Annotated in this window: 97 protein-coding genes, 3 tRNA genes and 1 other RNA gene (1 of these 101 only partly in view); 62 read left to right on the forward strand and 39 right to left on the reverse strand. The window is 57.5% G+C overall.

Annotated features, from left to right (window positions below; all coding sequences use genetic code 11):
• Nucleotides 1–241 precede the first annotated feature (241 nt).
• Complete coding sequence (locus AC1D2Q_RS15230) at nt 242–574, reverse strand: hypothetical protein (protein ID WP_477813716.1); 333 nt, start codon at nt 572–574, stop codon at nt 242–244.
• Between the two features lie 515 nt (nt 575–1,089).
• On the opposite strand from AC1D2Q_RS15230, the gene AC1D2Q_RS15235 reads away from it, so the two are divergent.
• The 5 genes from AC1D2Q_RS15235 (at nt 1,090) to AC1D2Q_RS15255 (ending at nt 5,677) form a co-directional block, all read left to right on the forward strand.
• Nucleotides 1,090–1,626 carry a LasR-specific antiactivator QslA gene (locus tag AC1D2Q_RS15235; protein ID WP_477813717.1) on the forward strand — a complete coding sequence of 179 codons (537 nt, stop codon included), beginning with the start codon at nt 1,090–1,092 and terminating at the stop codon, nt 1,624–1,626.
• A 1,065-nt stretch (nt 1,627–2,691) separates the two neighbouring features.
• On the forward strand, nt 2,692–4,092 hold the full coding sequence (locus AC1D2Q_RS15240) for a YfjI family protein (RefSeq protein WP_477813718.1): 1,401 nt from the start codon (nt 2,692–2,694) through the stop codon (nt 4,090–4,092).
• Entirely contained in the window at nt 4,085–4,447 is a 363-nt protein-coding gene (locus AC1D2Q_RS15245; RefSeq protein ID WP_477813719.1) for a hypothetical protein, read from the forward strand. The genes AC1D2Q_RS15240 and AC1D2Q_RS15245 overlap by 8 nt, the downstream gene beginning before the upstream one ends.
• Nucleotides 4,431–5,411, forward strand: a complete 981-nt coding sequence (locus tag AC1D2Q_RS15250; protein ID WP_477813831.1) for an integrase domain-containing protein — start codon at nt 4,431–4,433, stop codon at nt 5,409–5,411. Before AC1D2Q_RS15245 ends, AC1D2Q_RS15250 begins: the two co-directional genes overlap by 17 nt.
• The gene (locus AC1D2Q_RS15255) at nt 5,408–5,677 is read left to right on the forward strand and encodes a hypothetical protein (protein WP_477813720.1); all 270 of its coding nucleotides are present in this window, start codon (nt 5,408–5,410) and stop codon (nt 5,675–5,677) included. Before AC1D2Q_RS15250 ends, AC1D2Q_RS15255 begins: the two co-directional genes overlap by 4 nt.
• Before the next feature lie 166 nt (nt 5,678–5,843).
• On the opposite strand, the gene AC1D2Q_RS15260 is transcribed toward AC1D2Q_RS15255, so the two are convergent.
• The 9 genes from AC1D2Q_RS15260 to AC1D2Q_RS15300 all read right to left on the reverse strand — a co-directional run bounded on the left by AC1D2Q_RS15260 (nt 5,844) and on the right by AC1D2Q_RS15300 (nt 16,361).
• Nucleotides 5,844–7,100, reverse strand: a complete 1,257-nt coding sequence (locus AC1D2Q_RS15260) for an integrase domain-containing protein (RefSeq protein WP_014719966.1) — start codon at nt 7,098–7,100, stop codon at nt 5,844–5,846.
• A gap of 185 nt (nt 7,101–7,285) precedes the next feature.
• Nucleotides 7,286–7,683, reverse strand: a transfer-messenger RNA (tmRNA) gene (gene ssrA / locus AC1D2Q_RS15265).
• Between the two features lie 97 nt (nt 7,684–7,780).
• Nucleotides 7,781–8,056, reverse strand: a complete 276-nt coding sequence (locus AC1D2Q_RS15270; RefSeq protein ID WP_019582464.1) for a hypothetical protein — start codon at nt 8,054–8,056, stop codon at nt 7,781–7,783.
• 307 nt (nt 8,057–8,363) lie between these two features.
• On the reverse strand, nt 8,364–8,636 hold the full coding sequence (locus AC1D2Q_RS15275; RefSeq protein ID WP_111454478.1) for a hypothetical protein: 273 nt from the start codon (nt 8,634–8,636) through the stop codon (nt 8,364–8,366).
• A 128-nt stretch (nt 8,637–8,764) separates the two neighbouring features.
• Nucleotides 8,765–11,575, reverse strand: a complete 2,811-nt coding sequence (locus AC1D2Q_RS15280; protein WP_477813721.1) for an FAD-binding and (Fe-S)-binding domain-containing protein — start codon at nt 11,573–11,575, stop codon at nt 8,765–8,767.
• Entirely contained in the window at nt 11,572–12,243 is a 672-nt protein-coding gene (locus AC1D2Q_RS15285) for a LutC/YkgG family protein (RefSeq protein ID WP_477813722.1), read from the reverse strand. The genes AC1D2Q_RS15280 and AC1D2Q_RS15285 overlap by 4 nt, the downstream gene beginning before the upstream one ends.
• Nucleotides 12,243–13,697, reverse strand: a complete 1,455-nt coding sequence (locus AC1D2Q_RS15290) for a LutB/LldF family L-lactate oxidation iron-sulfur protein (protein WP_477813723.1) — start codon at nt 13,695–13,697, stop codon at nt 12,243–12,245. Before AC1D2Q_RS15290 ends, AC1D2Q_RS15285 begins: the two co-directional genes overlap by 1 nt.
• A complete protein-coding gene (locus tag AC1D2Q_RS15295) occupies nt 13,694–14,518 on the reverse strand; it encodes a (Fe-S)-binding protein (protein ID WP_477813724.1) in 825 nt (274 codons plus the stop codon). Before AC1D2Q_RS15295 ends, AC1D2Q_RS15290 begins: the two co-directional genes overlap by 4 nt.
• Before the next feature lie 151 nt (nt 14,519–14,669).
• Nucleotides 14,670–16,361: a lactate permease LctP family transporter gene (locus AC1D2Q_RS15300; RefSeq protein WP_428633456.1), complete on the reverse strand. Its 1,692-nt coding sequence runs from the start codon at nt 16,359–16,361 to the stop codon at nt 14,670–14,672.
• A 262-nt stretch (nt 16,362–16,623) separates the two neighbouring features.
• On the opposite strand from AC1D2Q_RS15300, the gene AC1D2Q_RS15305 reads away from it, so the two are divergent.
• A complete protein-coding gene (locus AC1D2Q_RS15305) occupies nt 16,624–17,391 on the forward strand; it encodes a GntR family transcriptional regulator (protein WP_428633458.1) in 768 nt (255 codons plus the stop codon).
• A gap of 119 nt (nt 17,392–17,510) precedes the next feature.
• Here AC1D2Q_RS15305 and smpB read toward each other — a convergent pair whose 3' ends face one another.
• A complete protein-coding gene (gene smpB, locus AC1D2Q_RS15310; RefSeq protein WP_008029800.1) occupies nt 17,511–17,993 on the reverse strand; it encodes an SsrA-binding protein SmpB in 483 nt (160 codons plus the stop codon).
• Between the two features lie 118 nt (nt 17,994–18,111).
• Between smpB and AC1D2Q_RS15315 the strand changes: the two genes are divergently transcribed.
• Genes AC1D2Q_RS15315 through AC1D2Q_RS15325 form a run of 3 tightly spaced genes read left to right on the forward strand, consistent with a single transcriptional unit; the run spans nt 18,112 to nt 20,264 of the window.
• Entirely contained in the window at nt 18,112–19,515 is a 1,404-nt protein-coding gene (locus tag AC1D2Q_RS15315; protein WP_477813725.1) for a sodium-dependent transporter, read from the forward strand.
• 7 nt (nt 19,516–19,522) lie between these two features.
• Entirely contained in the window at nt 19,523–19,957 is a 435-nt protein-coding gene (locus tag AC1D2Q_RS15320; RefSeq protein ID WP_477813726.1) for a type II toxin-antitoxin system RatA family toxin, read from the forward strand.
• A complete protein-coding gene (locus AC1D2Q_RS15325; RefSeq protein ID WP_477813727.1) occupies nt 19,950–20,264 on the forward strand; it encodes an RnfH family protein in 315 nt (104 codons plus the stop codon). The genes AC1D2Q_RS15320 and AC1D2Q_RS15325 overlap by 8 nt, the downstream gene beginning before the upstream one ends.
• Before the next feature lie 61 nt (nt 20,265–20,325).
• Here the strand turns inward: AC1D2Q_RS15325 and AC1D2Q_RS15330 are convergent, their stop codons facing one another.
• On the reverse strand, nt 20,326–20,853 hold the full coding sequence (locus AC1D2Q_RS15330) for an outer membrane protein assembly factor BamE (RefSeq protein ID WP_018929473.1): 528 nt from the start codon (nt 20,851–20,853) through the stop codon (nt 20,326–20,328).
• A 97-nt stretch (nt 20,854–20,950) separates the two neighbouring features.
• Between AC1D2Q_RS15330 and fur the strand changes: the two genes are divergently transcribed.
• Nucleotides 20,951–21,355, forward strand: coding sequence for a ferric iron uptake transcriptional regulator (fur, locus tag AC1D2Q_RS15335; protein ID WP_003197684.1), 405 nt, complete (start codon nt 20,951–20,953; stop codon nt 21,353–21,355).
• 75 nt (nt 21,356–21,430) lie between these two features.
• Here the strand turns inward: fur and recN are convergent, their stop codons facing one another.
• A complete protein-coding gene (gene recN, locus AC1D2Q_RS15340) occupies nt 21,431–23,104 on the reverse strand; it encodes a DNA repair protein RecN (RefSeq protein ID WP_477813728.1) in 1,674 nt (557 codons plus the stop codon).
• A gap of 241 nt (nt 23,105–23,345) precedes the next feature.
• Here recN and grpE point away from each other — a divergent pair, with 241 nt between their 5' ends.
• The 8 genes from grpE to AC1D2Q_RS15380 all read left to right on the forward strand — a co-directional run bounded on the left by grpE (nt 23,346) and on the right by AC1D2Q_RS15380 (nt 33,812).
• On the forward strand, nt 23,346–23,912 hold the full coding sequence (gene grpE, locus AC1D2Q_RS15345) for a nucleotide exchange factor GrpE (protein WP_477813729.1): 567 nt from the start codon (nt 23,346–23,348) through the stop codon (nt 23,910–23,912).
• 102 nt (nt 23,913–24,014) lie between these two features.
• A complete protein-coding gene (gene dnaK, locus AC1D2Q_RS15350) occupies nt 24,015–25,931 on the forward strand; it encodes a molecular chaperone DnaK (protein ID WP_477813730.1) in 1,917 nt (638 codons plus the stop codon).
• A gap of 298 nt (nt 25,932–26,229) precedes the next feature.
• On the forward strand, nt 26,230–27,354 hold the full coding sequence (dnaJ, locus tag AC1D2Q_RS15355) for a molecular chaperone DnaJ (protein ID WP_095055180.1): 1,125 nt from the start codon (nt 26,230–26,232) through the stop codon (nt 27,352–27,354).
• A gap of 10 nt (nt 27,355–27,364) precedes the next feature.
• The gene (gene dapB / locus AC1D2Q_RS15360; protein ID WP_477813731.1) at nt 27,365–28,171 is read left to right on the forward strand and encodes a 4-hydroxy-tetrahydrodipicolinate reductase; all 807 of its coding nucleotides are present in this window, start codon (nt 27,365–27,367) and stop codon (nt 28,169–28,171) included.
• A 259-nt stretch (nt 28,172–28,430) separates the two neighbouring features.
• Nucleotides 28,431–29,567, forward strand: a complete 1,137-nt coding sequence (gene carA / locus AC1D2Q_RS15365) for a glutamine-hydrolyzing carbamoyl-phosphate synthase small subunit (protein ID WP_476215674.1) — start codon at nt 28,431–28,433, stop codon at nt 29,565–29,567.
• 117 nt (nt 29,568–29,684) lie between these two features.
• Complete coding sequence (gene carB / locus AC1D2Q_RS15370) at nt 29,685–32,906, forward strand: carbamoyl-phosphate synthase large subunit (RefSeq protein ID WP_018929480.1); 3,222 nt, start codon at nt 29,685–29,687, stop codon at nt 32,904–32,906.
• Nucleotides 32,903–33,379, forward strand: a complete 477-nt coding sequence (gene greA / locus AC1D2Q_RS15375) for a transcription elongation factor GreA (protein ID WP_018929481.1) — start codon at nt 32,903–32,905, stop codon at nt 33,377–33,379. The genes carB and greA overlap by 4 nt, the downstream gene beginning before the upstream one ends.
• 28 nt (nt 33,380–33,407) lie before the next feature.
• Complete coding sequence (locus AC1D2Q_RS15380) at nt 33,408–33,812, forward strand: hypothetical protein (protein WP_007933533.1); 405 nt, start codon at nt 33,408–33,410, stop codon at nt 33,810–33,812.
• A gap of 9 nt (nt 33,813–33,821) precedes the next feature.
• Here the strand turns inward: AC1D2Q_RS15380 and AC1D2Q_RS15385 are convergent, their stop codons facing one another.
• On the reverse strand, nt 33,822–34,130 hold the full coding sequence (locus tag AC1D2Q_RS15385) for a YhbY family RNA-binding protein (RefSeq protein WP_007900503.1): 309 nt from the start codon (nt 34,128–34,130) through the stop codon (nt 33,822–33,824).
• A gap of 101 nt (nt 34,131–34,231) precedes the next feature.
• Between AC1D2Q_RS15385 and rlmE the strand changes: the two genes are divergently transcribed.
• From rlmE to AC1D2Q_RS15465, 16 genes are all read left to right on the forward strand, one after another.
• Entirely contained in the window at nt 34,232–34,861 is a 630-nt protein-coding gene (rlmE, locus tag AC1D2Q_RS15390) for a 23S rRNA (uridine(2552)-2'-O)-methyltransferase RlmE (RefSeq protein WP_007933535.1), read from the forward strand.
• Nucleotides 34,862–35,063: 202 nt separating this feature from the next.
• Nucleotides 35,064–36,974 carry an ATP-dependent zinc metalloprotease FtsH gene (ftsH, locus tag AC1D2Q_RS15395; protein WP_477813732.1) on the forward strand — a complete coding sequence of 637 codons (1,911 nt, stop codon included), beginning with the start codon at nt 35,064–35,066 and terminating at the stop codon, nt 36,972–36,974.
• Nucleotides 36,975–36,982: 8 nt separating this feature from the next.
• Nucleotides 36,983–37,834, forward strand: a complete 852-nt coding sequence (gene folP, locus AC1D2Q_RS15400; RefSeq protein WP_019582454.1) for a dihydropteroate synthase — start codon at nt 36,983–36,985, stop codon at nt 37,832–37,834.
• Nucleotides 37,835–37,850: 16 nt separating this feature from the next.
• Nucleotides 37,851–39,188 carry a phosphoglucosamine mutase gene (gene glmM / locus AC1D2Q_RS15405; RefSeq protein ID WP_477813733.1) on the forward strand — a complete coding sequence of 446 codons (1,338 nt, stop codon included), beginning with the start codon at nt 37,851–37,853 and terminating at the stop codon, nt 39,186–39,188.
• 66 nt (nt 39,189–39,254) lie between these two features.
• Nucleotides 39,255–40,010, forward strand: a complete 756-nt coding sequence (tpiA, locus tag AC1D2Q_RS15410) for a triose-phosphate isomerase (RefSeq protein ID WP_477813734.1) — start codon at nt 39,255–39,257, stop codon at nt 40,008–40,010.
• A gap of 4 nt (nt 40,011–40,014) precedes the next feature.
• Nucleotides 40,015–40,398, forward strand: a complete 384-nt coding sequence (gene secG / locus AC1D2Q_RS15415; RefSeq protein ID WP_033063466.1) for a preprotein translocase subunit SecG — start codon at nt 40,015–40,017, stop codon at nt 40,396–40,398.
• A gap of 22 nt (nt 40,399–40,420) precedes the next feature.
• A tRNA-Leu gene (locus AC1D2Q_RS15420) sits at nt 40,421–40,506 on the forward strand.
• 96 nt (nt 40,507–40,602) lie between these two features.
• Nucleotides 40,603–40,679, forward strand: a tRNA-Met gene (locus AC1D2Q_RS15425).
• A gap of 139 nt (nt 40,680–40,818) precedes the next feature.
• On the forward strand, nt 40,819–41,277 hold the full coding sequence (gene rimP / locus AC1D2Q_RS15430) for a ribosome maturation factor RimP (protein WP_007973115.1): 459 nt from the start codon (nt 40,819–40,821) through the stop codon (nt 41,275–41,277).
• 47 nt (nt 41,278–41,324) lie between these two features.
• A complete protein-coding gene (gene nusA, locus AC1D2Q_RS15435; RefSeq protein ID WP_007933547.1) occupies nt 41,325–42,806 on the forward strand; it encodes a transcription termination factor NusA in 1,482 nt (493 codons plus the stop codon).
• A 27-nt stretch (nt 42,807–42,833) separates the two neighbouring features.
• Nucleotides 42,834–45,353 (forward strand): translation initiation factor IF-2, encoded by a 2,520-nt coding sequence (gene infB, locus AC1D2Q_RS15440; protein WP_019582451.1) that lies wholly within the window; start codon nt 42,834–42,836, stop codon nt 45,351–45,353.
• Between the two features lie 159 nt (nt 45,354–45,512).
• Complete coding sequence (gene rbfA / locus AC1D2Q_RS15445; RefSeq protein ID WP_007900467.1) at nt 45,513–45,914, forward strand: 30S ribosome-binding factor RbfA; 402 nt, start codon at nt 45,513–45,515, stop codon at nt 45,912–45,914.
• A 3-nt stretch (nt 45,915–45,917) separates the two neighbouring features.
• Nucleotides 45,918–46,835, forward strand: coding sequence for a tRNA pseudouridine(55) synthase TruB (gene truB, locus AC1D2Q_RS15450; protein WP_007933551.1), 918 nt, complete (start codon nt 45,918–45,920; stop codon nt 46,833–46,835).
• 117 nt (nt 46,836–46,952) lie between these two features.
• Complete coding sequence (gene rpsO / locus AC1D2Q_RS15455; RefSeq protein ID WP_011332409.1) at nt 46,953–47,222, forward strand: 30S ribosomal protein S15; 270 nt, start codon at nt 46,953–46,955, stop codon at nt 47,220–47,222.
• Nucleotides 47,223–47,419: 197 nt separating this feature from the next.
• Complete coding sequence (pnp, locus tag AC1D2Q_RS15460; protein ID WP_018929489.1) at nt 47,420–49,525, forward strand: polyribonucleotide nucleotidyltransferase; 2,106 nt, start codon at nt 47,420–47,422, stop codon at nt 49,523–49,525.
• Between the two features lie 243 nt (nt 49,526–49,768).
• Nucleotides 49,769–49,844, forward strand: a tRNA-Thr gene (locus AC1D2Q_RS15465).
• An 11-nt stretch (nt 49,845–49,855) separates the two neighbouring features.
• Here the strand turns inward: AC1D2Q_RS15465 and AC1D2Q_RS15470 are convergent.
• Nucleotides 49,856–50,401: a hypothetical protein gene (locus tag AC1D2Q_RS15470; RefSeq protein WP_477813735.1), complete on the reverse strand. Its 546-nt coding sequence runs from the start codon at nt 50,399–50,401 to the stop codon at nt 49,856–49,858.
• Between the two features lie 302 nt (nt 50,402–50,703).
• Here AC1D2Q_RS15470 and AC1D2Q_RS15475 point away from each other — a divergent pair, with 302 nt between their 5' ends.
• Complete coding sequence (locus AC1D2Q_RS15475; RefSeq protein ID WP_477813736.1) at nt 50,704–51,009, forward strand: DUF6388 family protein; 306 nt, start codon at nt 50,704–50,706, stop codon at nt 51,007–51,009.
• A 51-nt stretch (nt 51,010–51,060) separates the two neighbouring features.
• Here the strand turns inward: AC1D2Q_RS15475 and nadC are convergent, their stop codons facing one another.
• Entirely contained in the window at nt 51,061–51,909 is an 849-nt protein-coding gene (gene nadC / locus AC1D2Q_RS15480) for a carboxylating nicotinate-nucleotide diphosphorylase (RefSeq protein WP_477813737.1), read from the reverse strand.
• 267 nt (nt 51,910–52,176) lie between these two features.
• On the opposite strand from nadC, the gene AC1D2Q_RS15485 reads away from it, so the two are divergent.
• From AC1D2Q_RS15485 to AC1D2Q_RS15500, 4 genes are all read left to right on the forward strand, one after another.
• Nucleotides 52,177–54,384, forward strand: a complete 2,208-nt coding sequence (locus tag AC1D2Q_RS15485; protein WP_477813738.1) for a DUF1631 domain-containing protein — start codon at nt 52,177–52,179, stop codon at nt 54,382–54,384.
• 64 nt (nt 54,385–54,448) lie between these two features.
• Nucleotides 54,449–55,024 carry a 1,6-anhydro-N-acetylmuramyl-L-alanine amidase AmpD gene (gene ampD / locus AC1D2Q_RS15490; protein ID WP_028939912.1) on the forward strand — a complete coding sequence of 192 codons (576 nt, stop codon included), beginning with the start codon at nt 54,449–54,451 and terminating at the stop codon, nt 55,022–55,024.
• A complete protein-coding gene (ampE, locus tag AC1D2Q_RS15495; RefSeq protein ID WP_477813739.1) occupies nt 55,021–55,857 on the forward strand; it encodes a regulatory signaling modulator protein AmpE in 837 nt (278 codons plus the stop codon). Before ampD ends, ampE begins: the two co-directional genes overlap by 4 nt.
• Nucleotides 55,858–57,402: 1,545 nt before the next feature.
• Nucleotides 57,403–58,107, forward strand: coding sequence for a methyl-accepting chemotaxis protein (locus tag AC1D2Q_RS15500; protein ID WP_477813832.1), 705 nt, complete (start codon nt 57,403–57,405; stop codon nt 58,105–58,107).
• A 35-nt stretch (nt 58,108–58,142) separates the two neighbouring features.
• On the opposite strand, the gene AC1D2Q_RS15505 is transcribed toward AC1D2Q_RS15500, so the two are convergent.
• Together AC1D2Q_RS15505 and cra are read right to left on the reverse strand one after the other, a co-directional pair.
• On the reverse strand, nt 58,143–58,919 hold the full coding sequence (locus AC1D2Q_RS15505; RefSeq protein ID WP_477813740.1) for a TatD family hydrolase: 777 nt from the start codon (nt 58,917–58,919) through the stop codon (nt 58,143–58,145).
• 3 nt (nt 58,920–58,922) lie between these two features.
• Entirely contained in the window at nt 58,923–59,918 is a 996-nt protein-coding gene (cra, locus tag AC1D2Q_RS15510; protein WP_477813741.1) for a catabolite repressor/activator, read from the reverse strand.
• A 302-nt stretch (nt 59,919–60,220) separates the two neighbouring features.
• Between cra and ptsP the strand changes: the two genes are divergently transcribed.
• From ptsP to AC1D2Q_RS15530, 4 genes are all read left to right on the forward strand, one after another.
• On the forward strand, nt 60,221–63,088 hold the full coding sequence (gene ptsP, locus AC1D2Q_RS15515) for a phosphoenolpyruvate--protein phosphotransferase (protein WP_477813742.1): 2,868 nt from the start codon (nt 60,221–60,223) through the stop codon (nt 63,086–63,088).
• Nucleotides 63,088–64,029: a 1-phosphofructokinase gene (pfkB, locus tag AC1D2Q_RS15520; protein WP_477813743.1), complete on the forward strand. Its 942-nt coding sequence runs from the start codon at nt 63,088–63,090 to the stop codon at nt 64,027–64,029. Before ptsP ends, pfkB begins: the two co-directional genes overlap by 1 nt.
• Nucleotides 64,030–64,040: 11 nt before the next feature.
• On the forward strand, nt 64,041–65,780 hold the full coding sequence (locus AC1D2Q_RS15525; RefSeq protein ID WP_477813744.1) for a PTS fructose-like transporter subunit IIB: 1,740 nt from the start codon (nt 64,041–64,043) through the stop codon (nt 65,778–65,780).
• 177 nt (nt 65,781–65,957) lie between these two features.
• Complete coding sequence (locus tag AC1D2Q_RS15530; RefSeq protein WP_477813745.1) at nt 65,958–67,499, forward strand: alkaline phosphatase D family protein; 1,542 nt, start codon at nt 65,958–65,960, stop codon at nt 67,497–67,499.
• 168 nt (nt 67,500–67,667) lie between these two features.
• On the opposite strand, the gene AC1D2Q_RS15535 is transcribed toward AC1D2Q_RS15530, so the two are convergent.
• Nucleotides 67,668–70,196: a PepSY domain-containing protein gene (locus AC1D2Q_RS15535; RefSeq protein ID WP_477813746.1), complete on the reverse strand. Its 2,529-nt coding sequence runs from the start codon at nt 70,194–70,196 to the stop codon at nt 67,668–67,670.
• Between the two features lie 149 nt (nt 70,197–70,345).
• A complete protein-coding gene (locus AC1D2Q_RS15540; RefSeq protein WP_477813747.1) occupies nt 70,346–72,604 on the reverse strand; it encodes a TonB-dependent receptor in 2,259 nt (752 codons plus the stop codon).
• 206 nt (nt 72,605–72,810) lie between these two features.
• Between AC1D2Q_RS15540 and AC1D2Q_RS15545 the strand changes: the two genes are divergently transcribed.
• Both AC1D2Q_RS15545 and AC1D2Q_RS15550 read left to right on the forward strand, forming a co-directional pair.
• Entirely contained in the window at nt 72,811–73,491 is a 681-nt protein-coding gene (locus tag AC1D2Q_RS15545; RefSeq protein ID WP_477813748.1) for a Fe2+-dependent dioxygenase, read from the forward strand.
• The gene (locus AC1D2Q_RS15550) at nt 73,488–74,249 is read left to right on the forward strand and encodes a tetratricopeptide repeat protein (protein WP_477813749.1); all 762 of its coding nucleotides are present in this window, start codon (nt 73,488–73,490) and stop codon (nt 74,247–74,249) included. The genes AC1D2Q_RS15545 and AC1D2Q_RS15550 overlap by 4 nt, the downstream gene beginning before the upstream one ends.
• Here the strand turns inward: AC1D2Q_RS15550 and AC1D2Q_RS15555 are convergent.
• From AC1D2Q_RS15555 to AC1D2Q_RS15585, 7 genes are all read right to left on the reverse strand, one after another.
• The gene (locus AC1D2Q_RS15555) at nt 74,246–75,247 is read right to left on the reverse strand and encodes an alpha-xenorhabdolysin family binary toxin subunit B (RefSeq protein ID WP_477813750.1); all 1,002 of its coding nucleotides are present in this window, start codon (nt 75,245–75,247) and stop codon (nt 74,246–74,248) included. The genes AC1D2Q_RS15550 and AC1D2Q_RS15555 overlap by 4 nt on opposite strands.
• 39 nt (nt 75,248–75,286) lie before the next feature.
• A complete protein-coding gene (locus tag AC1D2Q_RS15560) occupies nt 75,287–76,396 on the reverse strand; it encodes an alpha-xenorhabdolysin family binary toxin subunit A (RefSeq protein WP_477813751.1) in 1,110 nt (369 codons plus the stop codon).
• A 169-nt stretch (nt 76,397–76,565) separates the two neighbouring features.
• Nucleotides 76,566–77,729 (reverse strand): type III PLP-dependent enzyme, encoded by a 1,164-nt coding sequence (locus tag AC1D2Q_RS15565; protein ID WP_477813752.1) that lies wholly within the window; start codon nt 77,727–77,729, stop codon nt 76,566–76,568.
• Between the two features lie 391 nt (nt 77,730–78,120).
• Complete coding sequence (locus AC1D2Q_RS15570; RefSeq protein WP_477813753.1) at nt 78,121–79,278, reverse strand: osmoprotectant ABC transporter ATP-binding protein OsmV; 1,158 nt, start codon at nt 79,276–79,278, stop codon at nt 78,121–78,123.
• On the reverse strand, nt 79,275–79,928 hold the full coding sequence (locus AC1D2Q_RS15575) for an ABC transporter permease (protein WP_018929509.1): 654 nt from the start codon (nt 79,926–79,928) through the stop codon (nt 79,275–79,277). Before AC1D2Q_RS15575 ends, AC1D2Q_RS15570 begins: the two co-directional genes overlap by 4 nt.
• 12 nt (nt 79,929–79,940) lie before the next feature.
• The gene (locus AC1D2Q_RS15580; protein ID WP_477813754.1) at nt 79,941–80,834 is read right to left on the reverse strand and encodes a glycine betaine ABC transporter substrate-binding protein; all 894 of its coding nucleotides are present in this window, start codon (nt 80,832–80,834) and stop codon (nt 79,941–79,943) included.
• Between the two features lie 20 nt (nt 80,835–80,854).
• Nucleotides 80,855–81,571 carry an ABC transporter permease gene (locus AC1D2Q_RS15585; protein ID WP_019651100.1) on the reverse strand — a complete coding sequence of 239 codons (717 nt, stop codon included), beginning with the start codon at nt 81,569–81,571 and terminating at the stop codon, nt 80,855–80,857.
• Nucleotides 81,572–81,943: 372 nt separating this feature from the next.
• Between AC1D2Q_RS15585 and AC1D2Q_RS15590 the strand changes: the two genes are divergently transcribed.
• The 11 genes from AC1D2Q_RS15590 (at nt 81,944) to argH (AC1D2Q_RS15640) (ending at nt 96,534) form a co-directional block, all read left to right on the forward strand.
• Nucleotides 81,944–83,527, forward strand: a complete 1,584-nt coding sequence (locus AC1D2Q_RS15590) for a peptide chain release factor 3 (RefSeq protein WP_477813755.1) — start codon at nt 81,944–81,946, stop codon at nt 83,525–83,527.
• Between the two features lie 1,026 nt (nt 83,528–84,553).
• The gene (locus AC1D2Q_RS15595) at nt 84,554–85,483 is read left to right on the forward strand and encodes a fatty acid desaturase family protein (protein ID WP_477813756.1); all 930 of its coding nucleotides are present in this window, start codon (nt 84,554–84,556) and stop codon (nt 85,481–85,483) included.
• Nucleotides 85,484–85,485: 2 nt separating this feature from the next.
• Nucleotides 85,486–86,712: an argininosuccinate synthase gene (locus AC1D2Q_RS15600; protein WP_477813757.1), complete on the forward strand. Its 1,227-nt coding sequence runs from the start codon at nt 85,486–85,488 to the stop codon at nt 86,710–86,712.
• A gap of 62 nt (nt 86,713–86,774) precedes the next feature.
• Entirely contained in the window at nt 86,775–87,800 is a 1,026-nt protein-coding gene (locus tag AC1D2Q_RS15605) for an ornithine carbamoyltransferase (RefSeq protein ID WP_477813758.1), read from the forward strand.
• Nucleotides 87,797–89,188, forward strand: coding sequence for an argininosuccinate lyase (argH, locus tag AC1D2Q_RS15610; RefSeq protein ID WP_477813759.1), 1,392 nt, complete (start codon nt 87,797–87,799; stop codon nt 89,186–89,188). The genes AC1D2Q_RS15605 and argH (AC1D2Q_RS15610) overlap by 4 nt, the downstream gene beginning before the upstream one ends.
• 62 nt (nt 89,189–89,250) lie before the next feature.
• Nucleotides 89,251–90,054 (forward strand): phytanoyl-CoA dioxygenase family protein, encoded by an 804-nt coding sequence (locus AC1D2Q_RS15615; RefSeq protein ID WP_477813760.1) that lies wholly within the window; start codon nt 89,251–89,253, stop codon nt 90,052–90,054.
• Between the two features lie 50 nt (nt 90,055–90,104).
• Entirely contained in the window at nt 90,105–91,286 is a 1,182-nt protein-coding gene (locus tag AC1D2Q_RS15620; RefSeq protein ID WP_477813761.1) for an ATP-grasp domain-containing protein, read from the forward strand.
• A gap of 13 nt (nt 91,287–91,299) precedes the next feature.
• Complete coding sequence (locus AC1D2Q_RS15625; RefSeq protein WP_477813762.1) at nt 91,300–92,508, forward strand: ATP-grasp domain-containing protein; 1,209 nt, start codon at nt 91,300–91,302, stop codon at nt 92,506–92,508.
• Nucleotides 92,495–93,847, forward strand: coding sequence for an MFS transporter (locus AC1D2Q_RS15630; protein WP_477813763.1), 1,353 nt, complete (start codon nt 92,495–92,497; stop codon nt 93,845–93,847). Before AC1D2Q_RS15625 ends, AC1D2Q_RS15630 begins: the two co-directional genes overlap by 14 nt.
• Nucleotides 93,844–95,028 (forward strand): ATP-grasp domain-containing protein, encoded by a 1,185-nt coding sequence (locus AC1D2Q_RS15635; protein WP_477813764.1) that lies wholly within the window; start codon nt 93,844–93,846, stop codon nt 95,026–95,028. The genes AC1D2Q_RS15630 and AC1D2Q_RS15635 overlap by 4 nt, the downstream gene beginning before the upstream one ends.
• 84 nt (nt 95,029–95,112) lie before the next feature.
• Entirely contained in the window at nt 95,113–96,534 is a 1,422-nt protein-coding gene (gene argH, locus AC1D2Q_RS15640) for an argininosuccinate lyase (RefSeq protein ID WP_477813765.1), read from the forward strand.
• Nucleotides 96,535–96,665: 131 nt separating this feature from the next.
• Here the strand turns inward: argH (AC1D2Q_RS15640) and AC1D2Q_RS15645 are convergent, their stop codons facing one another.
• Nucleotides 96,666–97,244 (reverse strand): acyl-homoserine-lactone synthase, encoded by a 579-nt coding sequence (locus tag AC1D2Q_RS15645; protein WP_477813766.1) that lies wholly within the window; start codon nt 97,242–97,244, stop codon nt 96,666–96,668.
• 132 nt (nt 97,245–97,376) lie between these two features.
• Between AC1D2Q_RS15645 and AC1D2Q_RS15650 the strand changes: the two genes are divergently transcribed.
• Entirely contained in the window at nt 97,377–97,613 is a 237-nt protein-coding gene (locus tag AC1D2Q_RS15650; RefSeq protein WP_477813767.1) for a hypothetical protein, read from the forward strand.
• 34 nt (nt 97,614–97,647) lie between these two features.
• Here AC1D2Q_RS15650 and AC1D2Q_RS15655 read toward each other — a convergent pair whose 3' ends face one another.
• Entirely contained in the window at nt 97,648–98,364 is a 717-nt protein-coding gene (locus AC1D2Q_RS15655; RefSeq protein ID WP_477813768.1) for an autoinducer binding domain-containing protein, read from the reverse strand.
• Between the two features lie 453 nt (nt 98,365–98,817).
• On the opposite strand from AC1D2Q_RS15655, the gene AC1D2Q_RS15660 reads away from it, so the two are divergent.
• Together AC1D2Q_RS15660 and AC1D2Q_RS15665 are read left to right on the forward strand one after the other, a co-directional pair.
• Nucleotides 98,818–99,303, forward strand: a complete 486-nt coding sequence (locus AC1D2Q_RS15660) for a GNAT family N-acetyltransferase (RefSeq protein ID WP_477813769.1) — start codon at nt 98,818–98,820, stop codon at nt 99,301–99,303.
• Nucleotides 99,304–99,560: 257 nt separating this feature from the next.
• On the forward strand, nt 99,561–99,776 hold the full coding sequence (locus tag AC1D2Q_RS15665; RefSeq protein ID WP_019651112.1) for a hypothetical protein: 216 nt from the start codon (nt 99,561–99,563) through the stop codon (nt 99,774–99,776).
• 112 nt (nt 99,777–99,888) lie between these two features.
• Here the strand turns inward: AC1D2Q_RS15665 and AC1D2Q_RS15670 are convergent, their stop codons facing one another.
• From AC1D2Q_RS15670 to AC1D2Q_RS15710, 9 genes are all read right to left on the reverse strand, one after another.
• The gene (locus AC1D2Q_RS15670) at nt 99,889–100,869 is read right to left on the reverse strand and encodes a peptide ABC transporter ATP-binding protein (protein WP_018929514.1); all 981 of its coding nucleotides are present in this window, start codon (nt 100,867–100,869) and stop codon (nt 99,889–99,891) included.
• The gene (locus tag AC1D2Q_RS15675; protein WP_477813770.1) at nt 100,869–101,837 is read right to left on the reverse strand and encodes an ABC transporter ATP-binding protein; all 969 of its coding nucleotides are present in this window, start codon (nt 101,835–101,837) and stop codon (nt 100,869–100,871) included. Before AC1D2Q_RS15675 ends, AC1D2Q_RS15670 begins: the two co-directional genes overlap by 1 nt.
• Nucleotides 101,838–101,847: 10 nt before the next feature.
• Nucleotides 101,848–102,759 (reverse strand): ABC transporter permease subunit, encoded by a 912-nt coding sequence (locus tag AC1D2Q_RS15680; RefSeq protein ID WP_028939886.1) that lies wholly within the window; start codon nt 102,757–102,759, stop codon nt 101,848–101,850.
• A gap of 11 nt (nt 102,760–102,770) precedes the next feature.
• On the reverse strand, nt 102,771–103,781 hold the full coding sequence (locus AC1D2Q_RS15685) for an ABC transporter permease subunit (RefSeq protein ID WP_477813771.1): 1,011 nt from the start codon (nt 103,779–103,781) through the stop codon (nt 102,771–102,773).
• Between the two features lie 73 nt (nt 103,782–103,854).
• Complete coding sequence (locus AC1D2Q_RS15690; RefSeq protein ID WP_477813772.1) at nt 103,855–105,450, reverse strand: ABC transporter substrate-binding protein; 1,596 nt, start codon at nt 105,448–105,450, stop codon at nt 103,855–103,857.
• 77 nt (nt 105,451–105,527) lie between these two features.
• Nucleotides 105,528–106,961 carry an OprD family porin gene (locus tag AC1D2Q_RS15695; protein ID WP_477813773.1) on the reverse strand — a complete coding sequence of 478 codons (1,434 nt, stop codon included), beginning with the start codon at nt 106,959–106,961 and terminating at the stop codon, nt 105,528–105,530.
• Between the two features lie 170 nt (nt 106,962–107,131).
• Nucleotides 107,132–108,733, reverse strand: coding sequence for an ABC transporter substrate-binding protein (locus AC1D2Q_RS15700; protein ID WP_007941112.1), 1,602 nt, complete (start codon nt 108,731–108,733; stop codon nt 107,132–107,134).
• Between the two features lie 302 nt (nt 108,734–109,035).
• Nucleotides 109,036–110,661, reverse strand: a complete 1,626-nt coding sequence (locus tag AC1D2Q_RS15705; protein ID WP_477813774.1) for an ABC transporter substrate-binding protein — start codon at nt 110,659–110,661, stop codon at nt 109,036–109,038.
• Between the two features lie 257 nt (nt 110,662–110,918).
• The gene (locus AC1D2Q_RS15710; protein WP_477813775.1) at nt 110,919–112,529 is read right to left on the reverse strand and encodes an ABC transporter substrate-binding protein; all 1,611 of its coding nucleotides are present in this window, start codon (nt 112,527–112,529) and stop codon (nt 110,919–110,921) included.
• 194 nt (nt 112,530–112,723) lie between these two features.
• Here AC1D2Q_RS15710 and AC1D2Q_RS15715 point away from each other — a divergent pair, with 194 nt between their 5' ends.
• Entirely contained in the window at nt 112,724–113,074 is a 351-nt protein-coding gene (locus AC1D2Q_RS15715; RefSeq protein WP_477813776.1) for an NIPSNAP family protein, read from the forward strand.
• 260 nt (nt 113,075–113,334) lie between these two features.
• Nucleotides 113,335–113,706 (forward strand): DUF6124 family protein, encoded by a 372-nt coding sequence (locus AC1D2Q_RS15720; protein WP_477813777.1) that lies wholly within the window; start codon nt 113,335–113,337, stop codon nt 113,704–113,706.
• 126 nt (nt 113,707–113,832) lie between these two features.
• On the opposite strand, the gene AC1D2Q_RS15725 is transcribed toward AC1D2Q_RS15720, so the two are convergent.
• Entirely contained in the window at nt 113,833–114,549 is a 717-nt protein-coding gene (locus tag AC1D2Q_RS15725; RefSeq protein WP_477813778.1) for an SIMPL domain-containing protein, read from the reverse strand.
• A 255-nt stretch (nt 114,550–114,804) separates the two neighbouring features.
• On the opposite strand from AC1D2Q_RS15725, the gene AC1D2Q_RS15730 reads away from it, so the two are divergent.
• Nucleotides 114,805–115,343: the 5' portion of an ATP-binding protein gene (locus tag AC1D2Q_RS15730; protein ID WP_477813779.1), read on the forward strand. Its footprint extends 724 nt past the window's final position; the window shows 539 of its 1,263 coding nt (coding positions 1–539); it begins with the start codon at nt 114,805–114,807; its stop codon lies beyond the right edge, outside the window.

Consider the following 115,343-nt stretch of genomic DNA (forward strand, 5'->3'; position numbering starts at 1 on the left):
CTTCGACTGAAAATCTTCTTATGGCAAATTTCTACCCGTCGCTACCCTCAGATGCGGAGGGTTGGGGCTGGCGGTACGTTAGACATTGAGCCTTGGGGTGGGGTGTTAGTGTTAAATGCAGCCAGCGATACAGTTGCCGTAACTGAGGTTTAAGATCTCAGCGATACGAGGCGGCCGGGTTGGATGAAGGGCGTTAACCGAGGCGATAATGCCAGGTAGCGAGCCAAGTGAGGGAGCTTACTTACATCGGTTTGACCGAAACCACTTCCACAAACCTATATTTTTTTCTGGCCGTTTTAGTAGCTTCTTGCTCAGCTACTAAGGAACTCAGCGTATCGGCCTCATGCACCATCTCGTGCATCTTGCCTTCAAATTCATTTCCTACCCGTAGTGTGACTCTCAGCCTCGGCGTGAAGCCTTTTGAGATTATCTGTTTCTTCGCTGCCTTTATCTGTTGCACTATCACGACGTCCGGAATGGTGTCTTGTACGTGTGAGTTAATTGCCGGCACAGGAAACTCAGACTCACCGAATAGCGCCCGGCGCATTTCTTCTTCCGTCAACTCTGTATTCATACCATTTCTCGAGAGTGGGCCATTTATAGCGTTACTGATTCTATCAGCGTGTCGGTCTCTGTGGGCACTGGGTCCGACGTGAAGCGGCAGACGACCACCGGCAAGCGTCAGAGTCTAGCCGGTAGTTTCGGATACAGGGCTAATTGATACTGCATGCTTGTGTTGCCGCGGCTTCACATTTAGGCTTTGCTTCGTCGCGGTCAATCCCGCGATCGGGCGTCAGAACCTGAATCAAAACCAAGGCGCGGTTTCTTCCATGCCGCACAGTCAGCACTTCGAGTGCTAGCTGCTGCTTTTCTATGGCGGACCGTGCGGGGCAGGCTTCGGCCTGGCCGGTTCCTTGGTTTCCGGTTTCTGACCCCCGTACGGTTTGCCACCCTAAGCCGAGTCAGAACGGTGGATGGCATTCCTTAATCAAACCAAGGAGATAAGGAAAATGCCCTGTCCCCCTTTTAAGCTCGTGCGCCACCCTGGCCGTTTGTTTCGTACTTCAAACTATCTCGGAGGACTCCGTGATGTTTGATCTCTCGCTTCTAATCGGCTTACCCAAACCCCATACCATCGATACAGCTTCGCTTACTCCTGAAGATGCCGCGATTAAACTACGGCAGGCTGCCACGCTTCGGCTTAATGGAGCACAGAGTATTCTGCTTCATTTTCCGCAGGACGTTGAGCTGGCTGTAGAGCTGCTGGATGATGCCGCCGTATTGTACGACAAGGCGTTCCGGTACTTGACCGGCATCCCTGCTCAACGCGTTCATCAACAGATCGGTGAGTATGTCTCTGTCCCCTCCGCTGAAGGTTCTCCCGCGATCCAAACCCCGTGGGGCGATGAGTTCGCTCCGGCGATTAAGGATGGCGTTCGGTGTGCAGAGACCTGGCTTGACGGTTCATCATTACCGTTATGGTGGGCACTGGCGCAGAACCGAAAACGTCATCGTCCAGGGGATTTTCAGGAAGCGTTCGAGGCCGGTTTTCTGCTGCGTTTGCAGCAGACGCTGATCAACCTTCGAGAAGCTGATGCATCCCGACCAACAAGTTTCGATGCTTGAGGCGCTAATTGACGTTTGAGATTTTGCTTTTCCCGCCAAACCCTCCGATCCAGCGATCTTTGATCGCGCCGATCGGAGGGTTCACTCGCTTTTTCTCGAAGCCAACTCGTTCCACCCTTCCATTTCAAATTTGATTAGCTCCACGTCTTCTTTTACCCGAGTAATTGACCACGATCTCTATCGAGCGCAACGCAGTCTCAGCGTCAGACCGGAGCTTGTCGCGGGACTATGGTTAGAGAGGTGGCGACAGCGGCGACACCGGCGACAACCCATGCAGAACGGGGTCTGGAGCATGGCGACAAATGTGGCGACAGTCGCCACTTTTTGCCCACTTTGCCCGTGGCGCTTGACCGTCTTTTCGAGGAGGTATAACAATTGGCGCACGGAACGCTGTCGTTGACAGCACCTGCCCAGGTAGCCAAAACCTTCAAGGCTACGCCACTTGCGTGGTGGTTCTCCCAAAGTGCGATTAGCATCCGGCGGCTCGCACGGTCACTCCCCAAGAGTGATGGATGCCTACTCGACTGATCTGCCCACTGCGGCAGACGATGGACCTTCCTCGCTGCGCTGCAGCAACCTCACCTTTCGGCACACTTCGCTGCGCCAGACTGCGCCCGTCTCTTTCTCCCGGAAAGAGACGGGCGCTCGTACCATTGCTGCAAGCCACGTCGTACTGGGCATTGCCGCAACTCTCCTCGTGACAATCGGCCTGACAAATCCGATTCGTCGCCATCCGCAACGACACAGACACCGGTGCCGCAGCCTATGGAAGGCTGCACCTGACTGACAGTCAGACATGCACCTGGTGCCTAGGTCTTTGCCTTCTCCCATCCAGGATCTCTAGGTGCCGAGCTCGTCAGTCGGCATCGCCTCCACCCGCCCGTATCTTCGGATACGTAAAGGAGGTCAGGTCATGGGTTCATGCCCTTGCTCCCGGTCGTAAGGAGCCGTTCGTTCCGCGTCAGTGAACACCTCACAGGCCGCAGGGGCCTAGATCCCTGATAACACTCAACAGCCGTGGCGGGACTACGTGAGGACAACCAGCAATGAACGAGGAGAGGGCCCATGCAGCAGTTAGATCCGAAGCTTGAACTACCACAACCACCTCGACCGCTGATTGAGTCGAATCCCGAGGCCCAGCCTTATCCGGTGCAGGCTCTGGGTGGGATTCTTGGGCCTGCGGTTGAGCGCATGGCCGAGGTCATCGGCGTGCCCCAAGCACTGGCCGCGCAATCGGTGTTGGCTGCCTCGGCGCTGGCCACTCAAGGACATTCGGGTTTACAGCTCGACGGGAGAAATTATCCGCTGTCGCTGTACCTGATTACGGTGGCCGCGTCAGGAGATCGTAAAACGGCGGCAGATCGATGTGCATTGCTGCCAGCACGGCAATGGGAGCGTGAACAGTGGCAGCGCTACCGCGAACAACTCGCCCGGTATCGTGTCGAGCAGCGACAGGCGCAGCGTATCAATCCTCCCGACCCTGAGTCCGCGAACGGGGTGTCGCTCGAAGCAGAGCCCTCAGCCCCTAGGCTGATAACCACAGACCCGACTATCGAGGCCCTGATCAAGGGGCTCTGTCATGACTTGCCGAGCATGGGCCTGTTCTGTGACGAGGGCGGACAATTCCTCGGTAGCAGCACCATGAGTCGGGATAACCGTTTGAAGGCGGTCACAACCTTGTCGTCACTCTGGGACGGTAGCCCGATAGATCGCGCGCGCTCCATGGTTGGTGAAAGCTTGCGAGCCTACGACCGGCGCTTGAGCCTGCATCTGATGCTGCAACCATATTTAGCCATGCAGTTACTCAGTGACCCGTTGCTGCAAGGGCAAGGCATTCTCGGCCGCTGCCTGATGACCTGGCCCACCAGTCTAGCCGGGCAACGTAGCTACCAGGCTGTCGACTTGTCCAAAGACGCCGCCCTCAAGCGCTATCATCACCGCCTTTCGGCTCTGTTTTATCAGCCTTGGTCACTTTCCGCTGACGGTGCCTTGCAGCTGTCAAAGCTGAGCCTCAGTCCGCTGGCGCGTCGTCGCTGGATTGATTTGCATGATGCTATCGAAGCTCAGCTGGGTGAGTTTGGCGAGTTGGCCAGCGTACGGCCCAGCGGATCAAAGGCCGCCGATAACCTGCTGCGCGTCGCCGGCATTCTTGCAGTTGTGGAGGAGAGCAGCGTCGTGGAGGTCGACCATATCCAACGGGCCTCGGCCTTAGTTGGCTACTACCTCACCGAGATCCAGCGTCTGACTGAGCAGGAGCCAGTGTGTCGAGTTAAGGAGGAGGCGGACCGGCTGTTGCGCTGGCTGCAGGTCAAAGATTGGAAGCGCTTTAGTATTCGAGACCTGAACCGCAACGGGCCCCGCTTTGCTCGTAAGAGCAGTCGCCATGCCACCAAGCTTTTAGTCGAGTTGCTTGATCATCAGTGGTTGATCACCGACGGCCACACCTTCGAGGTGCGCCATGTTTAATCTTGATGAAGCGCTACGCAACCATCTGGCTCAGCGCCAAAAGGGGCCGAAAGCGCGATTTGTCGCCGCTACTGTCGCCGCTTTGTCGCCACACTCAAAGCCAGGCAGGGCAAGGGTTGTCGCCGCTGTCGCCGATGTCGCCGATGTCGCCACCGTCCGTAAAACTATCACCTCGACGACCGCCATCATTCAGTGGTTGAAAGAGGAGGGCGCACATCTCTACGTCGCCGACAACACGCTGTGTTTTCGCCCGACTGATTGGGCTCAGATCCCCATCGTGAGCGCGCACTGGCGAGCCCTTTTGCATGATCTCGCTGCAGTCGATCAGGAACAGAAAAATGGCTCGGGTTGGTAAGCGATCTGGGCGCAATTTCGGTTTCGGTCGCCAGCTCAGCTATGCCGGACCGCAAGCCTTGAAAAATCTATTTGGCGACGGCCATTTTGCTACCGTCAAAGCCCATAGCGATCGCTGGCAGGCCTTTGTGCGTTGGTGTCGTTCCGAGGAAGGCCCGAGGCTCAATGACGCGCGACAGATCGACCGCGAGATCCTCATGCGGTACGCCACTCACATGCGGGAGCAGGTTGATCAGGGCAACGTCGGCATCGCCACCGCGCAGAACCGCCTGTCCAGCGTCAACCGAACGATGGCCGCGCTGCGCGGTGATCAGTACGTCAAAATCCCCAGTCCGAGCAAGGCGCTGGGCTTGCAGCGCTCAAGCGTGCGTAGTGAGGCTCCGCAAGGCCAAGACCGTGTGCAGGTCGAGTTGATCGCACGGGCACTGTCAGAGCGAGGTCAGCAACGTGTGGCCGCAATTGTGCATCTGGCCCGGGATACTGGTATGCGCTTGCGTGAGGCGATCCTGGCGGATCTGCCCCGACTGCAACGTGAGGCTCGGCAACTGGGCAAGATCAACATCCAGGATGGAACCAAAGGTGGTCGGTCAGGCTCATCAGCGCCGCGTTGGATCGCGGTCACTGATCAAATCCGTGGCGCCTTGGATAGGGCCTGGGAGGCTTCACCCAGTAGCAGTCGGAACCTGTTGGCCCCCAACGAGAGCTACAAAGAGTTTATGCAGTCAGTTGTGCGACCGGCACGGGACATCTTGCATGAGCATGGATTGAGAGGCTTTCATGAGCTGCGGGCGGCTTACGCCTGTGAGCGTTATGAGCAACTGACTGGCTTGAATACACCCGTCAATGGCGGTCGTGTTCATCGAGAAGATCGAGAGCTTGCTCAGCGTGCACGACAGCAGATCAGCCACGAATTGGGACATAACCGCATCGATGTGGTGAGTGCCTACATCGGAGGTCGGCGATGACGTCCGAGTTCGACATAGCGTTGTTTCTGCGCCCCGTGCTCAAAGGTGCACATGCCACGCGGCAACGGCACATTCGGCAAGCAGAAAGGATGCACGAGGTGATTCGTGAGCGTTGGGGTTGCGCGACTCCCTGGTCCTGGAGAGAAAAGCACGTGAGATGGTTTCTGGAGCACCACCTGCGATGCTCAGCTCCAGCTACCGTCTACTACTACGACTTAACAGCAGGGTTGATCCGCCGCAGAAAGGCAAAAGTCGTGGTTGCTTGATAGACCTTTAAGCGTGAGCCCCTGATTATGGGAATGCGGAGCCTTCCCATAATCAGGGGCTTGGCTGAAGAGGCGCAGGCATACCAGAGATCTAGCGACTGTCGTTACTCCTTTCGCTCTGCTACACGACACGGATCGTAGCCGGTGTCGCGTACCTTTTGGATGCTCAGCGAATTGGTACGACATTGCGGTCCCTGGTTTGATTGATGGCCGATGCCGACAGGCTGCCGGTGGCCGCCTTCTGGATATGTTCACTCCACCACGCCATCATCGGACGCCGGCGTTCGATGTAGTCCGTCCTGTTGTAGGCGCTACGAACTTCGTCCTTGTCGACGTGCGCCAGCGCGACCTCGATCAGTTCCGGATCCCAACCATGCTCATTCAGGATTGTGCTCGCCATCGAGCGCAAGCCGTGGCTGACTAGACGGTCCTGAAAGCCCATGCGCTTCAACGCCATGTTGGCGGTCTGGCTATTGGCATGGGTGCGGGGATTTCTATCTGAGGGGAACACGTACTCTCTGTTACCACTGAGTTGCTTGAGCGTCTCCAGTAACGAAAGTGCCTGATCGGTAAGGGGGATTGTGTGCGGGCGACGCTTTTTCATGCGCTCTGGCGGAATGGTCCAAATGCGCTTGTCGAAGTCGATATCTGCCCATCGTGTGGTGGCTGCTTCGGCAGGGCGGGTCATCGTGTGCAACTGCCATTCGATCAGGCAGCGGGTCGTGCGTTTGATGCTGGCATTCGCGATTTCCATCATGAGCTCGGGAAGCTCCTCAGGTGGTAGCGCAGCCATGTTCTCTTTCTTGGGTTTCTTGAACACCGCCCGAATTCCATTGAGCGGGTTCGCAAATATCAGCCCGGAGTTGACCCCATAGGTCATGATCTCGTTGAGTCGTTGACTCAATCGTTTCACGGTTTCGAGGCTCCCTTTGGCCTCGATCGGGCGAAGGATCTTGATAACCATCGGAGCAGTGATTTGAGAGAGCGGCGTGGTTTTCATGCTTGGGAAAACATGGAGTGTCAGCGATCTCCAAATGTCTTCGGCGTAGGCTTTGGTTACGGAGTCTTTTTTCAGCTCGAACCAGGCGGTGGCCACCTTCTCGAAAGTGTGTTCAGTCTCAGCAAGTTTGGCTTGCCTTACCTCATCACGCTGGGTTTTGGGATCAGTGCCTAAAGCGAGCAGCTCACGCGCCTCTGCGGCTTTCTTTCGGGCGTTGGCTAGCGAAAGGTCGGGGTATGGACCAAGCGCCATGTTGATACGGCTTCTGGTCAGGGGCTCGCGGTAATTGAAATTCCACATCATTGAGCCGCTCGCGCGGACTCGAAGCTGTAAGCCATCGCCGTCGCTGAGGACGAAATCTTTACCAGTTGCCTTGACTGCCTTGAGCTGGCGATCGGAGAGGCGGGTTGCGTTAGTAGGCATGGGGCTACCTCCAGCACCGTTTTGGTATCCTGAAAATAGCATTTGGCAGTCCGGGATACCACCTGGGATACCAAAGCGGCTGGAACTCAGAAACTCTCCAAAGCTCCCATAAGCGCTGAAACCCCTGTATTTACTGGATTTCAGGCACAAAAAAAGACGTCCGTGGACGTCTTTAGATGATGAAGTGGTGGAGCCGGGGGGAATTGAACCCCCGTCCGCCAGTACTCCGCTGTCGGTACTACATGCGTAGCCGTGTCTATTAAGTTAACCCTCAGCGACCCGACGGGCAGGGTGCTTTGGGCGAGTTGTGTAAGTTTTAGCCGCTTCGTCCACAACGTACTGCACGGCGATTCTGTTCTATATGACAATCACTTTGGGTTTACAGACATCCCCTGATGATTGCTGGACCCGAAGGTACCAGAAGCTCAGGATCTAAGGCTGCTTACGCAGCGAGAGAGAATTCCTGGCCGTAGGTTTCGTCATTGGCAACTATAAGTAGTTGCAACAGTGGATTTACGACTTCTGTTACCAAGTCGGCATGCACCTAAAGTTTCGCAACCGGCGTCGAATCCAAAGCGGCCCCGAACCTGCTGTGTGTAACCAGCAGGTAAGCGAAGTGTACGCCAATACGCGCGGCGAGTCGACCTTCTGTCCTTACCTGCATGTTATCTGGCCTGGCCCTAATGGCTATTCATGTGGCTTTGAATGTCCTGAAGCGCTTGCTGCGCCAGGGAAACACACTCTCTGTCGTTGTTGGAGGCGTGGGCGGCCTTGGCTTGTTCGGCTTTGGTGACGACGACACCTTTGGTGGCGGCGTCCAGCGTGGCTGCGCTGGACAGCTTGCTGTTGACCTCTTGGAGCTTCATTACGCATTGATCGCTATCGTTTGAGGCGTATGCGGAGGAGGCCAGCATTGTTGCAGCGATGAGCAGTCCAGCCAGGGCGGAACGCTTCATGGGTATCTCCTGGAACGGGGGTGGGGATGGGCCACGCTGATTGGGGCTTAACAAATGGACTGTGAAGGCGTGCAAGGGTTCTGTTTTTGCTGGCGATGGGGTGAAAGATTTTTCCGGGAGGCGGGTGCGAAAAAGGGACAAGAAGCGCCTGATGCCGGTCAGTTAAGACCGCATGCAATCTGTTGCAGCTGCCGAGCTCGCGAGGGCTGCGTCAGGCTGCGAAGCAGTCGTGAGTCTGCCTGATGCTCCGCAAGCTTAGGGTTTACATGGCTCACAAGGCCAACCCGAAGGTTGGCCTTGTGCTGGATTACTTCCCGCCTTTGTTAGCGTTCTTGAGTTGCTGGATAGTTTGTTCAGTCTCGGCTATGCAATCATCAGTCCCTTCCTTGGTGCCTTTTGCCTGATCGGCTTTGGCTTTCGTGACGCTTTCCATTACCTGATCAGTCATCTCTGGAGGAGTCTGTGCCTTGGCATTTTCGATGGTTTTCAAGTTGACCGCACAGAGGTCTTCGACCGCAAACGAGGGGGAGGCCAGCATTGAGGCAGTAACGAACAGACCTAACAGTACAGAGCGTTTCATGAGTATCTCCTTGAACTGAGGGTCCAGGCATCGCTGGCCATCAGGACGGGCTGCCAATTTGAGGGGAAGTCCCGCGCTGCGGGACTTGATCGGTGGACTGTGGCAGTACGTCAGGGTTCTATTTTTCTTCAGGTTGCCCTGGCCTGAGTGACCCGATCCACCAGATAGACCAGCCCGTGGTAGTCGATTCCACCGTGTTGCGTCAGACCGATCTCACAAGTGCGGCTGGTGGAAATCCCTTCGCTGCATTGCTGTACTGCGTCCTTGAGCGTGCGTAACGAATGCGCGTTCAGTTCCGGCGTGGTAAAGCCCTTGTCGCCAGCGAAACCGCAGCAGTGAATGCCTTCCGGAATGACCACGTTTTTACTGCATTTGCGCGCCAGATCGATCAACGCCTGGCTCTCGCCAAGATGCTGGGTACTGCACGTCACGTGCACTGCGATCGGTGCTTCCTGAGGGGTAAAGTCGAGACGATCCATCAAGTGAGTGCGGATGAATCGCACCGGGTCATACAGGTCCAGTCGCACGTCGCTCAGGTCTTGAACCAATCGCAAGGTGCAGGGGCTGGTATCGCAGTAGATTGGGTCGAGCCCGCCGCGGCTGGCGTGCAGCAGTGCGCCGATCAGTTCCTGGCGTTTGTGTTCGGCCTGTTCGGCGTAGCCCTTGGAGGCGAATGGCTGACCGCAGCAGAGGTTGTCCTGATTGTCTGGAAAGATGACCTGATAACCGGCTTTTTCCAGCAGGCCACGGGTTTTGTCGTACAGCGACATTTGCTCTTTATCACCCGCCGCCGGGCCCATGACCCGCGACACGCAGGCCGCGAGATACACCACCCGAGGACGTTCGTCCGACACGTTTGGGCTGAAGCGAATGGCCTTTTCCGGCTGTGGCATGGCGTTGGTCCATTGCGGAACCTGGCCTTTGGATAAACGCGTCAACCTTGCCGATAGCTTCGCCAAACGTGGCGCCCCCAGCAGCATCCGCGCACCGTTGGCCACGTGTAGGGTGAAGCGCGCGCCTTGCAACGCAGTGGCGAAATTGCCTTCAATCCAGTTGGCGGTTTTCGTATGGGTCGCGTTACGGCCACGGAGCTTTTTCACCAGCTCGCCGGTGTTGATGCCTACAGGGCAACGTTGTGCACACAGGCCCGTGGCGGCGCATGTATCGATGCCCTGGTATTCGTAGGCTTGCTCCAGTTCGGCGGTGTCTATGCCGGCGTGTTTCTTCGCCTGGATGTCGCGCCAGATCACGATGCGCTGGCGTGGGCTCAAGGTCAGGCCTTTCGACGGACACACCGGTTCGCAGAAACCGCACTCGATGCACTTATCCACAATCTCGTCGGCGGCCGGCAACGGCTTCAAGTGTTTGAGGTGAATCTGCGGATCGTCGCTGAGCACCACGTCCGGGTTGAGAATGCCGTTGGGGTCGAGCAGGCGTTTGAGCTGCCACATCAACTGGTAGGCGTCGCTGCCCCATTCCAGTTCGACGAAGGGCGCCATGTTGCGACCGGTGCCGTGTTCGGCCTTCAGCGAACCGCCGAATTCCACGGCCACCAACTGCGCCACGTCGTCCATGAATGCCTGGTAGCGTGCGACTTCTTCCGCGCTGTTGAAGCCTTGGGTGAAGACGAAGTGCAGATTGCCTTCCAGAGCGTGTCCGAAAAGGATCGCTTCGTCGTAGTGATGTTTGTCGAACAGCTCGATCAGGCGATTCACGCCGATGGCCAGTTGTTCCACCGGGAAGGTCACGTCTTCGATGATCACCRTGGTGCCGGTTTTGCGCACCGCGCCGACGGCGGGGAAGGTGTCCTTGCGGATCGCCCAGAGCCGGGCGTTTTCCACAGGGTCTTCGGTGAAGTCGACTTGTTTTTCCACTGGGAAGTCGGTCAGCGACGCCATGATCTGCGCCAGTTGTTCCTGCAGCAAAGTGGAAGAGGCAGCGCGGGATTCGATCAGCAGGGCGCAGGCGTTTGCCGACAGTTGTTGTACAAAAGCCGGCATGCCGGGCTTGTCCTGCACCGAGCGCAGGCTGCGACGGTCCAGCAGTTCCACGGCCGACACCGGTTGGCTTTTCAGCACGGTCACCGCGTTACAGCAGGTTTCCACATCCGGGAACACGATCAGCGCCGACGCCTTGTTCGGATGATCAATCACTGTGTCGTAGGTCACCGCGCTGATGAACCCGAGCGTGCCTTCGGAACCCACCAGCAAGTGGCTCAAGATATCCACAGGCTCGTCGAAATCCACCAGGGCATTGAGTGACAGCCCGGTGGTATTCTTCAGACGGTATTTGTGGCGAATTTTCGCAGCCAGTTCGGCATTGGCGCGGGTCTCGCGGCCCAGTGTCGCCAGGCGCTCCAGCAATTCGGCGTGACTCTTTCGGAACGCCGCAACACTGCTGGCGTCTTCGGTATCGAGTCGGCTGCCATCGGCCAGCACCAGACGAATGCCGGCCAGGGTGTGATAGGTATTTTGCGCTGTGCCGCAGCACATGCCGCTGGCATTGTTGGCGACGATGCCGCCGATTTTGCAGGCATTGATCGACGCCGGATCCGGACCGATCTTGCGTCCGAACGGTGCCAGCCAAGCATTGGCCTGGGCGCCGATCACGCCCGGTTGCAGACGGATTTGCGTACCCTGGGCACGGATCTCGCGACCGTTCCAGTTATCCCCCAGCACGATCAGCACCGAGTCACTGATGGCCTGGCCAGACAGGCTGGTGCCGGCGGCGCGGAAGGTCACCGGGACGTTGTCCCGCTGCGCCAGTTTGAGCAGCGCCACCACTTCGTCTTCGGACTCGACGCGGATCACCAGTTTTGGAATCAGCCGGTAGAAACTGGCGTCGGTACCGAAGGCCAGGGTCGACAGCGGGTCGTCGAAACGTCGTGCTTCAGGAATCAGTTGCTGCGCATCTCGCAGAAAAGCCGCCGGTAGACTCATTGGTCCTCCAGGATCAGCACCACCAGGTCTTTCGGACCGTGGGCGCCGTAGGCCAGCACTTGCTCGATGTCGGCAGTCTTCGATGGGCCGGACACCAGCAAGGCGTTGGTCGGCATGCCTTGGGCCCATTCGAATTCCTGTTGCACCTGATAGAAGTTGTCGCGGATTTCACTGGCCTTGAGCAGGGCGAAATGCACCGGCGGCACCAGGCTCATCAAGCGCGGTTCTTCCCGCGTCGGCCAGAGAATCAGGCTACCGGTCGCGGCGATCGCACCGAGGGTGGTGGTCAGGCTGGCCGGGGTGTCGTTGAACAACTCGGCTTTCCATTCCTCGACCGGGCGGTTGTAGGCTTTGAGCGCAGGCAGGCCAGGACTTTTCGCCCAGTGCTCAGTGATGCGTTGCCCGTGAGGCGTGGTCGGCGCAATCAGCAGGCTCGGCAGCTGGCGATCCCGCAGCAGTTGCGCGAGTAATTCGGGCCAGCCTTCTCTGGATGTCAGATGGATTTCGGTGTGCACCGCTTCCATCAGTTTGCGCAGTTGCGAGATGCGTTGTTCCGGCGTGTAGGTGTAGGGCTCGGTCACCAGTTCGACATCGAAGTTGTCAACCACCGGCGTGGTGCCCGTCAGACTGTTGCGCAACTTGGCGAGGATATTTTGTTTGGCGCTCATCAACGGTCCCCTTGTTTGGCCAGATGCTCGCGGGCCATGTCATGCAGTGAGCGGGCCGCGGGTTTCGGTGCGCTGTGGTTCTGGGTCCATGGGCCGACGTTGCTCGGTGTCAGCGCTCGCAGGCGAGTGGCGAAGAAGCTGAACAGGCGATAAAGCGTTGGCGAACTGTTGAGTCTGGCCCAGGCGTTCCAGATAAATCGTTCTTTGCGCGAATACTTGCTGCCCTGACCGCGCATCACTTGATGCGGGCTGTCCGGCGCTTTGACGTTCTCTTCCCGCAGGCGACGCAGCAATGCAGGGATCGGAATTTTTACCGGGCAGACTTCACCGCAAGCGCCGCACAATGACGACGCACTCGGGTGGTCGGGGACTTTCGCCAGGCCGACCATGTGCGGGGTGATGATTTTTCCGATAGGCCCAGGGTAAACCTCGCCGTAGGCATGACCGCCGATTCGGGTGTAGACCGGGCAATGATTCATACAGGCGCCGCAGCGGATGCAGTTCAGGGTCTGGCGTAATTCGCTGTCGGCAAATGCCTGGCTGCGACCGTTGTCCAGCAGTACCAGGTGCACTTCCTGTGGGCCGTCGAGTTCATGTTCCTTGCGCGGGCCGGAGATCATGTTGACGTAGGTGGTGATCGGGATGCCCAGGGCCGAGCGGGTCAGCAGCGACAAGAGCGGGACCACGTCGCGCAGGTTTTCCACGACTTTTTCGATGCCGGTGACGGCGATGTGCACCGGCGGCACCGTGGTGGTCATCCGCCCGTTGCCTTCGTTTTCCACCAGCAGCAAGGTGCCGGTTTCGGCCACGGCGAAGTTGACGCCGGAGACGCCAATGTCGGCTTCGAAGAATTTCTGCCGCAAGACTTTGCGACCGATCTGAATGAGTTGGTCAACGTCCTTGGTGTACTCCACGCCAAGTTTGTCGTGGAACAAGGACGCGACCTGACCGGCATTCTTGTGGATCGCCGGCATAATGATGTGTGAAGGCTTCTCGTGGTCGAGCTGGACGATGTATTCCCCCATGTCCGATTCCAGGCATTCAATGCCTTGAGCTTCGAGGACATGGTTCATCTCCATCTCTTCGCTGACCATCGATTTGCCCTTGATCACTTGCCGCCCCTCGTGAGCGCGGATGATCGATAAGACGATGCCATTGGCTTCGTCCACCGTTTCCGCCCAGTGCACTGTCACACCGTTGCGGGTCAGGTTCTGTTCAAGCTGCTCGAGCAGGTCGGGCAACTTGGATAACGCACGGGCGCGGACGGCATTGCCCAGCGCTCGCAAATGTTCTCTTTCGTGGGCATCGCTGAAAGACGCTGCCCGTTTGCTCATCAGTGAATCCATCGCGCTGCGAAAGTTGTTTCGCAGTTGTGTGTCAGCCAAAGCCTTGTGAGCCCGGCTGCGAAAATCTTCTTCTACGGCAACCGTAGGAATAATCGTGGAGCTGCTCATCGGGCACCTCCGGTTCGCTGCCAAAGGAAGCTGGCCAGATGCTGACCGCGCAACGCTTCCTGCTGTTTCTCCAACGAGCCATTGATGTTCATCAGGCAGCCGCAGTCGGCACTGAGTACCTTGTGCGCGCCAGATTCCTTCAACGCACGGGTCTTGTCAGCCACCATCGCACCGGAAATATCCGGCATACGGACGCTGAAAGTCCCACCAAAGCCACAGCATTCACTTTCGTGGCTGTGGTCGACTCGCTCCACGTTGCTCAGCTGCGCCAACAACTCACGGCCATGCAGGTGGGTGTTCATTTCACGGCGTGCCGAGCACGACGTGTGCAACGCCACTTTCACCGGTTCGCCGCTGTCCTTGAGCTGCACCTTGCAGACAAACAGCAGGAACTCGGCGAGTTCGTAAGTCCGTGCCGCGAGGGCCTGAACCTGTTTCAGCGTTTGCGGCTCGTCCTTGAACAGGTCGGCATAGTGTTCGCGCAACATGCCCGCGCAAGAACCCGACGGCACCACCACCGGATAATCCCCGGTAAACAACGCCAGTTGCGAGCGCGCCACGGTCCGGGCCTGTTCGGTGTAACCCGAGGTGTAGGCCGGTTGCCCGCAGCAGCTCTGCCCTTGAGGGTATTCGACACGAATGCCCTCGCGTTCCAGCAGGTGGATCGCGTCCATCCCGGCTTCGGGGTAGAACAGATCCACCACGCAGGTCCCGAACAGGTACACCCGTGACGGTTTTTCGCTGGGGTATTGCCGAGGTTCGGGCAGTGGCGGGGCGACGCGGGTCGCGTTCGGCACAGCGTTGTAAAAAAGCTCGCTCATCAGGCGTGTCTCCGGGTGGTCCCGGTTATCCGTCCGCTGAGGCTGCTGAATATAGAGAGAGAAGCTTTCAGCAGCCTTGCAGACCCGGTTGTGAATAGCTGACGCCGGGGGCGTAACCCAGCGTCGGTTTTTTCCGTGTGGCGTGTAGTGCTTAGTGCACCAGCATGCCGGTGAACCAGTAAGCCTGGGCCAAGGTGATCAGGCCGACGATCGTTGCAAAGAATAGGCTGTGCTTGAGGGTGAAGCGGAACAGATCCGATTCTTTGCCCACCAGCCCGGTCGCGGCGCAGGCCACGGCGATCGATTGCGGCGAGATCATTTTGCCGGTCACCCCGCCGCTGGTGTTCGCCGCCACCAACAGGGTGTCGTTGACGCCGATCTGGTGCGCGGTGGTGGCTTGCAGTGAACTGAACAGCGCGTTGGACGAGGTATCGGAGCCGGTCAGGAACACGCCGAGCCAACCGAGGAATGGCGAGAAAAACGGGAACGCCGCACCGGTGGCAGCCAACACCAGAGCCATGGTCGACGACATGCCCGAGTAGTTGGTGACGAAGGCGAAGGCCAGCACCATGCCGATGGACAAAATCGGCCAGCGCAGTTCGTAGAACGTCTCTTTCAAAGTGGTAAGACCAGTTTTAATGTCGACCTTCAGCACCAGCATCGAGATCAGCGCGGAGAAGAAAATCGCCGTGCCGGTCGCGGAAACCGGATCGAGTTTGAATACCGCCGGAATCGCTGTCGGGGTGGTAACGATCGGCGCGACCTTGATCACCATTTGATCCAGGTGCGGGATCGCGAAGTTGAACACCCAGCCATACATCGAGCCGCCGGCGGCAAACATCGCCTTGAACGGTTTCAGCGTCCAGATGGTGACCAGTACAGTGAGGATCAGGAACGGCGACCAGGCTTTGAAAATCTCCCCAAGGCTGTAAGGCGAAGCCACGGTGGTGCGCGGTTGGCCGAAACCACCGGTGCTGGCGACCACGGAAGCCGAGACGGCGCCGACGATGTGTGCGCCCGCAGCGCGTTTTGGCTGCCAGATTTTCAGGAACAGCGTCAGGGAAATCAGGCTGACCAGCGCCGAGGTGATGTCCGGCAGTTCCGGGCCAATGAAGTTCGAGGTGAAGTATTGGGTGATGGCAAAACTCAAACCGGCCACCAGCGCAGCTGGCCAGGTTTCCCGAACGCCGCGCAGGCCGTCCATCATGAACACCAGCCAGAACGGCACGAACAGCGACAGCAATGGCAGCTGGCGACCGGTCATGGCGCCAATCTTGAAGGCGTCGATGCCGGTGACTTGCCCTGCGACGATGATCGGAATCCCTAATGCGCCAAAAGCCACCGGCGCGGTATTGGCGATCAGGCACAGACCGGCGGCGTACAGCGGGTTGAAGCCCAGTCCAACCAGTAGTGCGGCGGTAATCGCTACTGGTGCGCCGAAACCGGCGGCACCTTCCAGGAACGCGCCGAAGCAGAAGCCGATCAGCAGCACTTGCAGGCGCTGGTCGTCGGTAATCGACAGCACCGAGCTGCGGATCACTTCGAACTGGCCACTCTTGACCGTCAGTTTGTAGAGGAACACCGCTGCCACGATGATCCACGCAATCGGCCACAGCCCGTAGGCAAAGCCATATCCAGCGGCGGCGAAAGCCATATCGACCGGCATCTGGAAAGCGAAGATTGCCACGGCAATCGACAACGCCAGGGTGATGCTGCCGGCCACATGGCCTTTGAGGCGGAACACGGCCAAAGCCAGGAAGAAAAATACGATGGGAATGACGGCCGCGAGTGCGGACACGCCGAGACTGCCGAGCGGGCTGTAGAGCTGTTGCCAGGTTTGCATATGGGGTGGCCCCTAATTGTTGTTGGTCAGGCACTGGTCAGCGTTCTTGGATAATTGGTAATACCAATTTACAATCGCTGTTGGCTAGGGTAAAAGCCTTGGAGGCGGTGTGTCAATTTGCCGCCCTAAAACTTTTGTCGAATGAGCGGTGCAGAACGCATCTGATCTGTTCGATCAAGCGTCGTCTGGTAGGTGCTGGCGCAGCGCCGATAGGCCAGAATAGAGAGCCCGGCGAGCCGCCGGGATCGTGGAGAAATGAGTGATGGGGTTTGATCAGATTCGGCAACGCCGTTTGTCTGACGATATTGTCGAGCAACTCGAGGGGATGATTCTCGAGGGCACCTTGAAGGCTGGCGAACGCCTGCCGGCAGAGCGTGCGTTGGCCGAGCAGTTCGGCGTGTCACGCCCTTCGTTGCGTGAGGCGATTCAGAAACTGGTGGCCAAAGGGCTGCTGGTCAGTCGTCAGGGGGGCGGCAACTATGTGGTGGAATCTCTGGGCTCGACGTTCAGCGATCCACTGCTGCACCTGCTGGAAAGCAACCCCGAGGCCCAGCGCGATTTGCTGGAGTTTCGCCATACCCTGGAAGCATCCTGCGCTTACTACGCGGCACTGCGCGCCACCGATGTGGATCGTGAGCGGTTGACGGCGGCGTTCGACGAGTTGCAGGACTGCTATTCGCGCCACGATGAAGTGAGTCGGGCGGAAGAGGGCGCGGCGGATGCGAATTTTCACTTGGCGATCGCCGAAGCCAGTCATAACGCAGTGTTGCTGCACACCATTCGTGGGCTGTTCGACCTGCTCAAGCGCAACGTGGTGACCAACATTGGCGGCATGTACAAACAGCGCGTCGAAACCCGTGACATGCTGATTGCGCAGCACCGGGAGTTGTACCTGGCGATTATTGAGGGGCGGGCGGAAGAGGCGCGAGAAGTGTCCAGTCGGCACATTTTGTATGTGCAGGAAGTGCTGGAAGAGGTGCGTCAGGAAGTGCAGCGCATGGCTCGGGCGGAGCGACGCAAGGGGATGTAACTTCCCAAAGCAAAAGATCGCAGCCTGCGGCAGCTCCTACACAGGGATTCGCGTTTCCCTGTAGGAGCTGCCGAAGGCTGCGATCTTTTTACAAGCACCACAAAACTCAAGCAGGAAAATTATTCTTCCTTGCCCTTGTTCCGCACCGCACGCTGCAATTCACGGCCGGCGTCGCGTTCGCGTTCGGTATCACGCTTGTCGTATTCCTTCTTGCCCTTGCCCAGAGCAATCTCGCACTTGACCATGTGCTTGCTCCAGTACCAGGACAGGCATACGCAGGCGTAACCTTTTTGCTGAACGGCAGCGGCCAGCTTCTCCAGCTCGCGCCGATTGAGCAGCAATTTTCGGGTGCGGGTCGGATCAGCGATAACGTGGGTGCTGGCCGTCGTCAGAGGCGTGATGTGGCTGCCGAGCAGCCAGGCTTCGCCATCTTTGAGCAGTACGTAACTGTCAACCAGTTGCAGCTTGCTTGCCCGCAGACTTTTTACTTCCCAGCCGGCCAGGACCAGACCAGCCTCGAACCGATGTTCGATGAAGTAATCGTGTCGCGCCTTTTTATTTTGCGCGATGGTCCCTGTTGGGTGTTTCTTCTGTTTAGCCATAGGGGCGGCATTATAGGGAGTTGCGCGCGAGTCGGCTACGGTGACGCTACGTGCTTGAGCAGGTTGATTGAATCCCGGACAATGCGGCCTCTTTTTTGAACGCTTGGGCGTGATAACGATGTCGACAGACAAGGTTTCTGTCCACGGCAGTTGGGCTAGCCGCTGGGTCTTCATACTCGCCGCGACCGGTTCGGCCGTGGGTTTGGGGAGTATCTGGAAATTCCCTTATATGGTTGGCGTCTATGGCGGCGGGGCCTTCGTGCTGATGTTCCTGGCCTGTATCGCGCTGATCGGTATGCCCGTCATGCTGGCCGAAACCCTGATCGGCCGGCGCGCGCGGCAGAGTCCGGCCAACGCCTTGAAGGTTCTGGCGCTGGAAGCGGGGCATTCGGCGAAGTGGTCCTGGGGCGCATTTGCCGGGATGATCACAGCGTTGCTGATTCTGTCTTTCTATAGTGTGGTTGGCGGTTGGTCGCTGGATTACATCATCGACATGGGCCGTGGCGACTTTCGGGGCGTGACGGCTGATCAGGTCGGCGCATACTTCGGTAATGTGATCGCCGATCCATGGCGCCTGACACTTTGGCACACGATTTTCATGCTGCTGTCGGCAGTGGTGATCGCCAAGGGTGTGGTCGCCGGGCTGGAGCGCAGCCTGCGGATCATGATGCCGTTGCTGTTCGTGATGGTGATTGTCCTGCTGGGTTACAGCATGACCACCGGCCACTTCATGGAGGGCGTGCATTTCATGTTCGACTTCCACCCGGACAAGGTGCTTGATGGCTTGCTGCCGGCCATGGGGCACGCGTTCTTCTCTCTGAGCGTGGGTGTTGGTTCGATCATGATCTACGGCGCCTACATGCCGAAGCACTCGTCGATTTCCGGAACAGTCGTCGGTGTGGCGTTGCTCGACACCTTCGTTTCGCTGTTGGCCGGTCTGGCATTGTTTCCGATTGTGTTCGCTGCCGGCCTGAACCCGAGCGAAGGCCCAGGCCTGATGTTCGTCAGCCTGCCATTCGCCTTCGGTAACGTAGCGTTCGGCCAGTTGATGGGCGTAGTGTTCTTCGTACTCGTGGCGATTGCGGCCTGGAGTTCGGCGATTTCCCTGCTCGAACCGATGGTGGCTTACCTGGTTGAGCGCACGAAAATCAGCCGCGCCTGGGTCACCTTCTGGCTGGCATTCACCTGCTGGTTCGTCGGCCTGGGTACCGTGTTTTCTTTCAATATCTGGAAGGAAGCCAAGTTTTTCGTGAACGAAGGCGGGGTGTTCCATCTCTACCAATGGGGGGCAGCCGGTGGCCTGGACTTCTTTGGTGTGATCGACTTCTTCACCTCGCGGATCATGTTGCCACTCGGTGGTTTGTGCTTCGTGGTGTTTGCGGGCTGGGTGATGGGGCGTGAAGCGGTGCGCGACGAGTTGTCGATCCGTAGCCCGGTATTGTTCGCCCTGTCCCTGTTTTTGATGCGCTATGTGGCGCCCATCGGCATTCTTGTAGTGTTTGCCGCCCAGCTGTGGAAGTAACGCTGACATGACGACACACATTCAACGTTCGGCCCTGCTGCCCTATTCGGCGCAAGCGCTTTACGACCTGGTCAACGACGTGGCCCGCTATCCGGAATTCCTGCCGTGGTGCTCATCGACCGAAATTCTGGAAAGCTCTCCTGAGTTCATGCGCGCCAGCGTCGGCGTGGCCAAGGGTGGGCTTAGTCAGCATTTCGTAACGCGTAATACCTTGGTGCCCGGGCGTTCGATCGAAATGAACCTCGAGGAAGGTCCGTTCAGCCAGTTGCACGGCGTCTGGGTGTTCAAACCGTTGGGCGAGAAGGCCTGCAAGATCAGTCTGGACCTGTCGTTCGACTACTCCGGGCCGCTGGTGCGTGCGACGTTGGGGCCTTTGTTTAATCAGGCGGCGAATACGTTGATGGACGCATTCTGCCAGCGCGCGAAGCAAATGCATGGTTGAGGCCGTGATCAAGGTCGAGGTGGTGTATGCCGCCGTTGATCGTCAGGTGCTGCTGAGCGTAACGGTGCCGGTGGGCGCGACGGTGCGGGATGCGTTGTTCAAATCGGGCCTGAATGGCGAATTCCCGGAACTGGATCTGGCCAGTTGTCCGGTCGGGATTTTTGGCAAAGTGATCGCTGATCCGGCCATTCGCCAGGTTCAGGCAGGCGATCGCATCGAGATTTACCGGCCGTTGCTCGCCGATCCAAAAGAAGTTCGGCGGTTGCGTGCAGCCAAAGCGGCCGAGGCCAAAGCCCGGAATCAGTGATTCGATTAAACGCCAGACAATAAAAACCCCGGACATGCCGGGGTTTTTATTGCGTCGCAAATTATTGCGGCGAGGTTTCCAGCGGTTCTGGAGTCGGGACCGGGACAGTTTCTACGTTGTCCACGTCCTTCTGGATCTGGTCCAGCAACGAGCCTGGCTTGACCGGTTTTTCTGGCTTCGGCTTCTCGGCGTTTCCTGCCGGCGCGGTCACGGTAGTGCCGCTGTCCTTGCCGAGAATGGCCTCGTCGCGGCTCACGCCCGGCATGAAATCGCCAGAGAGGCTGACAAGTTGGTCATTTGGGTTGAAGATAACGCTAATGCGTTCCTGTTGGCGTTCACCGCCACCGGGTTGCAGGCTATACAGGTAATCCCAGCGATCGGCATGGAACGTGTCGGTCAACAGAGGGTTGCCCATGATAAACCGTACTTGCCGACGGGTCATTCCCGGGCGCAACTGGTCTATCATGTCCTGCGTGACGACATTGCCCTGCTGGATGTCGATTTTGTAAACCCCGGGGAATGAACAACCGGCGAGTGCGAGCAGTCCCACAAAGGTGAAACTGGTTAGCAAGAGCTTGGTGTTTTGCATCGGTGGGCGACTTCCACTATCTTGGCTGGGACAACGTAAACGCCGATCATACCCGCATTAAGAGAAGCTGCGAAGCAGCATCGCGAGAAAGCTGACCATGGTTGAAAATAGCGAACTACGCAAAGCCGGCCTCAAAGTGACCCTTCCACGGGTCAAAATTCTGCAAATGCTCGATTCCGCCGAGCAACGCCACATGAGTGCCGAGGACGTCTACAAAGCACTGATGGAGGCTGGTGAGGACGTCGGTCTGGCCACGGTTTACCGTGTTCTGACCCAGTTCGAGGCAGCTGGCCTTGTGGTGCGGCACAACTTCGACGGAGGCCATGCGGTCTTCGAACTGGACGACGGCAAGCATCACGACCATATGGTCAACGTCGAGACCAGTGAAGTGATCGAATTCTTCGACGAAGAAATCGAGCGGCTGCAGAAAGCAATCGTCGACAAGTATGGCTTCGAGATGGTCGATCACAATCTTGTACTGTACGTGCGCAAGAAAAAGTAAGCATGTCGCGCGAACTTCAGGTTCGCGAAACGAACGAAGGCGACCTCAGGGTCGCCTTCGTGCTTTCTGCCCTTCTTAGATTTTCGCGGTAACAACCATTTTCTTCGCGTGAGCCAGGGACTCCTTGGTGAGGTCGATGCCGCCGAGCATCCGTGCCACTTCTTCGACACGATCATTCTTGCTCAGCTTGGACACGGCCGTATGCGTGGCATCTTCACCGCGGACCTTGTGCACAAATAGATGTTGATGCCCCTGCGCCGCCACTTGCGGCAAGTGCGTCACGGTCAGAACCTGCCCGCGCTCCCCGAGGCGTCGCAGCAACTGGCCGACAATCTCGGCGGTCGGGCCGCCAATGCCTACGTCCACTTCGTCGAACACCAGCGTCGGTACACGGGAGGTCTGTGCGGTGATCACCTGAATCGCCAGGCTGATGCGCGATAGTTCGCCACCCGATGCCACTTTTGCCAGGGCTTTCAACGGTTGCCCTGGGTTGGCGCTCACCAGCAGTTCCACTTGTTCGAGCCCGTTGGGCAGCAGTTCGTCGCTGCTGTTGGGGCGCAGCTCGATGGTGAAGCGGCCACCGGGCATGCCCAGGCGCTGGATCTCCTGTTCCACGGCGCTGGCCAGGCTGCTCGACGCTTGATGGCGCAGGTCACTCAATTCCTGAGCCTTCTCCTGATAATGACGGGCGTAGGAGGCCAGCTCATCGCCCAGTCGTTCGATGGATTCATCGTTGGCATTCAGGGTTTCGATTTCGTCGAGTAGCTTCTGTTGCATCTCGGCGACCTCGGTCGGCTGGATGCGGTGTTTGCGCGCCAGGGTGTAGATCGCATCGAGGCGTTCTTCCAGGTATTGAAGGCGTGCCGGGTCAGCGTCGAAATTGTCGAGAAAACGGTTCAATTCGCCCACGGCTTCTTCAACCTGAATCTGCGCGCTGGTCAGCAGGTTGCTGGCTTCACCCAGGGCGCCGATCGAATTGTTCACGCTCGATAGGCGATTGAGGCTGGCGGTCAGTGCGTTCAATACATTGCCGGAATCACTTTCGCTGCATTGTTCGACCACTTGCCGACAAATGCCCAGCAGGGTTTCCGCGTTGGTCAGGTTCTTGTGTTCCTGTTCCAGTTGCTCCAGCTCGCTTTCGCCGAGGCCGAGGTTTTCCAGTTCTTCGAGTTGATAGCTGAGCAACTGATGACGAGCGCGCTGTTCGTCGCCGGAGTTGGAGAGGCGTTCCAGCTCCTGACGGGTCTGGCGCCAGCGTTGGGCGGCCAGTTGCACCTGACGGGCAAGGTCCGTGGCGCCGGCGTACTCGTCGAGCAGGCGGCGATGGGTATCGGTTTTGAGCAGGGATTGGTGTTCGTGCTGGCTGTGGATATCGATCAGCAACTCGCCCAGGGCCTTCAGGTCGCCGAGAGGGCAGGGGGTGCCATTGATATAGCCGCGCGAACGCCCTTCAGCGGTGATCACTCGGCGCAGAATGCACGGGCCGTCGTTCTCGAGGTCGCGTTCGGCCAGCCAGGCGCTGGCTTCAGGGATGTCGATCAGGTCGAAGGTGGCCAGGATGTCGGCCTTGTCGGCCCCCGGGCGGACTACGCYGCTGTCGGCGCGATCACCCAGGGTCAGACCGAGGGCGTCGAGCATGATCGACTTGCCGGCGCCGGTTTCCCCTGTGATCACGCTCATCCCGCGATCGAGTTCGAGATCGAGATGTTCAACGATGGCGTAGTTATGTACGGACAGGTGCACCAGCATAAAGGCCGCTCCCAGGCTTTAGGTCTGGTTATTTATACAGTGTTTTGTTTCTGGCTGACAATGCCCCTGCTTAGGTCGATTTGCTTGATCGAAAGAAATATTTAGTGCGCTTGGGAATGAAAATGCAGCTGTTTTTTGTAGGGATAATCATCGAATAGCCCTTGAAGCTGAATTTTGCGACCCCATATACCGGGGCAGAAGCGTGAGTTGAGCTCGCGGAAGATATTGGAAGGAGAAATCTATGGCTGACGAACAGACAGTGGATACGCAAAATCTAGACGCCAACCAGGGCCCCGAGGCTTCGGGTGACGACCTGGCGGCTCGTGTACAAGTGCTCGAAGAGCAATTGGCTGGTGCGCAGGATCAGGCTTTGCGTGTAGCCGCCGATCTGCAGAACGTCCGCCGTCGTGCCGATCAGGACGTTGAAAAGGCTCACAAGTTCGCCCTGGAAAAATTCGCAGGCGACCTGCTGCCGATCATTGACAGCCTGGAGCGCGGCCTGGAGCTGTCCAGCCCTGACGACGAAAACATTCGTTCGATGCGCGAAGGGATCGAGCTGACCCTGAAAATGTTCCAGGACACCCTGAAACGCTATCACCTGGAAGCCATCGATCCTGAAGGCGAACCTTTCAATGCCTCGCATCATCAGGCGATGGCCATGCAGGAAAGCGCCGACGTCGAGCCAAACAGCGTGCTCAAGGTGTTTCAGAAGGGCTATCAGCTCCACGGTCGCCTGCTGCGCCCGGCCATGGTCGTGGTCAGCAAGGCACCTGCACCGGTTTCGCCTTCGATTGACGAGCAGGCTTGAAATTAGCCGCAAGGCCCCCATTTAGAAGTCAAGCGTTTAAGTGCTACCGCAGTCAGCCACCACTACTGCGGCATCCAAATCCAAAGTTTCGGGAGAGTGAACATGGGCAAAATTATCGGTATCGACCTGGGGACTACCAACTCCTGCGTCTCCGTGCTGGAAAACGGCAAGGCCAAAGTTATTGAAAACGCTGAAGGCGCGCGCACCACGCCGTCGATCATCGCTTATGCCAACGATGGCGAAATCCTGGTCGGCCAGTCGGCCAAGCGTCAGGCAGTGACCAATCCGCATAACACCCTGTACGCGGTGAAGCGTCTGATCGGTCGTCGTTTCGACGAAGAAGTCGTACAGAAAGACATCCAGATGGTCCCTTACAAGATCGTCAAGGCTGACAACAGCGACGCCTGGGTTGAAGTGAACGGCCAGAAAATGGCACCGCCACAAATCTCGGCTGAAATTCTGAAGAAAATGAAGAAGACCGCCGAAGACTACCTCGGCGAGCCTGTGACCGAAGCGGTAATCACCGTTCCGGCCTACTTCAACGACAGCCAGCGTCAAGCCACCAAAGACGCCGGCCGCATCGCGGGCCTGGACGTAAAACGTATCATCAACGAGCCGACCGCAGCCGCACTGGCCTACGGTATGGACAAGGCCAAGGGCGATCACACCGTGATCGTTTACGACCTGGGTGGCGGTACTTTCGACGTTTCCGTTATCGAAATCGCTGAAGTCGATGGCGAGCACCAGTTCGAAGTGTTGGCCACCAACGGTGACACCTTCCTGGGCGGTGAAGATTTTGACATTCGTCTGATCGACTACCTCGTCGACGAATTCAAGAAAGAAAGCGGCATGAACCTCAAGGGTGACCCGCTGGCCATGCAGCGCCTGAAAGAAGCCGCTGAGAAAGCCAAGATCGAACTGTCCTCGAGCCAGTCGACCGACGTGAACCTGCCGTACATCACTGCAGACGCTACCGGTCCTAAGCACTTGAACGTGAAAATCTCCCGCGCCAAGCTCGAAGCGCTGGTGGAAGACCTGGTTCAGCGCACCATCGAACCTTGCCGCATCGCGATGAAAGACGCCGGTATCGATGTCAGCAAGATCGACGACGTGATTCTGGTCGGCGGTCAGACCCGTATGCCAATGGTGCAGAAAGCTGTTTCCGACTTCTTCGGTAAAGAAGCTCGTAAAGACGTTAACCCGGACGAAGCTGTTGCCATGGGTGCTGCGATTCAGGGCGCTGTATTGGCCGGCGACGTGAAAGACGTTCTGCTGCTCGACGTCAGCCCGCTGACCCTGGGTATCGAAACCATGGGTGGCGTGATGACCGCGCTGATCGAGAAAAACACCACGATTCCTACCAAGAAATCGCAAGTGTTCTCGACTGCTGACGACAACCAGAGCGCCGTGACCATTCACGTGCTGCAAGGTGAGCGTAAGCAAGCCGCACAGAACAAGTCCCTGGGCAAGTTCGACCTGGCCGAGATTCCACCGGCTCCACGTGGCGTGCCACAAATCGAAGTGACCTTCGACATCGACGCCAACGGCATTCTGCACGTAGGCGCCAAAGACAAGGCTACCGGCAAGACTCAGTCGATCGTGATCAAGGCCAACTCCGGTCTGTCCGAGGAAGAAATTCAGCAGATGGTTCGCGATGCTGAAGTGAACGCTGAAGAAGACCGCAAGTTCGAAGAGCTGGCGAGCGCTCGTAACCAGGGCGACGCACTGGTTCACTCGACTCGCAAAATGGTCGCTGATGCTGGCGACAAGGTGAGCGCTGAAGAGAAGACTGCAATCGAAGCGGCAGTGGTTGCCCTGGAAGCCGCTGTTAAAGGCGACGACAAGGCTGCGATCGAAGCCAAGGTTGAAGAGCTGTCCAAGGTCTCCGCGCCAGTGGCTCAGAAAATGTATGCCGAGCAGGCTCAGCCGGCTGAAGGCGCTGCACCGCACGACGAAAAGGCTGAAAAAGCTGACGACGTTGTCGATGCTGAGTTCGAAGAAGTCAAAGACCACAAGTAAGTTGTTGGTCGCCCGGTTGACTGCCTTCAGGCGGTGACTGGTAGGATGTCGCCGCGCGGGAGCTTGCTCCCGCGTTGGCGTGTCTGGAGTTAGCGAATTTTTACAGCATGCGACAACCGTTCGGGTGCTGGTGGTATGGCCGGGAATGCTCCTGCTTTTCGAGCCGAAAGTACCGCATCGAATCAAAGACCAGGATCGTTGAATTGACGTGAGTTGGGTCCGGGCCTGTATTGGGGCTCAACGAGTTTGACGAGGCTCAGGAGAGGTTTGTCGAACGTCCTTAAGAGTGCAAAGACTTATGGCAAAGCGTGACTATTACGAAGTATTGGGTGTTGAGCGTGGCTCAAGCGAAGCAGACCTGAAAAAGGCCTACCGCCGCCTGGCAATGAAGCACCACCCGGACCGTAATCCCGATGACAAAGCGTCGGAAGATATGTTCAAGGAGGCCAACGAGGCCTACGAAGTGCTGTCCGATTCCAGCAAGCGCGCGGCCTATGACCAATACGGTCATGCCGGTGTCGACCCGAGCATGGGTGGCGGCGGTGCCGGTTTTGGCGGCCAGAACTTCTCCGATATCTTTGGCGATGTCTTCAGTGACTTCTTCGGTGGCGGTCGCGGCGGTTCCCGTGGCGGCGCTCAGCGCGGCAGCGACCTGCGTTACACGCTGGAGTTGAACCTGGAAGAAGCGGTGCGCGGCACGACCGTGAATATCCGCGTTCCAACACTGGTCAACTGCAAGCCGTGCGACGGCTCGGGTGCCAAGAAAGGCTCCTCGCCGATCACCTGCCCGACGTGCGGCGGTATCGGTCAGGTACGCATGCAGCAAGGTTTCTTCTCGGTACAGCAGACCTGCCCGCGCTGCCATGGCCAGGGCAAGATCATTTCCGATCCGTGCGATTCCTGTCACGGCGAAGGTCGTGTCGAAGAGTACAAGACGCTTTCCGTCAAAGTGCCGGCCGGTGTCGATACCGGTGACCGCATTCGTCTGTCCGGCGAAGGCGAGGCAGGTGCACAGGGTGGCCCGACCGGCGACCTGTACGTGGTGATTAATGTGCGTGAGCACGCGATCTTCCAGCGTGACGGCAAACACCTGTTCTGCGAAGTGCCGATCAGCTTTGTCGACGCAGCGTTGGGTGGTGAGTTGGAGATTCCGACCCTTGATGGTCGGGTGAAGCTGAAGATCCCTGAAGGGACTCAGACCGGCAAGCAGTTCCGTGTTCGCGGCAAAGGCGTTGCGCCGGTTCGTGGCGGCGGCGCTGGCGACCTGATGTGCCGTGTGGCGGTCGAAACCCCGGTCAACCTGGGGCGTCGCCAGCGCGAGTTGCTGGAAGAGTTCCGCAGCTCCCTGGCGGACGACAACAGTCATTCGCCGAAAACCACTGGTTGGTTCGAAGGCGTGAAGCGCTTCTTCGGCGATTTGTAAGGAGACAGGCATGCGACGTATTGCTGTGATGGGTGCCGCCGGCCGCATGGGCAAGATATTGATCGAGGCGGTGCAGCAGCGCGCGCCGCTGACCGGTCTGACGGCTGCCATCGTGCGCCCCGGCAGTACGCTGATTGGCGTGGATGCCGGTGAGCTGGCCTCGTTGGGGCGTATCGGTGTGCCGCTGTCCGGTAGTCTGGGCTCGGTGGCTGATGAGTTCGACGTGCTGATCGACTTCACGCTCCCGGAGGTCATGCTGAAAAACCTGGCCTTCTGCCGTAAGTCGGGCAAGGCCATGGTGATCGGCACGACAGGATTGGACGCCGCGCAGAAGCAGTTGCTGGCCGAGGCGGGCAAGGATATTCCTATCGTGTTCGCGGCCAATTTCAGTGTCGGTGTAAACCTGTCGCTGAAGCTGCTCGACATGGCGGCTCGTGTGTTGGGTGATGATGCGGATATCGAAATCATCGAGGCTCACCATCGGCACAAGATCGATGCCCCTTCAGGTACGGCGCTGCGCATGGGTGAAGTGATCGCCAATGCGCTGGATCGTGATCTGCAGAAGGTTGCGGTCTATGGGCGTGAAGGTCACACCGGTGCGCGTGAGCGTGAAACGATCGGCTTTGCCACTGTTCGCGGTGGTGATGTGGTCGGTGATCATACGGTGCTGTTCGCCTGCGAGGGCGAGCGACTGGAAATCACGCACAAGGCATCAAGTCGCATGACCTTCGCCAAGGGCGCGGTACGTGCGGCTTTGTGGCTGGACGGTCGTGAGCCAGGCCTTTACGACATGCAAGACGTGCTCGACCTGCGTTAAGATGCAGCTGAAACCGGGTTCAAACATAGCCTTTGAGCCCGGTTTTAAACCGCCAAGCGACGTCCTGTCGCATTCTCCGGCCTTTAGGGCTCATTGGCGGTAGACCAAAAATGCCTTTTTCTGTAAGCTACAGCTTTAGTGTGTCCACTAAAAGCGCGCAGAATAATTCGATGAAGAAGCGGGGTGACGTGTCCATACGTCACTCCGCTTTTTTACAACCTGCGATCGCCCTTTCAGGCTTTATTTACGGGAGGTCTTCTTGACTAAGCCAGCCATACTCGCCCTTGCTGATGGCAGCATTTTTCGCGGCGAAGCCATTGGAGCCGACGGTCAAACCGTTGGTGAGGTGGTGTTCAACACCGCAATGACCGGCTATCAGGAAATCCTTACCGATCCTTCCTACGCCCAACAGATCGTTACCCTGACTTACCCGCACATCGGCAACACCGGCACCACGCCGGAAGACGCCGAGTCCGATCGCGTCTGGTCCGCTGGCCTGGTCATCCGTGACCTGCCACTGGTTGCGAGCAACTGGCGCAACACGATGTCTCTGTCCGACTACCTGAAAGCCAACAATGTCGTGGCAATCGCCGGTATCGACACCCGCCGTCTGACACGCATCCTGCGTGAGAAAGGCGCGCAGAACGGCTGCATCATGGCCGGTGACAACATTTCCGAAGCCGCCGCCATCGCCGCCGCCCAGGGTTTCCCTGGCCTCAAAGGCATGGACCTGGCGAAAGTCGTCAGCACCAAAGAGAAGTACGAGTGGCGCTCGACTGTCTGGGACTTGAAAACCGACAGCCACGCGACCATCGACGCTTCCGATCTGCCGTACCACGTGGTTGCCTACGACTACGGCGTCAAGGTCAACATCCTGCGCATGCTGGTCGAGCGCGGTTGCCGCGTGACTGTGGTGCCAGCTCAAACGCCGGCGGCTGACGTTCTGGCTCTGAAGCCGGACGGTGTGTTCCTGTCCAACGGCCCGGGTGACCCTGAGCCATGCGACTACGCGATCCAGGCCATTAAAGACGTGCTGGAAACCGAGATCCCGGTATTCGGTATCTGCCTCGGCCACCAACTGCTGGCACTGGCCTCCGGTGCCAAGACCCTGAAAATGGGCCACGGCCACCACGGTGCCAACCACCCGGTTCAGGATCTGGACAGCGGTGTGGTGATGATCACCAGCCAGAACCACGGTTTTGCGGTAGACGAAGCGACCCTGCCAGGCAACGTTCGGGCGATCCACAAATCGCTGTTCGACGGCACCCTGCAAGGTATCGAGCGTACCGACAAGAGCGCCTTCAGCTTCCAGGGTCACCCTGAAGCCAGCCCTGGCCCGAACGACGTAGCGCCACTGTTTGATCGCTTCATCAACGAAATGGCCAAGCGACGCTAATCGCTCGCCCTGATGTAGCGAAGCCTGAGGGCGGTCCCGCAACCGGCGGCCCCCTCAAGGCTTCATAGATTGAACAAGACGGCTTGCCGACTGACCTGCGGATTTGAGTGACAACCCATGCCAAAACGTACAGACATTAAAAGCATCCTGATTCTCGGCGCTGGCCCGATCGTGATCGGCCAGGCCTGCGAATTCGACTACTCCGGCGCCCAGGCCTGTAAAGCCCTGCGCGAGGAGGGTTACCGCGTCATCCTGGTGAACTCCAACCCGGCGACCATCATGACCGACCCGGCCATGGCCGACGCCACCTACATCGAACCGATCAAGTGGCAGACCGTTGCCAAGATCATCGAGAAAGAGCGTCCGGACGCGCTGCTGCCGACCATGGGTGGCCAGACCGCCCTGAACTGCGCCCTGGACCTGGAGCGCGAAGGCGTTCTGGAGAAGTTCGGCGTAGAGATGATCGGCGCCAACGCTGACACCATCGACAAGGCTGAAGACCGTTCGCGCTTCGACAAGGCGATGAAATCCATCGGTCTGGACTGCCCGCGTTCGGGTATCGCCCATAGCATGGAAGAGGCCAACGCGGTTCTCGATCGTCTGGGCTTCCCGTGCATCATTCGTCCGTCCTTCACCATGGGCGGCACCGGTGGCGGTATCGCTTACAACCGTGAAGAATTCGAAGAAATCTGCGCCCGCGGTCTGGATCTGTCGCCGACCAAAGAGCTGCTGATCGACGAATCGCTGATTGGCTGGAAAGAATACGAGATGGAAGTTGTCCGCGATAAAAAGGACAACTGCATCATCGTCTGCTCCATCGAAAACTTCGACCCGATGGGCGTGCACACCGGTGACTCGATCACGGTTGCACCCGCACAGACCCTGACCGACAAGGAATACCAGATCCTGCGTAACGCCTCTCTGGCGGTACTGCGCGAGATCGGCGTGGAAACCGGCGGCTCCAACGTCCAGTTCGGCATCTGCCCGAACACTGGTCGCATGGTGGTCATCGAGATGAACCCGCGGGTATCCCGTTCCTCGGCCCTGGCATCGAAAGCCACCGGTTTCCCGATCGCCAAGGTCGCGGCGAAACTGGCCGTCGGTTACACCCTCGACGAACTGTCGAACGACATCACCGGCGGCAAGACTCCGGCGTCCTTCGAACCGTCCATCGACTACGTCGTCACCAAACTGCCACGCTTTGCCTTCGAGAAATTCCCGAAAGCCGACGCACGCCTGACCACTCAAATGAAGTCGGTCGGTGAGGTCATGGCCATCGGCCGGACCTTCCAGGAATCCCTGCAGAAAGCTCTGCGCGGTCTGGAAGTGGGTGTTTGCGGCCTGGACGAGAAGCTCGACCTGAGCAACCCGGAAAGCATGAGCATCCTCAAGCGCGAACTGACCGTGCCGGGTGCCGAGCGTATCTGGTACGTGGCTGACGCGTTCCGCGCGGGCCTGTCGGTCGAAGACATCTTCGGCATGAACATGATCGACCCGTGGTTCCTGGTGCAGATCGAAGATCTGATCAAGGAAGAAGAGAAGGTCAAGACCCTGGGTCTGTCCGCTATCGACCGCGACCTGATGTTCCGCCTCAAGCGTAAAGGCTTCTCCGATCAACGTCTGGCCAAGCTGCTGGGCGTCACCGAGAAGAACCTGCGTACCCATCGTCACAAGCTGGAAGTGTTCCCGGTCTACAAGCGCGTCGACACCTGCGCCGCCGAGTTCGCCACCGACACCGCGTACCTGTACTCGACTTACGAGGAAGAGTGCGAAGCCGCGCCGTCGGGTCGCGACAAGATCATGATCCTCGGCGGTGGTCCAAACCGCATCGGCCAGGGCATCGAGTTCGACTATTGCTGCGTACACGCAGCACTGGCCCTGCGCGATGACGGGTACGAGACCATCATGGTCAACTGCAACCCGGAAACCGTTTCCACCGACTACGACACCTCCGATCGTCTGTACTTCGAGCCGGTGACCCTGGAAGACGTGCTGGAAATCGTCCGCGTCGAGAAGCCAAAAGGCGTGATCGTTCAGTACGGCGGTCAAACCCCGCTGAAACTGGCCCGTGCCCTGGAAGCCGCCGGCGTGCCGATCATCGGCACCAGCCCTGACGCCATCGACCGCGCTGAGGACCGTGAGCGCTTCCAGCAGATGGTTGAGCGTCTGAACCTGCGTCAGCCGCCTAACGCCACCGTGCGCAGCGAAGATGAAGCGATTCGTGCCGCCGCCAAAATCGGTTACCCGCTGGTGGTTCGTCCGTCCTACGTACTGGGCGGCCGTGCGATGGAAATCGTTTACGAAGAAGAAGAACTCAAGCGCTACCTGCGTGAAGCGGTCCAAGTGTCCAACGACAGCCCGGTGCTGCTGGACCACTTCCTCAACTGCGCAATCGAAATGGACGTGGATGCGGTCTGCGACGGCACCGACGTGGTGATCGGCGCGATCATGCAGCACATCGAGCAGGCCGGCGTTCACTCCGGTGACTCCGCGTGCTCCCTGCCGCCGTACTCGCTGCCTGCTCACATCCAGGACGAGATGCGCGAACAGGTCAAGAAAATGGCCCTGGAACTGGGCGTGGTCGGCCTGATGAACGTTCAGTTGGCGCTGCAAGGCGAAGACATCTACGTCATCGAAGTCAACCCGCGCGCATCCCGTACCGTTCCGTTCGTCTCCAAGTGCATCGGTGTGTCCCTGGCGATGGTCGCGGCTCGCGTGATGGCCGGTAAAACCCTGAAGGAAATCGGTTTCACCAAAGAAATCATTCCGAACTTCTACAGCGTGAAAGAGGCAGTGTTCCCATTCGCCAAATTCCCTGGCGTGGACCCGATCCTGGGCCCAGAGATGAAGTCCACCGGTGAAGTGATGGGCGTGGGCGACACCTTCGGCGAAGCCTTTGCCAAAGCCCAGATGGGCGCCAGTGAAGTGTTGCCGACCGGCGGCACCGCGTTCATCAGTGTGCGTGACGATGACAAGCCGCTGGTTGCAGGCGTGGCCCGTGATCTGATCAACTTGGGCTTCGAAGTGGTCGCCACTGCCGGTACTGCCAAGCTGATCGAAGCCGCGGGCCTGAAAGTGCGTCGTGTGAACAAGGTGACCGAGGGTCGTCCGCACGTGGTCGACATGATCAAGAATGACGAAGTCACTCTGATCATCAACACCACCGAAGGTCGTCAGTCGATCGCTGATTCCTACTCCATTCGTCGTAATGCCTTGCAGCACAAGATCTACTGCACCACTACTATTGCTGCTGGCGAAGCTATCTGCGAAGCGCTGAAGTTCGGTCCCGAGAAGACCGTGCGCCGCTTGCAGGATCTACACGCAGGATTGAAGGCATGATCAAATACCCAATGACCGTCAAGGGCGCTAAAGCCCTGGAAGAAGAACACGCTCATCTGACCAAGGTCGTTCGTCCGAAACTCAGTCAGGACATTGGTACGGCCCGTGAGTTGGGTGACTTGAAGGAAAACGCCGAATACCACGCTGCTCGCGAGCAGCAGGGGATGGTCGAGGCGCGGATTCGTGACATTGAAGGCCGCATGCAAAACGCTGTGGTCATCGACGTAACGACCATCGAGCACACCGGCAAGGTGATTTTCGGCACCACCGTCGAAATCGCCAACGTCGAGACCGATGAAAGCGTGACTTACCAGATCGTTGGTGAGGATGAAGCAGACATCAAACTCGGCAAGATATCCGTCGGTTCGCCGATCGCCCGTGCCTTGATCGCCAAGGAAGAGGGTGATGTGGTGGCGGTCAAAACGCCGGGTGGCGTTATCGAGTATGAGATTGTCGAAGTTCGCCACATCTGAAAGAAGGCGCCCGCTGCGTGCGGGTGCCATGCTTTGGCAGCTGACCCAGATGCTCTGGGTTGGCGGCTTGTGGTTGTTGCACATCGGTCTGCTGCCGGTGCTGGGGCAAATAGGCCTGGCGCCGCTGCTGATCGACGAAATTGCAGGTGCGCTGAATACGCTGATGGTGGGATTCGCCACAGCGAGTGTGATTTTTCAGGCTTTGGTGCTGGTACAGGCCGAGGGCCTTGCCAGTCTATGGCGGGATATTCGCGGGCAACTGCTGCTGATGGCGCTGTATGGGTGCGCGATGTATTTCGCAGTACGTTTCGGTTGGCCGCAGGCGCTGCATTGGCAGTTGTTCAGCTATCTTGTCCTGGGCTTTTCCGGGCTGGTGCTGGTGATGCAGCCGGTGCCTGGATGGAGTGTCAGGGTGCGCGAAGCACACCCTTGACCCTTGCCATCACTTGAAGCGATGGACGTTCGACAACTGCTTGTTGACGCTGAAGTTCTTGCGGTAAATCAGTGCCATCTTGCCGATGACCTGAACCAGATCGGCTTTGCCGGCCTTGCAGAGTTCTGCAATGGCTGCCAGGCGCGATTCGCGATCGAGKATGTTGAGCTTGATTTTGATCAGCTCGTGATCCGCCAACGCGCGTTCAAGTTCGGCTAACACACCTTCAGTCAAGCCGTTGTCAGCCACAATCAAAACTGGTTTCAGATGGTGGCCAATGGACTTGTACTGTTTCTTCTGCTCTTGAGTGAGCGGCATAATCTGACCCTTTCGTCTGGATTCTGTAAAATGGCGGCCATTTTACCCGAGGGCTCGTGGATCCGCCCAATTAATCACGACCCTTATCATCGAGGTGCCCAATGGCGCGTTCCAAGACAAGCCTTGGTTGGCTGAAAAGACATGTCAACGATCCCTATGTGAAGCAGGCGCAGAAGGATGGCTACCGCTCGCGTGCGAGTTACAAACTTCTGGAGGTCCAGGAGAAATACAAGCTGATCCGTCCCGGCATGAGCGTTGTCGACCTGGGTGCGGCGCCCGGGGGGTGGTCGCAGGTGACTAGTCGTCTGATTGGTGGTCAGGGGCGTCTGATCGCCTCGGACATTCTGGAAATGGACAGCATTCCGGACGTGACTTTCATTCAGGGGGACTTCACCGAGGACGAAGTGCTCACGCGGATCCTTGAAGCTGTGGGTAATTCGCAGGTGGACCTTGTGATTTCCGATATGGCCCCCAATATGAGTGGTACGCCTGAAGTGGACATGCCAAAAGCCATGTTTCTTTGCGAGCTGGCGCTTGATTTGGCGGAACGGATACTCAAGCCGGGTGGTAATTTTGTGATCAAGATTTTTCAGGGCGAAGGGTTTGATGTTTACCTGAAGGATGCTCGTCGGAAATTCGACAAGATCCAGATGATCAAGCCAGACTCTTCCCGTGACAGTTCCCGCGAGCAATACATGTTGGCTTGGGGTTACCGCGGGCGTAGTGAGTAAAACGAGGTTTTTTGGCGGGGTGATAGGTTTTTCATATTTCGCCCCGCGTGCATTAGCGAATATCGTGTAGAAAGTGTTTCACAAAGGGTTACAGACGGCGCCTGCCAGAGCCGTAGGTAATGTAGTAAGTTAGGCCGGTGAATATCATGCGAAGCGCGCGCCATTAGCGGAGCTTGCTTCAGAGGGTAGTTAATTGAACGATATGGCAAAGAATCTGATCCTGTGGTTGATCATCGCGGCTGTCCTGGTGACGGTGATGAACAACTTCTCCAGCCCTAACGAGCCGCAGACCCTCAACTATTCCGACTTCATCCAGCAGGTCAAGGATGGCAAGGTCGAGCGCGTAGCGGTTGATGGCTACGTGATTACCGGCAAGCGCAACGATGGCGACAACTTCAAGACCATTCGTCCGGCAATCCAGGACAACGGTCTGATCGGCGATCTCGTTGATAACCACGTTGTGGTCGAAGGCAAGCAGCCTGAGCAGCAAAGCATCTGGACTCAACTCCTGGTCGCAAGCTTCCCGATCCTGGTGATCATCGCCGTCTTCATGTTCTTCATGCGGCAGATGCAGGGCGGTGCCGGTGGCAAGGGCGGGCCGATGAGTTTCGGCAAGAGCAAGGCGCGCCTGCTCTCCGAAGATCAGGTGAAAACCACCCTGGCTGACGTTGCCGGTTGTGACGAAGCCAAGGAAGAGGTCGGCGAACTGGTCGAGTTCCTGCGTGATCCGGGCAAGTTCCAGCGCCTGGGGGGTCGCATTCCTCGTGGCGTGCTGATGGTTGGTCCTCCGGGTACCGGTAAAACCTTGCTGGCCAAGGCGATTGCCGGCGAAGCCAAAGTGCCGTTCTTTACTATTTCCGGTTCCGATTTCGTCGAAATGTTCGTCGGTGTCGGTGCCAGCCGTGTTCGTGACATGTTTGAACAGGCGAAGAAGCACGCGCCATGCATCATCTTCATCGATGAAATCGACGCCGTCGGTCGCCACCGTGGTGCCGGCATGGGTGGCGGTCACGATGAGCGCGAGCAGACCCTCAACCAGTTGCTGGTAGAGATGGACGGCTTCGAAATGAATGACGGCATCATCGTCATCGCCGCGACCAACCGTCCGGACGTACTGGACCCTGCGTTGCTGCGTCCGGGCCGCTTTGACCGTCAGGTCGTTGTCGGTCTGCCGGACATCCGTGGTCGCGAGCAGATTCTCAAAGTCCACATGCGCAAGGTACCGATGGGTGACGACGTCGCTCCGGCCGTGATCGCTCGTGGTACTCCTGGTTTCTCCGGTGCTGACCTGGCCAACCTGGTGAACGAGGCTTCGTTGTTTGCAGCTCGTGCCGGCAAGCGCATCGTCGAGATGAAAGAGTTCGAACTGGCCAAAGACAAGATCATGATGGGTGCCGAGCGCAAATCCATGGTCATGTCCGAGAAAGAAAAGCAGAACACTGCTTATCACGAAGCCGGCCACGCTATCGTCGGTCGCGTCGTGCCTGAGCATGATCCGGTCTACAAGGTGTCGATCATTCCGCGCGGTCGCGCACTTGGTGTGACCATGTTCCTGCCGGAAGAAGATCGCTACAGCCTGTCCAAGCGTGCACTGATCAGCCAGATCTGTTCGCTGTACGGCGGTCGTATCGCTGAAGAGATGACCCTGGGCTTCGATGGCGTCACCACCGGTGCGTCCAACGACATCATGCGTGCCAGCCAGATAGCACGAAACATGGTGACCAAGTGGGGGTTGTCGGAAAAGCTTGGTCCATTGATGTACGCCGAAGAAGAGGGTGAAGTGTTCCTCGGTCGTGGCGGCAGTGGTCAGCATGCCAGTTTCTCTGGCGAGACGGCCAAGCTGATCGACTCCGAAGTGCGCAGCATCATCGACCAGTGCTACGGCACGGCCAAGCAGATCCTCACGGATAACCGTGACAAGCTTGATGCGATGGCGGATGCCTTGATGAAGTACGAGACGATCGATGCCGATCAGATCGATGACATCATGGCGGGTCGTACGCCTCGCGAACCTCGCGACTGGTCTGGCGGCAACGACACTTCCGGCACGCCTCCGGTGGTGCAGGATGGGCGTCCGGAAACACCTATCGGCGGCCCGGCTGCTGACGTTTAAGGTTTGAAATGACTTCTGTTCAGTCCTCGACCCGGTTGCCTTGCGGCAACCGGGTTCTTGATTTGGCCCAGACGCATGTCATGGGCATTCTCAATGTCACTCCCGATTCCTTTTCCGATGGCGGCCGATACAGCCAGCTGGACGCGGCCCTGCGCCACGCCGAGGCGATGGTGGCGGCCGGTGCGACGCTGATCGACGTCGGTGGTGAATCGACCCGGCCCGGTGCCAGGGCCGTTTCGCCGCTTGAAGAGCTCGAGCGCGTAGCGCCTATCGTTGAGCGCATCAGTCGCGAACTGGATGTGATTATTTCGGTCGATACCTCCACGCCTGCTGTCATGCGTGAAACCGCAAGGCTGGGCGCGGGGTTGATCAATGACGTGCGCTCGTTGCGTCGAGATGGTGCTCTGGATGCAGCGGCGGCCACCGGTTTGCCGGTGTGCCTGATGCATATGCTCGGTGAGCCGGGTGACATGCAGGACAACCCTCAGTACCAGGATGTTACGAAAGAGGTCGGCGAGTTTCTCGCTGAGCGCATGGTCCAGTGTGCGTCGGTGGGTATCCCCGCTGAGCGGATCATCCTCGATCCGGGCTTTGGCTTCGCGAAAACCCTGCAGCACAACCTGAGCTTGTTTAAGCATATGGAAGCTCTGCATGCCTTGGGTCGACCCCTGTTGGTCGGGGTTTCGCGAAAGAGCATGATCGGGCAAGCCTTGAATCGGCCGGTGGGAGAGCGTCTGCATGGCGGCTTGGCACTTGCGGCGCTGGCTTCGGTCAAAGGTGCGCGTATATTGCGCGTCCATGATGTGGCGGAAACGGTCGACGTGGTGCGGATGATTGCCGCCGTAGAATCAGCCGAATAAAAATGATGGAGTACTTATGAGTAAAAAATACTTTGGCACCGACGGCATTCGTGGTCGGGTCGGTCAATACCCTATTACTCCTGATTTCATGCTCAAGCTTGGCTGGGCGGCAGGCATGGCATTTCGCAGCATGGGCGCCTGCAAGGTGCTCGTGGGCAAGGACACCCGGATCTCCGGTTACATGTTCGAGTCGGCGCTTGAGGCCGGGCTGACCTCGGCCGGTGCTGATGTGATGCTGTTGGGGCCAATGCCTACACCGGCCATCGCCTATCTGACGCGGACCTTTCATGCCGAAGCCGGCATCGTGATCAGCGCTTCGCATAACCCTCATGACGACAACGGCATCAAGTTCTTCTCTGGTAAGGGCACAAAGCTCCCGGATGAAGTCGAGCTGATGATCGAAGAGCTGCTGGACACCCCGATGACCGTGGTTGAGTCGAGCAAGATCGGCAAGGTATCGCGAATCAACGATGCCTCGGGCCGCTATATCGAATTCTGCAAGAGCAGCGTTCCGACCGGCACCAGTTTTGCCGGTCTGAAGATCGTGCTCGATTGTGCTCACGGCGCGACCTATAAAGTGGCGCCTAGTGTGTTCCGTGAGTTGGGGGCTGATGTCGTTGTGCTTTCTGCTCATCCGAACGGCCTGAACATCAATGACAATTGCGGTTCTACCCATATGGCGCCGCTGCAAGCGGCCGTACTGGCCGAGCACGCCGATTTGGGTATTGCCTTTGACGGTGATGGTGACCGGGTTCAGATGGTTGATCATACCGGTGCTGTTGTCGATGGCGATGAGTTGCTGTTCATCATCGCTCGCGATCTGCAGGAGCGCGGCAAGTTGCAGGGGGGGGTGGTTGGTACGCTGATGAGTAACCTGGGATTGGAATTGGCCCTGGCGGATCTGGCGATCCCTTTTGTGCGAGCCAATGTCGGTGACCGTTACGTGATCTCCGAGTTGCTGGAGCGCGATTGGATGGTGGGTGGTGAAAACTCGGGGCACATTGTCTGCTTCAGTCACACCACTACCGGTGATGCGATCATTGCTGCGTTGCAGGTATTGATGGCGCTGAAACGGCGCTCAGAGGGTCTGGCGCAGTCGCGTCAGGCATTGCGCAAGTGCCCTCAGGTGTTGATCAATGTGCGGTTTGGCGGTGGTGTGAGCCCGCTCGAGCATCCGACTGTCAAGGAGGCCAGTGATCGTGTCACTCAAGCGATGGCGGGTCGTGGGCGCGTGTTGTTGCGCAAGTCCGGGACAGAGCCGCTGGTGCGTGTCATGGTCGAAGGCGAGGACGAAACGCAGGTTCGCGGTTACGCCGAAGAGCTGGCAAAACTGGTAACTGAAGTTTCTGCCTGATTTCGGCTTGCCAGCCATGATTGTGTTGGGTAACATCTGCGCCCACTTTGACCGACGAGGTACAGCATGCGTCGCCCTATGGTAGCTGGTAACTGGAAGATGCACGGTACCCGCGCCAGCGTCGCTGAGCTGATCGACGGCCTTCGTCATCTGGCCTTGCCGAGCGGTGTTGATGTCGCGGTGTTCCCGCCTTGCTTGTATATCAATCAAGTGATTGATGGTTTGCAAGGGAAGTCGATTTCGGTCGGCGCGCAGAACTCTGCGATTGAGTCCGGGCAGGGTGCATTGACAGGTGAGATATCGCCGAGTCAGTTAGTGGATGCAGGCTGTTCCCTGGTGCTTGTTGGGCACTCCGAGCGCCGCCAGATAATGGGTGAGCTCGACGGGACGCTGAATCGCAAATTTGCGGCAGCACAGGCATGTGGCTTGATTCCGGTGTTGTGTGTAGGGGAAACCCTCGAGCAGCGCGAAGCCGGAAAAACTCTTGAGGTTGTCGGGCGTCAGCTGGGCAGCATCATCGAGGAGCTGGGTGTTGGTGCTTTTGCAAAGGCAGTAATCGCTTACGAGCCGGTCTGGGCCATTGGCACCGGGCTGACTGCTTCGCCGCAACAGGCGCAGGATGTGCACGCAGCCATTCGCGCCCAGTTGGCGGCAGAGAATTCTGAAATCGCACAAGGTGTGCGGCTTCTATATGGCGGCAGCGTGAAGGCGGCCAATGCGGTCGAACTGTTCGGCATGCCGGATATCGATGGGGGGCTCATTGGTGGAGCCTCCCTGAATGCAGATGAGTTCGGTGCGATTTGTCGCGCCGCGGGAAACTGAAAAAATGCTGGAAACAGTCGTAGTCGTTTTTCATCTGCTGGGTGCATTGGGCGTAGTTGCTCTGGTATTGCTGCAGCAGGGTAAGGGTGCGGACGCTGGCGCATCTTTCGGAGCAGGTGCTTCAAATACTGTGTTCGGAAGCCAAGGTTCCTCTACCTTTCTTAGTAAGTTTACTGCTATACTTGCCGCCGGTTTCTTCATGACCAGCTTGGGGTTAGGTTACTTTGCTAAAGAGAAGGCTCACCAGCTGACTCAAGTAGGTTTGCCAAACCCGGCAGTGTTGGAAGTTCCAAAGCAACAACCGGCTTCTGATGATGTCCCGGTGCTTCAAGAGCAAAAGTCGGCTACTCCAGCGACTGACGTGCCTCCAGCTCAAGAGCAGAAGTAAGAAGAGTTTCAAACGTAGTATTGCCGAGGTGGTGGAATTGGTAGACACGCAACCTTGAGGTGGTTGTGCCCATAGGGTGTAGGGGTTCGAGTCCCCTTCTCGGTACCAATTATCAGGAGAGCCCGCTGTTGCGGGCTTTCTTGTAGGTGGAAGGTTACATTGACCCTGTCAGGGATCGGTCGTATACTTCCGCCCCAGCTTTGTCGCGGGGTGGAGCAGTCTGGTAGCTCGTCGGGCTCATAACCCGAAGGTCGTCGGTTCAAATCCGGCCCCCGCAACCAGTTTAAGGAGCCCCTTTTCAAGGGGCTTTTTGTTAGCTGGACACTTTCAACGCCGCTATTCGGCGGCGTTTCAAGGATGGGCGTTTCGCCCATTTTTTTATTTTGCATAGCATGCACATACATGCACGAGGGGGTTCAGGTGTCGAGCAAGCTAGAAGAGTTGCAGGCCTTGCTGGCCCCGGTGGTCGTGGCCCTAGGCTATGAATGCTGGGGTATTGAGTTTTCGGCTCAAGGTCGCCACTCAATGTTGCGCGTTTATATCGATAAAGAAGGCGGTGTGCTGGTGGACGATTGTGCCATCGTCAGTCGCCAGATCAGCGGTGTGCTGGATGTTGAAGATCCAATCTCCGTTGAATACACCCTTGAAGTTTCCTCGCCTGGCATGGAACGCCCACTGTTCACTCTTGAGCAGTTTGCAAAATTTGCCGGTGAACAAGTGAAGATCAAGCTGCGCTCGCCTTTTGAAGGTCGACGCAACTTTCAGGGCCTTCTGCGCGGTGTAGAAGAGCAGGACGTAGTGGTGCAGGTTGAAGACCATGAGTTCCTGTTGCCGATCGATATGATCGACAAGGCCAACATTATTCCCAGTTTTGACTGAGACGCGGATCCCGCGGATCCAATGGCTTGCGAAAGGCGAGGCGTACGATGAGCAAAGAAGTACTGCTGGTTGTTGAGTCGGTATCCAATGAAAAGGGCGTACCGGCAAACGTAATTTTTGAAGCGCTGGAGCTGGCTCTGGCCACTGCTACCAAAAAGCGTTTCGAGGACGAAGTCGATCTGCGTGTGGAAATCAATCGCCACACCGGTGCTTATGAGACATTCCGTCGCTGGACGGTCGTCGAAGAAGCAGACCTGGACGATCCGGCTATCGAAACCTGGCCGAGCAAGGTTGCGCAAACGCATCCTGGCGCCAAGGTCGGTGACGTTGTCGAAGAAAAAATCGAATCCATCGAGTTCGGCCGCATTGCTGCACAGACTGCCAAGCAAGTCATCGTGCAGAAAGTTCGCGAAGCCGAGCGTGCTCAAGTCGTTGATGCCTATCGCGAGCGTCTGGGGGAAATCATCTCCGGCACTGTGAAGAAAGTCACCCGCGACAACGTGATCGTCGACCTAGGCAACAACGCTGAAGCGTTGCTGGCCCGTGAAGACATCATCTCTCGCGAAACCTTCCGGGTTGGCGTGCGTCTGCGTGCGCTGCTCAAGGAAATCCGCACCGAGAACCGCGGCCCGCAGCTGATCCTGTCGCGTACCGCGCCGGAAATGCTGATCGAGTTGTTCCGCATCGAAGTGCCGGAAATCGCTGAAGGCCTGATCGAAGTAATGGCTGCGTCCCGTGACCCGGGTTCGCGTGCCAAGATCGCGGTCCGCTCCAAAGACAAACGCATCGATCCGCAAGGCGCTTGCATCGGTATGCGCGGTTCGCGCGTCCAGGCAGTGTCCGGCGAGTTGGGCGGTGAGCGTGTGGACATCGTCCTGTGGGACGATAACCCGGCTCAGTTCGTGATCAATGCAATGTCGCCGGCTGAAGTGGCGGCAATTATCGTTGACGAAGATGCCCATGCAATGGACATCGCCGTTGGCGCAGACAATCTGGCTCAGGCCATCGGTCGCGGTGGTCAGAACGTGCGTCTGGCTAGCCAGTTGACTGGCTGGACCCTGAACGTGATGACCGAATCGGACATCCAGGCTAAGCAGCAAGCAGAAACCGGCGACATCCTGCGCAACTTCATCGACGAGCTGGAAGTCGACGAAGACCTGGCACAGGTGCTGGTAGATGAAGGTTTCACCAGCCTGGAAGAGATTGCCTACGTACCGTTGGAAGAAATGCTCAACATCGACGGCTTTGACGAAGAAACCGTCAACGAGCTTCGCGCTCGCGCCAAGGATCGTTTGTTGACCAAAGCCATCGCTACTGAGGAAAAGCTGGCAGACGCCCATCCGGCCGAAGACCTGCTCTCGCTTGAGGGCATGGACAAGGATTTGGCGATGGAACTGGCGGTGCGCGGCGTAATTACCCGCGAAGACCTGGCCGAGCAGTCTATTGACGACCTGCTCGACATCGACGGCATTGACGATGATCGTGCCGGCAAGTTGATCATGGCCGCCCGAGCCCACTGGTTCGAGTAATTAGGCGCGGCCTGAGGAGAGAAGTGCATGACGCAAGTCACGGTGAAACAACTGGCCGATGAGGTCAAAACACCGGTAGAGCGCCTGTTGCAGCAGATGCGTGAGGCAGGTCTGCCGCACACCGCCGCCGAAGAACATGTGACTGACAGTGAGAAGCAATCTTTGCTGACTCACTTGAAAAGCAGCCACAAGGCGAAAGTGGAAGAACCACGCAAGATCACGCTGCAGCGTAAAACCACCAGCACCCTGCGTGTTGCTGGCAGCAAAAGCATCAGCGTTGAAGTACGCAAGAAGAAAGTCTTCGTGCAGCGCAGCCCGGAAGAAATCGAAGCCGAGCGCAAACGCGAACTGGAAGAACGTCGCGCAGTAGAAAATGCTGCACGTCAGAAGGCTGAAGAAGAAGCCAAGCGTCGCGCCGAAGAAGAAGCACGTCGCCAGCCTGCTGCTGCGCAAACCGCTCCTGTCGAAGCTGTTGCAGCGCCTGTCGCAGTTGCCGAACCTGTGCGTGAAAGCGCCCCGGTCGTGGCCGCCGCACCTGCAGCCGACACTCGCAAACGCGACGAGCAGCGTCGTCCGGACAAACCACGTGCCGACGATAGCAATCGTCGTGGCAGTGGCGATGGCGAGCGCAAAAACGCTCCGCATCGTGCTTCGGTCAAGGAAAAAGCGCCTGCTCCACGCGTTGCCCCACGTACTACCGACGAAGAAAGCGATGGCTTCCGTCGTGGTGGTCGCGGCAAGGCCAAGCTGAAGAAGCGCAACGCCCACGGTTTCCAGAGCCCAACCGGCCCTGTTGTGCGCGAAGTGAAGATCGGCGAGACCATCACTGTTGGCGATCTCGCCCAGCAGATGTCGGTCAAGGCTGCTGAAATCATCAAGTTCATGTTCAAACTGGGTACCCCAGCGACCATCAACCAGGTACTGGATCAGGAAACTGCCCAACTGGTTGCCGAAGAGCTGGGCCACAAAGTGACCCTGGTCAGCGACACCGCCCTGGAAGATTCCCTGGCCGAGTCCCTGAAGTTTGAAGGTGAGACGTTCTCCCGTGCACCGGTTGTGACCGTAATGGGTCACGTTGACCACGGTAAGACCTCGCTGCTCGACTACATCCGTCGTGCCAAGGTAGCTGCTGGCGAAGCCGGTGGTATTACCCAGCACATCGGTGCGTACCACGTTGAAACCGAACGCGGCATGGTCACCTTCCTCGACACCCCTGGTCACGCCGCGTTTACCGCCATGCGTGCCCGTGGTGCCAAGGCGACCGACATCGTGATCCTGGTGGTTGCAGCGGACGACGGCGTAATGCCGCAGACCGTTGAAGCTGTTCAGCACGCTCAGGCGGCTGGCGTACCTCTGGTTGTCGCAGTGAACAAAATCGACAAGCCGGGCGCCGATCTCGATCGCATCCGTAGCGAATTGTCGGTTCACGGCGTGACTTCGGAAGAGTGGGGCGGCGACACCCCGTTCGTATCGGTTTCGGCGAAAGTCGGTACCGGCGTGGACGAGTTGCTCGAAGCGGTTCTGCTGCAAGCTGAAGTTCTCGAACTGAAAGCGACCCCATCGGCCCCTGGTCGTGGTGTTGTGGTTGAATCGCGTCTCGACAAAGGTCGTGGCCCGGTTGCAACCGTTCTGGTTCAAGACGGTACCCTGCGCCAGGGCGACATGGTGCTGGTCGGTTCGAACTATGGCCGCGTTCGCGCCATGCTCGACGAGAACGGCAAGCCAATCAAGGAAGCCGGTCCTTCCATCCCTGTCGAGATCCTCGGCCTGGACGGTACTCCGGACGCTGGCGACGAGATGAGCGTAGTTGCTGACGAGAAGAAAGCCCGTGAAGTGGCTCTGTTCCGTCAAGGCAAGTTCCGCGAAGTCAAACTGGCCCGTGCTCACGCCGGCAAGCTTGAGAACATCTTCGAGAACATGGGTCAGGAAGAGAAGAAGACGCTCAACATCGTCCTCAAATCCGACGTCCGTGGTTCGCTGGAAGCGTTGAACGGTGCCTTGAATGGCCTGGGTAACGACGAAGTGCAAGTGCGTGTGGTCGGTGGCGGTGTCGGTGGTATCACCGAATCCGACGCCAACCTGGCACTGGCCTCCAACGCTGTACTGTTCGGCTTCAACGTGCGTGCCGATGCCGGCGCTCGCAAGATCGTCGAGCAGGAAGGTCTGGATATGCGTTACTACAACGTGATCTACGACATCATCGAAGACGTCAAGAAAGCCCTTACCGGTATGCTGGGCAGCGATGTTCGCGAGAATATCCTGGGTACCGCTGAAGTGCGTGACGTGTTCCGTTCGCCGAAGTTTGGCGCGATCGCCGGTTGCATGGTTATCGAAGGTGTTGTTCACCGTAACCGTCCAATCCGTGTACTGCGTGAAGACATCGTTATCTTCGAAGGCGAGCTGGAATCCCTGCGCCGCTTCAAGGATGACGCTTCCGAAGTGCGTGCCGGCATGGAATGCGGTATCGGCGTGAAGAGCTACAACGACGTCAAGGTCGGTGACAAGATCGAAGTCTTCGAGAAGGTTCAGGTTGCTCGCAGCCTCTAACTCGCGCACTTCAAGAGCCGTGATGGCCAGCCGCATGCAATTGCGCGGCGCATCAGTCGGACTCTAAACGCAACGCCCGGTCTGGCTTTTGTCAGGCCGGGCGTTTGCCGCTTTCAGACCCTTCGGGTTTCACCGTGGGGCAGTAACAGGTAACAAGACATGGCAAAAGAATATAGCCGTACCCAGCGTATCGGCGATCAGATGCAGCGTGAGCTGGCACAGCTGATCCGTCGTGAAGTCAAAGACCCGCGCGTCGGGCTGGTCACCATTACCGCTGTTGAAGTCAGCCGTGACGTCGGTCACGCCAAGATCTTCATCACCGTGATGGGGCAGGACAGCCGCGACGATATCGCGCAAAGCATCAAGGTGCTCAACTCCGCCGCCGGTTTCCTGCGCATGCAGTTGGCTCGCGAGATGAAGTTGCGCAGCGTTCCACAGTTGCACTTCCATTACGACGAAAGTGTCGTGCGTGGTGCGCACCTGTCGGCCCTGATCGAACGCGCGGTGGCTGAAGACAATCAGCACCCGGTAGCGGCTGAACCCGAAGACGCCAAGGAGTAATCGGTGGCTCAGGTCAAACGTATCCGTCGTAACGTCAGCGGTATCATCCTGCTCGACAAGCCGTTGGGGTTCACTTCCAACGCGGCGTTGCAGAAGGTCCGCTGGTTGCTCAATGCCGAGAAGGCCGGGCACACCGGCAGTCTCGATCCGCTGGCCACTGGCGTGTTGCCGTTGTGCTTCGGCGAGGCCACCAAGTTCTCGCAATACCTGCTCGATTCCGACAAAGGTTATGAAACCCTGGCGCAACTGGGCAAGACCACCACCACGGCGGATGCCGAAGGTGAGGTTTTGCTGGAACGTCCGGTGACCGTTGGTCGTGCCGATATCGAAGCTGTGTTGCCGAAATTTCGTGGGCAAATCAGTCAGATACCGCCGATGTACTCGGCACTCAAGCGCGATGGTCAGCCGCTGTACAAGCTGGCCCGTGCAGGTGAAGTAGTGGAGCGCGAACCGCGTTCTGTTACTATTGCGCGCTTGGAATTACTGGCCTTTGAGGGTGATACTGCGCGGCTTGCGGTGGATTGCAGCAAAGGCACCTATATCCGTACCCTGGTGGAGGATATCGGTGAGCAACTCGGTTGTGGCGCTTACGTGGCTGAATTGCGACGTACCCAGGCCGGGCCTTTCACGCTTGCACAGACCGTCACTCTGGAAGAGCTGGAAGCGGTACATGCCGAAGGCGGCAACGAAGCGGTCGACCGCTTCCTGATGCCATCGGACAGCGGCCTGCTGGATTGGCCACTGTTGCAGTTCTCGGAAGCGAGCGCGTTCTACTGGCTCAACGGCCAGCCGGTACGTGCCCCGGATGCACCGAAATTTGGCATGGTACGGGTACAGGATCACAATGGTCGCTTCATCGGTATCGGTGAAGTGAGCGAAGACGGGCGCATCGCGCCACGTCGACTGATTCGGTCAGAATGACCGAACGAGGGTGGCTGTTAACAGGCACGGTCACTACTCATTTTTAGATACAGGGATTTGTCCCTGGCCTGTTGAAACTGTTTTTCTGAAACAGTTTCCTGATAAAAGGATTGCCTCATGGCTCTCGACGTTCAAGAAAAAGCTCAAATCGTAGCTGACTACCAGCAAGCTGTTGGTGACACTGGTTCGCCAGAAGTGCAAGTTGCACTGCTGACCGCCAACATCAACAAACTGCAAGGTCACTTCAAGGCCAACGGTAAAGATCACCACTCCCGTCGTGGTCTGATCCGCATGGTTAACCAGCGTCGTAAGCTGCTGGACTACCTGAAAGGCAAGGACGTGAGCCGTTACAGCGCTCTGATCGCTCGCCTGGGTCTGCGTCGCTAATAAGCGATTGCGCTAGAGGTTGGTTGTTTGCTGTGTGCCAGCGGGTTTCCCGCAGGTACATGGCAGGCTCCCAGCCTCAAGTTTTATCTGGACAATAGTTTTACCCTGGACAATGACAGTCGGGCCGATTCCCGGCGTTGCCCAAGAATTTCGCAAGAAACCAGTTCCCCCAAGAGCCACAAAGAAGGTAGGACACCGTGAACCCGGTAATCAAAAAATTCCAGTTCGGTCAGTCGACCGTTACCCTCGAGACTGGCCGTATCGCCCGTCAGGCCTCCGGCGCAGTATTGGTCACCGTTGACGACGACGTCAGCGTATTGGTGACCGTAGTCGGTGCCAAACAAGCCGATCCAGGCAAGGGCTTCTTCCCTCTGTCTGTTCACTACCAGGAAAAGACTTACGCCGCCGGCAAGATCCCAGGCGGTTTCTTCAAGCGTGAAGGCCGTCCTTCCGAGAAAGAAACCCTGACTTCCCGACTGATCGACCGTCCGATCCGTCCGCTGTTCCCTGAAGGTTTCATGAACGAAGTGCAGGTTGTCTGCACCGTCGTTTCCACCAGCAAGAAGACCGATCCGGACATCGCTGCGATGATCGGTACCTCGGCTGCGCTGGCTATCTCCGGCATTCCTTTCGATGGCCCGATCGGCGCTGCCCGCGTTGCGTTCCACGAAAGCACCGGTTACCTGCTGAACCCGACTTACGAACAACTGAAAGCTTCGAGCCTGGACATGGTCGTTGCCGGTACTTCGGAAGCCGTGTTGATGGTTGAATCGGAAGCCAAAGAGCTGACCGAAGACCAGATGCTGGGCGCGGTCCTGTTTGCTCACGACGAGTTCCAGGTGGTGATCAACGCCGTTAAAGAACTGGCCGCTGAAGCTGCCAAGCCGACCTGGGCCTGGGCTCCTCAGCCAGAAGCCACTGCTCTGCTGGGTGCTATCCGTGCCGAGTTCGGCGAAGCGATCTCCCAGGCTTACACCATCACCATCAAGGCCGACCGTTACGCTCGCCTGGGCGAACTGAAAGACCAAGTGGTTGCCAAGCTGTCCGGTGAAGAAGGCCAGCCTTCCGCTGCTGACGTCAAAGCTGCTTTCGGCGAAATCGAATACCGCACCGTTCGCGAAAACATCGTTAACGGCAAGCCACGTATCGACGGCCGCGACACCCGCACCGTACGTCCGCTGAACATCGAAGTGGGTGTTCTGCCGAAGACCCACGGTTCGGCCCTGTTCACCCGTGGCGAAACCCAGGCTCTGGTCGTCGCGACACTGGGCACCGCCCGTGACGCACAGCTGCTGGACACCCTGGAAGGCGAGAAAAAAGACCCGTTCATGCTGCACTACAACTTCCCTCCGTTCTCGGTGGGCGAGTGTGGTCGCATGGGTGGCGCTGGTCGTCGCGAAATCGGTCACGGCCGTCTGGCTCGTCGTTCGGTTCAGGCCATGCTGCCTGCTGCCGACGTGTTCCCGTACACCATCCGTGTCGTGTCGGAAATCACCGAGTCCAACGGTTCGAGCTCCATGGCTTCGGTCTGCGGCGCCTCCCTGGCTCTGATGGACGCTGGTGTACCGATGAAGGCACCAGTTGCCGGTATCGCCATGGGTCTGGTTAAAGAAGGCGAGAAATTCGCCGTCCTGACTGACATCCTGGGTGACGAAGACCACCTGGGCGACATGGACTTCAAAGTAGCCGGTACCGCCAAAGGTGTGACCGCGCTGCAGATGGACATCAAGATCAAGGGCATCACCGAAGAAATCATGGAAATCGCTCTGGGCCAAGCCCTGGAAGCGCGCCTGAACATCCTCGGTCAGATGAACCAGATCATTGGCCAGTCGCGTACCGAACTGTCGGAAAACGCTCCGACCATGATCGCGATGAAAATCGACACCGACAAAATCCGTGATGTCATCGGTAAAGGCGGCGCGACCATTCGTGCGATCTGTGAAGAGACCAAGGCTTCGATCGACATCGAAGACGACGGCTCGATCAAGATCTTCGGCGAAACCAAGGAAGCGGCTGAAGCGGCACGTCAGCGCGTTCTGGGTATCACCGCTGAAGCTGAAATCGGCAAGATCTACGTAGGTAAGGTTGAGCGCATCGTCGACTTCGGCGCATTCGTCAACATCCTGCCAGGCAAGGATGGTCTGGTTCACATCTCGATGCTGAGCGATGCTCGCGTAGAGAAAGTGACCGACATCCTGAAAGAAGGCCAGGAAGTGGAAGTACTGGTACTGGACGTGGACAACCGCGGCCGTATCAAGCTGTCCATCAAAGACGTAGCAGCAGCCAAGGCTTCGGGCGTTTAATTACCCCGCGCCTGACCGCTTCAACGTTATAAAAAATGCCCCGCCGTGAAAACGGCGGGGCATTTTTTTGTGTGCAGGAAGATCAAGAGATCGCAGCCTGCGGCAGCTCCTACAGATTCGATGTACGCCGCCATATCGCGGTTGAACACAATCTCGGGTGGGAGCTGCCGCAGGCTGCGATCTTTTGATTTTGCGGTGCGCGAAGTTGCCGGACCTCGAAGCCAGTGCTAGGTTTAGCCCACAGCCCGTGTAGCTCAGCCGGTAGAGCAGCGCACTCGTAACGCGAAGGTCGCAGGTTCGATTCCTGTCTCGGGCACCATTTCCCCCCGCTTACTTCACCTTTCTGCTCAGCTCCTCGACGGTGCGCTTGAGCTGATCCATCGCGCGATCCTGATCACTGATCTCCCGTTTCAGGCTGGAGATCTCGCTGTTGTTCGAACTGGAGCTGGAACCGCTGTTGCGCTTGAGCTCCTCCACTTGTTTGGTGAGAGTGTTCAGGTCGCGTTCCTGTTCATTGACCGTGCGCTTGAGATCATCAATCTCCTTGCTGCTTGAGCTGGTGCTGGAACCACTGTTGCGTTTGAGTTCTTCGATCTGACGGGCCTGTTCGTTGATGGTGCGCTTCTGGCTTTCCAGTTCGCTGGCATTGGCCTTTACGGTTTTTTGCAGGTTTTCCAGATCATCGATGCTGACACTGGTTCTGACGAGCGTGTCCTTGCCGTATGAATTGTGCAGGGCGGAGATTTTGTCGGAGTACAGCGAAGGGTCAGAGGCGACTTCGACAGCCGCTTGAGCTGCGCTGGCCAATGTCAGGCTGCCGAGCAGCAGGGTAGCAGCGGCAAGCCGGGTAGACGAAAGCTTCGAAAAACTGCGCATCACTGGGGTTCCTTGTGAAGTGCCGATATGGCACATCGCTATGACTTGGGAATTGGATTTATGTTCCCGACGTCCCCAGCTCCTCTTGCACGCAGCTTTTTGTGAGATAGATGTAAAGAGCCGTGTAAATCATCGGCAAAACGTCCTATATTCGTTGCCTGCATGAGCATCGCCCAGCAGTTTTCAGATGATCCCGAATGGTTCTGAAGGCCAGACAAACCGGGCTTCAAACGGTTTTTTGCGTCAGAGAGATCCTTGATGATCCAGATCCATCTTCCATTCCCCAGATCAGCGAGAACGCCATGACCGTTAAAGAGTTGACCCAAGAAGCCAGACACGAAGAAGCCCTGAAAAAGTACGTACTGGATGCGCCCCAGTTACTGGAAGAGATCAAGGACTTGCCTGCCGACGATCAGAAGGACCAGATCCAGTGGGCATTCGAGGATGAGGCAGAAGCCCAGGGTTTGCAGCCTTGGGAACTGACGCTCAAGTACACCTCAAGCCCCGATGAGTTCGAGGCCGCGCGCCTGGCACTGCACAAGGAGGCGGCCGAGGTGTTGGGCGTCGAGTGGGAAGAGTACTGCGAGATGAACAATCTGGTGGTCTGATACAAAAACGCCAGCCTCATCGGGGCTGGCGTTTTTCTTTATGCGAAGAACTCAGAGACTCAGTCGCATCGACAGGTCTACGGCCTTCACATCCTTGGTCATCGCACCAATCGAAATGTAATCCACCCCGGTTTGCGCAATCGGCAGCAACGTACTTTCGCTGATGCCGCCACTGGCCTCCAGTTTCGCCTTGCCGGCGTTCAGGCGCACGGCTTCGCGCATGTCATCCAGGCTCAGTTCATCGAGCATGATGATGTCGGCCCCCGCCGCCAGGGCTTCTTTGAGCTCCGTCAGGTTCTCCACTTCGATCTCCACCGGTTTGCCCGGCGCGATCTTGTGCGCGGCAGCAATAGCCTCAGGGATGCCACCACAGGCGGCGATATGGTTTTCCTTGATCAGGAAGGCGTCATACAGGCCGATGCGGTGGTTGTAGCAACCGCCGCAGGTCACGGCGTATTTCTGGGCCAGACGCAGCCCCGGCAGGGTTTTGCGGGTATCGAGCAACTTCACTTGGGTTTGGGCGACGAAATCCGCCAGGTACTGCGCGCGCGTGGCTACACCCGAAAGCAGCTGCAGGAAGTTCAGCGCGCTGCGTTCGCCGGTGAGCAGCGAGCGTGCCGGGCCTTCGAGGTGGAACAGCGCCTGATTGGGTTTCACCCGCTCGCCATCGCTCACCTGCCAGTGCACGGCGACCCGCGGATCCAGCTGGCGAAACACGGCATCGACCCATGCAGTGCCGCTGATAACGGCAGCGTCGCGGGTGATGATGGTGGCTTTGGCCAGACGTTCGGCCGGGATCAGTTGCGCAGTGATGTCGCCGCTGCCGATGTCCTCGAGCAACGCACGGCGCACGTTGGCTTCGATTTCGGTGGTCAAATCGGCGAGACGTAGATTCGGCATAACGGGCTCCACAAACAAAGTGGCCCGATTATAGGGCCATGGCGCGAGGCAACCCAAGGCATCAACAACCATCCCGTCGTTCGCAAACCTGCATTTGGTCGATTCGCGCGAGCAATTGGCGCTAAGCGAGGGTCACTCATAAACGTGTATTCCTTGGTGGCGCGCGGAGTCTGCTGGCGCAAGGAGGGTCTTTTGTCGATAATCCGCCTTGTATTTGACGTCATGGCTTTGACGTGAACCGAAGAATCACCGTTTCAGGAGGCTTGGATGCACAACGACGGGAATGTAGTGCCTTTGCACAAGGCGACTACCGATCAGGCGACTCATTCGCTGCTCGCCCGCCTGCCCGTGATTCTGCTTAAGGTTCGCGACAAAGCTGCTCAACAGCTCAAGCAGGGTTTGCAGGAACTGTTCGATAACGCCGACGACACCTTGTTCGAAATGGCCGACCGGGCCCGGAACGATGTCGAGCAAAACATCTTCTTCGAAGCCATGCGCGATTTGCGCCTCAAGCGCAAAAATATCGAGCGCGGTTTTCTCGAGCAGTTCGTCGAGGCTTTCCTCAGACTCACGCAGTGCGACACCTCACAGGCTGCCTTGCCCCGGGCATTGGCTTTCGATACCTCGGTGTCGCTATCCCATGACGACGTGGAGCGTAATGTGGCGGTGGAGGTCATGGTCGGCAAAGTGCTGAACCGTGATGGCTTCGCCCTCGACCAGCTCACCGCCCGACTGAGCACCCTGCTGGGCAAGAAACTGGTCGAACGGCACAACCCCCTGGGGCCGACGCTGCTCTGCGAGTATTTCCTGCAGGCGGGGCGCAACCTGGGGATGGAGATCAAGGTCAAGCTGATCATCCTCAAGCTGTTCGAGCGCTATGTGCTCAGCAACGCCGATCAGCTCTACGCCGAAGCCAATCAACTGCTGATCGCCACCGGCGTGCTACCGGACCTCAAGCCCGCCCCGGCGCGACGTGCCACCGATCGAGCGGCTGCCAGTGCTCACGCCGACCCTGTCGAGGCAGGGAGTCGCAGCGGCAATCCACAGATTGACGAGGGGGTGCAGGAAGTTTTCGCCGCCTTGCAGGAGTTGCTGCTCCATGCGCGCGGCAGCGTTGCGCCGACTCTGGAGGTCAGTACCCAGCCCCAGCCCATCTCCACCCGCGATCTGCTGCGCCTGCTCTCGCACTTGCAGCAATACGTGCCGGCGCTGGCGGTTCAGGACGACTTCGACCTGCGTAACCAGCTCGAACTGCTGCTGACCCGGGTCAGCGTCAAAAGCGGCAGGTCGCGGGTGGTCGGGGTGGCTGACGAAGACGTGATCAACCTGATCGCCATGCTCTTCGAATGCATTCTCGATGACCGCAACCTGCCGGACTCCCTCAAGGCGCTGATTGGCCGCTTGCAGATTCCGATGCTGAAAGTCGCGGTGCTCGACAAGAGCTTTTTCAGCCGCAGCAGCCATCCCGCCCGGCGCTTGCTCAACGAAATCGCCGCGGCGGCCATGGGCTGGGGCGAGTGCGATGACCATCAGCGCGACAGTCTCTACCTGCGCATTGAGCAGGTGGTGCAGCGCTTGTTGAACGACTTTGTCGATGACCCGGCGATCTTTTCCGAACTGCTGGCGGATTTCCTCGCCTTCACCAATGACGAGCGCCGTCGCAGCGAATTGCTGGAACAGCGCACCCGTGACGCCGAAGAAGGCCGCGCCAGGACCGAACTGGCGCGTCAGCGCGTCGAGCAGGCGTTGAATCAGGTGTTGGTGGGCAAGGTTTTGCCGCACAGCGTGGTGGTGTTTGTCCAGGAGGCCTGGAGCAAAGTGCTGTTGCTGACCGGGCTCAAGCACGGTGATCAGTCCGCCGAATGGCACGCCGATGTGCAGACCATGGAGCAGTTGATCTGGAGCGTGCAGCGCCATGACGAACCCGATGCCAGCCTGCGCTTGTTGGCGCTGGTGCCAGGGTTGCTCAAGTCGTTGCGCGATGGGCTGAACAGCTCGGCATTCGACCCGTTCGCTACCAGCGAGTTTTTCAGCGAGCTGGAAGCCCTGCACGTTCAACTGTTTGAGCGTCCGGACCAGAACAGCCCGCCTGTCGAGGGGCCGATGATGGTCGAAGTGCAGGAGGAAATCGTGCTTCGCACCGCTGACGAAGGCCCGGTCGAAACGGCCTCGGTGCGTTTGCCGGAGGATGATGCCGCGCTACTGCAAGTCGATCAACTGCGCCCGGGGTGCTGGGTCGAGTTTCAGGAAGACGAGGAAAACACCCTGCGTTGTAAATTGACGGCAATCATTGAAACCACCGGCAAGTACATCTTTGTCGACCGTACCGGAATGAAGGTGCTGGAGCACAACCGTACCGGCCTGGCCCTGGAGTTTCGGCGTGGCGCGGTGCGCACGCTGGACGACACCTTGCTGTTCGATCGGGCGCTGGAATCGGTGCTGGGCAACCTGCGGCGTCTCAATCGCGGCAAGTGATCGCGCGCCGAGGGTCTATCGCGGCATACTGGGCGCCAACACAGTTGTCGTTGAAGGAGCCTGTATGCAGTTGGACCCCGCGAGTGGTTGGTGTCAGGGTGTGCGTTTATGCCCTTCGCCCAACTTCAATGCGCGCCCCGAGGGCGAGATTTCCCTGCTGGTGATCCACAACATCAGTCTGCCGCCCGCGCAGTTTCTGACCGGCAAGGTGCAGGAATTTTTCCAGAATCGTCTGGATGTCACGGAACATCCCTACTTTGCAGGGATCGCCGACCTGCGGGTGTCTGCGCACTTTCTGATTGAACGTGACGGCACCGTCACTCAGTTTGTCTCTTGTCTTGAGCGCGCCTGGCACGCCGGCGTTTCGTGTTTCGAGGGACGGGAGACCTGTAACGATTTTTCCGTGGGCATCGAGCTTGAAGGCACGGATGATCTACCGTTTACCGATGCGCAGTATCAGGCGTTGACGACTCTGACCCGACAGCTGCAAAGCGCCTTCACGGGCATCACCGCGCAACGTATCTGTGGGCATAGCGACATTGCACCCGGGCGCAAGACTGATCCGGGACCGGCGTTTGACTGGGCGCGCTATCGTGCGGCCCTGGCAAAAGCCGCTCAGGAAGAAGAGGAGCAACAATGAGTTTTCTGGTGCTACTGTTAGCGGTCTGGATCGAGAAATTCTCGGCCCTGCGCCATCGGGTTCAACGAGATGCGGGTTGGGTGCGCGAGCTGAACAAGCTTGAAGTGAGCCCACGCATGACCAACCGTCCGTGGCTGATACTGGTGGTGCTGGTGTTGTTGCCGGTGGCGCTGCTGGGGTTGCTGTTGGTGGTGCTGGACCCGGTGGCCTATGGCTTGCTGGCGTTGCCCGTGCACCTGTTGGTGGTGATTTACAGTCTGGGCCGTGGCGATCTGCTGGCCGGCCTGGGGCCGTTTCGCGATGCCTGGCGCCGGGAAGACCTGCAGGCTGCCGCCCATGTGGCCAAACGCGACCTGGATATCTGYGCTGACAGCGGCGAGCAATTGCTGGAGCGGGTGCAAGGGCATCTGCTGTGGGAAGCCTATCAGAGCTTTTTCGCGGTGATCTTCTGGTACTTCCTGCTGGGCCCGGTCGCGGCCCTGAGCTATCGGCTGCTGGCGCTGGCCGAAGAGCATGGGCAGAACCCGGCCGTGGTCGAGCGCGCGACACAACTGCGCCACGCGTTCGATTGGGTGCCGGTGCGGTTGCTGGCGGCGAGCTTCGCGCTGGTCGGCAACTTTGTCGCGGTCAGCCGGGTGATGCTACATGAGCTGCTGAACTGGAACATCAGCGCCGCGCAACTGATCGAGAAGGTCGGGCTGGTGGCCGGTGAAATTCCGGCGCCGGTGGTCGGCCCGGACGGCATCAACAGCCTGGACCGGATCTGGGAACTGCTGCTGCGCGCGGCGGTGCTTTGGTATGCCGGGTTTGCGTTGTGGACAGTTTTGCACTGATTTCTGCGTAGTACCGAAAAGATCGCAGCCTGCGGCAGCTCCTACAGGGATCGGGTGAATCTGTAGGAGCTGCCTGCCGCAGGCTGCGATCTTTTTCGTTAACCTTAAGTTACAAAACCTCCCTCCGATTTAGGCTATACAGAGGCAGCGCCAATAGTGGCTATCTGCCGTCTCTGCGCGCCTGCCAATAAAAATAAGAAATCAAAGGGAGACTTCACAGTGAAGAGCTTGCTCTATCCCGCCGTCGCGCTGATGAACCGCCTGAGCTTCGGCATGAAGTTCAGCCTGATCAGCGTGCTGTTCCTCGTGCCGATGCTGGTGACCAACTTCTATCTGGTACGCGACTCCTATCGCGAATTCCAGGGCACCCGGATCGAGTTGCAGAGCCTCGACCTGTTGGGCAGCGGCCTGAGCCTGCGTCGGGACCTGGAGACCCTGAACAACCTGGTACAGATCAACGTCAGCCTGGGCCAGTCCGGAAAGGCCGGCAATGTCGAGTCGACGATCAGCACCCTGGAGCAAAGCGTCCTGAGCCGTTTGCAGGGGCTGGCGGCGATGACCACTGACCCGGAACAAATCACGTTTTTCGATGGCAAACGCGATGAAATGATCGCCGCGTTCAAGGCCCAGCAAACGGAAAACTCCCTGCAAAGCAAAAGTGCGCTGATCGGCAAGTTGCTCGGTAACGCGCAGATTTTCAGCCAGATCATCGCCAGTCAGGCCGGCCTGAGCCGCGACAGCCAGAGCGACATGCGGCAGCTGAGCGAACTCATTACCAACGTCACGCCGGCCGTTACCCAGACACTCGGCGAAGGCCGGGCGATGGGGGCTTACTCGCTGGGGCAGGGTTTTCTCAATTCGGCCTCGAGTACCCGATTCGATGAGTTGCTGGCGCAGATCGAAAAGCTTCAGGCCGAATACGGCCTGAAGTTGAAGGACGCACTGGGCTCCAGTAAAACCGCGCGCGAAACCCTGGCGGCTCAGGCAGAAAGCAGCAAGGCCTCCCTGAAAAAGGCCAGTGAACTGTTCGAAGAACAGGTGGTGATGGCCGACACCCTCGATGCGCCGTGGCAGGCGTTTTTCGATCAGGTCACGGGCCTGATGGACCAGACCTATCTACTCAACGAAGCCACCCTGAAGTTTCTCGGCACCCAGTTGCAGCAGCGGCTGGAGCAGCACCGTACCCACATGGTGTTGCAGGCGGTGGCACTGGCGCTGGTGTTCGTGTTGATTTTTTACCTCTATGGCGGGTTCTACGCCTCGACCCGCACCACCCTCAAGCGTCTGGGCGCGGTGATGGACAAGGTGGCGGCCGGTGACATGACCGTAACCTTCAGCGCCAACAGCCGCGACGAACTGGGCGAGTTGGGCGAGGTGTTCACCGGCACCGTGAAGAAAATCCATGATCTGATCGAGCGAGTGGGGCAGACCGTCAGCGAGGTCGAGCGCCAGGCCGGGCAGGTCGAAAGCGTGTCCGCCCAGAGCAACCAGGCGGTGGCGGGGCAGCGTATGCAGATCGAACAGGTCGCCACCGCGATGAACCAGATGTCGGCCACTTCCCTGGAGGTGGCGCGCAGTGCCTCTGCGGCCGTCAGCAGCGCCCACAGCGTCAATGACGAGACCATCAGCGGTCGCGGATTGGTGGAGTCCCAGCAGGGCAGCATCGCTGCACTGGCCAGCGAGATCGATCAGTCGGTGCGGGTGATCAATCAACTGGCCAGCGACAGTCAGTCCATCAGTCGTGTGCTGGAAGTGATCAAAAGCATTGCCGAACAAACCAACCTGCTGGCCCTCAACGCCGCCATCGAAGCCGCGCGCGCGGGCGAGCAGGGTCGTGGTTTTGCGGTGGTGGCGGACGAGGTGCGGACCCTGGCAAAACGCACCCAGCAATCAACTGAAGAAATCGAGCAGATGATCGCCAAGTTGCACAGCGGTGTCGGTGCGGCGGTCAAGGCGATGGGCAGCAGCCATCAGATGGCTAGCGGCACGGTCGGGCAGTCGGAAAAGGTCCGGCAGGCGCTGGAAAACATCCTCGGCGCCGTCGGCATGATCGTCGACCAGAACCAGCAGATTGCTGCTGCGGTAGAGCAGCAGACCGCCGTGGCCCACGATATCGACCAGAACATCGTCGAGATCAACCGCGCCGGCGAGCGTACAGCCGAAGGCGCGCACCAGACCGAAAATGCCAGTCGGGCGTTGTCGGCGCAGGTGGTGGAATTAAAGCAATTGATCAGCGCGTTCCGGGTTTGATGCCACGAAGCAGATCAAATATGGGAATCAACGGATTACCAGTTGAACAGCTCACAGGCGTTGGCCGTGCTGGCAGCGGCCAGTTGTTCGGGGCTGATTGCCATGAGGGCGGCCAGTGCCTCGCAGATCGCTGGCAAATGGGCCGGGCTGTTGCGTTGGCCGGGGAACATGGCGGGGGCCATGTCCGGTGAGTCGGTTTCCAGTACCACCGATTCAAGGGGCAAACCGGCAATCACCCGGTGCATGCGCAAGGCCTGCGGCCAGGTCGCGGCGCCGCCGAGGCCGAGTTTGAAACCGAGCTTGATGTATTCGCGAGCCTCTTCCTGGCTGCCGGCGAAGGCATGAATGATCCCCGCCCGTTTCAAGCGAAACCTTTTGAGTGTGGCGATCACCGCTGCGTGGCTGCGTCGCACATGAATCAATGCTGGAAGATTGAAGTCCGCCGCCAGTTGCAGTTGGGCGTCGAACAGCGTTTGCTGACGTTCACGATCCAGAGTTTCGATGAAGTAATCCAGACCGATCTCGCCCACCGCGCATAGCTGGCGATGGCCCGCTAGCCGCGTCAGCCAGTCACCGAGTTCGGACAAATTTTCGGGGCGATGGTCATCCAGATACACCGGGTGCAAACCAAACGCCGCGTACAGATCGGGATCGCTTTGCACCAGCTCCCAGACCCGCTGCCAATTGGCCTGATACACCCCCAGCACCACCATCCGCCGCACGCCGAGGGCGCGGCTCTCGGCCAGCAACGCCTGACGATCCGGGTCGAAGTCCGGAAAATCCAGGTGAGTGTGGGTGTCGATCAGTTCCACGGTTCAGTCCTGAAGAATACGCTGCTTGAACGTCCGCGCGATGGCCTGCACGCCGGGCTGGTAATCGGTCTGTTCGATGGCGGCCACTGCCAGTTCCAGGGCTTTGTCGGCGATCAGCTGATGTTGCTGGGACATGGCATTGACCGGCAGAGGCAGGAAGTCCAGCAATTGCGTATCACCGAAGGTGCCCAGACGCAGCGGGCGAGCTTTAAGCGGGAAGTCGTGCAAGGCATCGAAAACGCCCTGAAGCAGCACGTAGGACGTGGTCACCAGCGCATCCGGCAAATGGCCCAGGCGCTGAATTAATTCATCCATCAATTGTTTGCCGCACTCACGACTGAACGACTCGCCGTGCTCGATCAGCACCTCGCCTTTGAAGCCGTTCAGCGCTTCCTTGAAGCCCGCCGCCCGCTCCTGGCTGATACTCAATTCGGGGCGTGCGCCGAGCAGCGCGATCTGTTTTGGCAGCGGGGTCAGCAGGCTGCGGGTCAGGTGCAGGCTGGCTTCGCGATCATCGCTGATCACCGAGCAGAAATGTTCGGGCTCCATCACCCGGTCGATGGCGATGATCGGAATGCCTTTGGCCTGCAACTGGCGATAGCTGTCGTCACCGGCTGGCAGGCAACTGGCGACGATCAGCGCATCGCAGCGGCGGGCGCGGAACAGTTGCAGCAATTGCCGTTCGCTGTCCGGCGCATCGTCGGAGCTGGCGATCAGCAGCTGATAGCCGCGCGCCCGGGCGCCTTGTTCCAGCAGTTTGGCGATTCGCGCGTAACTGGGGTTTTCCAGGTCCGGCAGAATGAAGCCCAGGGTGCGGGTGTGCCGACTGCGCAGCCCGGCGGCCTGCGGGTTGGGCGTGAAGCCATGTTGTTCGACCACTGCCCGCACGCGCTCGACGGTGGCGCTGCTGATGCGTTGCTGTTCGGCCTTGCCATTGATGACGTAACTGGCGGTGGTCACGGAGACGCCGGCCAATTGTGCAATATCGCTGAGTTTCAACCCGGTATTCCTTGTTTTTAGAGCGTGCCCCGACATTTTCGCCAATCCTACCCGATTGAGGCAGGCGACCATTGTCGCAGCACATCCGACATTTGGACTTCAAGGATGAGACATTATCGAGTAACGTGCCTAAGATTCTAGATTAAACGTTTCAGCAGGCGTATTTTCTACGTTATAGGTCGCTTTGGCCGGTTCTGCCGCAAAACCGCCAAAACTGCGTCTGAAAAGGTGTTCTCAAAACGCCTAAGCTGAATCCAATCAAAACAATACCTGGCGTCACACGGCGCCAAAAAGGAGAAAGCATGCTCGAGCTCACCATAGAGCAGATATCCATGGGCCAGTCGGCTGTGGATAAAGCCACCGCCTTGCAATTGCTCGCTGACCGACTCGTGACCGATGGCCTGGTGGCCGACGGTTACCTCGCCGGCTTGCAGGCCCGGGAAGCCCAGGGCTCGACCTTTCTCGGCCAAGGTATTGCCATCCCCCATGGCACTCCAGAAACCCGCGATCAGGTATTCGCCACTGGCGTGCGGCTGATGCAGTTTCCTGACGGCGTGGACTGGGGCGATGGCCATATCGTTTATCTGGCCATCGGTATCGCCGCCAAATCCGATGAACACCTGCGCCTGCTGCAACTGCTGACCCGTGCCCTCGGTGAAACCGATCTGGGCCAGGCCCTGCGCCGCGCCAGTTCCGCCGAAGCCTTGCTGAAATTGCTGCAAGGCGCGCCACAAGAGCTGGCACTGGACGCACAGATGATCGGCCTCGGTGTGTCCGCCGATGACTTCGAAGAGCTGGTTTGGCGCGGTGCCCGTTTGCTGCGTCAGGCCGATTGCGTGAGCAACGGTTTTGCCGGCGTCTTGCAGCAGGTCGAAGCGTTGCCGCTGGGCGATGGCCTGTGGTGGCTGCACAGCGAGCAAACAGTGAAGCGTCCGGGCCTGGCGTTCGTTACCCCGGACAAACCCATCCGCTACCTCGGTCAGCCGCTGAGCGGGCTGTTCTGCCTGGCCAGCCTCGGTGAAGCCCACCAGGCACTGCTCGAACGTCTTTGCGCGTTGCTGATTGAAGGTCGCGGCCATGAATTGGGCCGTGCCACCAGCAGCCGCGCGGTGCTGGAAGTCCTTGGCGGTGAAGTGCCGGCGGACTGGCCGAGCGCACGCATTGCCCTGGCCAACGCCCACGGTTTGCATGCGCGCCCGGCGAAGATCCTCGCGCAACTGGCGAAAAGTTTTGAAGGCGAGATCCGTATACGTATCGTTGATGGCAACGACAGCGCGGTGTCGGTGAAGAGTTTGAGCAAACTGCTCAGCCTTGGCGCCCGTCGCGGCCAGGTGCTGGAACTCATCGCCGAACCGGTCATCGCTGCCGACGCCTTGCCGGCCTTGTTGGCGGCCATCGAAGAAGGCCTCGGTGAAGAAGTCGAGCCGTTGCCCGTGGTGAGCCAGCAGCGCGAAGTGCTCGTGGAGGTGGAGGTCGCCGAAACACTGCTCGCACCGGCCTCCGGCAGTCTGATTCAGGCGATTGCCGCGGCACCCGGGATCGCCATCGGCCCGGCGCATATTCAAGTGCTGCAAGTCATCGATTACCCGCTGCGCGGTGAGTCTGCGGCCATCGAGCGCGAGCGTCTCAAGCAAGCGCTGGCCGATGTGCGTCGTGACATCGAAGGCCTGATCGAGCGCAGCAAGGCCAAAGCGATTCGCGAGATTTTCATCACCCATCAGGAAATGCTCGACGATCCGGAATTGACCGACGAAGTCGAAACCCGCCTCAAGCAAGGTGAAAGTGCCGAAGCGGCGTGGATGACGGTGATCGAAGCCGCTGCCAAACAACAGGAAGCGCTGCAGGACGCGTTGCTCGCCGAACGGGCCGCCGACTTGCGCGACATTGGCCGTCGGGTGCTGGCGCATTTGTGTGGCGTCGAAACGCCTGCGGAGCCTGCGCAACCGTACATTCTGGTGATGGACGAAGTCGGCCCGTCGGATGTGGCGCGTCTTGATCCGACGCGCGTCGCCGGCATTCTCACCGCTCGCGGTGGTGCCACGGCCCACAGTGCGATTGTCGCTCGGGCCCTGGGTATTCCAGCACTGGTGGGCGCCGGCGCCGCCGTGTTGCTGCTGAAACCGGGCACGCCGCTGTTGATCGATGGCCAACGCGGCCGCCTGCACGTGGACGCCGATGCCGCGACCTTGCAGCGCGCCACCGAAGAGCGCGACACCCGCGAACTGCGCCTCAAAGCCGCCGCCGAACAGCGCCATCAACCGGCGCTGACCACCGACGGCCACCCTGTGGAAGTGTTCGCCAATATCGGTGAAAGCGCAGGTGTCACCAGCGCGGTGGAGCAGGGCGCCGAAGGCATTGGCCTGTTGCGCACCGAACTGATTTTCATGGCTCATTCACAAGCGCCGGACGAAGCCACCCAGGAAGTCGAATACCGTCGCGTACTCGATGGCCTGGCTGGGCGACCGCTGGTAGTGCGCACCCTCGACGTCGGTGGCGACAAACCGCTGCCGTACTGGCCGATCGCCAAAGAAGAGAACCCGTTCCTCGGTGTGCGTGGCATTCGCCTGACCCTGCAACGTCCGCAGGTCATGGAGGCGCAATTGCGCGCCTTGCTGCGTGCGGCGGATAACCGTCCCTTGCGGATCATGTTCCCGATGGTCGGCAGCGTCGATGAATGGCGCCAGGCTCGGGACATGACCGAACGTCTGCGTCTGGAAATTCCGGTCGCCGATCTGCAACTGGGGATCATGATCGAAGTGCCGTCGGCCGCCTTGCTGGCGCCGGTCTTGGCCAAGGAAGTGGACTTCTTCAGCGTCGGCACCAACGACCTGACCCAGTACACCCTGGCCATCGACCGTGGTCACCCGACTTTGTCGGCCCAGGCTGACGGCTTGCACCCGGCGGTGCTGCAACTGATCGACATCACCGTGCGTGCGGCTCATGCTCATGGCAAGTGGGTCGGCGTGTGCGGTGAACTGGCGGCCGATCCGCTGGCGGTGCCGGTGCTGGTGGGCCTGGGTGTGGATGAGTTGAGCGTGTCGGGCCGCAGCATTGCCGAGGTCAAGGCGCGCATTCGTGAACTCAGCCTGACCCAGACTCAAACCCTTGCCCAACAGGCCCTGGCCGTGGGCAGCGCGAACGAAGTCCGCGCATTAGTGGAGGCGCTGTAATGGCCAAGATATTAACCCTGACCCTCAATCCGGCGCTGGACCTCACCGTTCAGTTGCCGGTGCTTTTGCCCGGTCAGGTCAATCGCAGCGACGAAATGCACACACACGCCGCCGGCAAAGGGGTGAACGTGGCGCAGGTGCTGGCCGACCTCGGGCATCAGCTGACTGTCAGCGGGTTTCTCGGGGAAGATAACCTTCAGGCGTTCGAAACCCTGTTCGCCAAACGGGGTTTCACCGACGCGTTTATCCGCGTCCCCGGCGAGACCCGCAGCAACATCAAACTGGCGGAAAGCGATGGGCGCATCACCGACATCAACGGCCCGGGGCCGCGGGTCAGTGAAGCGGCGCAGCAGGCCTTGCTCGATCGGCTCGACCAGATTGCCCCAGGGCATGACGCCGTCGTGGTGGCCGGCAGTTTGCCCCGTGGCGTGAGTGCTCAATGGTTGCGGGAGTTGATCCTGCGCTTGAAAAAACGCGGCTTGAACGTTGCGCTCGACACCAGCGGTGAAGCCTTGCGTGCTGGCCTGTCGGCCGGCCCGTGGCTGATCAAGCCCAACACCGAAGAGCTGGCTGAAGCACTGGATTGCGAAGTGGTTTCCGTGGGTGCCCAAGCCGAGGCAGCGAGCCGTTTGCATGCTCATGGCATCGAGCACGTGGTGATTTCCCACGGTGCGGACGGGGTGAACTGGTTCAGTGTCGGCTCGGCGATGCACGCCACGCCGCCCAAGGTCAGCGTGGCCAGCACCGTCGGTGCGGGGGATTCGTTGCTGGCGGGCATGCTGCACGGCTTGCTCAGTGCCGACACGCCCGAACAGACCTTGCGCACCGCCACCGCGATTGCCGCCATGGCCGTCACCCAGATCGGTTTTGGCATCGGCGACGTTGCGCAACTGGCGCAGCTCGAACAGGGCGTGCGCCTGCGCCCCCTGACAGAACAATAAGAGGGTTTGCAATGAAATTAGCCATTGTTACGGCCTGCCCGAACGGCATGGTCACCAGTGTGCTGTGCGCTCGTCTGCTCGATGCAGCGGCCCAGCGTCAGGGCTGGAGCACCAGCGTCGAAGTCGTGGATGCAGCCCATCCGGAACGTCAATTGTCGGCGGCGATCATCGAGGCCGCCGAGTGGGTGTTGCTGGTCACCAGCGCGCCGGTGGATATGTCGCGGTTTATCGGCAAACGGGTGTTCCAGAGCACCCCGGCCCAGGCCCTGCAAGATGTCGAAGCCGTGCTGCGCCGTGGGGTCGAGGAAGCCGAGGTTTACGTAGCGCCCGCAGCCACCGCTGAACCTGCTGCGGTTGCTAAACAGGCGCCACGCCTGGTGGCCGTCACCGCGTGCCCGACCGGTGTCGCCCACACCTTCATGGCCGCCGAAGCCTTGCAACAAGCGGCCAAGCGTCTGGGTTACGACCTGCAAGTGGAAACCCAGGGTTCGGTCGGCGCGCGCAATCCGCTTAGCGCAGAGGCGATTGCCGATGCTGATGTAGTGCTGCTGGCGGCAGACATTGAAGTCGCCACCGAGCGTTTCGCCGGCAAGAAAATTTACCGTTGTGGTACCGGCATCGCCCTGAAACAGGCCGAAGCGACGCTGAATAAGGCTCTGGCCGAGGGCAAGCAGGAAAGCGCTGCGACCGGCGCCAAAGGCCCGGCCAAGCAAGAAAAGACCGGCCTCTACAAACACCTGCTGACCGGTGTCTCGTTCATGTTGCCGATGGTGGTGGCGGGCGGTCTGATGATCGCCTTGTCCTTCGTGTTCGGCATCACTGCGTTCAAGGAGCAAGGCACGCTCGCGGCGGCGCTGATGCAGATCGGCGGCGAAACAGCGTTCAAACTGATGGTGCCGTTGCTGGCGGGGTACATCGCCTATTCGATCGCCGACCGCCCGGGCCTGGCGCCGGGGATGATCGGTGGTTTGCTGGCGAGCACGCTCGGTGCCGGTTTCATCGGCGGGATCATTGCCGGTTTCATCGCCGGCTACGCGGCTCAGGCGATCAACCGTTATGCGCGTTTGCCGCAGAGTCTTGAGGCGCTGAAACCGATCCTGATCATCCCGTTGCTGGCGAGCCTGTTCACCGGTCTGGTGATGATCTACGTGGTCGGCAAACCGGTGGCCGGGATGCTCGCGGGGCTCACCCACTTCCTCGACAGCATGGGCACCACCAACGCCATTCTGCTCGGTGTGTTGCTGGGCGGCATGATGTGCGTCGACCTCGGCGGGCCGATCAACAAGGCGGCTTACGCGTTTTCGGTGGGGCTGCTGGCGTCGCAGAGTTATGCACCGATGGCCGCGACCATGGCCGCCGGCATGGTGCCGCCGATCGGGCTGGGCATCGCCACGTTCATCGCCCGGCGCAAGTTCGCCCAGACGGAACGCGAGGCCGGTAAAGCGGCGCTGGTGCTGGGGCTGTGCTTTATCTCCGAAGGGGCGATTCCATTCGCGGCCAAAGACCCGTTGCGGGTGATTCCGGCGAGCATCGCCGGCGGCGCGCTGACCGGCGCGTTGTCGATGTACTTCGGCTGCAAACTGATGGCGCCTCACGGTGGGTTGTTCGTGATGTTGATTCCGAATGCGATCAACCATGCGCTGTTGTATCTGCTGGCGATTGTGGCCGGGAGTCTGCTGACGGCGGTGGTGTATTCGGTGCTCAAGCGGCCTGAGGCGGTGGAATTGGCACTGGAGCCGGCCAACGCCTAAAAGCAAAAGATCGCAGCCTTCGGCAGCTCCTACAGTGGGATTGTGTTTGACCGCGATATGGCGGAGTACATCGAGCCTGGAGCTGTCGGAGGCTCGGGCTGCGTTCGGACGATCTTTTTTGTGTCATACCTGATTCATGCGGCCATGCTTTAGTTTTCCTTTTTCAGGGAGAGCACCATGAGCGAATTCGACCTCGGCCGCCGTCGTGTCATACAAGCTGTCGGGGCCGGGCTGTTGCTGCCCGGCCTGGCGCCGGCGGTGATTGCATCGGTCAAGGATCGACCGCAACTCACCGATGGTGTGCAGTCCGGCGACCTGTTGGGCGACCGGGCGATGATCTGGAGCCGTAGCGACCGTGCGGCGCGGATGGTGGTGGAATGGGACACGCGCAGCCTGTTCAGTAACCCTCGTCGATTCGTCTCGCCATTGGCCGATGCCGGCACCGATTTCACCGCTCGGGTCGAACTCACCGGCCTGCCCGCCGATCAGGCGATTTTCTACCGCGTGACGTTCGAAGACGCCCAGAGCGGTGTCGCCAGCGAACCCTGGTTCGGCCATCTGCGCAGTGTGCCCAGCGCTCGGCGGAATATTCGTTTCGTCTGGAGTGGCGACACGGTTGGCCAAGGCTTCGGCATCAACCCGGACATCGGCGGCATGCGCATCTACGAAGCCATGCGTTTGCGCCTGCCGGACTTTTTTATCCACAGCGGTGACACCATCTACGCCGACGGCCCGGTGCCGGCGCAACTGACCACTGAAAGCGGCCGGGTGTGGCGCAACATCACCAGCGAAGCCAAGAGCAAAGTCGCCGAAACCCTCGACGAGTATCGCGGCAATTACCGCTACAACCTGATGGACGAAAACGTCCGTCGCTTCAACGCAGAAGTGCCGCAGATCTGGCAGTGGGACGACCACGAAGTGGTGAACAACTGGTCGCCGGGCAAGCAACTGGATGATCGCTACAAGAGCAAAGATATCCACAGCCTGGTGGGCCGCGCGCGGCAAGCCTGGCTCGAATATGCGCCGATGCGTTTGCAGAGCGCCGACGGTGGCGGGCGGATTTATCGCAAGCTGAGTTATGGGTCGATGCTCGATGTGTTCGTGCTCGACATGCGCAGTTATCGAGGTGCCAATGACGACAACCTCGGTGTCGCCAAACCGTTCCTCGGTCGAGAGCAATTGGATTGGCTCAAACGTGAATTGAAAGGCTCCCGGGCTCAATGGAAAGTCATCGCCGCCGACATGCCCATCGGCCTCGGCGTCCCGGACGGCGAAGTCAGCCCCGGTGTGGCGCGTTGGGAGGCGGTGGCCAACGGTGATCCGGGTCCGGCTCAGGGCCGTGAACTGGAGATCGCTGAATTACTGGGCTTTCTGCGGGCGCAGCAGGTGCGCAATTTCGTTTGGCTGACGGCGGATGTGCATTACTGTGCGGCGCACCATTACCATCCTGATCGCGCGGCGTTCCAGGACTTCGAACCGTTCTGGGAATTTGTCGCGGGGCCACTGAATGCGGGGAGCTTCGGGCCGAATGCGCTGGATAAAACCTTCGGCCCCGAGGTGGTATTCCAGAAGGCACCCGCGGCGCAGAACACCTCGCCGTTTGCCGGGTTTCAGTTTTTTGGCGAGGTGAACATCGATGGGCAGACGGGGGAATTGAGTGTCGTGCTGCGGGATCTGGACGGGGTGGGGGTGTTTGAGCGTAAGTTGCAGCCGGTATGAGGGCAGCATGATCGTTCCTGCGTTCTGCGTTGATGATCGTTCCCACGCTCTGCGTGGGAATGCCGCCCGGGACGCTCCGCGTCCCTTTCAAGCCGAACGCGGAGCGTCCGTTAAGGCATTTCTTTGCTGCGCGTGGGAACGATCAAACATCAACAGGGATCAACGGTGTCAGTAGACGTCGCGGCGGTAGCGGCCCTGTTCGATCAGGCGCTCGACTTCATCCGCACCCAGCACGTCGTTAAGCACTTGGTCCACTCCTGACGCCATTCCCTGCAAGCTGCCGCAGATGTAAATCACGGCGCCATCGGCCAACCATTTCTTCAACTCACCGGCAGACTCGCGCAGGCGATCCTGTACATAGATTTTCTCGGCCTGATCGCGGGAAAACGCCAGATCCAGACGCGCCAGATCACCGTTGATCAACCATTCTTCCAGCTCGGCACGGCACAGAAAATCGTGCTCGCGATTACGCTCGCCAAACAGCAGCCAGTGACGCTGCTGCCCGTCGGCAATCCGTGCCTTGAGCAAACTGCGCAGCCCGGCCAGGCCGGTGCCGTTGCCCAGCAGGATCATCGGTACCGGTTCGTTCGGCAGATGGAAACCACTGTTGCACCGCACCCGCAGGCTGATGTGGCTACCCACAGGCACGTGTTCGGTCAACCAGCCGGAGCCGATGCCCAGACTGCCATCGGGGTGCAATTCCTGACGCACGATCAACTCCAGCACGCCGTCGGCGGCGATCGAGGCGATGGAGTATTCGCGCAGGGCCAGTGGCACCAAGGCATTCACCAGCGCTTGCGCGTGCAGGCCGACCAGATGAGCGCGGTTTTCGGGCAGTTGGCGGCTGGCCAGGGCTTGTTCCAGAGACTGCGACAGGCCATCGAGTTCAACCGTGGCCCGACCGTCAATTCCCAGGCCATCGAGGAAATGCTCGATCGCCCACGCACCATTGCGCGGCAGCACTTCCACCAGATCACCGGCCAGCCAACTGCTGGTGCTGGGAGCGGTGAGGCCGAGCAAGTACACTGGAGCACCGCTGCTGTCCGGGTTCATCAGCTCACGGCGGGTCAGGGTCCAGTTGTCGTAGCTGGGCGCTTGCCAGGTGTCGACCGGTGCCTGACCCGTCAGCAGGCCGAGTTGCTGTTGCCAGTGACGCAGGGCGTAAGAGTCGCCCCCGTCGACTTCAACCGGGGCGAACAAGGTCTTGCCGCCGTGCTCGCCCAGCCAGGTGTGCAAGCGGCGGGCGAAGCCGCAGAAGTGTTGATACTGGCGGTCGCCGAGGCCGAGCACGGCATAGTTCAGGCTTTCGAGACTCGGTGCACGCCCCAGCACTTTACGTTCGAAACCGCGGGCGCTGTCCGGCGCTTCGCCGTCGCCGAAGGTGCTGACCACAAACAGCGCGTTGCTGGAGTTTCGCAGGTCCTGTTCGCTGACATCGGCCAGCGGTTGAACCTTCACCGGTAACCCGGCGGCCTGCAATTGCCCGGCAGTCTGCCAGGCGAGCTGCTCGGCAAACCCGCTCTGGCTGGCGAAGCCGATCAGCCATGCCGGTGCGTCGCTACCCGGTTGCTCAAGGCCTTTACGGGCATCCTTGATCTGCCGTTTCTTGCGCCGACGGTCCAGGTACAGCAACCAGCCCGTGACGAAAAACAGCGGCATGCTCAGCGCGGCGATGGTCAGGATGATCCGCCCGACCATCCCGAAATAACTGCCGACGTGCAGCGCATAGATACTGGTCAGCAACTGCGCCTTGAGGCTCTTGTCACTGTAGCGGTCATGACGGCTGACGGCGCCGGTCACCGGATCGAGGGTGATCTGGTTCCGTGCCTGGTCGTGGGGCGAATCCTTCAGCAGGTAGAACACGGTGGCCGGTTGCCCGGCCACGGGCGGCATCCGAACGTTGTAGGACGAAAGACCAGGACCGGCGGCGCTGTAGATACTGCTCCACATGGCGGCGTAATCGGCGGTAGGCGCCGGGCCGCTTGGCGCAGGGCCGCGACCACTGCGACCCCGCTCGTTTTGCGGCGAATCGGACAGCAGCCTGGTCAGCCCTTTGTTGTACCACTCGTACGACCAGGACAACCCGGTCAGTGCCGCCAAAAGGTAGAACATCAGGCACCAGGTGCCGGCCACCGAGTGCAGGTCCCAATTGAAGCTGCGACCCTTCTTCTTCCAGTCCAGCGTCAGCCAGGCGCGCCAGTTTTTCCACTGGCGCGGCCAGCGCAGGTACAGGCCGGACAGGCAGAAGAACAGCAGAATCAGCGTACAGGCACCGGTGATCTGCCGGCCGGTATCACCCATGGCGAGGAAACGGTGCAGTTGCAGCATCAGGCCGAAAAAGTCCTGGCCGGTGGCATCGCCCATGAACTCGGCAGTGTACGGGTCGAAATAGCGCATCTGCCCGCGACGTTCGCCGGGCGGTGCCGTGAAGATCACCCGCGCAGCGTTGCCGCTATCGGTCTCGACCCAGAGCATCGAGACGGTCTTGCCCGAAGCGCTTTCGATTTTTTCCACCAGTTCGGCCGGTGGCAGCACGCCGGCGATCTGCTTCTCGACGTGCAGCACGGAGGGGTTCAGCGTTCGCAGGATTTCATCCTGAAACGAGACTGCCGCCCCGGTAATGCCCATCAGGGCCAGGACCAGTCCGGCGCTGATGCCGAAAAACCAGTGCAACTGGAACAGGGATTTCTTCAACACGTCGCTCGCCTTGTTCGTTCAAAATTCATCATCACGGCGCGCATTATGCCGTGAGTTGTCGAGAAGCATTCTTTTTTACACACAAAAGCCCCGTTCACTTTGATGAACGGGGCTTTTGCCTAAGCGCTTTGGCCTTCACGCTTCTGTTATCAGAAGTGGAAGTTGGCACTCAGCAGGGCAGTGCGGCCCGGCGCCACGTGGGCATAGTGCGTCTGGAATACCTGGTCGAAGTAACGCTTGTCGGCCAGGTTCTGTACGTTGAGTTGCAGGTCGACGTTCTTGGTCAGACGGTAGCTGGCCATTGCGTCGTAACGCCAGTAGGACGGGATCTCCACCGAGTTGGCGACGTTGCCGAACTGGGAATCGACGAAGGTCGCACCGGCACCGACGGTCAACTTGTCCGGCACCAGGTCGTAGGTCGACCAGAACGTGAAGTTGTTCCGTGGGGTGCTTGGCATGTGGTTGCCTTCATCGGCGGCGAGAGTGGTTTTGACCACTTCGCTGTCCATGTAGGTGTAGCCGCCGAAGACTCGCCAGTTACGGGTCAGCTTGCCGGTGTAGGTCAGTTCCAGGCCATTGACCTGCTGTTCGCCGTCCAGCACTTGGGTGGTGCCGCCGTCCGGATCGTTTATACGCGCGTTGGTTTTCTCGGTGCGGAACAGTGCGGCGGTCAGCGACAGGTCGTCACCGAAGAAGTCCCACTTGGTGCCGATCTCGTAGTTGCGGTTCTTTTCCGGGTCCAGACTGCTGTTGTTCGCCGCCAGTTCCAGGCCACCGTTGCCGCTGGTTTCGCCGGCCGGGTTGCTGGACGTCGAGTAGGCGGCATAGATACTGCCGTTTGGAAGCGGGTTGTAGACCACGCCGATCTGGTAGTTCAGCAGATCGCTGGTGTTCTGACGGGAGAAACTGCCCGCGGGTGCCGTGCTGCTGGCGTTGGCGAAGCCGCTGGATTCGACCTGGTAGTTGTCATAACGCAGGCCCAGGTTCAGGGACCATTGCTCGTTGAACTTCAGGGTGTCGAACACGTAGGCCGCGGCGGTCTTGGTGTCGGTGTCGGTGAAGGCGTTGCTGTCGGTGATCGTGCCGTTCCAGTTATCCCCAGGCGTCGGGTTGTACAGGCTGGTGCAGTCGCCGGAGTTGAACAGGGCACGGTTGCACCGGGTGCCGCTGGCACTGGAGGTCAGGAGGTACGGACGGTTGTGGGTGTCCTGATAGGAAAACTCCAGACCGGTCACCAGGCTGTGCTCGATGGCGCCGGTGTTGAATTTGGCGCTCAGGTCGGTCTGGTTGATCCAGCCACTGGACGTCGAGTTACGGCTCTTCGCGCCACGGTAAGCACTGCCGTTGGCCACGTTGCCCTTGCTGTCGTCAGGGTTGGTGACGATGTAGTCCAGGGTCGAACGGGACATGCGAAAGCTGTTCGACACGGTCAGGCTATCGTTCAGATCGTGCTCGAGCTTGATGGTGCCGCTGTCGTTGCTGGTCTGGCGATAGTCGCGACCGGTGAGGCCGTAGAAGTTGTCGCGGTTAACGTTGGCCGGCTTGTCGACGTTGTACTTGCTACGGTTGGGGCTCAAGGTCAACGGGATGCCGTAGTCGGGCATGTCGTCGGTTTCGACGTGGTAGTAGTCGACGGTCAAGCGGGTATCGGTGCCCAGGCCGAAGGCGAAGGACGGTGCCACGCCCCAGCGACTGACGTCCACGGCATCACGCCCGGCGACGTTGGCTTCGTGCTTCATCAGGTTCAGCCGGAACGCCGAGGTGTCGGTCATCTGCTGGTTCAGATCGAGGGTGGTGCGCTTGGTCTGGTCCGAACCCCAGGTGAAGCCGCCGTTGTAGGCATTGCCCAGCTTGGCGGTCTTGCTCACCAGGTTCAGGCTGCCACCGGTGGAACCGGCGCCGGTGAAGGCTGACCCCGGGCCTTTACTGACCTCGATCGACTCAACGTTGAAGATCTCGCGGCTCTGGGACGCCACGTCGCGCATGCCGTCGATGAACACATCGCTTTCGGCGTTGAAGCCGCGAATGATCGGACGATCGCCGGCCGGGTTGCCGCCCTCGCCGGCACCAAAGGTGATACCCGGCGTGGTGCGCAGGGCGTCGACCAGGCTGGTGGCGCCGGTGTCGCGAATCACTTGTTGCGGGATCACGGTGACGCTTTTCGGCGTCTCGCGCAGTGGCGCGGTGTACTTCCTGGAGGCCGAGGTATCGGTCTTGTAGGAGGTGTCATCCTGCTCGCCTACAACGCTGGTGGCGTCCAGGGAAATCGCATTGCCGGGTGCTTTTTCGTCGGCCTTCTCGGTTGCGAAAACCATGTGGCCCGCAGAGCCGGCGGTGATCGCCACGCCAATTGCAGAGGCGAGCAAACGCGGTGAACTGACCGTTGATTGTGGTTGTTGGCGTGACATGTGAATTCCCCTCCCCAAGGATTTGAGGTCGCGGAATGTAGAGTAAATACGTATCTGTATCAATTGCGAGACATTGCTATTTGAGACAAATTTACATTCTTTACAATTTGCCTTTACGGTTTTTGCGGTTTCATTCGTCTCTTGGGTTTTACATGTGCAATAAGAATCAATACCATTAACATCCCTTTGCTTTCAGGTGTCTTTCGATGTTGTTGCACATTCCCGGCGTGTTCGCGAAAGAAGAAGTGCAGCGCATTCGCGAGGCCCTGGCGCAGGCGGATTGGGCCGATGGCAAAATCACCGCCGGTTACCAGTCGGCGAAGGCCAAGCACAATCTGCAACTGCCTGAAGGACATCCGTTGACCAAGGAAATCGGTGCGGCAATGCTCGAACGGCTGTGGAAAAATCCGCAGTTCATGTCAGCGGCATTACCGCACAAGGTATTCCCTCCATTGCTGAACTGTTACACGGCCGGTGGCAGTTTCGACTTCCACATCGACAATGCCGTGCGTCAGCCCAAGGGCAGCATCGAGCGGGTGCGCACCGACCTGTCGGCGACGCTGTTCTTCAGTGAACCGGAGGATTACGACGGCGGCGAACTGGAAATCCAGGACACCTTCGGCACTCAGCGCGTGAAATTGCCGGCCGGCGATATGGTCCTGTATCCCGGCACCAGCCTGCACAAGGTCAACGCCGTCACGCGTGGAACCCGCTACGCATCGTTTTTCTGGACGCAAAGCCTGGTGCGTGAAGACAACCAGCGCGCTTTGCTGTTCGAGATGGACGGGGCGATTCAGCAGCTGACCCAGGACTTGCCCGACCATCCTTCATTGATCCGCCTGACCGGTACTTACCACAACCTGTTGCGTCGCTGGGTCGAGGTATGAGTTATCAATTGCGCCGCGAGGAAGTCCTCGACGGTGATCGCCTCAAGGCCATGCTGGAGGAAAGCCCGGCGCGCGCAGCCCAGGCGATTCTGATCGCCGCCCGTGAAGGTGTGCTGGATGCCCAGGCCTTGCTGGGACAGATTTTGCTGGACGGGCGGGGTATCGAGCGGGATCAGCCGCTGGCGCTGCGCTGGTTCGGGATTGCGGCTCAGGGCGGGCACTTGATGGCGCGCAATATGCTCGGGCGTTGCCATGAACATGGCTGGGGTTGCGCCGCCGATGCGACGGTCGCCGCAGGGCATTATCGAGTCGCCGCTGAAGCCGGGCTGGATTGGGCGATGTACAACTACGCCAATCTGCTGGCGACTGGGCGCGGGGTGACCGAGAACCAGCGGCAAGCACTGAGTCTGTATCGACAGGCAGCCGAATTGGGCCACGCGAAATCGATGAACCTGCTTGGACGATATCTGGAAGAAGGACAGGATTGCCCTGCTGATCCATTGGCGGCACGGCTTTGGTATCGGCGATCCGCCGAAGGCGGGGATTTTCGGGGGCAGTTCAGTTATGCGGCGCTGTTGGCAGATGAGGGGCAGGTTGACGAAGCACTGTCCTGGCTGCGTCGGGCATTAGCCGCCGGCAACCAGAACTTTTTGCGGGTGAGTGGGGAGGCGCTGAATAACGCTCCCCACCCCAGGATTCGTGCGATGGCTGGGAAGTATCACCAGCGTGCGTCCGAACTCGCTCAACCATTGGGTTAGCCGCGCAGCCACTGGCCTTTAAGGTTTTCCAGGTAGCGCTTGAAAGGCTTGGCCTGGGCGATCAGCTTTTGACCCTTTTTGAAGACGTCATTTCCGGCACCCTCGGTGATGGTTTCGAGAAACAGCGACACGGCTTCGACAATGTTGCTCGTTTCATCCGCATACGAATCGCGCGGTTCGATCACCTTTTTCGTGTCGTTCAGCTGTTTGACTTTCTTGTCGATGTCGCTCATTTGGGTGACGAGAGAGTCCAGGCGATCTTGTCGATCTTTAAGGCGAACCCGTAGCGTGGTTCGAGCTCTGATCAGGTCCTGGTATTTGATCAGTTCGTTTGCCTCATCAAGAAACTTGTTCGCGACCACAATGCCAGCCTTCAACGCGGCGGATTGAGGTGTTTCAGGTTGATTGCCGATCATCCCTGTCAGTTGCTCCAGCAGAGGTTTCAGGCGATCAATGAAGCTGAGGCTTTCAAACAGGCTGATCGCTTCGTTCAAGACCTTTTCATCTTCGAGCAGCTTGTCCACGGGTGGCTTTTCTTTGTCCAGCTCAATGACCAACGCCTCGCGAGCTTGCGCCAGTTCGGCAATCTTGTATCGATTATTGCTGATGGAGGAATACCGGACACTGTAGATAGCGTCGCTGAGTTCTGTCTGCACTTCATCCAGTTTGTTAGTGCACATCGAAATCAATTGTGTGGCCACTTTGGTATAGGACTCAATGGCGATTTTGGTTTGTGCATTCACTTCGCCGGCTGACAGAGCGATCAGCGCTTCCAGCGTCTCGTTGAGTGCCGTGGTTTCCAGGCTGATGATTGCAGACGTTAATGTCTTGGACGCGACCTGGTCTGTCTCAGTGATTTGAGCATTAAGCTTGATCAGCTCATTGCGCAGGGCTTCGATATACAGGTCAGCGGAGCCGATAATGGCCTGATAGCGAATGGTTTCTCGGCTGTCGCGAATAATCGACATGTCAGGTGCGGTGTACGATGGCGTGCTCATAAATATCCTTATTTATAGTGGGTTAGATTGGCTTTGGTATCAGTCGAATGCTTTGATTAATGCTTTGGCGTTGGATTCAATGTTCTTCCAGTTGCTGAGCACCACTTTCAGGCTCGAAACAAAGGACCTGAGTGTCAGGAATGCGTGAATGCCGTCAATTTTGTTTTTTGACGAGTCGATGTATTCGGAAATCGTGATCCACAAGGTTTCCAGATGTGCAGTACTTTCCGCCGCTCCGATGAGGTAGGAGTCGACGTTGTACAAACGGGTGTGGAGGGTCAACAAGGTACCTGTCAGAACGCTTTTCTTGCGAACTTGCTCGGTGAGTTCATCCCGACGTCGGATCAATGGCGCTACATGGGCGTCCTGCAGCATGGCTTTGATCTGCAGAAGTTTGTAGCCCAGCGGGTCGATGAACGACATGAAGGATTCAAAGAAATTGGGTTCGTACTCCCTGGTTTTTTCATCGACCAAGTGTTGGGCTTCATCAATTGCAGCATTGAGTCGGGTGATCTCGGCATTCAATTCGTGGTTGCCGGCCAGCTTGAGCTTTTCTCCAATCAACACCGCGACCACATTCGTCAGCTCGGTTTTGAAGTGTTTCAGGCGAAGCTGGATGTCAGTGCTGCTGGTTTTCTTTTGTTCGATGGAACTGGCAATGAACTGGATAGAGTCCTTGATGGACGGAAACCTGTTTTTCTCATCTTGCCCAATTTTTAACTCGGGAAGTTTGGCGATCTCTTCGTCAGTCAGGCCTTCAATTGTGCCAATGTAATTTTGGTAGCCCGGCATTGTTTCAATGGCGGCGATAATGTCGTCTCCGAAGTACCGCAGGTCTTCAGAAAATGTCTGGAGGCTGCCAGCGACTCTTTTCATCGACAGCTCGATATCGTTCCAGCTATTGGCATTAGTGACGATTTTGGCACAGGTATTTGCAATGTCATAAGGCTCCAGTCCCGCGATGCCAGTATGTTCGCTTTTTAACAGGATCTTAATATCGTCGATATTCACTGGAAGTGACTTGGCGGCGGTAATGTATTCTTTGATTCGTTGGATGTCTCCTTTGGTAACAATGGGTGGCGATGCGCTAAAGGCAAAGCCTTTGTTAATGGTTTCGGCGGTATAGAGTGGTACTTGATTAAGTTGCATGTTTGAAATCCATTTCAAGTTGGTGAKCGCGCAGCATAACTTTACTTTGGGCTTGGGTGTTTGATGGGTGTGTAACGATATATGGAGTTGGAAATTAAGTTGTTCTAGCTGTAAGCAGAAATAAAAAAACCCGTGAAGTTCACGGGTTTTCTCAGTGGGCTATTGCTTGTTAAACGTAAAACGATTTCAGCGGCGGAAAGCCATTGAATTCAACCGCGCTGTAACTGGTGGTATACGCACCGGTCGACAACCAGTACAAACGATCACCAATGGCCAGGTTCAGCGGCAAACCATACTTGTAGTTTTCATACATGATGTCGGCGCTGTCGCACGTTGGACCGGCGATGACCACTTCTTCCATCTCGCCTTTCTTCTCGGTCCAGATCGGGAACTTGATGGCTTCGTCCATGGTTTCGATCAGGCCGGAGAACTTGCCCACATCCGTGTACACCCATCGCTCTACAGCGGTACGGGATTTACGCGCCACCAGCACCACTTCGCTGACCAGAATGCCGGCGTTGGCGATCAGCGAACGGCCCGGCTCCAGGATGATTTCCGGCAGGTCGTCGCCGAAGTCTTCCTTCAGGAAGCGGATGATTTCTTCAGCGTAGGTTTCCAGGCTGTTGGTGCGGGTGATGTAGTTGGCCGGGAAGCCGCCACCCATGTTGATCAGCTTCAGGTGGATGCCGTCTTCTTCTTTCAGGCGTTCGAAGATCACTTTGACCTTGGCGATTGCCGCGTCCCAGACGCTGATGTCGCGCTGTTGCGAACCGACGTGGAACGAGATGCCGTATGGCACCAGGCCCAGGTCACGAGCGAGGATCAGCAGGTCCATGGCCATGTCGGTCTGGCAGCCGAATTTGCGCGACAAAGGCCAGTCGGCAGTGGTCGAGCCTTCAGTCAGGATACGTACGTAGACTTTCGCGCCCGGAGCGGCCTTGGCAATGTTGCGCAGGTCGGCTTCGGAGTCGGTGGCGTACAGGCGCACGCCCTTGTCGTAGAAGTAGCGAATATCTTTGGATTTCTTGATGGTGTTGCCGTAGCTGATCTGGTCGGCGCTGACGCCACGGCTCAGCACTTTGTCCAGCTCATAGATCGAGGCGATGTCGAAGCTCGAACCTTTCGCTTTGAGCAGGTCGATGATTTCCACGGCCGGGTTGGCCTTTACCGCGTAGTAGACCTTGGCGAATTCGAAACCGGCACGCAGGTCGTCGTAGGCCTGGGCGATCATCGCGGTGTCGATCACCACGAACGGGGTTTCTTGTTTGTCGGCGAAGGCCTTCATTTTCTGGAAGGTTTCGCGCGCGAAATAGTCTTCGACGTTGATCGACATGCTGGGAACTCCTACTGGCAAACTGAAATTATCAATGGGTGCAAATGAACGCCCTCCGTATCCCCACTTTGGTTCGCCTACTTCCCAAGGCATGTCGCCGAAAGCAAAAAGGCCATGGGAGGCGGTGCTTCCCTTGGCCTTGCTGTCTCGTCGTCAGTACTTGAGCCGGATGGATCGTTTCCAGCATGGACGTTCGGCGCGAACTTTAGGGCGTGAGGGGCTTGAGATCAACAAAAAATGTCGCGTTTTTGCACGCTTCCGTCGTGCGGTCCCTGACAGCTACTGATGTAACCGACCTGCGTGACAGTGTGATGTTCCCCGAATGAGGAATTTTGAAGGGATTTGCACTGCTTTTGTGGCGAGGGGGTTGCCCCCTCGCCACAGGGTCAGATCAGGCGGCAGCGGTCTCGGCTGGCGAAACAATACTGGTCTTGCCCCCACGGGACTTACCGGAGCTCAAATATTCCGCAATCGATTCCTGAGTCACTTCCCCCAGAAACACCCGCTCCGCATCCATTACCGGCAGCCACGAGCGGTTGAACTCGTACATACGCGACAGCAGGATGCGCAAATGTTCGTCATACGCCGCGGTGGCGTTGAACTCGCGCCGGTATTGCGCGCAGGTGCCGGTCTGGCGATGCAGGTCGCGTCGACGCACGTAGCCCAAGGCCTTGTTCTCGGCGCAGGTCACCACCACGTAGCGGCGGTCCAGTTCGTCCATCAATTCCAGCGCCTCGGCCACCGGGGTTTCCGGGCTCACCGACGGCGCGTTGTCCGCCGCATCTTCAGCCTTCACCAGCAGCAAGCGTTTGAGCGTGCTGTCCTGGCCGACGAAGTTGCTGACAAAATCGTCCGCCGGATGCGCGAGCAGGGTGTCCGGGTGGTCGATTTGCAACAACTTGCCAGCGCGGAAAATCGCGATTTTGTCACCGAGCTTGATGGCTTCGTCGATGTCGTGGCTGACCATGATCACCGTCTTGTTCAGCGCCCGTTGCATCTCGAAGAACTCGTTCTGGATCATTTCGCGGTTGATCGGGTCGACCGCGCCGAACGGTTCGTCCATCAACAACAGCGGCGCATCCGCCGCCAGCGCTCGAATCACGCCGATCCGCTGTTGTTGGCCGCCGGACAATTCACGGGGGTAGCGAGTCAGGTATTGCTTGGGCTCAAGCTTGATCATGCTCATCAACTCGCGGGCGCGGTCATGGCATTTCTGTTTGTCCCAACCCAGCAGGCGCGGAACGATGGTGATGTTTTCCTCGATGGTCATGTTCGGGAACAGACCGATCTGCTGGATCACATAACCGATGTTGCGACGCAGGGCCACGGCGTCGAGGTCGGTGGTGTCTTCGCCGTTGATCAGAATCTTGCCGGAGGTTGGCTTGATCAGGCGGTTGATCATCTTCAGCGTGGTGCTCTTGCCGCAGCCCGATGGCCCGAGGAACACACAGATCTCGCCTTCATTGACGGTCAGGCTCACCGAGTCCACGGCTTTCACATCTTTGCCGTTGCTTTGGAAGGTCTTGCTGAGGTTTTGAAGTTCGATCATTTGAGTAATCCTTTTGGAGTCAGCGTGCGTTGCAGCCATTGCAGAAGCAGGTCGGCGAAGATGGCCAGGAGACTGACCAGCACCGCGCCGACGATCAGCATCGACATGTCGCTGCGGCTGATGGAAGCGAGGATGAGTACACCGAGGCCACCGGCGCCGATGGTGGCGGCGATGGTCATCACGCCGATGTTCATCACCACGGCGGTGCGTACACCGGCGAGGATCACCGGCACGGCAATCGGCAGTTCGACCATGCGCAGGCGCTGGCCGAAGGTCATGCCGATACCGCGGGCGGCTTCGCGAATGCCGGGTTCCACGCCGGTCAGCGCCAGGTAGGTGTTACGCATGATCGGCAGCAGCGAATACAGAAACACGGCGGTGATCGCCGGCATCGGGCCCAGGCCCTGGCCGAACCTGGAGTAGAACGGCAACAGCAGGCCGAATAGCGCAATCGACGGCACAGTCAGCAAAACCGTGGCGCTGGCTTGTAACGGGCCGGCCAATGTCGGGAAGCGGGTCATCAGGATGCCCAGCGGCACGCCGACCAGAATCGCCAGCGTTACCGCGATGCCAACCAGGGTGATGTGCTGCCAGGTCAGGTGCAGCACCAGCGGCCAATCGAGATGGGAAAAGGCGTTGAGAAATTCCATGACTTTTCCTCTTTAGTTCAACGGATGCTGGCGCAGGAAATCTGCGGCAACCGATGACGGGCTTTCGTGATCGACATCGACCCGCGCATTGAGCTGGCGCATGGTGGCGTCGTCGAACAGTTCGGCCAGTGGCTTGAGCTCTTCGGCGAGTTTCGGGTGGGCATCGAGGTAGGCCTGGCGCACCACCGGCGCGGCGGTGTAATCGGGGAAGTAATGCTTGTCGTCGTCGAGCAACTTGAGTTTGAAGGCGTTCAAGCGACCGTCGGTGGTGTAGACCAGACCGGCGAACACCTGGCCGTTGCGCAGGGCGGTGTAGACCAGCCCGGCATCCATCTGGCGAATGTTATTGCGGGTCAGGTTCATGCCATAGAGATCAACCATGCCGCCCAAACCGTCCGAACGGTTGGCGAATTCGGTGTCCAAAGCGACGAGGTGATTAGTCTTCGCCTCGGCTTGCAACACCTCGTTCAACTGGCTGATGGTGTTGATCTGCGGGTAAGCCTTCGCGGTTTTTTCCGGCAGGGCCAGGGCGTAGGTGTTGCTGAATTTCGACGGAGTCAGCCAGACCAGGCCTTTTTTTCCGTCGAGTTCTTTCACCCGGGCGTAGGACTGCGCGCTGTCGAGTTTTTCAGTGACATGGTTGTAAGCCACCAGCGACACACCGGTGTATTCCCAGAGCATGTCCAGTTGGCCACTTTCGTGAGCACTGCGGGCCAGATTGCTGCCCAGGCCGCCGGTCACCTGGGTGTCGTAACCCTTGGTGCGCAGGTATTGGGAAGTGATTTCCGCGAGCAGGGTTTGTTCGGTGAACACCCGGGCGCCGATGCGGATCAGCGGTTTTTCAGCGGCTTGGGCGATTCCTGCGAACAGCAGAACGCAGCCTAGTAAAAAGCTTGATGTCTTCATGAGAATTCCTTTGCCGAGGCTTAAGACGGGCGCAGGCCGCGTTCGAGCCAGAGGCGGCTGGCGAGTGTCACCAGACCGTCGAGCAGCAAGGCCAGCAGGGCGGTGCAGGCCGCGCCGAGCAGCAGTTGCGGCTGATTGTTCAGGGCGATGCCGGGGAAAATCAGGCTGCCCAGACTGTTGGCGCCAATCAGGAACGCCAGCGGCGCGGTCCCGACGTTGATCGCCAGCGCCACGCGCACGCCACCGATGATGATTGGCACGGCATTCGGCAATTCGACCCGGCACAGCACCTGAGTCGGGGTCATGCCGATGCCGACGGCGGCTTCTTTGAGCGAACCCTGAACGTTTTTCAGCCCTTCATAGGTGTTGCGCACGATCGGCAACAGCGAAGCCAGGAACAGAGCGAAGATCGCCGGGCCGCTACCGATGCCGAGGATGCCCAGGGCGATGGCCAGTACGGCGAGCGGCGGCACGGTGTTGCCGATGTTGAAAATTTGCATGAAGCGTTCGGCGCGGCCCACCAGGGTCGGGCGACTCAAGACGATGCCAGCGGGGATGCCCACAACGAGGGCGGCCAGCATGGAAGCGAGGACAAGGATCAGATGAGCTTGCAGGTAAAACAACAAATCGTCGCGGTACTGTTCGATCGTGTTGATGCCAATCCAGTGGACCAGCAGGGCCAGAAGGGCGACGACAACCGCACCCCCTGTCAGCCCTTTGCCATAGCGAATAGCCACAGGCGGACTCCTTTTTCAGTCGGCGAACGCAGTCCCGTGTGGCATGCCATTCCTGGCTACCGGGAAAACAACGTTCGCGAGAAGCAGCTCTACATGCTGATAAAACCGCATGAAATCGAGCCATAAGCGCAGCCTCGTCAGGCTGATTTGCTGATATTTCAGCCCCTGACGATGGGTCGTAACAGGGGAGTGGACGCCTCCACCTTTTAAAAGGTTCCATAAATAACAGCATTTAGCCACCGCGTAGGAGCTGCCTTCGACAGCTCCTACGTTGGATTACGGCCATCGGCGGCTCCTGTGGATGGTGGTCCGTAGATCACTTTTTAAGCTATACTCGCCGCCCTTTTTTGAATCACCGCCAGGCGATTTCCCATGACCAAACAGGCCGCCGAAGTCGCGAAACGCCGCACTTTCGCCATTATTTCCCACCCCGATGCCGGTAAGACCACCATCACCGAGAAGCTCTTGCTGATGGGCAAGGCGATTGCGGTTGCCGGCACGGTGAAATCTCGCAAGTCCGACCGCCATGCCACCTCCGACTGGATGGAAATGGAAAAACAACGGGGTATTTCCATTACCACGTCGGTCATGCAGTTCCCGTATCGCGACCACATGATCAACCTGCTCGACACCCCGGGCCACGAAGACTTCTCCGAAGATACTTACCGCACCCTGACTGCGGTGGACTCGGCATTGATGGTCCTCGACGGCGGTAAGGGTGTAGAACCACGGACCATCGCCCTGATGGACGTCTGCCGTCTGCGTGACACGCCGATCGTCAGCTTCATCAACAAACTCGACCGTGACATCCGCGACCCGATCGAACTGCTCGACGAAATCGAAGCAGTCCTGAAGATCAAGGCCGCGCCGATCACCTGGCCGATCGGTTGCTACCGCGACTTCAAGGGTGTGTATCACCTCGCCGACGACTACATCATCGTCTACACCGCCGGCCACGGTCATGAGCGCACCGAAACCAAAATCATCGAGAAGCTCGATTCCGATGAAGCGCGCGCGCACTTGGGTGACGAGTACGAGCGTTTCATCGAGCAGCTGGAACTGGTGCAGGGCGCCTGCCACGAATTCAATCAACAGGAATTCCTCGACGGCCAACTGACCCCGGTGTTCTTCGGTACCGCGCTGGGCAACTTCGGTGTCGATCACGTGCTCGACGCTGTGGTCGATTGGGCACCAAAACCACTGGCCCGTGTCGCCAACGAGCGCACCGTCGAGCCAGTGGAAGAGAAGTTCAGCGGTTTCGTGTTCAAGATCCAGGCGAACATGGACCCCAAACACCGCGACCGCATCGCCTTCATGCGCATTTGCTCCGGCAAATACGAAAAGGGCATGAAGATGCGCCATGTGCGCACCGGCAAGGACGTGCGGATCGGCGACGCGCTGACCTTCTTCTCCTCTGAGCGTGAGCAACTGGAAGAAGCCTACGCCGGCGACATCATCGGCCTGCACAACCACGGCACCATCCAGATCGGCGACACCTTCACCGAAGGCGAAACCCTGGGTTTCACCGGCATCCCGCACTTCGCCCCGGAACTGTTCCGCCGCGTGCGCCTGCGCGATCCGCTGAAATCCAAGCAACTGCGTCAAGGCTTGCAGCAACTGGCCGAAGAAGGCGCCACCCAGGTGTTCTTCCCCGAGCGCAGCAACGACATCATTCTCGGCGCCGTCGGTGTGCTGCAGTTCGATGTGGTCGCCAGCCGCTTGAAAGAGGAATACAAGGTCGAGTGCTCCTACGAGCCGATCACCGTGTATTCCGCGCGCTGGATCGAGTCCGGCGACAAGAAGAAGCTTGAGGAATTCACCAACAAGGCCGTGGAAAACCTCGCCCTCGACGGCGGCGGTCACCTGACCTACCTGGCCCCGACTCGGGTCAACCTGGCACTGATGGAAGAACGCTGGCCGGACGTGAAATTCCGTGCGACGCGTGAGCATCACTAAGCGCTGAGCTGCAAACCCCAAAGCCCCGATGCGCGAGCCTCGGGGCTTTTTATTGTCCGGGCGGCGTGCCGCACCACGACCCCTGTAGGAGCTGCCGAAGGCTGCGATCTTTTGATCTTGTTTTTTAGAAGCAAAATCAAAAGATCGCAGCCTTCAGCAGCTCCTACGAGAAGCATGTGCGACAACGTGCAGATTGCAGCGAGCCAGCGACAGACATATAGGGTTTTTCCGGTGCGCCTGTGGCTTGACCCTAAATCTCAGCGCCAGTCCTGCCCCCAAGAAAGGATGGAATCGGCTGCATTTTTCAACGCATTGTGTTGCTGCTTAAAGTTTGGATAGTCGTTTGAAAGAGGAAGGTCGAGTGGTCCTACAAACCGATCATCATGTGCTCCACCCCGCCGGACGTAAAATTTCGTGCGATGCGTGAGCATCACTAAGCGCTGAATTGCGAAAACCGAAAGCCCCGTTGCGAACGCAGCGGAGCTTTTTTATTGGGGGCGCCGGGCATGGCGCGTGGCCCTTAACCTGGCATTGTTATTCAGGGTGCCCCAGACACCCTTTGGGCTTATAACGCGATAGTGTTTAAAGCAGCGCCAGAGAGTTAGTTGTACGTCAATCTACTAGTTCTCGTAGGTTTCCGAATTAAAAAGCTTATTCCTCTGCGAGTTTTGGTAGGTTGCGTCGCCATGTGGACTTTCGCATGATTGTGAACGGGGCAAATTCGACCATGCTTATAAAATATTACCTAGCGGTAAATGCAGAGGGTAAGGGGCGAAAATTATAAAGCGTAAGGCAGCTGATTGAGTATTCGGGATGATTTGGTTGTTCAGCGTATGAGCTGAAACTCTCCCGCATGGCAGTGGTCATGAAGTAGTTGCAGATAAGTCTTCGATGACTTTTGAAGTGCATGTTGTGAGATGTCTGGCCTTTTATGATTTTGGGCGGTGGGGTGTCAGTCGTGCCGCGTTAAACCATCTTATAGATTTAAGGTGGTCAAAATTTTAATGCTTTTGCAAGAGAGTTATTATGGATAAGCGAACTATTGCTGCAGCGGCTTTGGCTGACTTCAAAACTAATCGGCGCAAATGGGTGGCGCTCTATTTTTTCAAAGTTCTTATTTGGGGCTTATGGATTGCGTTATGTGTTTACGGTATTTTGGTGGCACAGAATATAAGCGTCACCATTGTGCTGCAGTTGTTACTGGGCGCTGCTTTCGCCCATGGTGTTGAATTACAGCATCAGGCGTTACACCAGTCTGGCTTCCGCTCTCGACGTGTAAATAGATTCGTTGGCATAGCACTAGGATTGCCAATGCTGGTTTCTTATTCGTCTTATCAGGATAGTCATCTTTTTCATCACAAAGCGCTCGGTAAACCAGAAGATGCAGAATTCTTTGAGTATGGAGATAAAGCGGAAAGACAGGTGCTGGCTGTGATAAAACATTTTTTCCTGATTAATCATTTTTGTGATTTTTTGAAGAATGTTATCGACGCACTCAATGGACGGCATTTCAAGACAAAGCTGATTCCGCAAAATGCACAAAGAATTAGATTTGAGTACGTATTGATAGCCGTGGTTGTTGTGGCGGCGTTTTTTCTGAACAGTGAATTACTCTTTAAATGCTGGATCATTCCGCTTTTCTTGTTTGCTGCGCCTATTCATGCCCTGATTGAACTACCTGAGCACTACGCATGCAACAAAAGCTCGACTGATGTGTTCGATAATACCCGCTCTATTAAAACCCATCCGCTGGCCTCCTGGTTCACCAACGGAAATAATTACCACGTTGAGCATCACTGGATGGCTTCATTGCCAGTCGAACAATTGGCTTCCGTTCACCAGAAAATTGAATTTCAGATACATCATCTTTCGAGCTCCTATTTTTCTTTCTATCGCCAATTTTTTTCAAGCTTGCTGTTTGGTAATCGAGCGCCTCAATCACAACAAGGACTGTAAACATGCATTTGAATCGACCTAATAAAATTGTGCTGGCATTTTCAGGTGGACTTGACACATCCGTGATACTTAAGTGGCTTCAAGTGACATACGACTGTGAAATCGTTACTTTTACTGCGGATTTAGGACAAGGCGAAGAAGTGGAGCAAGCGCGAGATAAGGCGCTCGCATTGGGTGTGTTGCCGCAGAATATCTACATTGAGGATCTGCGCGAGGAGTTTGTATCTTCCTATGCTCAGAAAATGTTTCGTGCCAATGCTGCCTACGAAGGTTACTACTTGATGGGAACCCCCATCGCACGTCCATTGGTAGCCAAGCGCCAAATTGAAATCGCGCGCGCCGTGGGAGCTGATGCGGTAGCGCATGGATGCACGGGAAAAGGTAATGATCAGTTGCGCTTTGAACTTGCCTACTATGCCCTTGCTCCTGATATCCGCGTCATCTCGCCATGGCGCGAATGGGAATTGGCAGGGCGCGCCGAGTTGCTTGAGTTTGCAGACACCCATGGGATTGCGGTAGCTCGCGACAAGCGCGGTGCTGCGCCGTATTCATCAGATGCGAACTTGCTGCATGTGTCTTGCGAGGGTAAATCGCTTGAAGATCCATGGGCTACTCCTGAAGAAAACGCGTGGTCAAAAGTCGTGTCGCCAGAGGCCGCGCCTGACAGCCCTAGCTGGGTTGAAATCGATTTTGAACATGGCGATCCAGTAGCGCTGAACGGTGATCGCGTGACCCCGGCTACACTGCTGACAAAGCTGAATGCGCTGGGCGCGCAGAACGGGATTGGACGACTCGATATTGTTGACACTCGATATGTCGGACTCAAATGCCGGGGACTGTTTGAAACCCCAGGAGGAACTATTTGGCAAGTAGCGCACCGCGCAATTGAATCCATTACGCTGGATCGCGAGGAGGCTCATTTGAAAGATGAACTGATGCCTCGTTATGCCGCCTTGATCTATAACGGTTACTGGTTCTCTCCTGAGCGCGAAATGCTACAGGCACTCATTGATAAGAGTCAGGAACGCGTAACGGGTCGTGTTCGTCTCCGGTTGTATAAAGGTAATGTCATTGTTGAGGGGCGGAAAAGTTTTAATAGCCTGTATCGCCAGGAGCTGGTCACATTTGAAGGGGGAGGTAGTTATGATCAGCGAGACGCCACGGGTTTCATAAAGATTAATGCCTTGCGGCTACGTCTACTTGGCGAAGTCAACAATTCGCTCTTATAAGATTTTAGTCGTGTGCGTGTATGCGGGCATAAAAACTAGTTTGCGCTGAGGTACCTATTGCAATGACTATTCAACGATTGCTGACTATTGAAGATCTGTCTACAGAAAACGTGAATGCCCTTTTGCTGGTCGCTGAAGCACTTGAGGTACATGTACAGGCTTATGGATATTTGCCACCACTGCTACGTGGTAAATGTCTGGGTATGATTTTCGATGAGACCTCTTTAAGAACCCGAACGGCGTTTGAGCGAGCCATTGGTGACTTGGGCGGACAAGCCATTCACTATAATGGCAAGGAGGCCCGTATCGGTATTCATGCCACCAAGCAGGAACACCTGGAAGACTTCGTGAATGTAGCAGGTCGTTTCAATGACATACTTCTAAGTCGTATCTATGATTTTAAGGTACAGCAGCGAATAGCAGATCTATCACCGGTGCCGTTTGTTAATGGTATGTGCGATGAACATCATCCAACCCAGGCGCTCTGTGATTTTCTAACGCTGGCACGGCACTTTGGTCACGTTGCCGGTTTGAAAATTGCGTTCGTCGGCGATAGTACCAATATTGCACTCTCGCTGGCGCAAACTGCGGCAAAACTTGGGGCTCGTTTTGTCTGCGCTACGCCATCGGGGTGGGAGTTGCCTGAGGCGCTGACAGCACATTTGTCTGGTTATTCAACCACCAATGATCCAAAAGAAGCGGTGGCAGATGCTCACGTAGTGATAACAGATTCATGGATTCCAATGAATAAAAGTCACGAGGCAAATGCTCGTCGCGCTGTGCTTGCCCCGTACCGTGTCACTGCAGAGCTGATGAATCACGCACGCGCTAATGCAATCTTCCTGCACAATTTGCCAGCTTATCGAGGGGACGAAGTATTACCTGAAGTTATTGATGGACCCCAATCGGTAATCTACGACGAAGCCGTTGCACGATTACACATCGCACGTGCGCTACTACTGGCAATGCTGCGTCCGGATTGGAATGATCTGGTCATTGCTGTGCAAGGCTCTAGGCATCAACCAAATGAGCTTGCCAGTTGCCTGACAGAATTGGCTAACGTGGCGGTCGGAGTGAAGGTCGCATGAATAACGCCGCCCAGTTCAAAGCCGCTGCGTCTGCAATGGCAGCCATTGGCGCCACCGCACATTTTGATTGGCGCCTGGCTGGCTATGATTTGCAGTGTTCACAAGCGCACGTCGAAATGCTCTGCAGGCAAAATATTATTTGCGAAGCAGACGCCTCGCAGCTTCTGTCCGGACTAGAGCAACTAAGCCAGGAGGTACGTTCTGGCGAGTTCGTGGCCTCGCCAGACGCGGAAGATATTCATACCGCACTGGAACTTAAACTGGAGACACTCGTCGGGCCAGTCGCCGGTTGGCTGGGCACTGCCCGAGCGCGTAACGATCTTGCAGTGACTGCTCTGAAACTTTGGTTGAGGGATCAGATCGATGCATTGCTCAGCAAGTTGAAAGTATTACTGGAAGCCTTCCGACAGCAGGCGCTCCGCCATGCGGCTACTGTCATGCCAGGGTACTCGCACTTGCAAGTCGCCCAGCCAATAACATTCGGGCATCTTAATCTGGCGTACGCTGAAACCCTACTACGAGATGGTGAACGTTTAGTATTTGCCCGTGCCGCTTTGTGTGAGTGTCCACTCGGTAGCGCAGCGCTTGCGGGTACCAGTTTCGCTATTGATCGGACATACACCGCGCAGCGATTGGGCTTTGAGCGTCCTTCTGCCAACTCTATCGACAGCATTGGCGAGCGTGGTTTTGCAATCGACTTTCTAAGCGCTGCTTCGTCGCTGGCACTCAATTTGTCGCGCTTTGCCGCCGAGGTGGTGTTCTGGTCAACGCAGTCGGTGGGTTTCATCGTGCTACCGAAGGAACTGGTATCCGGTTCGGCTGCAATGCCTCACAAGCGCAATCCGGACGCTGCGGAACTCATCCGGGCTAAAAGCGGTCGAGTTCTTGGGAACTTGCAAGCGCTTCAAGTCGTTGTCAAAGGGTTGCCGTTGACCTACTTCCGAGATTTACAGGAAGACAAGGAACCATTGTTCGATAGCGCCGATTCATTACATTTGTCACTGGACGCGGCCATTTCAATTGTCAAATTGATGCAGCCGCAACCCGAAGCGATGGCACGCGCGGCCTCTATAGGTTTCATCACTTCGTCGGATTTAGCCGACTGGTTGGTCATTAACTTAAATATCCCATTTCGCGAAGCGCATCATTTAGTTGCTCGGCTGGTTCTGTGCGCTCAAGCCAATAATTTGGAGCTTGGTGAGTTGCCTATCGATCTACGTGTTGCACTAGATCCCCGTTTGGCGGTTACGAACTGGCCCTCGTTCAGTCTCGAACAATCGATACGGGCGCGCCGTAGTTATGGCGGCACTGCTCCAGAACTAGTTAGGCAGGCGGCAGAAGAATTCGCGGTCCGACTGAGCAAGTTAAGCGAAATCAACAATAACTAATGGGGCGAATCCACGCGTCGCTGGTTGTTTAAAGTGATGCCTTTATTTCGAAGCGAGTTACCATGTCAGATTTAAATAACGATCTCGTATTGTCGGCGCGAGAGTATTGGCAAAAAGGCTATACAGTAGTTTCCGGCTTGTTCGACGCGGAGTGGGTCGAGCGCATGCGTCAGGAATGTGACCGGTTATGGCGTTTGCCGGGGCTTGGAGATGATTTGAATTTACGCACAGAGTTCCGTCGCGGTCCTGATAATGACTACGTCTTCGATCGCTTGGATCCGGTTGTTGATATGTCGTCAATATTGGCCGAGGCGGTGATGTTTTCACCCTTGATGGAGGCTGTGGATACAGTCTTGGGCGGAAAGTCGGAGTTGTTAAAGTGTAAGTTGATCCGCAAGGATCCAGGTACTAAAGGCTACGCCGTTCACCAGGACTTTCTCTATTGGAAGTGGCTTGATATAAAGCCAGATCAATTATGTTCAGTGGCGATTAACCTTTTTGATAGTGATGAAAGCTCTGGTGGAATTGCTTTTTATCCTGCGCAACATCAGATATTGATTCCAGGGCCTGCGGGTAATGAAGTTGGTGATTGTGATATAGCACGCATCGACACCTCAGTCAGTGAAGTTCCGCTTCTGGGCGCCGGTGACGTCATTATTTTTCATTCGCTCATCCCACATTTTAGTGGACCAAATCTCAGTGATCGATCACGTACCATCCTGCTTCCATCGTATTGCTTAACTGATGAACCAGGCCTGTATGAAAAATATTATACCCGCGAAATTGTCCGGCGTTGTGAAGATATGATTGGTTTTGAACGTTATCTCGCGCAACTCTCTAGTTTCCAACGGACTTTGTTGTCGTGAACCGGAATCAAAGCGGTTCGAATAATTTAAGTATTAAAGGTGATGATTGCATGGATATTTTATTACTTCACCCGGTTTCAGGGTGGTCATTACAGCGTGTCTCACAACTGTGTGTGGAGCATGGCTGGACGTTGACGATTATCACAATTGAAAGTTCTACCGTCGGCAAGGACTGTAAAAACCTGCACGAATGGCTGCGAGTGCCGGCGCTGACCGATGACCCTCTCGAACTACGTTGCCAAATAGGTGAACGCCGGTTCGACGCGGTGGTGGCTGGCAATGAGTTCGCGGTAGTCGCCGCGGATGTATTGGCTGCGGAGTTGGGTCTTTATCACAATAAATTGGACTGCATTCGTTCCTCGCGCAATAAAGCGTTAATGCGCGCGGCTTTTGCCGAGAAACAGATTCCACAGCCTCGAGTACTCGCGGTACTGGCATCCCTTGAGGAGAGTCGAGACTTGGATTGGACACAAGTGTCTTTTCCGGTGATTGTGAAACCTGTCGATATGGCAATGAGTCTTTTCGTAAGGAAGTGTGACACGCGACAGCAAGTAGAGGAAACGCTTGAAAAAATATTTCTTTTCAAGCACTCGCGCCTCACTAACTACGCGTTCACTACCCAAGCGCTGGTTGAAGAGTTTGCGGAAGGCCCGGAATACAGTTTGGAAGGCGTTATTGAACATGGAAAACTGGTGCATAGAGTCCTCACAACAAAGTTTGTTTCACCGCTGCCCTCATGTTATGAAGTGGGGCATATCAGCGGAGAAGAGATACCCTCACAGCATGACGCCGCACTGAGCCGGATTTGTGAGCGTATCGCTGAATGTTGGGGCATGTGCAGTGGGGTGATCCATCTTGAATTCAAGATGACTGAGCAACAATTGTGGGTGATTGAGGCCGCTGCCCGTGTCCCCGGCTGTCATATACCAGTGTTGGTGGAACTGCGTCATGGCTACTCTATTGAAGAGGCCTTCATACGACTGCGTGCGGGTTTGCCATGGCGTGACGGAACCCAATTTACGGTAACACCCGGTTGGGTAGGTATTCGTTTTTCTTTCCTGGATCAACGGCCACTTGAAATAACAGATGATTTGGAGGTGTTAGCCGAACATCACGATGCAGCGGAAGCGCTACCCGGAGCGGAAGCCTATTCGGTTAATCAACGTACCGGCTACACAATAATACGTAGTGCTTCATTTGAACCGATTTCACGCTTTGTAGGTGAACTTTAAGAGGAGCGATGAAATGAATGTGCTTTTATGCGGCGGTATCCGAGATCATCACGATTATTTATATCAAGCCGGCTATCAAGTTACTTGGCTGCTGAGTCGTAGTAGCTTGGCACCCGAAGATTTGAACTCCTCTGCGAGACGCTTCATTGTTTATGCGCCGGAAGACTCACACACTCTGTTGGCAGAGCAAGTATGGCAATTACACCAGCAATTAGACTTTCAACGGGTTTTCGCATTTCACGATGACTCTCAAGAGCTCGCGGCTCATTTGGCGCATGCTATTGGTCGTGACTTTCCCATCAGCCATGCTGCCGTTCATAACACGCGCAACAAAGTTGCTGCTCGGCTGGCACTGGACGTGGCGGGTGTACCGAGTTGCTGGTATGCAGAGGCAATGGATAAGCACGCCCTGCTTGGTATTTTGCGACAGTGTGAATTGGCCAAAGTCATCATAAAACCATCGGATGGCACGGGCAGTATAGGGGTAGTAGCACTGGAGGCCCCCGCGAATGTTGATGAGGAGTGGCTGGATAAACATATCGCCTGTTATCCAGTACTGGTCGAAGAGTTCCTGTGGGGCAAGGAATTTAGTGTTGAATCATTCAGCGTTAGTGGTCGCCACTACGTGCTGGGGATCACGGAAAAGTTCATCGATGCCGCCAGCTTCATCGAAATCGGTCATGTGTTTCCGGCCGAACTGGACCCATTGATAACTGAGGAAATAACGGCCTATGTCGCCAAAGTGCTCGCTGCCACGGGAGTTGAGCATACCGTTGCGCACACGGAGATCATGTTGACGGACCAGGGACCTCTATTGATCGAGACGCATACCCGGGTAGGAGGGGACTACATCCCTCAGTTGGTCCGGCATGTTACGGGGGTGGATCTTTACGAAATTGGTGCGCGTCTGCAGGAAGGGCATTGGTCCTCTTACTTTGTCGAACAATATACTGTGCCCGCGAGCGATGGCTGGTGCGGAATCAGATACCTGCTGCCGGATGCGCCCGGGCAAATCGTCAAGTCGGTGCATGGCGTAGAACAAGCGCGGGCGTTTCCTGGCGTAATGCAGGCACATGCATTGCGTAAGCCCGGGGAACGGATCAAGTCGCTTCTCGAAAGCTTCCCACGCACTGCCTATGTAATCGCCAAGAGCTCGTCACGTACTGAGCTGGACGATGTTCTTACCGCAGCCATTGGAAGTATTCATTATGAGTACGAATGACTCCCTCGCGGAAAGAGGAGGACGTATTCTGGCACCGGTGACTGCTTTTTTATGGGCGGAGTTTGCGCTTAATGTTGGACGTGGCTATTTACTGATAGTTTTTACCCTGCTCTTGTACCGCACCAGCGGTAGCTTATGGAACAACCTGCTCTATGTGACCAGCGACGTTCTCTTTGCATTCATCGCACCTCTGATAGCTGGTGTCTGGGTGGATCGTAAAGGCCCAGGGGTATTGTTGTTTCGCTCTGTCACGCTAATGAGCCTGGCTCTGTTGGTATGTGGGTTACTGGCGTGGGGCAATGGGGTGTCGGCAGGTAGCGTCCTGGCCGCTAGCTTGATCACTGGCATGTTGAATGCCAGCGTGCGTGTGTGCATCTTTACCCTGACTCCTGCACTCGCAGCAAAGCATGAATTAATGCAAATCAATGGTCGGCAACAGGTCGCGTTTCAGTTGGGCAATTTGAGTGGGGTACTGCTGGCGGGTGCTTTGTTCGACCTTATAGGTTTGGGGGCTTCATTCCTCGTCGTTGCCGCATTCACCGCAATGGCCTCATTAGGCTACCGGAAGGCGGTGATTGGACTAGCCCCTCCCAGTGATGTATCTGGTTTTGCTCACAACTTGCGTGCGGGTTTTTTTCAACTGGTGCCCGCCTTGTTTCAAAAAAAAGTGCTGATTGCACTATTCGCGCTGGGAGCCAGCGATTTGATCGCTATCAGTATGTTCAACTTGATGTTGCCTGTACTGGTTACAACTCATTTCGGCGGCCAATCTTTTGCGCTGGCTATTGTTGATTCATTTTACACCGTTGGTTCCGTGGTGCTTGGTTGGGTGGTGGGTCGTTTTGCACTGAAGGGGCGAGAATTACATCCGTTGTTGTTGCTGATGCCGGTTGTCCTGTTGGGCACAATGCTACAGTTCATTTGGTTTAACCGCATCGCATGTTTTGTTGTTGTGTTCGCCTTAGGTTTTTTAGTGTCTTCCTATACAGTTTATTTTACCGCGACTATCCAGGCTCTCGTGCCCACAGTATTACGCGGGCGCTTCGCTGCATTGCGCAGGATGGTGTCGACCGTCGTTGTTTCCGGTACGTCGGCATTATTTGCGGCGAGTTATGCACATCAAGGTTTAGTCGGTGCTGTTTGGGCAACGCTGGGCATTGCCCTGGTTATTCTGGCTGGAGGCGTCGGTTGGGTATGGATGAGGCGTGGTCCTGATGAGCTGAAACTTGCCAGTATCAAGGAAGGCTGCGCTGCAGATCGAAGTGAATATGATGACTTAAAGCCAATTTTCGATCCTCTTCTTCAACTTGTCTCGACAGGAAATAATCGCCGCTCATGAATATTGCCAATCACGTTATTGTTTTGGGGGGAGGGCCTGGTTTATGCGACCGGATCCATCATTTCGGTGCGCTTATAACGCTGGTTGATACTCCCACCAGTTATGATCCGACGCTGGTTGCATCGGTTCATCGTACCTTTTTAACCTGTTTTGAGGACCCGGCTCTGCTGCCAGCTTTGCAAGCTCTGCATGCACAGCAACCATTCCGTGCCGTGTTGTGCATGACGGAGCTGGGCTTGTTACCAGCTGCGCGGATCGCTGCCGCACTAGGGTTGCCCGGTGTGAGCCCTGAAGCGGTGGAGCGCACACGCGATAAGCTAATGATGCGTGAATGGCTGCAACAACAGCATTTCTCAAAGGTGGCCTGCTCTCGAGCCAGTTCTACCCAAGACATCCGAGCCTTCGCCCAAGCGCATGGCTACCCTGTGATTGTGAAGCCACGAAGTGGTCAGGGAAGCCAGTCCATTATGCGTTTCGACTCTTTGGAACAAATAGGCGAATGCACTTTAAGTGAGCAGGATTACATCGTGGAATCCTTTCTTGCTGGACCTGAGTTTTCGGTCGAGACATTCAGCTTCGGTGGTTACCATATGGTGGCTGCTGTCACTGGAAAGTTGACCAATAACAATGATCAACACAATCCATTTGTCGAAATTGGCCACGTAGTTCCGGCTTCGATTACCCCCGAAGAACGGCACATAATTGAAGATTATGTGACACGGTTTTTAACCGTGATGCAAATTAGCGATGGATGCAGCCATACCGAAATTCGTTTAACGGCTACCGGCCCCGAAGTTATCGAAACACATACGCGCGTAGGGGGAGACTCCATTCCGACGCTGGTGCGCCAAGCCTCAGGTTGCGACTTGTTGGACCTGGCGGTTCAATGGCCATTAGGTCTGATCGAGCCTAAGGAGGCACTGGAGACGAACTGTGCGGCTGCCATTCGCTTTTTTACCCCTAAACCCGGAAGAGTCAAGGCGATTACCGGCGTACATCGCTGGCGCGGCATGCCGGGCGTTCTCAATTTGCATTTACCGCTCAAGGTCGGCGAGGTGGTGGGAAAAACTCAAGACTCATTCAGTCGTAGCGGTTATGTTCTTGCTACTGCGCCCACAGCTTGTCAAGCATTAGAGCTGTGTGACAGGGTTATCAACGGGGTTGTCATTGATATCGAATAAGCCCGTGAGATGACCCTTTGCAGTATTAATGGATCTGGCAGTAAAAAACCAGTCTGGTAGGCGATCTACATAAGGAAATGCTTCATGCAGGATACTAATGATAAAGGCATGCTGATTCGCGGCCGCTTCACACGGCGGCTGGCCCATGTGATGGAGCGAATTAATGCTTCCATCGGGTTCGACCAGAAGATGGCGATGCAAGACATCGCTGGTTCGTTAGCCCATGCGCAAATGCTGGCAGGGCAGCAGATTATTTCAGCAGAGGATTTTGCGGCGATTCGAGGGGGCCTGGAACAGGTTCGCCAAGAAATCAGCGAAGGGAAGTTTGAATTTTCCGTTGCGCTTGAAGATATCCATATGAATATCGAGTCCCGCCTCAATGAACTGATTGGTACTCCGGCTGGCCGTCTACATACTGCGCGTAGTCGCAACGATCAAGTTGCTACCAGTTTTCGCTTATGGGTGCGGGATGCACATGACCGGGCGCTGGAATTGATTAAAGAACTCATTGGTGAGCTACTTGAGTTGGCGGAGCGTAACTCGAGCACCATCATGCCGGGGTTTACCCATCTGCAAAGTGCACAGCCAATCACCTTTGGCCATCACTTAATGGCCTATGTGGAAATGTTCGGCCGTGATTATACGCGGCTGCGAGATTCACGCGTTCGCATGAACGAATCCCCGCTCGGTGCTGCTGCGTTGGCCGGTACCTCCTTTCCAATCGACCGGGCTTTCAGCGCCAAGGCTCTTGGGTTTGCCAAGCCAATGCATAATTCGATGGATGCGGTATCGGATCGGGATTTCGCGATCGAATATCTTTCGGCAGCGTCCCTTGCCATGACCCATTTGTCGCGACTGGCTGAAGAAATCGTTCTATGGATGTCGCCGCAATTCCGTTTTGTGCAATTGTCCGATGCATGGACTACGGGTTCGTCAATCATGCCGCAAAAACGCAACCCCGATGCCGCTGAGTTGATCCGCGGTAAAACGGGAAGAGTGACAGGCTCGTTGTTAGGGCTATTGACCGTTATGAAGGCACTGCCCCTGACATTTTCCAAAGATATGCAAGAAGACAAGGAGCATACCTTTGATGCGGCCGAAACGCTGGATTTGTGTCTTGAAGCGATGATTGGAATGATTGGCGACCTGACCCCGGTGCCGGAACGTATGCGGGAGGCTGCGGGCGCCTCGCATGCAACAGCGACCGATCTGGCAGACTGGCTCACTCGCGAACTGGATATGCCTTTCCGTGAAGCTCATCATGTTACCGGGCGCCTGGTGCGGTTGGCTGATGACCTGAACTGCAGCCTGGATGGCTTACCGTTGAAAGCCATGCAAGAGATCCACTCTCAAATCACCGAAGCTGTTTATACCGTATTGAGTGTGGAGAGTTCAGTGAAATCACGTAATAGCTTGGGAGGTACTTCGCCAGAGCAGGTGCGAGGGGAAGTTGCGCGTTGGCGGGCATACTTGCAATTGCTGGGGGCACAGGTCAATCCAGTGTAGAAGTACGGCAAACACGGTTGGTTAAAGCCCAGCCGTGTTTATCTGGATGTCATTGTTCAGGGCGGTCTGGAATGTGGTGGAGGGCATTCCTTGACTAATGCGAGGGTGCTGTAATTAGGTAAATTGAAGTGTTATTTGGTGGCATTGAGTGCGCGCCAAGTCTTTCCGCTGAGCTCAATTTTTAAAGCGACGGCATTCTCAATGCCAATCCTCATGGAAGGGCCGAACCTGCTCAGGTCCAGGCCAAGACGAGTCAACATTTTTTCCACCCCCACAGTCGTGACAGTTACAAGCTGGGTGATGTCTCTGTCCATGGCGAACTTTACGAGCGTCCGAATTGCTGTAGTTGATATATCGGAGAAGCTGAAGGTGCTTTTTTTCGGCGCCTCAATGGCAAAACGACTCAATTCCCAAACGTGCTCGGAACAGGGTGCTTTGGAACCATGCAATAGGATGGGGAATGTATGTGCGAGCATGTTGGGGCCGGAGGTTGGTAATATTCGCCAGCATCCCGAAACGCAAGATGAATCCATGGAGCTGGTAATGATCATGTAATAAGGATTCAAGGCGTCGTAACCGTCAATCTCCATTTCGGCAATGACACTTACGTCCCATTCCTTTTTGTTTTTGAATATTCTAGCGCGGAGCTTGTGCATTTCTTGAAGGTGTCGGGCTTCAAGGTTTTCACGGCGGTCAATAGAAATAAACATTACCATTCCTTAGCTGGGATCTGTCAGGAAAGATATATTCATTTTGAATAAAATTATGCCTACCAGAATTGGGAGGTGTTCGCCTGTTCGGTCGGATGGTAACGTGTAGTTTTAAAGGGCTCAGAGCTATTCATGACTGTTAAGAAAAACTACTGCGAAAGGGGGGTGACCAAATCGGCAGTCCGCTTGCGTCTGTCGCGTAAGCAAAGCCAAAAGACTTTCTGGTCGAAGTTTGGGATCAGTCAGGCTTGCGCCAGCAGGATTGAGTGCTCAACTAAATTGCCACCTCCAGTCCTTATTTTGCTCGGTTTGTATCTCGACGAAGTTATTACGGATGTCGATTTGATGCGCTATGCCCCTAAAAGTTAACTGCAGGGTGGCTCTGAGGGGCTAGCAGGTTGTGTTAAGGGGTGACGAGCTTTAGTTGGATAGCTTTAATAATAGCCTGTCGTCTTGTGTTGACTTTGAATTTTTTTCGTATGTTTCTGAAGTGAAAGTCTATCGCGGCATAAGAGCATGCGAGGATAATGGATATTTCCCATGTTGTCTTTCCTGCTGCACTCCATTTAATGACTTCCAGTTCGCGTTTCGTTAGATGGATTTTACTTTGGTTTTCTTTGCTGAGAATGAAGATTGCGCTCTCCAGGGCAAAGTCGCGCAAGGCGATTGCATAGGGGAGAGTTACTTGGATATGTTCTTGATATTCCGTTTTGTGCGTACTATCCCACTTAAGGCTGAGCATTCCGGCATGTCCCAGTGAGCCGTGCATAGGGAGAGTAACTCCTTGGCGGAAGTCATATGACGAGGCTTCTTCAAAGAACTCTAACTCTCGAGTTCCTGTGTAGATTTCTTCTTTCCAAATCAGAGGGAGGTTGGACTTGAAACTGTGAGACACCACCGGGTCTATGTCCGCGTAGTTTTGTTCATCATACTTTTTTCGCCATTGTTCAGGGTAGTTGCTGAGGATGGTGGCGGTTTTGTTGTCGGTGTCTAATCCGGGCTTCAATCCGAACAGGATTTGTGAATATCCTAGTTTTTTGGATAACTGTTTTAGTGTTTCAAACCACTCATCCAAGTTTGAGATTTCGCTCAATTTAATGAGCTCTTCAAAAAATAGCATAACGTATTCCCTTTCTTTAAATGCTAAGGAATAGTTAGCGTACCCTTGTCTCTAATTGGAGGTCTTCAGACACTGTGCGCCATGTGGTGATGTCAGTTTGATGTTTTTTAAGTGCGTTTGATACATGTAGTGTGCTAGGCGCAGCAGGTTGGACAGTCTCTTGGCAGGCTTGGACGATGAGCGACTCTGCAGCCCTCCCAGAGATCATAGTTTCGTGGTAGTTAACTCAATAGACAATATTTTGGTCGGCCACCCGTGTGTGGGGGGCTTCTTAAGAGGCCACGATGGATGCGTCTGGCGTTGAAAATTTTGGGCGACGAAAGTACCTCGGTCATCGCTCGACAAAGTCTTGTAACGTACAGTGAGACAGAATAGGTTTTGTGTCGTAGGCTAGGCGTCGTTGATGTGACTATTTGCAGGGACTCGCCCAGAATGGAAGTTGGAGTACACAGGATGTCGTTTCCCACTACGCATAACCCGTTGGTCACTCTTGTCGCGACTCAATCCAGTGACTTCGAAACGCTTGTTGCTATACGAATCGAGGCCATGCGTGAAAGTCTTGAGCGCATTGGTCGCTTCGACCCCGTGCGTGCACGAGAGCGTTTTCGTGATGGTTTTTCTCCCGAGTTCACTCGCTACATCGAGGTTTTCGGCGAGCAGGTTGGTTTCGTTGTAGTCAAGCCGCTCATCGATGGGTTATTGCTTGATCACCTGTACATCAAGCCGAGTGCGCAAGGTCTGGGCATCGGTTCGGCTGTCCTTCATCAAGTCTTCCAGGAGGCGGATGCCTCTGCATTGCCATTGCGGGTTGGTGCTCTCAGAGAGAGCGCTTCAAATCGCTTCTATATTCGCCATGGCTTTCAGTTCGTCGAAAGTAGCGAATTYGACAATTACTATGTTCGCCCGAAGGTCCAGGTGCTCCCGGCAGCAGATACTTGAATAGATCTCATTGATCATTTCGTACCGCCGCGACGGCCTCCTCTTCGGCTCCAAATGACCAAGGGCATCGAGTGGCTTGATTGACCTCTAATGAGAACGCCCTTTAGTTGTTTTAGATATATCCTTTATTCGAAACAAATCTCTCCTCCAACGGCATTCCTTGCTACTCAGTAGCGTCCTATCTGGAGAATCGCGCTAAATTTCTCTCTGCGCCATTCCGGCACCCATGCTTCACCCAAGAAAGGATGGAATCGGCTATGAGCATTATTCAACGCATAGTGTTGCTGCTGAAGGTTTTGGTGATGCTATCCCTCGGCACGTCAGCGGCGTGGGCGGAGTGCACGAACCATGATGAGCAGGCCTGGAGCGGGCAAGGCGTGCACAGCGAGCTGATGCTCGCCGCATCGGAATCGGGCAGCTCGGAGGATGACGACTCGACCGACGACCCAGACAGCAACGAAGACGACACTTGAGCCTGAATGACAGGCAAAAGAAAACCCCGTCTGCCTGACTGATGCGCAATCGAGGCAGATGGGGTTTGGTTAACTCAGCAAAAGCGCGCCCCGGCATCCGAGGCGCGTTTTTTTATGCCGCGCCGTCGAGGAATTGCTCGGCGTAGTGGCAAGCCACTTGGCGTGTGTCGAGCAGGCGCAGGAGCGGTTCTTCGATGGCACAGCGCTCGGTCGCGTACGGGCAACGCTTGTGGAAGGCGCAGCCGGACGGCGGGTTCAACGGGTTTGGCAGTTCGCCGACGATCTTGATTTTCGGCTTGTCCGGATCCGGGTGAATGGTCGGCGTCGCCGACAACAGCGCCTGGGTGTATGGGTGCAGGGGACGGGTGTAGATGTCCTCTTTCGGGCCCATTTCCACTGGACGGCCGAGGTACATCACCATCACGTGATCGGCAACGTGGCGTACCACCGCCAGGTTGTGGGAGATGAACACGTAGGCGGTGTTGAACTCTTGCTGCAAATCCATGAACAGGTTGAGTACCTGCGCCTGAATCGACACGTCCAGCGCCGAGGTCGGTTCGTCCGCCACCAGCACTTTCGGTTGCAGCATCATCGCGCGGGCCAGGGCGATCCGTTGGCGCTGACCGCCGGAGAACATGTGCGGATAGCGCTGGTAGTGCTCGGGACGCAAGCCCACCTGCTTCATCATCGCCTGGACTTTCTCGCGACGTTCGGCGGCGGATAGGTTGGTGTTGATCAATAGCGGTTCAGCCAGTTGATCACCGATTTTCTGCCGTGGATTCAACGACGCGTACGGGCTCTGGAACACCATCTGCACATCTTTGCGCAGTTGCTTGCGCTGAGCCTTGTCGGCGCCGGCGACTTCCTGCCCGGCGATTTTCAATGAGCCGGAGGATGGCTCTTCGATCAACGTCAGGGCACGGGCCAGGGTGGATTTGCCGCAACCGGACTCACCCACGACAGCGAGGGTCTTGCCGGCTTCCAGTTCGAACGACACACCGTTGAGGGCGCGTACGGTCGCATGACCCTTGAACAGGCCGCGAGACACTTCGTAGTGACGGGTCAGGTTGCGGGCGGTAAGTACGACGGCCATTACGCCACCTCCTGGTTCAACGGGTAGAAGCAGCGGGCGAGGCTGTTGCTTTTCTGGTCAAGGGCTGGACGCTGGGTGCGGCAATTGTCTTGCACGTACGGGCAGCGCGGCGACAGCAGGCAACCTTGCGGACGGTCGTAACGACCGGGAACGATGCCCGGTAGCGTCGACAGGCGCGCAGCACCCAGGCTGTGTTCTGGAATGGCCTTGAGCAGCGCTTCGCTGTACGGGTGCGCCGGAATGTCGAACAGTTGTGGCACCTGACCGACTTCAACCGCTTGACCGGCGTACATCACGCACACGCGCTGGGCGGTTTCGGCCACGACCGCGAGGTCGTGAGTAATCAGCACCAGGCCCATGTTCTGCTCTTTCTGCAGGGCCAGCAGCAGGTCCATGATCTGTGCCTGAATCGTTACGTCGAGTGCCGTGGTCGGTTCGTCTGCGATCAGCAGTTTCGGTTCGCCGGCAATCGCCATGGCGATTGCAACACGCTGGCTCATGCCGCCGGAGAGTTGATGCGGGTAGGCATCCATACGGCTGGCGGCGCCGGGGATTTCCACTTTTTCCAGCAGTTCGATGGCGCGCTTGCGAGCGTCCTTCCTGGACATTTTCAGATGCAGACGCAGCACTTCTTCGATCTGGAAGCCCACGGTGTAGCTCGGGTTCAGCGCGGTCATCGGGTCCTGGAAGACCATGGCCAGGTCTTTGCCGACGATTTGCCGACGCTGACGGTTGCTGAGCGCGAGCATGTTCTTGCCGTCGAAATTCAGGGCGTCGGCGGTGACGATCCCCGGATGCTCGATCAGGCCCATCAGCGCCATCATGGTCACGGACTTGCCGGAACCCGATTCGCCAACGATGGCCAGCACTTCGCCCTTTTCCACGGAAATGTCGAGACCATCGACCACCGGAACGGCGTTCTTGTCGCCGAAGCGAACGTTGAGATTCTTGATTTCTAACAGTGACATTTGAATCTCCTCAGGCGGCGTTCTTGAGTTTCGGGTCCAGCGCATCGCGCAGGCCGTCGCCCATCAAGTTGATTGCCAGCACGCTGAGCAAAATGGTCAAACCAGGCAAGCTCACCACCCACCAGGCGCGTTCGATGTAGTCGCGAGCCGAAGCCAGCATGGTGCCCCACTCAGGGGTTGGCGGTTGTACGCCAAGGCCGAGGAAGCCCAGTGCCGCGGCATCGAGAATCGCCGAGGAGAAACTCAAGGTGGCCTGAACAATCAGCGGCGCCATGCAGTTGGGCAGCACGGTGACGAACATCAGGCGAGGCAGACCGGCACCGGCCAGGCGCGCGGCGGTCACGTAGTCGCGGTTCAATTCGCCCATCACCGCGGCGCGGGTCAGACGAACATAGGACGGCAACGAAACCACGGCGATGGCAATAATGGTGTTGATCAGGCCAGGGCCGAGGATGGCGACAATTGCCACCGCCAGCAGCAGGGACGGCAGGGCCAGCATGATGTCCATCAGGCGCATGATGGTCGGGCCGAGCACGCGCGGGAAGAACCCGGCGAACAGTCCCATCAGGATGCCTGGAATCAGCGACATCACCACCGATGACAAGCCGATCAGCAGGGATAGGCGCGAGCCGTGAATCAAACGCGACAGCAGGTCACGACCGAGTTCATCGGTACCCAGCAGGAACTGGATATGCCCGCTTTCCAGCCAGGAGGGCGGGGTCAGCAGGAAGTCGCGGTACTGTTCGCTCGGGTTATGCGGTGCGACCCATGGGGCGAAGATCGCGCAGAAAATCACCAGCAGCATGAACAACAGGCCGGCGACAGCCCCTTTGTTCCTGGAAAACGCATGCCAGAATTCTTTGTAGGGCGACGGATACAGCAGGCTTTGATCGACTGCTACCGGTGTAGTGAGAGTGGTCATGGTCATTGATCTCAGCGCTGATGACGGATGCGTGGGTTGGCAAAGCCGTAGAGGATGTCCACTACGAAGTTGACCAGAATCACCAGGCAGGCGATTAACAGGATGCCGTTCTGCACCACGGGATAGTCCCGTGCGCCAATGGCTTCGATCAGCCATTTGCCGATGCCGGGCCAGGAGAAGATGGTTTCGGTCAGGACCGCGCCGGCCAGCAGCGTGCCGACTTGCAGGCCGACCACCGTCAGTACCGGAATCAGCGCATTGCGCAGACCGTGCACGAACACCACGCGCGCCGGCGACAGGCCTTTGGCGCGGGCGGTACGGATGTAGTCTTCACGCAACACTTCGAGCATCGACGAACGGGTCATCCGCGCGATCACCGCCAGCGGGATGGTGCCGAGCACGATGGCTGGCAGGATCAGGTGATGCAGGGCATCGAAGAACGCTCCGACGTCATCGGCCAGCAACGTATCGATGAGCATGAAGCCGGTGCGTGGCTCGATGTCGTAGAGCAGGTCGATCCGCCCGGATACCGGGGTCCAGCCCAGGCTCACCGAGAAGAACATGATCAGGATCAGGCCCCACCAGAAGATCGGCATCGAGTATCCCGCCAGGGAGACACCCATTACCCCATGGTCGAACAGGGACCCTCGCTTGAGTGCCGCGATCACCCCGGCCAGAAGGCCCAGGATGCCGGCGAACAACATGGCGGCCGAGGCCAGTTCCAGGGTCGCGGGGAATAGAGAGCTGAACTCGGTCCAGACGCTTTCACGGGTACGCAGGGATTCGCCGAGATCGCCGTGGGCCAGTTTGCCAATGTAATCCAGGTATTGGGCATACAGCGGTTTGTTCAGACCTAGGCGTTCCATTGCCTGAGCATGCATTTCGGGGTCGACCCGACGTTCGCCCATCATCACTTCCACGGGGTCGCCAGGAATCATGCGGATCAACGCGAAAGTCAACAAGGTGATGCCGAAGAACGTGGGGATCAGTAACCCCAATCGGCGGGCAATAAAACTAAACATCTTGTGTGGTACCTCATCAGCCGGTTAGGCGTGCCCGGCATCGCTGGGGTCAGCGATGCCGGGCGTTTCTTATCTACTTCACCTGGGTGGTGGCGAAGTTGTTAGTGGTGAGGGGGCTAATGTGATAACCCTCTACGTTGGTGCGCATTGCAGTGAACATGCGGGTGTGCGCCATGCTGATCCATGGCTGGTCCTGATTGAAAACGTCCTGGGCTTGTTCGTAGAGCGCCGTGCGTTCGGCCGGGTTCACTTTGGCCCGTGCTTCGTCGATCAGCGCCTGGAACTTTTCATTGCACCAGCGAGCGTAGTTTTCGCCGTTCTTGGCGGCCTCACAACTGAGCATAGGCGTCAGGAAGTTATCCGGGTCGCCGTTATCGCCTGCCCAACCGGCGGACACCATATCGTGCTCGCCGTTCTTCGCGCGCTTGAGCATTTCGCCCCATTCCATGACACGAATATCGACCTTGATACCGACCTTGGCCAGATCTGCCTGCATCATTTGTGCGCCGAGCATCGGATTAGGGTTGGTCGGGCCGCCGCCGTTACGGGTGAACAGGGTGAACACGGTGCCATCCGGCACACCGGCCTCCTTGAGCAGGGCACGAGCCTTGTCGAGGTCGCGAGGTGGGTTGGTCAGTTTATGGTTGTAGCCCAGCAGAGTGTCCGGGTACGGGTTGACCGCCACCGTCGCATTGCCCTTGCCGAACAGCGCGTTGACATAGGCCTCTTTGTCGAACGCGATGTCGATGGCTTTGCGCACCCGCACGTCGCTCATGTACTTGCGGGAGGTATTCATGGCGACATAGGAGACGGTCATCGCGTTCAGCTCATCAACCTTCAGGTTGGTGTCTTTCTTGATGCTCGGGATGTCATCCGGTTTTGGATACAGCGCGATCTGGCACTCGTTGGCCTTGAGCTTTTGCAGACGCACGTTGTTGTCGGTGGCAATCGCCAGGACCAGCGCATCAGCCGGTGGCTTGCCACGGAAATAATCCGGGTTGGCCTTGAAGCGCACCTGGGCGTCCTTGGCGTAACGCTGGAAGATGAAGGGGCCGGTGCCGACCGGTTTGTTGTTCAGGTCGCCGGTCTTGTTGGCCTTGAGCAGTTGATCGGCGTACTCGGCGGAGTAGATCGAGGAGAAGGCCATGGCAATGTCGGCCAGGAACGGCGCTTCGCGGCGGGTCAGGGTGAACTTGACCGTGTTGTCGTCGACTTTCTCTACGCTTTTGAGCAGTTCCTTGAAGCCCATGCTCTCAAAGTACGGGAAGCCCACGCTCGACAGCTTGTGCCATGGGTGATTCGGGTCCAGCTGACGCTGGAAGCTCCAGACCACGTCGTCGGCGTTCATGTCGCGGGTCGGCTTGAAGTATTCGGTGGTGTGAAACTTGACGCCTTTGCGCAGGTGGAACGTGTAGGTCAGGCCGTCTTCGCTGATGTCCCAGGATTCGGCCAGCGCCGGAATCACTTCAGTGGTGCCGGGCTTGAAGTCCGCCAGGCGATTGAAGATGGTTTCGGCCACTGCGTCGGCTGTGACTGCAGTCGTGTACTGGGCCATATCGAAGCCTTCCGGGCTGGCTTCGGTACAGACCACCAAGGGTTTGGCCGAGACGCCAACAGCGACACTCAGCAATGCGGCAGCGACGGCCGCTCGTAGGGGAAGCATTTTCATCAAGAACCCTCTGCAATCGGTTGAACAGGAAAAAACCGAACGGCCGACTCGTCATGAGTCAGCCGCCGGCGTGCGTTTTACAAAATGTTGAACGGGATGGTGGTCACGAGACGGAACTCGTTGATGCTGCCATCCGCCTGGTTTTCGCTGGCACGGTGCGCGGTGTAGGTCGCGCGGATAGCGGTGGCCTTGAGTGGGCCGCTCTGTACCGCGTACGAGGCGCCGATGCCGTATTCGTAATGGGTTTCGCCATCCTGGGCCTGGATACCGTCGTAACCCTTGCCTGCTACGCCGCCGTTGCCGGTGTAGTGAGTGCCGTCGATACCCCAGCCGCGAGCCTGGTAGATGTTGAACTTCAGGCCTGGCACGCCGTATTCGGCCATGTTCAGGCCGTAGGCGATCTGGAAGGACTTCTCGTTCGGGCCGTTGAAGTCCGACAGCAGGGAGTTGGCCAGGTAGATGCCGTTGGTTTCGTGCAGGTAGTCGAAATACTCGTTACCGTTCACTTCCTGGTAGGAGAAGGTCAGGCTGTGGGCCTGGTGGGTCAGGCCGAACGACAGGGAGTAGGTGTCGTTGTCGATCTCGCCGAGCTTGGCTTTACCTTCGTCCACGGTTTTGTAGTAGTTCAGGCCGGTGGTCAGGCTCAGGACCTGGCTGTCGCCCAGTACATGGGTGGCGCCGAAGTAGTACTGGTTCCACAGGTCTTCAGCCTGGGTGCCCCAAAGGCTGGTGGTCAGGCTGGCGAATGGCTGGTAGGTGATACCGGCAGTGTGGACATGATCGGCTTCGGCATTGGTGTCGCCGTATTCGGAGCGGAACTTGCGCTGGCTTTGTTCGGTACGCGGAGAGTTGCGGTCGAAAGTGCCGAGGTCGAAGGTCAGGTTTTCCAGCTCTTCACTGTGCAGGCTCACACCTTCGAAGCTCGAAGGCAGGGCACGGTTACCGATGACATCGACCATCGGGCTGCTGAAGTTCTGGCGACCGGCGGTCAGCGTGGTGTTAGAGATGCGGGCCTTGACGTTGGCCAGGCCCAGTTTGCTCCACTGGCCGACGGCGTCGCCGCCTTCCTTGGTCAGCGTACGGTTGTTGCCCGCGCCGGGACGAGTGGTCGGTGCGCCGCCGTTGTTGGAGGCCAAGTCTTTGCGATCACGATCCAGGGCAATGGCGTTATAGGCCGCCACTTCAGTGCTGAAACCCACGGTGCCTTCAGTGAAACCGGAGTTGTACTTGACGATAGTGCCCTGAACCCAGTTGATACGACGATCAGTCGGGGTCGATACACCGTCCTTCTTGTAAGTGAACTTGCCGCCGCGCTTCATTTGTTCGTTGGCGTACCAGTTACGCGTGGAACCGGTGATCGATTGGCCTTCGACAAAGCCAGTGGCTTCGCTTTGGGCACTTTTCTCTTTCACGGTAACCGGAGTGAAAGCCTGGCTCTGGGATTCTGCGTAAGCCGTGGCGGTCACGCTGCTGATGGCCAAGGCCAATAACGCGGTGCTGCTCAGTTTCATGGGTGAAGCTCCTTTCTTTCTTTTTTAATGCCGGTCTTTTTTGGTGATCCGGCTATTTGGTTTAGAACTCATTCAGGCATCGCAAACGTTTGCTGTAGGCCGATTTGACGAATTACGGCAATACGCTTGCGTGAGGGCGGAATCCGCCCCCCAGCGTTTTTGGCTAATGGTTATTGGTCGATACTGACGCCCGAGAACACGTTGCGACCGAAGGGGCTGACCTTGAACCCTTCGACTTTGGCGCTCAACGGCTGGTTGACCGTCGAGTGGGCGACCGGCGTGATCGGCACCTGCTGCTTGAGGTACTGCTGCGCCTGTTTGTAGAGCACGGTGCGCTGGTCGCGATCGGTGACGACCTTGGCCTGCTTGATCAGCTTGTCGTAGGCCGGATCACACCACATGGAGTAGTTGTTGCCACCAATGGCATCGCAGCTGTAGAGCGTGCCGAGCCAGTTGTCCGGGTCACCGTTGTCACCGGTCCAGCCGATCAGGCTGATGTCGTGTTCGCCGTTCTTGGTGCGCTTGATGTACTCGCCCCATTCGTAGCTGACGATCTTGACCTTGAGGCCGATCTTCGCCCAATCCGCCTGGAGCATTTCAGCCATCAGCTTGGCGTTGGGGTTGTACGGACGCTGGACCGGCATGGCCCAGAGGGTGATTTCGGTGCCTTCCTTCACGCCGGCAGCCTTGAGCAGTTCCTTGGCTTTTTCCGGGTTGTAGGCGGCATCTTTGATCGTGTCGTCGTAGGACCATTGGGTCGGCGGCATCGCATTGACCGCCAGTTGACCGGCGCCTTGATAGACGGCGTTGAGAATGCCTTGCTTGTTCACCGCCATGTCCAGCGCCTGGCGCACTTCGAGCTGGTCGAAAGGCTTGTGCCGAACGTTATAGGCGATGTAACCAAGGTTGAAGCCGGGTTTCTCGATCAGTTGCAGTTTCGGATCATTCTTCAGTGCGGTTACGTCGGCGGGGCGCGGGTGCAGGGTGATCTGGCATTCGTTGGCCTTGAGCTTCTGCACGCGCACCGAGGCGTCGGTGTTGATGGCAAAAATCAGGTTGTCGAGCTTGACCCGGCTCGGGTCCCAGTACTGCTTGTTGCCGCTGTAACGGATATTGGAGTCTTTCTGGTAGCTCTTGAACACGAACGGCCCGGTGCCGATCGGCTTCTGGTTGATCTCGCTCGGCTTGCCGGCCGCCAGTAACTGGTCGGCGTATTCGGCCGAAAGGATGGCGGCGAAGCTCATGGCGATGTTCTGGATGAACGCGGCGTCGACATTGTTGAGCGTCATCACCACGGTCAGCGGCCCGGTCTTTTCGACCTTGGCAATATTCTTGTTCAGGCTCATCCCGTTGAAATACGGGAACTCGGTCGGATAAGCCTTACGGAAGGGGTGCTGCGGATCGAGCATGCGATTAAACGTGAACAGCACGTCGTCGGCGTTGAAATCACGGGTCGGCGTGAAGTATTTGGTCGTATGAAATTTCACCCCCTCGCGCAGGTGAAACGTGTACTTGAGGCCGTCCTCGGAAATATCCCAGCGGGTTGCCAGGCCTGGTACGACATTGGTGGCGCCTTTTTCAAACTCTGCCAAACGGTTGTACAGCGGCTCGGCGGCGTCGTTATCGGTCGCAGTGGTGTACTGCGCGGTGTCGAAACCGGCGGGGCTGCCTTCGGAGCAGAACACCAGGCTGTTATTGGCGGCCTGGCTGATGGAAGTGGCGGCCAGCAGGCCGGTGCCCAGCAATGCGGATAAAACCAAGGAATGGCGCATGACGCTCCCTCTTTTTGTAGTGTTATTCAATGCGCCGCGATCCCGTCCGGGGACGTTGTGGCTGCATTGAGCTCAAACCAATACGGGCAGCAAACCGATAGCCCACGCAGTTACTGGTCAGAACCCGACGGTAGGTGCCGTGGGTCTGGCAGTAAATGCGCTGAGTCCTAAAGACTCGTAGGAAAAGGCAACGCGTCCTAACCCCTGGCTGCGTCAGACAGCGGATTTGGATGTAGGCAAATTCCTAACTTCTCGGCAGAAAAAAGCAGCGGCGACACTGAAAACGTCGCCGCCGCCTTTTCTTATTTGCTGACGCTGACGCCGTAGAAGGAGTTCAAGCCAAATGGGCTGATCTTGAAGTCCTGCACGTTGGCGCGCATGGGTTGGAACACCGTCGAGTGAGCGATAGGTGTCATTGGAACAGCATCTTTGAGGACGTGTTGCGCCTGTTTGTACAGTTCGGTGCGCTTGGCCTGATCGGTGGTGCGCTTGGCTTCCTTGACGAGGCCGTCGAATTTCTTGTCGCACCATTTGGAGAAGTTGTTGCCACTCAGCGAGTCGCAGCCGAACAGCACGTTGAGCCAGTTGTCCGGGTCACCATTGTCGCCGCTCCAGCCGATGAGCATCGCCTGGTTCTCGCCGCCTTTGGAGCGTTTGATGTACTCGCCCCATTCGTAGCTGGTGATCTTGACGTTCAGGCCGATCTTCTTCCAGTCGGACTGCAGCATTTCAGCCATCAGCTTGGCGTTCGGGTTGTACGGACGCTGTACCGGCATCGCCCACAGAACGATTTCGGTGCCTTCCTTGACGCCGGCTTCCTTGAGCAGCTGCTTGGCTTTCTCAGGATCGTACTTGGCATCCTTGATGGTGGTGTCGTAGGACCATTGGGTCGGCGGCATGGCGTTGACGGCCAGTTGGCCTGCGCCCTGATAAACCGAGTCGATGATCTGCGGCTTGTTGACGGCCATGTCCAGTGCCTGACGAACGCGCAGGTCGGCCAGCGGGTTCGGCTCGTTGCTGCCCTTGACCTTGTCCATCACGTTGTAGGCGATGTAGCCCAGGTTGAAACCGGCTTGGTCAGGCAGCTTCAGATCCTTGTCTTCTTTCAGCGCTTTCAGGTCGGCTGGACGCGGGAACAGAGTGATCTGGCACTCGTTCTTCTTCAGCTTCTGGATACGTACCGACGGGTCGGTGGTGATGGCGAAGATCAGGTTGTCGATCTTCACGTCGTCAGGCTTCCAGTAGTCCTTGTTCCCGGTGTAACGGATGTTGGAGTCTTTCTGGTAGCTCTTGAACACGAACGGGCCGGTGCCGATCGGTTTCTGGTTGATGTCGGCAGCCTTGCCTTCCTTGAGCAGCTGGGCAGCGTACTCGGCGGACTGGATCGAGGCGAAGCTCATGGCCATGTTCTGGATGAACGCGGCGTCTACGTCTTTGAGGGTGAACTTGACGGTGTGGTCGTCGACTTTATCGATCTTGGTGATGTTGGTATCCATCCCCATGTCGGTGAAGTACGGGAACTCGGTCGGGTATGCCTTACGGAACGGGTCATCCTTGTTAATCATGCGATTGAAGGTGAACAGCACGTCGTCGGCGTTGAACTCACGCGTCGGCTTGAAATACGGGGTGGTGTGGAACTTGACGCCTTCACGCAGGTGGAAAATGTAAGTCAGGCCGTCACTGGAGATGTCCCACTTGGTCGCCAGGCCAGGAATCACGGCGGTGCCGCCGCGCTCGAACTGGGTCAGGCGGTTGAACATGGTTTCTGCAGAGGCGTCGAAGTCGGTTCCGGTGGTGTACTGACCTGGGTCGAAACCGGCCGGGCTTCCTTCGGAGCAGAACACCAGGTTAGACGCCGCTTGGGCGAAAGGTGCACTGGCTAACAGGCTTGCGCCGACTAAAAACGGAATGACCGCGTGTTTAAGCATGGTGGCCTCATGATTTGTTGTCATTTTTGGATTAGAGGACGACCTCGTGAGTCGACCTACGGATACTTATGCAGGGGCCGTACCCAATGCAAGATCCGGAATGACTCCAAGCCTTAAACAGTGGCACGAACGTACCTTAATGTCGCATATGTGTAAAAACTGATGTATTTGACCGTTTGCGCAGGTTTTTTACGGTGCAAGTCGCGCACCGATAAGGGGCGACCGGGGCGTTTGACGCACCCGGTTGGAGCCTGGTGTTACTTATTTATACCCACGCCATAGAACGGTGTGAGGCCAAACGGACTGATCTTGAAGTCGGTGACTTCCTTGCGCAGTGGCTGGAACACCGTCGAGTTGGCAATCGGTGTGATAGGTACTTGTTGTTTAAGGATTTGCTGTGCCTGTTGGTACAGTTTGACCCGCTGTTGTTTGTCCGTGGACACCTTGGCTTGCTGCACCAGTTTGTCGTAGGCCGGGTCACACCATTTGGCGTAGTTGCTACCTTTCACCGCAGCGCAGCTGTAGAGCACGCCGAGCCAGTTGTCCGGGTCACCGTTGTCGCCGGTCCAGCCGTAGATCATCGCGTCATGCTCGCCATTTTTGGCGCGCTTGATGTACTCGCCCCATTCATAGCTGACGATGTTGGCCTTGATCCCGACTTTCTCCCAATCCTGCTGGATCATCTGTGCCGACATCCGCGCATTGGGGTTGGAGGCGCGCTGCACGGTCATGGCCCACAAATCGATGGTGGTGCCGGGGGCAACCCCTGCTTCTTTCAGTAGCGCGCGGGCTTTGGTCGGGTCGTACGGGGCGTCCTTGATGTTCGGGTCATACGACCATTGCGCCGGTGGCAAGGCATTTTGCGCCAGTTGCCCGGCACTCTGGTAGACAGCCTTGATGATCGCCGGCTTGTCGATGGCCATGTCCAGCGCCTGACGCACCTTGAGCTGGTCCAGTGGCGGGTGGGTCACGTTGTAGGCAAGGAAGCCGAGGTTGAAACCGGCTTGCTTGAGCACCCTCAGATTCGGGTCTTGCTCCATCACTTCGATGTCTGCCGGGCGCGGGTAGCCGCTGACCTGGCACTCGCCGGCCTTGAGTTTTTGCAAGCGCACGGCGGCGTCCGGGGTGATCGAGAAAATCAGGTTGTCGAGTTTCACGTCCTCGGGTTTCCAGTAGGCCTTGTTGGCGGCGTAGCGGATTTGCGAGTCCTTTTGGTAGCGCTTGAACACGAACGGGCCGGTGCCGATGGGTTTCTGGTTGAGGTCGGCGGCTTTGCCTTCCTTTAACAGTTGGGCGGCGTATTCGGCGGATTGCACCGAGGCGAAGCTCATGGCGAGGTTTTGCACGAACGCGGCGTCGACGTTGTTCAGGCTGAAGCGCACGGTGTGGTCGTCGATCTTGTCGATGCTTTTGATCGTGGTGTTCAGGCCCATGTCGGTGAAGTACGGCGACTCGGCGGGGTAGGCCTTGCGGAAGGCGTTGTCCGGGTCGAGCAGGCGCTGGAAGGTGAACAGCACGTCGTCGGCGTTGAAGTCGCGGGTGGGGGTGAAGTAGTCGGTGGTGTGGAACTTCACGCCGTCGCGCAGGTGGAAGGTGTAGGTGAGGCCGTCCTCGGATACGTCCCATCTTGTTGCCAGGCCGGGTTCGATTTCGGTGCCGCCGCGTTTGAATTGGGTGAGGCGGTTGAAGACGGTTTCGGCGGAGGCGTCGAAGTCGGTGCCGCTGGTGTATTGGCTGGGGTCGAAGCCGGCGGGGCTGGCTTCGGAGCAGTAGACCAGGGTGGTGGCGGCTTGGGCGGTTTGTGCGAGTGATGCGGTTGTGGCGAGGGCGAGTGCGAGCAGAAGTGGTTTGACGGTGGTTCTTTCCATGGAGTCCCCGAGGGCTTTGCGGCGATGTTTTCCTGAGGGTAGCGTTGTTGGCGGGGAGGGTGGAAATATCGTTTTTTGAGGGGGACCCCTCTATCTGGGCATAGTTGACCGGGGCGAGGCTTGCCCGCGAAGGCGGCGGATCAGCCAGCATATATCCTTAGGCAGGAACTGAAATCCCACAGGGAAGATTTGGAATGACTCGAATTGTTGAAATCCTGATGTACACTTTGAAACCGGGATCAGGATTGGATTTCCATCGAATAATGCGGGAAGTAAGCGTTCCGCTTCACTTAAAGGCGGGTATGGATGTTGTTTCTTATGGCGGCTCTTTGCATGACGATGACAGTTATCACTTAATTCGCTCCTACGAGAGCGAGAATCATCGGCAAGCCTCTCAAGATCTTTTTTACTCAAGTACTGATTGGAAGCAAGGTCCGAGAGCAGACATCATCAGTCGGATTGAAGTAAGCACAACGACCGTTATGACGCTCACTCAAGAGGCGATTGATGCCATCAGAGCTTCCCATAAATCTGTCCAGAGCTGATGCTCAATGATCGTTCCCACGCTCCCGCGTGGGAACGCCGCCAGGGACGCTCCGCGTTCCGCTTTTGAATGTTTAATGGATGTGCCTGAACGCAGACCTTTCCCACGCATCTTTCAGGTTGTCCGTCGGAAGCGGGCTCTCTAGTCTTTGGCTGTCGCTGCGAAATCAGCGACCAGGAGTGGAAACCTGAAATCAGTAGGGCGAAAGCCCTCACGACCATAATGGCAAGTGATGGCTCCAATCGTGATTAGGAGCTGCAAATGGACGATGATAATTCTGATTCGAACTTTAACAAAACCAACCCAATCGCCGAAGCCTTGCGCGCCGAAGAGCTACTCAAAGACCGCGAAGCCATAAAACGTGCGCTCGACTACTACCTCGATCCGCCCAAACCTTACGCCGCAAAACCTCGTCGCCCCAGCACGATGTACTTGGTTGCCCCTGACATGGACACCGAGAGTCTCCTGGCACAAGCCTGCGAGTCATTGGCCTCGGCCAGTGTCCTGGCCAGTGATTTCGCCACGAACCTGATCGGCCCGCAGCGCAATACAGTGTTGGCGATTCAACAGATCATCATGCTGGCGGAATTGGCGGTGAATCGGGCGTTGGATAACGTCGATCCGCAGACTTAATTCTGAATCACTGCGATGACGTCCGTGCTTTCACCACCAAGCTGACGGTCACAACCAGATTCTTCTGGCACAAAAAAACGGCGATCACTTCGGTGATCGCCGTTTTTTCATGTCCGGGTTATCGAATCAAGGCATCAACACTTCAATCGCCCCATCCGCCGTCATGCTGACCTGGCTGGTGCCGGCTTCAACTTCTGGCGTCACCGGTGCCGAATCCATGCCGGCGGCTTTCATCATCATCGGCCCGCGCATGTACGGTTGTGGGTAACCGTTGCTGTTGAGGTTCAGGTTGACGATTTTGTAGCTCTTGCCGCCCAGAGCGTCGGTGGCCAGTTGAGCGCGGGACTTGAAGGCGGTCACGGCTTCTTTGAGCAGGGCGTCTTCGCTGGCTTTGCGGGTTGGCGTCGCGATGGCGAAGTCCATGCCGCCCATTTTCAGGTCCGTGAGCAGTTCGCCGGTGAGTTTGGACAGGGCGGCGAAGTCCGAGCTTTCCAGGCGCAGTTCGGCGCGTTCACGCCAACCGGTGATTTTCTGGCCTTTGGTGTCGTATATCGGGTAGCTGTTGCGGCTGCCCTGACGCAGGGTGATGTCCTTGACCTGCTTGGCCTGGGCCAGCGCCTTGTTCATGGTGGTGCTGATGTCGGCGGCGAGTTTGGCCGGGTCGGTGTTTTGTTCTTCGGTGTAGAGGGTCACGATCATCAGGTCGCGGGCCACTTCCTGGCTGACTTCGGCGCGCAGGGAGATCTGGTTGTAATGCAGCTCGTCGACGGCCAGGGCCGGGAGGCTGGCGGCGGTGCCAACGCTTAAGGCGAGAAGGGCGGCGCTGCGGCGCAATGTGTGCATGAAAAGCTCCTTGGACGATGCGCAGGGGTTAGGGTCCGAACCTGCGTGAAACCATCAGACTCTAGCTTCAATGATCCGGTTCGCACAGTTACAACTTCTATACAGATGGAGTTCTGGTGACCTGTGGCGAGGGGGCTTGCCACAGGGTCACTCGTCACAAAAGAGCCTGTGGTCGTTTGCCGCACTTTCGCCTCTCAGGCCCACGGCTTGGTTATACTCCGTGCGATCCGCCTGGAGCGCTCATCAGGAGAGCTCATGCTCGCCCCCGTACAACTGACTTCCGCCACTCGCCAGAACCTCTGGCGGCTGACTTTCATCCGGATTCTGGTGCTCGCTGCCCAGGCCGGCTCCGTAGGCCTGGCCTACTGGCTCCAGCTGCTGCCGTTGCCGTGGGTGCCGCTGGCGATGACCCTGGGCTGTTCGACGCTGTTGTGTGTATTCACCGCCGTGCGCCTGCGCACTTCGTGGCCGGTCACCGAGCTTGAATACGCCCTGCAACTGGCCTGCGACCTGTTTATCCACAGTGCCTTGTTGTACTTCTCCGGTGGCTCGACCAACCCGTTCGTCTCTTATTACCTGGTGCCGCTGACCATCGCCGCCGTGACGCTGCCGTGGCGCTATTCGGTGATTCTGTCGGGTATCGCCCTGGCGCTGTACACGTTGCTGCTGGCGCGGTTCTACCCGCTGGAAACCTTCCCCATCGCCCGGGAAAACCTGCAGATCTACGGCATGTGGTTGAGTTTTGCCTTGGCCGCCGCCGTCATCACCTTCTTTGCTGCACGCATGGCGGAAGA

Source organism: Pseudomonas sp. P1_A1, from assembly GCF_056406935.1.

Bases quoted from the DNA above. Each gene is read 5' to 3' on its own strand.
- AC1D2Q_RS15230 (WP_477813716.1), bottom strand. From the start codon at position 574: ATGAATACAGAGTTGACGGAAGAAGAAATGCGCCGGGCGCTATTCGGT.
- AC1D2Q_RS15235 (WP_477813717.1), top strand. From the start codon at position 1,090: ATGTTTGATCTCTCGCTTCTAATCGGCTTACCCAAACCCCATACCATC.
- AC1D2Q_RS15240 (WP_477813718.1), top strand. From the start codon at position 2,692: ATGCAGCAGTTAGATCCGAAGCTTGAACTACCACAACCACCTCGACCG.
- AC1D2Q_RS15245 (WP_477813719.1), top strand. From the start codon at position 4,085: ATGTTTAATCTTGATGAAGCGCTACGCAACCATCTGGCTCAGCGCCAA.
- AC1D2Q_RS15250 (WP_477813831.1), top strand. From the start codon at position 4,431: ATGGCTCGGGTTGGTAAGCGATCTGGGCGCAATTTCGGTTTCGGTCGC.
- AC1D2Q_RS15255 (WP_477813720.1), top strand. From the start codon at position 5,408: ATGACGTCCGAGTTCGACATAGCGTTGTTTCTGCGCCCCGTGCTCAAA.
- AC1D2Q_RS15260 (WP_014719966.1), bottom strand. From the start codon at position 7,100: ATGCCTACTAACGCAACCCGCCTCTCCGATCGCCAGCTCAAGGCAGTC.
- AC1D2Q_RS15270 (WP_019582464.1), bottom strand. From the start codon at position 8,056: ATGAAGCGTTCCGCCCTGGCTGGACTGCTCATCGCTGCAACAATGCTG.
- AC1D2Q_RS15275 (WP_111454478.1), bottom strand. From the start codon at position 8,636: ATGAAACGCTCTGTACTGTTAGGTCTGTTCGTTACTGCCTCAATGCTG.
- AC1D2Q_RS15285 (WP_477813722.1), bottom strand. From the start codon at position 12,243: ATGAGCGCCAAACAAAATATCCTCGCCAAGTTGCGCAACAGTCTGACG.
- AC1D2Q_RS15290 (WP_477813723.1), bottom strand. From the start codon at position 13,697: ATGAGCAGCTCCACGATTATTCCTACGGTTGCCGTAGAAGAAGATTTT.
- AC1D2Q_RS15295 (WP_477813724.1), bottom strand. From the start codon at position 14,518: ATGAGCGAGCTTTTTTACAACGCTGTGCCGAACGCGACCCGCGTCGCC.
- AC1D2Q_RS15300 (WP_428633456.1), bottom strand. From the start codon at position 16,361: ATGCAAACCTGGCAACAGCTCTACAGCCCGCTCGGCAGTCTCGGCGTG.
- AC1D2Q_RS15305 (WP_428633458.1), top strand. From the start codon at position 16,624: ATGGGGTTTGATCAGATTCGGCAACGCCGTTTGTCTGACGATATTGTC.
- smpB (WP_008029800.1), bottom strand. From the start codon at position 17,993: ATGGCTAAACAGAAGAAACACCCAACAGGGACCATCGCGCAAAATAAA.
- AC1D2Q_RS15315 (WP_477813725.1), top strand. From the start codon at position 18,112: ATGTCGACAGACAAGGTTTCTGTCCACGGCAGTTGGGCTAGCCGCTGG.
- AC1D2Q_RS15320 (WP_477813726.1), top strand. From the start codon at position 19,523: ATGACGACACACATTCAACGTTCGGCCCTGCTGCCCTATTCGGCGCAA.
- AC1D2Q_RS15325 (WP_477813727.1), top strand. From the start codon at position 19,950: ATGGTTGAGGCCGTGATCAAGGTCGAGGTGGTGTATGCCGCCGTTGAT.
- AC1D2Q_RS15330 (WP_018929473.1), bottom strand. From the start codon at position 20,853: ATGCAAAACACCAAGCTCTTGCTAACCAGTTTCACCTTTGTGGGACTG.
- fur (WP_003197684.1), top strand. From the start codon at position 20,951: ATGGTTGAAAATAGCGAACTACGCAAAGCCGGCCTCAAAGTGACCCTT.
- grpE (WP_477813729.1), top strand. From the start codon at position 23,346: ATGGCTGACGAACAGACAGTGGATACGCAAAATCTAGACGCCAACCAG.
- dnaK (WP_477813730.1), top strand. From the start codon at position 24,015: ATGGGCAAAATTATCGGTATCGACCTGGGGACTACCAACTCCTGCGTC.
- dnaJ (WP_095055180.1), top strand. From the start codon at position 26,230: ATGGCAAAGCGTGACTATTACGAAGTATTGGGTGTTGAGCGTGGCTCA.
- dapB (WP_477813731.1), top strand. From the start codon at position 27,365: ATGCGACGTATTGCTGTGATGGGTGCCGCCGGCCGCATGGGCAAGATA.
- carB (WP_018929480.1), top strand. From the start codon at position 29,685: ATGCCAAAACGTACAGACATTAAAAGCATCCTGATTCTCGGCGCTGGC.
- greA (WP_018929481.1), top strand. From the start codon at position 32,903: ATGATCAAATACCCAATGACCGTCAAGGGCGCTAAAGCCCTGGAAGAA.
- AC1D2Q_RS15380 (WP_007933533.1), top strand. From the start codon at position 33,408: ATGCTTTGGCAGCTGACCCAGATGCTCTGGGTTGGCGGCTTGTGGTTG.
- rlmE (WP_007933535.1), top strand. From the start codon at position 34,232: ATGGCGCGTTCCAAGACAAGCCTTGGTTGGCTGAAAAGACATGTCAAC.
- ftsH (WP_477813732.1), top strand. From the start codon at position 35,064: ATGGCAAAGAATCTGATCCTGTGGTTGATCATCGCGGCTGTCCTGGTG.
- folP (WP_019582454.1), top strand. From the start codon at position 36,983: ATGACTTCTGTTCAGTCCTCGACCCGGTTGCCTTGCGGCAACCGGGTT.
- glmM (WP_477813733.1), top strand. From the start codon at position 37,851: ATGAGTAAAAAATACTTTGGCACCGACGGCATTCGTGGTCGGGTCGGT.
- tpiA (WP_477813734.1), top strand. From the start codon at position 39,255: ATGCGTCGCCCTATGGTAGCTGGTAACTGGAAGATGCACGGTACCCGC.
- secG (WP_033063466.1), top strand. From the start codon at position 40,015: ATGCTGGAAACAGTCGTAGTCGTTTTTCATCTGCTGGGTGCATTGGGC.
- nusA (WP_007933547.1), top strand. From the start codon at position 41,325: ATGAGCAAAGAAGTACTGCTGGTTGTTGAGTCGGTATCCAATGAAAAG.
- infB (WP_019582451.1), top strand. From the start codon at position 42,834: ATGACGCAAGTCACGGTGAAACAACTGGCCGATGAGGTCAAAACACCG.
- rbfA (WP_007900467.1), top strand. From the start codon at position 45,513: ATGGCAAAAGAATATAGCCGTACCCAGCGTATCGGCGATCAGATGCAG.
- rpsO (WP_011332409.1), top strand. From the start codon at position 46,953: ATGGCTCTCGACGTTCAAGAAAAAGCTCAAATCGTAGCTGACTACCAG.
- AC1D2Q_RS15470 (WP_477813735.1), bottom strand. From the start codon at position 50,401: ATGCGCAGTTTTTCGAAGCTTTCGTCTACCCGGCTTGCCGCTGCTACC.
- AC1D2Q_RS15475 (WP_477813736.1), top strand. From the start codon at position 50,704: ATGACCGTTAAAGAGTTGACCCAAGAAGCCAGACACGAAGAAGCCCTG.
- nadC (WP_477813737.1), bottom strand. From the start codon at position 51,909: ATGCCGAATCTACGTCTCGCCGATTTGACCACCGAAATCGAAGCCAAC.
- AC1D2Q_RS15485 (WP_477813738.1), top strand. From the start codon at position 52,177: ATGCACAACGACGGGAATGTAGTGCCTTTGCACAAGGCGACTACCGAT.
- ampD (WP_028939912.1), top strand. From the start codon at position 54,449: ATGCAGTTGGACCCCGCGAGTGGTTGGTGTCAGGGTGTGCGTTTATGC.
- AC1D2Q_RS15500 (WP_477813832.1), top strand. From the start codon at position 57,403: ATGTCGGCCACTTCCCTGGAGGTGGCGCGCAGTGCCTCTGCGGCCGTC.
- ptsP (WP_477813742.1), top strand. From the start codon at position 60,221: ATGCTCGAGCTCACCATAGAGCAGATATCCATGGGCCAGTCGGCTGTG.
- pfkB (WP_477813743.1), top strand. From the start codon at position 63,088: ATGGCCAAGATATTAACCCTGACCCTCAATCCGGCGCTGGACCTCACC.
- AC1D2Q_RS15525 (WP_477813744.1), top strand. From the start codon at position 64,041: ATGAAATTAGCCATTGTTACGGCCTGCCCGAACGGCATGGTCACCAGT.
- AC1D2Q_RS15530 (WP_477813745.1), top strand. From the start codon at position 65,958: ATGAGCGAATTCGACCTCGGCCGCCGTCGTGTCATACAAGCTGTCGGG.
- AC1D2Q_RS15540 (WP_477813747.1), bottom strand. From the start codon at position 72,604: ATGTCACGCCAACAACCACAATCAACGGTCAGTTCACCGCGTTTGCTC.
- AC1D2Q_RS15545 (WP_477813748.1), top strand. From the start codon at position 72,811: ATGTTGTTGCACATTCCCGGCGTGTTCGCGAAAGAAGAAGTGCAGCGC.
- AC1D2Q_RS15550 (WP_477813749.1), top strand. From the start codon at position 73,488: ATGAGTTATCAATTGCGCCGCGAGGAAGTCCTCGACGGTGATCGCCTC.
- AC1D2Q_RS15555 (WP_477813750.1), bottom strand. From the start codon at position 75,247: ATGAGCACGCCATCGTACACCGCACCTGACATGTCGATTATTCGCGAC.
- AC1D2Q_RS15560 (WP_477813751.1), bottom strand. From the start codon at position 76,396: ATGCAACTTAATCAAGTACCACTCTATACCGCCGAAACCATTAACAAA.
- AC1D2Q_RS15565 (WP_477813752.1), bottom strand. From the start codon at position 77,729: ATGTCGATCAACGTCGAAGACTATTTCGCGCGCGAAACCTTCCAGAAA.
- AC1D2Q_RS15570 (WP_477813753.1), bottom strand. From the start codon at position 79,278: ATGATCGAACTTCAAAACCTCAGCAAGACCTTCCAAAGCAACGGCAAA.
- AC1D2Q_RS15575 (WP_018929509.1), bottom strand. From the start codon at position 79,928: ATGGAATTTCTCAACGCCTTTTCCCATCTCGATTGGCCGCTGGTGCTG.
- AC1D2Q_RS15580 (WP_477813754.1), bottom strand. From the start codon at position 80,834: ATGAAGACATCAAGCTTTTTACTAGGCTGCGTTCTGCTGTTCGCAGGA.
- AC1D2Q_RS15590 (WP_477813755.1), top strand. From the start codon at position 81,944: ATGACCAAACAGGCCGCCGAAGTCGCGAAACGCCGCACTTTCGCCATT.
- AC1D2Q_RS15595 (WP_477813756.1), top strand. From the start codon at position 84,554: ATGGATAAGCGAACTATTGCTGCAGCGGCTTTGGCTGACTTCAAAACT.
- AC1D2Q_RS15600 (WP_477813757.1), top strand. From the start codon at position 85,486: ATGCATTTGAATCGACCTAATAAAATTGTGCTGGCATTTTCAGGTGGA.
- AC1D2Q_RS15605 (WP_477813758.1), top strand. From the start codon at position 86,775: ATGACTATTCAACGATTGCTGACTATTGAAGATCTGTCTACAGAAAAC.
- argH (WP_477813759.1), top strand. From the start codon at position 87,797: ATGAATAACGCCGCCCAGTTCAAAGCCGCTGCGTCTGCAATGGCAGCC.
- AC1D2Q_RS15615 (WP_477813760.1), top strand. From the start codon at position 89,251: ATGTCAGATTTAAATAACGATCTCGTATTGTCGGCGCGAGAGTATTGG.
- AC1D2Q_RS15620 (WP_477813761.1), top strand. From the start codon at position 90,105: ATGGATATTTTATTACTTCACCCGGTTTCAGGGTGGTCATTACAGCGT.
- AC1D2Q_RS15625 (WP_477813762.1), top strand. From the start codon at position 91,300: ATGAATGTGCTTTTATGCGGCGGTATCCGAGATCATCACGATTATTTA.
- AC1D2Q_RS15630 (WP_477813763.1), top strand. From the start codon at position 92,495: ATGAGTACGAATGACTCCCTCGCGGAAAGAGGAGGACGTATTCTGGCA.
- AC1D2Q_RS15635 (WP_477813764.1), top strand. From the start codon at position 93,844: ATGAATATTGCCAATCACGTTATTGTTTTGGGGGGAGGGCCTGGTTTA.
- argH (WP_477813765.1), top strand. From the start codon at position 95,113: ATGCAGGATACTAATGATAAAGGCATGCTGATTCGCGGCCGCTTCACA.
- AC1D2Q_RS15645 (WP_477813766.1), bottom strand. From the start codon at position 97,244: ATGTTTATTTCTATTGACCGCCGTGAAAACCTTGAAGCCCGACACCTT.
- AC1D2Q_RS15650 (WP_477813767.1), top strand. From the start codon at position 97,377: ATGACTGTTAAGAAAAACTACTGCGAAAGGGGGGTGACCAAATCGGCA.
- AC1D2Q_RS15655 (WP_477813768.1), bottom strand. From the start codon at position 98,364: ATGCTATTTTTTGAAGAGCTCATTAAATTGAGCGAAATCTCAAACTTG.
- AC1D2Q_RS15665 (WP_019651112.1), top strand. From the start codon at position 99,561: ATGAGCATTATTCAACGCATAGTGTTGCTGCTGAAGGTTTTGGTGATG.
- AC1D2Q_RS15670 (WP_018929514.1), bottom strand. From the start codon at position 100,869: ATGGCCGTCGTACTTACCGCCCGCAACCTGACCCGTCACTACGAAGTG.
- AC1D2Q_RS15675 (WP_477813770.1), bottom strand. From the start codon at position 101,837: ATGTCACTGTTAGAAATCAAGAATCTCAACGTTCGCTTCGGCGACAAG.
- AC1D2Q_RS15680 (WP_028939886.1), bottom strand. From the start codon at position 102,759: ATGACCACTCTCACTACACCGGTAGCAGTCGATCAAAGCCTGCTGTAT.
- AC1D2Q_RS15685 (WP_477813771.1), bottom strand. From the start codon at position 103,781: ATGTTTAGTTTTATTGCCCGCCGATTGGGGTTACTGATCCCCACGTTC.
- AC1D2Q_RS15690 (WP_477813772.1), bottom strand. From the start codon at position 105,450: ATGAAAATGCTTCCCCTACGAGCGGCCGTCGCTGCCGCATTGCTGAGT.
- AC1D2Q_RS15695 (WP_477813773.1), bottom strand. From the start codon at position 106,961: ATGAAACTGAGCAGCACCGCGTTATTGGCCTTGGCCATCAGCAGCGTG.
- AC1D2Q_RS15700 (WP_007941112.1), bottom strand. From the start codon at position 108,733: ATGCGCCATTCCTTGGTTTTATCCGCATTGCTGGGCACCGGCCTGCTG.
- AC1D2Q_RS15705 (WP_477813774.1), bottom strand. From the start codon at position 110,661: ATGCTTAAACACGCGGTCATTCCGTTTTTAGTCGGCGCAAGCCTGTTA.
- AC1D2Q_RS15710 (WP_477813775.1), bottom strand. From the start codon at position 112,529: ATGGAAAGAACCACCGTCAAACCACTTCTGCTCGCACTCGCCCTCGCC.
- AC1D2Q_RS15715 (WP_477813776.1), top strand. From the start codon at position 112,724: ATGACTCGAATTGTTGAAATCCTGATGTACACTTTGAAACCGGGATCA.
- AC1D2Q_RS15720 (WP_477813777.1), top strand. From the start codon at position 113,335: ATGGACGATGATAATTCTGATTCGAACTTTAACAAAACCAACCCAATC.
- AC1D2Q_RS15725 (WP_477813778.1), bottom strand. From the start codon at position 114,549: ATGCACACATTGCGCCGCAGCGCCGCCCTTCTCGCCTTAAGCGTTGGC.